This window comes from Undibacterium sp. TC9W, assembly GCF_049339865.1.
Taxonomy (GTDB): Bacteria; Pseudomonadota; Gammaproteobacteria; order Burkholderiales; family Burkholderiaceae_D; genus Undibacterium.
This window is the reverse complement of sequence record NZ_JBMPPJ010000009.1, coordinates 115343-230685: the sequence shown is the minus strand read 5'-3', so window position 1 is coordinate 230685 and position 115343 is coordinate 115343. Positions and strand designations below refer to the sequence as shown.

The 115343-nt window shown below is 48.7% G+C and carries 107 protein-coding genes (2 of these 107 running past the window's edge); 36 read left to right on the top strand and 71 right to left on the bottom strand.

Annotated elements, in window-relative coordinates; translation table 11 throughout:
* Window positions 1-2733, top strand: partial view of an error-prone DNA polymerase gene (locus ACO0LN_RS15520; protein ID WP_422975259.1) — the 3' portion only. 432 nt of this gene lie to the left of the window's left edge; the window shows 2733 of its 3165 coding nt (coding positions 433-3165); its start codon lies beyond the left edge, outside the window; it ends in the stop codon at window positions 2731-2733.
* Window positions 2734-2763: 30 nt separating this feature from the next.
* Here the strand turns inward: ACO0LN_RS15520 and ACO0LN_RS15515 are convergent, their stop codons facing one another.
* The 18 genes from ACO0LN_RS15515 to rpsB all read right to left on the bottom strand — a co-directional run bounded on the left by ACO0LN_RS15515 (window position 2764) and on the right by rpsB (window position 21785).
* Window positions 2764-4065, bottom strand: coding sequence for an AAA-associated domain-containing protein (locus tag ACO0LN_RS15515; protein ID WP_162058960.1), 1302 nt, complete (start codon window positions 4063-4065; stop codon window positions 2764-2766).
* Between the two features lie 42 nt (window positions 4066-4107).
* Complete coding sequence (locus tag ACO0LN_RS15510; RefSeq protein ID WP_422975256.1) at window positions 4108-5841, bottom strand: ABC transporter permease; 1734 nt, start codon at window positions 5839-5841, stop codon at window positions 4108-4110.
* A gap of 351 nt (window positions 5842-6192) precedes the next feature.
* Complete coding sequence (locus ACO0LN_RS15505; RefSeq protein ID WP_422975254.1) at window positions 6193-6879, bottom strand: ankyrin repeat domain-containing protein; 687 nt, start codon at window positions 6877-6879, stop codon at window positions 6193-6195.
* An 8-nt stretch (window positions 6880-6887) separates the two neighbouring features.
* Window positions 6888-7667, bottom strand: a complete 780-nt coding sequence (locus tag ACO0LN_RS15500; RefSeq protein WP_422975252.1) for a TatD family hydrolase — start codon at window positions 7665-7667, stop codon at window positions 6888-6890.
* A gap of 63 nt (window positions 7668-7730) precedes the next feature.
* Window positions 7731-8891 (bottom strand): lipid-A-disaccharide synthase, encoded by a 1161-nt coding sequence (lpxB, locus tag ACO0LN_RS15495; RefSeq protein ID WP_422975250.1) that lies wholly within the window; start codon window positions 8889-8891, stop codon window positions 7731-7733.
* A 6-nt stretch (window positions 8892-8897) separates the two neighbouring features.
* Window positions 8898-9686 carry an acyl-ACP--UDP-N-acetylglucosamine O-acyltransferase gene (gene lpxA / locus ACO0LN_RS15490; RefSeq protein ID WP_422975248.1) on the bottom strand — a complete coding sequence of 263 codons (789 nt, stop codon included), beginning with the start codon at window positions 9684-9686 and terminating at the stop codon, window positions 8898-8900.
* 3 nt (window positions 9687-9689) lie between these two features.
* Window positions 9690-10151 carry a 3-hydroxyacyl-ACP dehydratase FabZ gene (fabZ, locus tag ACO0LN_RS15485; RefSeq protein ID WP_422949882.1) on the bottom strand — a complete coding sequence of 154 codons (462 nt, stop codon included), beginning with the start codon at window positions 10149-10151 and terminating at the stop codon, window positions 9690-9692.
* A complete protein-coding gene (lpxD, locus tag ACO0LN_RS15480; RefSeq protein WP_422975246.1) occupies window positions 10144-11205 on the bottom strand; it encodes a UDP-3-O-(3-hydroxymyristoyl)glucosamine N-acyltransferase in 1062 nt (353 codons plus the stop codon). The genes fabZ and lpxD overlap by 8 nt, the downstream gene beginning before the upstream one ends.
* 5 nt (window positions 11206-11210) lie before the next feature.
* On the bottom strand, window positions 11211-11729 hold the full coding sequence (locus ACO0LN_RS15475; RefSeq protein ID WP_422975244.1) for an OmpH family outer membrane protein: 519 nt from the start codon (window positions 11727-11729) through the stop codon (window positions 11211-11213).
* A 50-nt stretch (window positions 11730-11779) separates the two neighbouring features.
* Window positions 11780-14128, bottom strand: a complete 2349-nt coding sequence (gene bamA / locus ACO0LN_RS15470; RefSeq protein WP_422949880.1) for an outer membrane protein assembly factor BamA — start codon at window positions 14126-14128, stop codon at window positions 11780-11782.
* Window positions 14129-14197: 69 nt separating this feature from the next.
* Window positions 14198-15571 carry an RIP metalloprotease RseP gene (gene rseP, locus ACO0LN_RS15465; RefSeq protein WP_422975242.1) on the bottom strand — a complete coding sequence of 458 codons (1374 nt, stop codon included), beginning with the start codon at window positions 15569-15571 and terminating at the stop codon, window positions 14198-14200.
* Window positions 15568-16752 (bottom strand): 1-deoxy-D-xylulose-5-phosphate reductoisomerase, encoded by a 1185-nt coding sequence (gene ispC, locus ACO0LN_RS15460; protein WP_422975240.1) that lies wholly within the window; start codon window positions 16750-16752, stop codon window positions 15568-15570. The genes rseP and ispC overlap by 4 nt, the downstream gene beginning before the upstream one ends.
* A gap of 5 nt (window positions 16753-16757) precedes the next feature.
* Complete coding sequence (locus ACO0LN_RS15455) at window positions 16758-17576, bottom strand: phosphatidate cytidylyltransferase (RefSeq protein WP_422975238.1); 819 nt, start codon at window positions 17574-17576, stop codon at window positions 16758-16760.
* A complete protein-coding gene (locus tag ACO0LN_RS15450; protein WP_422975236.1) occupies window positions 17576-18355 on the bottom strand; it encodes an isoprenyl transferase in 780 nt (259 codons plus the stop codon). Before ACO0LN_RS15450 ends, ACO0LN_RS15455 begins: the two co-directional genes overlap by 1 nt.
* 34 nt (window positions 18356-18389) lie before the next feature.
* Window positions 18390-18950 (bottom strand): ribosome recycling factor, encoded by a 561-nt coding sequence (frr, locus tag ACO0LN_RS15445; protein ID WP_110253515.1) that lies wholly within the window; start codon window positions 18948-18950, stop codon window positions 18390-18392.
* An 85-nt stretch (window positions 18951-19035) separates the two neighbouring features.
* Window positions 19036-19752 (bottom strand): UMP kinase, encoded by a 717-nt coding sequence (pyrH, locus tag ACO0LN_RS15440; protein WP_422949875.1) that lies wholly within the window; start codon window positions 19750-19752, stop codon window positions 19036-19038.
* A 268-nt stretch (window positions 19753-20020) separates the two neighbouring features.
* A complete protein-coding gene (gene tsf / locus ACO0LN_RS15435) occupies window positions 20021-20902 on the bottom strand; it encodes a translation elongation factor Ts (protein ID WP_422975234.1) in 882 nt (293 codons plus the stop codon).
* A gap of 136 nt (window positions 20903-21038) precedes the next feature.
* Window positions 21039-21785 carry a 30S ribosomal protein S2 gene (rpsB, locus tag ACO0LN_RS15430; RefSeq protein WP_110253518.1) on the bottom strand — a complete coding sequence of 249 codons (747 nt, stop codon included), beginning with the start codon at window positions 21783-21785 and terminating at the stop codon, window positions 21039-21041.
* Window positions 21786-22181: 396 nt separating this feature from the next.
* Between rpsB and map the strand changes: the two genes are divergently transcribed.
* The 3 genes from map to ACO0LN_RS15415 all read left to right on the top strand — a co-directional run bounded on the left by map (window position 22182) and on the right by ACO0LN_RS15415 (window position 26417).
* Window positions 22182-22991, top strand: a complete 810-nt coding sequence (gene map, locus ACO0LN_RS15425; RefSeq protein WP_422975232.1) for a type I methionyl aminopeptidase — start codon at window positions 22182-22184, stop codon at window positions 22989-22991.
* Between the two features lie 39 nt (window positions 22992-23030).
* Window positions 23031-25583: a [protein-PII] uridylyltransferase gene (locus ACO0LN_RS15420; RefSeq protein ID WP_422975230.1), complete on the top strand. Its 2553-nt coding sequence runs from the start codon at window positions 23031-23033 to the stop codon at window positions 25581-25583.
* Between the two features lie 87 nt (window positions 25584-25670).
* Window positions 25671-26417 (top strand): pseudouridine synthase, encoded by a 747-nt coding sequence (locus ACO0LN_RS15415; protein WP_422975228.1) that lies wholly within the window; start codon window positions 25671-25673, stop codon window positions 26415-26417.
* A 68-nt stretch (window positions 26418-26485) separates the two neighbouring features.
* Here the strand turns inward: ACO0LN_RS15415 and def are convergent, their stop codons facing one another.
* From def to smc, 5 genes are all read right to left on the bottom strand, one after another.
* Entirely contained in the window at window positions 26486-27019 is a 534-nt protein-coding gene (def, locus tag ACO0LN_RS15410; protein WP_422975226.1) for a peptide deformylase, read from the bottom strand.
* 74 nt (window positions 27020-27093) lie between these two features.
* A complete protein-coding gene (gene galU, locus ACO0LN_RS15405; RefSeq protein ID WP_422975224.1) occupies window positions 27094-27972 on the bottom strand; it encodes a UTP--glucose-1-phosphate uridylyltransferase GalU in 879 nt (292 codons plus the stop codon).
* A gap of 1 nt (window position 27973) precedes the next feature.
* Window positions 27974-30031 carry an NAD-dependent DNA ligase LigA gene (gene ligA, locus ACO0LN_RS15400; protein WP_422975222.1) on the bottom strand — a complete coding sequence of 686 codons (2058 nt, stop codon included), beginning with the start codon at window positions 30029-30031 and terminating at the stop codon, window positions 27974-27976.
* A gap of 12 nt (window positions 30032-30043) precedes the next feature.
* Window positions 30044-31126, bottom strand: coding sequence for a cell division protein ZipA C-terminal FtsZ-binding domain-containing protein (locus ACO0LN_RS15395; RefSeq protein WP_422975220.1), 1083 nt, complete (start codon window positions 31124-31126; stop codon window positions 30044-30046).
* Window positions 31123-34647, bottom strand: a complete 3525-nt coding sequence (gene smc / locus ACO0LN_RS15390; protein ID WP_422975218.1) for a chromosome segregation protein SMC — start codon at window positions 34645-34647, stop codon at window positions 31123-31125. The genes ACO0LN_RS15395 and smc overlap by 4 nt, the downstream gene beginning before the upstream one ends.
* Before the next feature lie 303 nt (window positions 34648-34950).
* Here smc and dapC point away from each other — a divergent pair, with 303 nt between their 5' ends.
* From dapC to ACO0LN_RS15355, 7 genes are all read left to right on the top strand, one after another.
* Window positions 34951-36183, top strand: a complete 1233-nt coding sequence (gene dapC, locus ACO0LN_RS15385; protein ID WP_422975216.1) for a succinyldiaminopimelate transaminase — start codon at window positions 34951-34953, stop codon at window positions 36181-36183.
* A gap of 83 nt (window positions 36184-36266) precedes the next feature.
* On the top strand, window positions 36267-37094 hold the full coding sequence (gene dapD / locus ACO0LN_RS15380) for a 2,3,4,5-tetrahydropyridine-2,6-dicarboxylate N-succinyltransferase (RefSeq protein ID WP_422975214.1): 828 nt from the start codon (window positions 36267-36269) through the stop codon (window positions 37092-37094).
* Window positions 37095-37154: 60 nt separating this feature from the next.
* Entirely contained in the window at window positions 37155-38297 is a 1143-nt protein-coding gene (locus tag ACO0LN_RS15375) for a PilT/PilU family type 4a pilus ATPase (RefSeq protein WP_245936816.1), read from the top strand.
* 3 nt (window positions 38298-38300) lie between these two features.
* On the top strand, window positions 38301-38672 hold the full coding sequence (locus tag ACO0LN_RS15370; RefSeq protein WP_422975212.1) for an ArsC family reductase: 372 nt from the start codon (window positions 38301-38303) through the stop codon (window positions 38670-38672).
* Between the two features lie 2 nt (window positions 38673-38674).
* On the top strand, window positions 38675-39802 hold the full coding sequence (gene dapE, locus ACO0LN_RS15365) for a succinyl-diaminopimelate desuccinylase (protein WP_422975210.1): 1128 nt from the start codon (window positions 38675-38677) through the stop codon (window positions 39800-39802).
* A gap of 31 nt (window positions 39803-39833) precedes the next feature.
* Window positions 39834-40736 carry a 50S ribosomal protein L3 N(5)-glutamine methyltransferase gene (gene prmB / locus ACO0LN_RS15360; protein WP_422975208.1) on the top strand — a complete coding sequence of 301 codons (903 nt, stop codon included), beginning with the start codon at window positions 39834-39836 and terminating at the stop codon, window positions 40734-40736.
* 108 nt (window positions 40737-40844) lie between these two features.
* Window positions 40845-42830 (top strand): ATP-binding cassette domain-containing protein, encoded by a 1986-nt coding sequence (locus ACO0LN_RS15355; RefSeq protein WP_422975206.1) that lies wholly within the window; start codon window positions 40845-40847, stop codon window positions 42828-42830.
* Window positions 42831-42873: 43 nt separating this feature from the next.
* Here ACO0LN_RS15355 and ACO0LN_RS15350 read toward each other — a convergent pair whose 3' ends face one another.
* On the bottom strand, window positions 42874-43680 hold the full coding sequence (locus ACO0LN_RS15350) for a zinc-dependent peptidase (RefSeq protein ID WP_422975204.1): 807 nt from the start codon (window positions 43678-43680) through the stop codon (window positions 42874-42876).
* A 220-nt stretch (window positions 43681-43900) separates the two neighbouring features.
* Here ACO0LN_RS15350 and ACO0LN_RS15345 point away from each other — a divergent pair, with 220 nt between their 5' ends.
* The 3 genes from ACO0LN_RS15345 (at window position 43901) to ACO0LN_RS15335 (ending at window position 45880) form a co-directional block, all read left to right on the top strand.
* Window positions 43901-44452 carry an NUDIX hydrolase gene (locus tag ACO0LN_RS15345; RefSeq protein ID WP_422975202.1) on the top strand — a complete coding sequence of 184 codons (552 nt, stop codon included), beginning with the start codon at window positions 43901-43903 and terminating at the stop codon, window positions 44450-44452.
* Window positions 44452-44676 carry a DUF6500 family protein gene (locus ACO0LN_RS15340; protein ID WP_422975200.1) on the top strand — a complete coding sequence of 75 codons (225 nt, stop codon included), beginning with the start codon at window positions 44452-44454 and terminating at the stop codon, window positions 44674-44676. Before ACO0LN_RS15345 ends, ACO0LN_RS15340 begins: the two co-directional genes overlap by 1 nt.
* 88 nt (window positions 44677-44764) lie before the next feature.
* A complete protein-coding gene (locus ACO0LN_RS15335; RefSeq protein ID WP_422975198.1) occupies window positions 44765-45880 on the top strand; it encodes an NADH:flavin oxidoreductase/NADH oxidase in 1116 nt (371 codons plus the stop codon).
* Window positions 45881-45934: 54 nt separating this feature from the next.
* Here the strand turns inward: ACO0LN_RS15335 and ACO0LN_RS15330 are convergent, their stop codons facing one another.
* The 3 genes from ACO0LN_RS15330 to ACO0LN_RS15320 form a co-directional block, all read right to left on the bottom strand.
* Window positions 45935-46405, bottom strand: a complete 471-nt coding sequence (locus tag ACO0LN_RS15330; RefSeq protein WP_422975196.1) for a DUF1870 family protein — start codon at window positions 46403-46405, stop codon at window positions 45935-45937.
* 45 nt (window positions 46406-46450) lie between these two features.
* Complete coding sequence (locus ACO0LN_RS15325) at window positions 46451-49123, bottom strand: polysaccharide deacetylase family protein (RefSeq protein WP_422975194.1); 2673 nt, start codon at window positions 49121-49123, stop codon at window positions 46451-46453.
* 111 nt (window positions 49124-49234) lie between these two features.
* A complete protein-coding gene (locus ACO0LN_RS15320) occupies window positions 49235-49927 on the bottom strand; it encodes a DNA alkylation repair protein (protein WP_422975192.1) in 693 nt (230 codons plus the stop codon).
* A gap of 173 nt (window positions 49928-50100) precedes the next feature.
* Here ACO0LN_RS15320 and ACO0LN_RS15315 point away from each other — a divergent pair, with 173 nt between their 5' ends.
* From ACO0LN_RS15315 to ACO0LN_RS15300, 4 genes are read left to right on the top strand one after another with little or no spacing between them, the layout of a single operon-like run.
* Complete coding sequence (locus tag ACO0LN_RS15315; RefSeq protein ID WP_422975190.1) at window positions 50101-51105, top strand: ferritin-like domain-containing protein; 1005 nt, start codon at window positions 50101-50103, stop codon at window positions 51103-51105.
* The gene (locus ACO0LN_RS15310) at window positions 51102-52178 is read left to right on the top strand and encodes a hypothetical protein (RefSeq protein WP_422975188.1); all 1077 of its coding nucleotides are present in this window, start codon (window positions 51102-51104) and stop codon (window positions 52176-52178) included. The genes ACO0LN_RS15315 and ACO0LN_RS15310 overlap by 4 nt, the downstream gene beginning before the upstream one ends.
* A gap of 27 nt (window positions 52179-52205) precedes the next feature.
* Window positions 52206-53126, top strand: coding sequence for a DUF692 domain-containing protein (locus tag ACO0LN_RS15305; RefSeq protein ID WP_422975186.1), 921 nt, complete (start codon window positions 52206-52208; stop codon window positions 53124-53126).
* Window positions 53123-54013, top strand: coding sequence for a putative DNA-binding domain-containing protein (locus ACO0LN_RS15300; protein WP_422975184.1), 891 nt, complete (start codon window positions 53123-53125; stop codon window positions 54011-54013). The genes ACO0LN_RS15305 and ACO0LN_RS15300 overlap by 4 nt, the downstream gene beginning before the upstream one ends.
* 25 nt (window positions 54014-54038) lie before the next feature.
* On the opposite strand, the gene ACO0LN_RS15295 is transcribed toward ACO0LN_RS15300, so the two are convergent.
* The 4 genes from ACO0LN_RS15295 to ppsA form a co-directional block, all read right to left on the bottom strand.
* Window positions 54039-55982, bottom strand: coding sequence for an SPFH domain-containing protein (locus ACO0LN_RS15295; protein WP_422975182.1), 1944 nt, complete (start codon window positions 55980-55982; stop codon window positions 54039-54041).
* 141 nt (window positions 55983-56123) lie between these two features.
* Entirely contained in the window at window positions 56124-57074 is a 951-nt protein-coding gene (locus ACO0LN_RS15290; protein ID WP_422975180.1) for an SPFH domain-containing protein, read from the bottom strand.
* A gap of 60 nt (window positions 57075-57134) precedes the next feature.
* Complete coding sequence (locus tag ACO0LN_RS15285; protein ID WP_422975178.1) at window positions 57135-57569, bottom strand: NfeD family protein; 435 nt, start codon at window positions 57567-57569, stop codon at window positions 57135-57137.
* A 322-nt stretch (window positions 57570-57891) separates the two neighbouring features.
* Window positions 57892-60309: a phosphoenolpyruvate synthase gene (gene ppsA / locus ACO0LN_RS15280; protein ID WP_422975176.1), complete on the bottom strand. Its 2418-nt coding sequence runs from the start codon at window positions 60307-60309 to the stop codon at window positions 57892-57894.
* Between the two features lie 242 nt (window positions 60310-60551).
* Between ppsA and ppsR the strand changes: the two genes are divergently transcribed.
* The gene (ppsR, locus tag ACO0LN_RS15275) at window positions 60552-61400 is read left to right on the top strand and encodes a posphoenolpyruvate synthetase regulatory kinase/phosphorylase PpsR (protein WP_422949846.1); all 849 of its coding nucleotides are present in this window, start codon (window positions 60552-60554) and stop codon (window positions 61398-61400) included.
* Here ppsR and ACO0LN_RS15270 read toward each other — a convergent pair.
* The 16 genes from ACO0LN_RS15270 to ACO0LN_RS15195 all read right to left on the bottom strand — a co-directional run bounded on the left by ACO0LN_RS15270 (window position 61394) and on the right by ACO0LN_RS15195 (window position 74326).
* Entirely contained in the window at window positions 61394-62191 is a 798-nt protein-coding gene (locus ACO0LN_RS15270; protein WP_422975174.1) for a TrmH family RNA methyltransferase, read from the bottom strand. The genes ppsR and ACO0LN_RS15270 overlap by 7 nt on opposite strands.
* A complete protein-coding gene (gene rnhB, locus ACO0LN_RS15265; protein WP_422975172.1) occupies window positions 62192-62797 on the bottom strand; it encodes a ribonuclease HII in 606 nt (201 codons plus the stop codon).
* Window positions 62790-63041 carry a glutaredoxin family protein gene (locus ACO0LN_RS15260; RefSeq protein ID WP_422975170.1) on the bottom strand — a complete coding sequence of 84 codons (252 nt, stop codon included), beginning with the start codon at window positions 63039-63041 and terminating at the stop codon, window positions 62790-62792. The genes rnhB and ACO0LN_RS15260 overlap by 8 nt, the downstream gene beginning before the upstream one ends.
* 142 nt (window positions 63042-63183) lie before the next feature.
* Entirely contained in the window at window positions 63184-64668 is a 1485-nt protein-coding gene (locus ACO0LN_RS15255) for a DegQ family serine endoprotease (RefSeq protein WP_422975168.1), read from the bottom strand.
* A gap of 12 nt (window positions 64669-64680) precedes the next feature.
* Window positions 64681-65697: a MucB/RseB C-terminal domain-containing protein gene (locus ACO0LN_RS15250; RefSeq protein ID WP_422975166.1), complete on the bottom strand. Its 1017-nt coding sequence runs from the start codon at window positions 65695-65697 to the stop codon at window positions 64681-64683.
* A 2-nt stretch (window positions 65698-65699) separates the two neighbouring features.
* Window positions 65700-66368 (bottom strand): sigma-E factor negative regulatory protein, encoded by a 669-nt coding sequence (locus ACO0LN_RS15245; protein WP_422975164.1) that lies wholly within the window; start codon window positions 66366-66368, stop codon window positions 65700-65702.
* A 75-nt stretch (window positions 66369-66443) separates the two neighbouring features.
* Window positions 66444-67046, bottom strand: a complete 603-nt coding sequence (gene rpoE / locus ACO0LN_RS15240) for an RNA polymerase sigma factor RpoE (protein WP_162041316.1) — start codon at window positions 67044-67046, stop codon at window positions 66444-66446.
* Window positions 67047-67181: 135 nt separating this feature from the next.
* Window positions 67182-67682, bottom strand: coding sequence for a protein YgfX (locus ACO0LN_RS15235; protein WP_422975162.1), 501 nt, complete (start codon window positions 67680-67682; stop codon window positions 67182-67184).
* Window positions 67683-67742: 60 nt separating this feature from the next.
* Window positions 67743-68984, bottom strand: coding sequence for a beta-ketoacyl-ACP synthase II (fabF, locus tag ACO0LN_RS15230; protein ID WP_422975160.1), 1242 nt, complete (start codon window positions 68982-68984; stop codon window positions 67743-67745).
* Between the two features lie 33 nt (window positions 68985-69017).
* Window positions 69018-69257, bottom strand: coding sequence for an acyl carrier protein (gene acpP, locus ACO0LN_RS15225; RefSeq protein ID WP_110253556.1), 240 nt, complete (start codon window positions 69255-69257; stop codon window positions 69018-69020).
* 151 nt (window positions 69258-69408) lie between these two features.
* Window positions 69409-70161, bottom strand: a complete 753-nt coding sequence (gene fabG / locus ACO0LN_RS15220) for a 3-oxoacyl-ACP reductase FabG (RefSeq protein ID WP_422975158.1) — start codon at window positions 70159-70161, stop codon at window positions 69409-69411.
* The gene (gene fabD, locus ACO0LN_RS15215; protein WP_422975156.1) at window positions 70158-71099 is read right to left on the bottom strand and encodes an ACP S-malonyltransferase; all 942 of its coding nucleotides are present in this window, start codon (window positions 71097-71099) and stop codon (window positions 70158-70160) included. The genes fabG and fabD overlap by 4 nt, the downstream gene beginning before the upstream one ends.
* 52 nt (window positions 71100-71151) lie before the next feature.
* Complete coding sequence (locus ACO0LN_RS15210; protein ID WP_422975154.1) at window positions 71152-72138, bottom strand: beta-ketoacyl-ACP synthase III; 987 nt, start codon at window positions 72136-72138, stop codon at window positions 71152-71154.
* Entirely contained in the window at window positions 72135-73229 is a 1095-nt protein-coding gene (plsX, locus tag ACO0LN_RS15205) for a phosphate acyltransferase PlsX (protein WP_422975152.1), read from the bottom strand. The genes ACO0LN_RS15210 and plsX overlap by 4 nt, the downstream gene beginning before the upstream one ends.
* Before the next feature lie 265 nt (window positions 73230-73494).
* Window positions 73495-73677, bottom strand: a complete 183-nt coding sequence (gene rpmF / locus ACO0LN_RS15200; protein ID WP_008449924.1) for a 50S ribosomal protein L32 — start codon at window positions 73675-73677, stop codon at window positions 73495-73497.
* Window positions 73678-73801: 124 nt separating this feature from the next.
* Window positions 73802-74326, bottom strand: coding sequence for a YceD family protein (locus ACO0LN_RS15195; protein WP_422975150.1), 525 nt, complete (start codon window positions 74324-74326; stop codon window positions 73802-73804).
* 116 nt (window positions 74327-74442) lie between these two features.
* Between ACO0LN_RS15195 and ACO0LN_RS15190 the strand changes: the two genes are divergently transcribed.
* The 6 genes from ACO0LN_RS15190 (at window position 74443) to ACO0LN_RS15165 (ending at window position 80620) form a co-directional block, all read left to right on the top strand.
* Window positions 74443-75054: a Maf-like protein gene (locus ACO0LN_RS15190; protein ID WP_422975148.1), complete on the top strand. Its 612-nt coding sequence runs from the start codon at window positions 74443-74445 to the stop codon at window positions 75052-75054.
* A gap of 44 nt (window positions 75055-75098) precedes the next feature.
* On the top strand, window positions 75099-75851 hold the full coding sequence (locus ACO0LN_RS15185; RefSeq protein WP_422975146.1) for an SAM-dependent methyltransferase: 753 nt from the start codon (window positions 75099-75101) through the stop codon (window positions 75849-75851).
* A 64-nt stretch (window positions 75852-75915) separates the two neighbouring features.
* A complete protein-coding gene (locus tag ACO0LN_RS15180; RefSeq protein ID WP_422975144.1) occupies window positions 75916-77076 on the top strand; it encodes an iron-containing alcohol dehydrogenase in 1161 nt (386 codons plus the stop codon).
* Between the two features lie 516 nt (window positions 77077-77592).
* Window positions 77593-78615, top strand: a complete 1023-nt coding sequence (locus ACO0LN_RS15175) for a phospholipase (RefSeq protein WP_162041307.1) — start codon at window positions 77593-77595, stop codon at window positions 78613-78615.
* 7 nt (window positions 78616-78622) lie between these two features.
* Entirely contained in the window at window positions 78623-80002 is a 1380-nt protein-coding gene (locus ACO0LN_RS15170) for a peptidylprolyl isomerase (protein ID WP_422975142.1), read from the top strand.
* A gap of 24 nt (window positions 80003-80026) precedes the next feature.
* Complete coding sequence (locus tag ACO0LN_RS15165; protein WP_422975140.1) at window positions 80027-80620, top strand: hypothetical protein; 594 nt, start codon at window positions 80027-80029, stop codon at window positions 80618-80620.
* A gap of 115 nt (window positions 80621-80735) precedes the next feature.
* On the opposite strand, the gene ACO0LN_RS15160 is transcribed toward ACO0LN_RS15165, so the two are convergent.
* From ACO0LN_RS15160 to ispD, 8 genes are all read right to left on the bottom strand, one after another.
* Window positions 80736-81959: a hypothetical protein gene (locus ACO0LN_RS15160; protein WP_422975138.1), complete on the bottom strand. Its 1224-nt coding sequence runs from the start codon at window positions 81957-81959 to the stop codon at window positions 80736-80738.
* Between the two features lie 86 nt (window positions 81960-82045).
* Window positions 82046-82816, bottom strand: coding sequence for a hypothetical protein (locus ACO0LN_RS15155; RefSeq protein WP_422975136.1), 771 nt, complete (start codon window positions 82814-82816; stop codon window positions 82046-82048).
* A 9-nt stretch (window positions 82817-82825) separates the two neighbouring features.
* Complete coding sequence (locus tag ACO0LN_RS15150; protein ID WP_422975134.1) at window positions 82826-83428, bottom strand: hypothetical protein; 603 nt, start codon at window positions 83426-83428, stop codon at window positions 82826-82828.
* Entirely contained in the window at window positions 83425-83703 is a 279-nt protein-coding gene (locus ACO0LN_RS15145; RefSeq protein ID WP_110253570.1) for a DnaJ domain-containing protein, read from the bottom strand. The genes ACO0LN_RS15150 and ACO0LN_RS15145 overlap by 4 nt, the downstream gene beginning before the upstream one ends.
* 129 nt (window positions 83704-83832) lie before the next feature.
* Window positions 83833-84312: an FKBP-type peptidyl-prolyl cis-trans isomerase gene (locus ACO0LN_RS15140; protein WP_422975131.1), complete on the bottom strand. Its 480-nt coding sequence runs from the start codon at window positions 84310-84312 to the stop codon at window positions 83833-83835.
* A gap of 309 nt (window positions 84313-84621) precedes the next feature.
* Window positions 84622-84894, bottom strand: a complete 273-nt coding sequence (locus tag ACO0LN_RS15135) for a DUF4404 family protein (protein WP_422975129.1) — start codon at window positions 84892-84894, stop codon at window positions 84622-84624.
* A 67-nt stretch (window positions 84895-84961) separates the two neighbouring features.
* A complete protein-coding gene (gene ispF, locus ACO0LN_RS15130) occupies window positions 84962-85465 on the bottom strand; it encodes a 2-C-methyl-D-erythritol 2,4-cyclodiphosphate synthase (protein ID WP_422975127.1) in 504 nt (167 codons plus the stop codon).
* Window positions 85466-85475: 10 nt separating this feature from the next.
* Entirely contained in the window at window positions 85476-86204 is a 729-nt protein-coding gene (ispD, locus tag ACO0LN_RS15125; RefSeq protein WP_422975125.1) for a 2-C-methyl-D-erythritol 4-phosphate cytidylyltransferase, read from the bottom strand.
* A gap of 126 nt (window positions 86205-86330) precedes the next feature.
* On the opposite strand from ispD, the gene mfd reads away from it, so the two are divergent.
* Window positions 86331-89762 (top strand): transcription-repair coupling factor, encoded by a 3432-nt coding sequence (mfd, locus tag ACO0LN_RS15120; protein ID WP_422975123.1) that lies wholly within the window; start codon window positions 86331-86333, stop codon window positions 89760-89762.
* 63 nt (window positions 89763-89825) lie between these two features.
* Entirely contained in the window at window positions 89826-90674 is an 849-nt protein-coding gene (gene serB / locus ACO0LN_RS15115) for a phosphoserine phosphatase SerB (protein ID WP_422975121.1), read from the top strand.
* A gap of 80 nt (window positions 90675-90754) precedes the next feature.
* On the opposite strand, the gene ACO0LN_RS15110 is transcribed toward serB, so the two are convergent.
* The gene (locus tag ACO0LN_RS15110) at window positions 90755-91258 is read right to left on the bottom strand and encodes a hypothetical protein (RefSeq protein WP_422975119.1); all 504 of its coding nucleotides are present in this window, start codon (window positions 91256-91258) and stop codon (window positions 90755-90757) included.
* Window positions 91259-91456: 198 nt separating this feature from the next.
* Window positions 91457-92056, bottom strand: coding sequence for a hypothetical protein (locus ACO0LN_RS15105; protein WP_422975117.1), 600 nt, complete (start codon window positions 92054-92056; stop codon window positions 91457-91459).
* Window positions 92057-92243: 187 nt separating this feature from the next.
* Here ACO0LN_RS15105 and ACO0LN_RS15100 point away from each other — a divergent pair, with 187 nt between their 5' ends.
* Window positions 92244-93311 carry a phosphotransferase gene (locus ACO0LN_RS15100; protein WP_422975115.1) on the top strand — a complete coding sequence of 356 codons (1068 nt, stop codon included), beginning with the start codon at window positions 92244-92246 and terminating at the stop codon, window positions 93309-93311.
* 69 nt (window positions 93312-93380) lie between these two features.
* Entirely contained in the window at window positions 93381-94640 is a 1260-nt protein-coding gene (locus tag ACO0LN_RS15095; RefSeq protein ID WP_305260073.1) for an acyl-CoA dehydrogenase family protein, read from the top strand.
* Between the two features lie 162 nt (window positions 94641-94802).
* Here ACO0LN_RS15095 and hmpA read toward each other — a convergent pair whose 3' ends face one another.
* The 4 genes from hmpA to ACO0LN_RS15075 form a co-directional block, all read right to left on the bottom strand.
* Window positions 94803-96020 carry an NO-inducible flavohemoprotein gene (gene hmpA / locus ACO0LN_RS15090; protein ID WP_422975113.1) on the bottom strand — a complete coding sequence of 406 codons (1218 nt, stop codon included), beginning with the start codon at window positions 96018-96020 and terminating at the stop codon, window positions 94803-94805.
* 227 nt (window positions 96021-96247) lie between these two features.
* Complete coding sequence (locus tag ACO0LN_RS15085; protein ID WP_422975111.1) at window positions 96248-96808, bottom strand: HNH endonuclease; 561 nt, start codon at window positions 96806-96808, stop codon at window positions 96248-96250.
* Window positions 96765-97016 carry a hypothetical protein gene (locus ACO0LN_RS15080; RefSeq protein ID WP_422975109.1) on the bottom strand — a complete coding sequence of 84 codons (252 nt, stop codon included), beginning with the start codon at window positions 97014-97016 and terminating at the stop codon, window positions 96765-96767. The genes ACO0LN_RS15085 and ACO0LN_RS15080 overlap by 44 nt, the downstream gene beginning before the upstream one ends.
* Window positions 96979-97212, bottom strand: a complete 234-nt coding sequence (locus ACO0LN_RS15075; RefSeq protein WP_422975107.1) for a hypothetical protein — start codon at window positions 97210-97212, stop codon at window positions 96979-96981. Before ACO0LN_RS15075 ends, ACO0LN_RS15080 begins: the two co-directional genes overlap by 38 nt.
* 471 nt (window positions 97213-97683) lie before the next feature.
* On the opposite strand from ACO0LN_RS15075, the gene ACO0LN_RS15070 reads away from it, so the two are divergent.
* Window positions 97684-97878, top strand: a complete 195-nt coding sequence (locus ACO0LN_RS15070) for a hypothetical protein (RefSeq protein WP_422975105.1) — start codon at window positions 97684-97686, stop codon at window positions 97876-97878.
* A gap of 166 nt (window positions 97879-98044) precedes the next feature.
* On the opposite strand, the gene ACO0LN_RS15065 is transcribed toward ACO0LN_RS15070, so the two are convergent.
* Entirely contained in the window at window positions 98045-99004 is a 960-nt protein-coding gene (locus ACO0LN_RS15065) for a helix-turn-helix transcriptional regulator (RefSeq protein WP_422975103.1), read from the bottom strand.
* 100 nt (window positions 99005-99104) lie between these two features.
* On the opposite strand from ACO0LN_RS15065, the gene ACO0LN_RS15060 reads away from it, so the two are divergent.
* Window positions 99105-99593 carry a DUF1579 domain-containing protein gene (locus ACO0LN_RS15060; RefSeq protein ID WP_422975101.1) on the top strand — a complete coding sequence of 163 codons (489 nt, stop codon included), beginning with the start codon at window positions 99105-99107 and terminating at the stop codon, window positions 99591-99593.
* A gap of 56 nt (window positions 99594-99649) precedes the next feature.
* Here ACO0LN_RS15060 and ACO0LN_RS15055 read toward each other — a convergent pair whose 3' ends face one another.
* Entirely contained in the window at window positions 99650-100531 is an 882-nt protein-coding gene (locus ACO0LN_RS15055) for a bifunctional helix-turn-helix transcriptional regulator/GNAT family N-acetyltransferase (RefSeq protein ID WP_422975099.1), read from the bottom strand.
* Window positions 100532-100868: 337 nt separating this feature from the next.
* Between ACO0LN_RS15055 and ACO0LN_RS15050 the strand changes: the two genes are divergently transcribed.
* From ACO0LN_RS15050 to ACO0LN_RS15035, 4 genes are all read left to right on the top strand, one after another.
* Window positions 100869-101180 carry a FeoA family protein gene (locus tag ACO0LN_RS15050; RefSeq protein ID WP_422975097.1) on the top strand — a complete coding sequence of 104 codons (312 nt, stop codon included), beginning with the start codon at window positions 100869-100871 and terminating at the stop codon, window positions 101178-101180.
* Entirely contained in the window at window positions 101180-103069 is a 1890-nt protein-coding gene (gene feoB / locus ACO0LN_RS15045) for a ferrous iron transporter B (protein ID WP_422975096.1), read from the top strand. The genes ACO0LN_RS15050 and feoB overlap by 1 nt, the downstream gene beginning before the upstream one ends.
* A gap of 3 nt (window positions 103070-103072) precedes the next feature.
* Window positions 103073-103342, top strand: a complete 270-nt coding sequence (locus ACO0LN_RS15040; protein ID WP_422975094.1) for a hypothetical protein — start codon at window positions 103073-103075, stop codon at window positions 103340-103342.
* A 111-nt stretch (window positions 103343-103453) separates the two neighbouring features.
* A complete protein-coding gene (locus ACO0LN_RS15035) occupies window positions 103454-104002 on the top strand; it encodes a hypothetical protein (RefSeq protein WP_422975092.1) in 549 nt (182 codons plus the stop codon).
* Window positions 104003-104109: 107 nt separating this feature from the next.
* Here the strand turns inward: ACO0LN_RS15035 and ACO0LN_RS15030 are convergent, their stop codons facing one another.
* Window positions 104110-105711 carry an ABC-F family ATPase gene (locus ACO0LN_RS15030; RefSeq protein ID WP_422975090.1) on the bottom strand — a complete coding sequence of 534 codons (1602 nt, stop codon included), beginning with the start codon at window positions 105709-105711 and terminating at the stop codon, window positions 104110-104112.
* Window positions 105712-105939: 228 nt separating this feature from the next.
* Complete coding sequence (locus tag ACO0LN_RS15025) at window positions 105940-108018, bottom strand: 3-hydroxyacyl-CoA dehydrogenase NAD-binding domain-containing protein (protein ID WP_422975088.1); 2079 nt, start codon at window positions 108016-108018, stop codon at window positions 105940-105942.
* A gap of 351 nt (window positions 108019-108369) precedes the next feature.
* Here ACO0LN_RS15025 and ACO0LN_RS15020 point away from each other — a divergent pair, with 351 nt between their 5' ends.
* Window positions 108370-109842, top strand: a complete 1473-nt coding sequence (locus ACO0LN_RS15020) for a diguanylate cyclase (protein WP_422975086.1) — start codon at window positions 108370-108372, stop codon at window positions 109840-109842.
* 61 nt (window positions 109843-109903) lie between these two features.
* Here the strand turns inward: ACO0LN_RS15020 and ACO0LN_RS15015 are convergent, their stop codons facing one another.
* The 6 genes from ACO0LN_RS15015 to ACO0LN_RS14990 all read right to left on the bottom strand — a co-directional run.
* Window positions 109904-110614 carry an ABC transporter ATP-binding protein gene (locus ACO0LN_RS15015; protein WP_422975084.1) on the bottom strand — a complete coding sequence of 237 codons (711 nt, stop codon included), beginning with the start codon at window positions 110612-110614 and terminating at the stop codon, window positions 109904-109906.
* Window positions 110611-111375, bottom strand: coding sequence for an ABC transporter ATP-binding protein (locus ACO0LN_RS15010; RefSeq protein ID WP_422975082.1), 765 nt, complete (start codon window positions 111373-111375; stop codon window positions 110611-110613). The genes ACO0LN_RS15015 and ACO0LN_RS15010 overlap by 4 nt, the downstream gene beginning before the upstream one ends.
* Window positions 111372-112658 (bottom strand): branched-chain amino acid ABC transporter permease, encoded by a 1287-nt coding sequence (locus ACO0LN_RS15005; protein WP_422975080.1) that lies wholly within the window; start codon window positions 112656-112658, stop codon window positions 111372-111374. Before ACO0LN_RS15005 ends, ACO0LN_RS15010 begins: the two co-directional genes overlap by 4 nt.
* Window positions 112659-112661: 3 nt before the next feature.
* Window positions 112662-113609, bottom strand: coding sequence for a branched-chain amino acid ABC transporter permease (locus tag ACO0LN_RS15000; RefSeq protein ID WP_422975078.1), 948 nt, complete (start codon window positions 113607-113609; stop codon window positions 112662-112664).
* 94 nt (window positions 113610-113703) lie between these two features.
* Entirely contained in the window at window positions 113704-114876 is a 1173-nt protein-coding gene (locus tag ACO0LN_RS14995) for a branched-chain amino acid ABC transporter substrate-binding protein (protein WP_422975293.1), read from the bottom strand.
* A 161-nt stretch (window positions 114877-115037) separates the two neighbouring features.
* Window positions 115038-115343, bottom strand: the 3' end of a protein-coding gene (locus ACO0LN_RS14990; RefSeq protein ID WP_422975076.1) for a 3-(methylthio)propionyl-CoA ligase. It continues 1347 nt past the right edge of the window; the window shows 306 of its 1653 coding nt (coding positions 1348-1653); its start codon lies beyond the right edge, outside the window; its stop codon occupies window positions 115038-115040.

The following is a 115343-nucleotide window of genomic DNA, read 5'->3' as shown; positions in this document are numbered from 1 at the left end:
ACCTACCCTGCAGAAAGCGAACTACTACTGAAACAAGCGAAATGGTTGAAGCAAAACTTCCCAGGTCGCGCCTGGATAGGTTTGAATTTACTGATGCAAATTGCAGATGAATATCAAAAACAGCAAGTTGATGCGGCAGCTGAAGTTGTGCAATTACCCGTCGTTGCCATAGGCCAGGTCACTATGCATGTCAGGTCCCGCAAGCCCTTGCAGGACACGATGACTGCCATACGCCTGTGCCAGCCCATCACTGAATGTGGTTACACGCTGGCGATGAATGCAGAGCAGCACCTGCGTTCGCGTTTAAGGTTAGCGACGATTTATCCGCTGCATACTCTGGCCGAAACAGTGAAAATCGCAGACCAGTGCAGCTTTTCATTGAATGAATTGCGCTATGAGTATCCGCACGAATTGGTACCCAAAGGATATACGCCTGCCAGTTATTTAAAGCTTCAGGTCTATAAAGGAGCTGATCTACGCTATCCGCAAGGTTTGCCATCATCTGTAAAAAACAAAATAGAACATGAGCTGCACCTGATTAATGATTTGGCTTATGAACCTTATTTTTTGACGGTGTTTGATATCGTTAATTTTGCCAGGCAAAAGGAAATACTCTGCCAGGGACGCGGCTCTGCAGCCAATTCTGTCGTCTGCTATTGCCTGCATATCACCGAAGTCAATCCAGAAACACATACCCTGTTATTTGAACGATTCTTGTCCAAGGAAAGAGGTGAGCCCCCCGACATCGATGTCGATTTTGAACATCAACGCCGCGAAGAAGTCATGCAGTATATCTACGAAAAATATGGTCGTGACCGCGCTGCGCTGGCTGCTGCTGTGCACACTTACCACCCGCGCGGCGCCCTGCGTGATGTCGGAAAAGCCTTGGGCATAGACCTGGCGATAGTCGATGCCGTGGCCAAATCGCATCGCTGGTTTGATAGCAAACAAGAGTTATTCAAGCGATTCACTGAATGCGGCCTGGACACCAATTCCCCTATCGCCCAGCAATGGGCATTGTTGACAGGGAAATTACTGCGCTTCCCACGTCATCTATCCCAGCATAGCGGAGGCTTTGTCATCGCACGCGGTAAATTATCCAGGCTGGTGCCGATAGAAAATGCAGCGATGGAAAAGCGCAACGTGATTCAATGGGATAAGGATGACCTTGAATCCCTGGGCTTGCTCAAAGTTGATGTGCTAGCCCTTGGCATGCTGTCGGCATTGCGACGGGCTTTTGACTTGATGGCCACCTTGCCAGGCAAACCTAAGTGCATGCAGGATGTGCCACGTGAAGATCCTCTGACGTACGACATGATCTGCAAAGCAGATACCATAGGTGTGTTCCAGATAGAATCGCGGGCGCAGATGAGTATGTTGCCACGCTTGAGACCCAGAGAATTTTATGATCTGGTAATACAAATTGCCATTGTGCGGCCCGGCCCTATACAAGGCGGCATGGTGCACCCTTATTTACAAAGACGGCAGGGTAAGCAGCCTGTAGAAATACATGAAAATCCAGGCATGCGGGCAGCGCTGCAACGCACGCTCGGGATACCCATTTTTCAGGAACAGGTCATGCAGATCGCCATGCATGCAGCAGACTTTACAGCAGGAGAGGCAGATGGCTTGCGCCGCGCAATGGCTGCCTGGAAGCGCAAAGGTGGTCTGGAAGGCTATGAAACCAGGATAGTAGAAACCATGGTCAAGAATGGTTATGAACGCAAATTTGCTCAAGGAATCTACGAGCAAATGAAGGGGTTCGGTGATTATGGATTTCCCGAAAGCCATTCAGCCAGCTTTGCCATCCTTGCGTATTTTAGTAGCTGGATCAAACGCCATGAACCTGCGGTGTTTTTATGCTCGCTCTTGAATTCTCAGCCATTAGGATTTTATTCGCCTTCGCAATTGATACAGGATGCGCGTCGCCATGATGTGCAAGTCAGTGCCATCGATGTGACCTGTAGCGATTGGGATTCATCACTTGAGACAGAGATGAAACTCAATAGATTTACCGAAACCCTGCAACCCACCGTGCGCATGGGGTTTTCTTTGTTATATGGCATGTCTGAAAGTGCTGCCTTGCGCATCATGCAGGCACGTCAGGAACAGGCCTTTGTTGATGTGCATGATCTGGCAAAACGCGCACAATTGAGTCAACATGATTTGCATGTACTGGCTGCAGGTAATGCATTGTCAAGCCTGGCCGGACATAGAAGGCAGGCACTGTGGCAGGCAGTAGGTGCAATGCCGGACAAGGATTTGTTGCGTGTTACCAGCATGCAGGAGCAAGTGCCGCAACTGAAAGCGCCTTCAGAAGCACAGGAAATTTATAGCGACTATCATGCGACCGGATTCAGTCTGCAGCGTCATCCCCTGGCTTTGTTAAGACCGCAATTGCTGGCCAAACGTTTCTTACCTGCGGAAATGCTGAATACCTTTCAGCAAGGGCAATTTGCGCGCGGCTGCGGTCTGGTCACGGTAAGGCAAAGACCACAGACGGCCAATGGCGTCATCTTTATCACCATAGAAGATGAAACCGGCCCAGTGAATGTGATTATCTGGCCAAATGTGCTGGAAAAACAGCGTAGTGAAGTCTTGAGCGCACCACTGCTTGGCGTATATGGCATCTGGCAATGCGAAGCCGAAGTCAGGCATCTGGTTGCCAAACGCCTGGTGGATATGTCGCATCTTCTGGGACAATTGGAAGTAGGTAGCAGGAATTTTTGCTAAGCTTCCCCCTGCCCTGCAAAGACGCAATAATTACTCTTGATTATCCTCAGGCAAAGTCAGGCGACCAGTATGATAATCATATTCATAGACCTCGCCATAGCGCCCCCATTCAATAGCAACTTCTAGTACGCGTTTTGCTTCATCAGATTTCAAAAACTCTTCCAGCAAATCTATCAGTGGTTGCTCAGAGAGGCTGCCACTTGTTTCCGACTCCAGATTGCGGCGTATATGTGCTGCCAATGGAACATGCGTCAGCAATTGCTGGCCAAACAATTCCTGCTTTTGCGCCTGCTCTACCTCTACATATTTTTTACCCAGTGGCGTCAGCATGATGTCGCCTTTTTCCAGCACGGCAAAACCCAACAGGCTCAGGGCTTCATAGGTCGGGAATAATTCTTCATCCGACAATTCAGCTTCTTCTGCCAGTTGCGGCAAGTCGGCACGGCCATTGAATGGGGCTTCTGCCAGCAAATCAAGAATACCTTCGATACGGCTGACGTCCGTCTCGGGTAAACGATATCCCATGTGGCGGGCATTTGGCGTATCAGCGGCTGCCTCATGAGTGGCGCGCATGGTCATCAAACCATACACTTCATCAATCAGGGCGCGAACTTCAAGCGAATCGACATCACGCGGTCTGGGTAAATCTATTTTGATTTCACATCTGACTGAGCCCGGATCGCTGGATAAAATAATGATGCGATCCGCCATCATGACGGCTTCTTCAATATTATGAGAAACGATGAGTATGCCCTTGGTGGATATCCGGTCTTCTTCCCACAATTCAAGCATGTCATTACGCAGGGTTTCACCTGTCAGCACATCCAGTGCAGAGAAAGCTTCATCCATGAGCAGCACGTCTGGATTGGTGACCAGTGCCCTGGCTATACCCACACGCTGTTTCATGCCGCCAGAAAGCTCACGTGGCAAGGCACCGCCAAAGCCAGCCAGGCCTATCAATTCGAGAACTGCATCGGCTCTTTGTTCTCGCTCTGCTGCCGGCACACCTTGGGCCTCAAGCCCGAGTTCTACATTCTGTTGCACGGTCAGCCATGGGAATAAGGCAAATGACTGGAACACCATGGCGATGCCTGCCACTGGCCCGCCAATTGCCTTGTCACGATAAGCCACCTTGCCTGCATCTGCTGGTATCAGACCAGCCATGATGCGCAATAAGGTGGATTTGCCGGAACCGGATTTACCTAACAAGGCGACGATTTCGCCATCTTTGAGCTGGAAATCAACCTTGTCCAGTATCAGGCGCGATTTACCATCTGCTGCTTTAAAGGATTTGGCAACTTGATTCAGATCGAGTAATAAATTTTGAGTCATCTTGAATTCCTTGATGAATAATCCAGGCGTAAGCTCACTGGCTCAACGCAGATGGTCTTCGGCCAGCAAATACAATTTGCGCCAGAAAAAACGGTTCAGCAGCATGACGAATATGCACATCACGCCTATGCCCAAAGCAATGCGGTGAAAGTCCCCCGTCTCCGTCATTTGCTTGATATAGCTACCCAGGCCATCGGCCACTAGTGTGGTTTTACCCCAGGTGACATATTCAGCCACGATACTGGCATTCCATGAGCCACCACTGGCTGTGATTGCGCCTGTGATATAGCTGGGGAAAACAGCAGGCAAATATACGCGCTTCCACTTCAGCCAGCCTTTCAACCCCAGGTTGTCTGCTGCCAACCGCAGTTCATTGGGGATGGTGGCAGCACCAGCCACGACATTAAACAGGATGTACCACTGCGTACCAAACACCATCAAAGGGCTGAGCCAGATATTTGGTGTCAGGTTGAAAGTCACCATGGCAAACACCACCAGGGGGAACATCAGATTGACAGGGAATGCTGCCAAAAACTGCGCCATTGCCTGCACTTTTTGCGAATACTGTGGGCGCAAACCTATCCAGACTGCCACCGGCACCCAGAACAATGAAGCGAGGGCAATCAACAACATGACACGCACCAGGGTAATCAAGCCCAAGCCCAGCACATGCGCCACTTCAGCCCAGCCCACCACACTGTGTATGAAAATAAACAGGCTGTACATGGCAAAAACAGATGCCAGCAACAAAACTGCATCCAGGACTTTAGGCCAGGCAGGATGGTTGAAACGCTGATTTGCCTGCACGGTAGTACCATCACCTTGCACGCTAAACCATGACAAGCCACGCCCAAGAAAAAGCCAGAACCTGGCTATCCAGGCGCGGAACAAACGGCTGCTGCGCATCCAGTCCAGCAACCATGATTGCTGCGCAGTGTCCCCCTGGGTCTCTTCAAAGCGAAACTTGTCCGCCCAGGCCAGCAAGGGACGAAAAAACAATTGGTCGTACAGCAAAATGCCAATCAGCATGGCAGCAATCGCCCAAGTGATGGCCATGCCATCCCTGGCTTCAATCGCTACCGCAATATACGAACCTATACCCGGCAATTTAATGTCTTGTCCAGCTACAGAAATAGCTTCTGCCGCGACCAGGAAAAACCAGCCGCCGGACATGGACATCATCATATTCCAGAGCAAGCCTGGCATGGCGAATGGCAATTCCAGACGCCAGAACCGCTGCCAACCAGACAGCCTGAATATCTGCGCCGCTTCTTTCAATTCAGGTGGCACATTGCGTATGGACTGATACAGGCTGAATGCCATATTCCATGCCTGGGAAGTGAAAATCGCAAAAATGGCAGCACATTCCACGCCCAGCAAATTACCAGGGAACAAGGCAATAAAAGGGGCAATCGCAATCGCTTGAAAACCGAGAATAGGCACAGATTGCAAAATATCCAGCGCCGGTATCATTACTTTTTCAGCAGCGGCATATTTGGCAGCGATAGCAGCAAATATCAGACTGAAGACAAGGGAAAAAGCCAATGCCGTAAACATGCGCAAAATGGTGCGCAATAAATAGTAAGGCAGATAGGCAGGATCAAGACTGATCTGCAAAGCCTCGCCCACAGCGAATGGACGGCTCATCTGCATGGCGGCAAATGCAAAAATACCCAATACAGCCAACACCAGAGGAAGCAGAGCCCAATCCCAGCGATTTGGCCCCTTACTTTCAGTGACGACATCACGTGCCTGGAAACGGAACAATTCAAACATGAATGCTCCTCAGATCAAAAGAAGTGATAACAAAAAAACGGCACATAGCATACCTCCTGTCACAAACATCAAGTCTGGACAAAGATGAACTGCGCGGCTGCGCACATGCATACTGGCTATAGCCAGCGCCACGCAAAATTTAAAACAGGGGTAAAAGTAGAGGACAGCATGACTGCTGCGAAAGACTACTACCCGCCAAATGGCAAGGTAGCAAGAGAAAATCTGTGCTTACATTGCCAAGTTGAGTGATGATCGACAACTATAACTGTCCACAGATGTGCTCCGGAAATGAGATGCGCGAACTTTAACATAGACTTTGTTTTGCAAGCAAGATGTTGCAACGCAAAAAGCTTATTTTTTTGTAGCCTGCATGCGTTCTCTCAGAACAGCAGCAATTTCTCTTTGCTCAACTTCAACCGCAAAATCAAGAGCGGTTAAGCCCAGATCATTCTTGAGAAATGGGTCCGCCCCCTCTTCCAGCAAAAGATTGACGATAAGATGCTTACCCGTGCGGGCAGCCATCATCAACGGGGTGGTTTTGTTAGGGGATTCAGCGTCTATATAGGCCGATTTTTCCAGTAACAAGGCAACAATATCCTTATTGCCGCCAGCAGCAGCATAGTGCAAGGCACACCAGCCAACTTGATTGATCTCGGCATCATGATCGACCACTGCTTTAACGAAGGGAAAATTTCCAAGATAGCTGGCCAACATCAAAATAGTGTCGCCATTATTGGCCCTGGCTTCGAGTTTGATATCTTTGCGATCAAGCAAGAATTGGAAAACTTTTTTTGAATTTTCGCGCAAAGCAATCATTAACAGGGTTTCGCCACGAATTGCTTCTGTGATATTTACACTTACACCACGTTGCAATAATTCATTCACCTTATCAACCTGATCAAAGCGCACAGCAAAAATCAAATCTTCCTGTTCGTCAGCAAAAGCACAAGTACAAGATAGCCACAATAACAAACAAGCCAGGCAACGCAGATGAAATTTTCTTGATAAAAACAATGCAGATGGCAGGGCTGTTTGCATATCAGACCTTAATGGGCAAATTGAAACAGTTGGAAGAAATTTCTGGTCGTGGTCTCTTGCACTTCTTTAACAGAAATACCTTTTAAATCTGCCAGAAATTCACCCACATGCCGCACAAAACCAGGTTCATTCATTTTACCGCGATGTGGCGCTGGTGCAAGATAAGGTGAATCAGTTTCTATTAAAATGCGGTCCAACGGCAAAGCTTTTGCTACTGCCTGCAAATCTTTGGCACTCTTAAAGGTCAGGATGCCGGAGAATGAAATATAAAACCCAAGCTCCACTGCTGCCTGCGCAACTTCCAGCGACTCAGTAAAGCAATGCATGACACCAGCCACACCACCCTGCCCTGTGCCTGCGCCCTCTTCTTTCAGTATGCGTATGGTGTCTTCAGAGGCTGCGCGAGTATGAATAATCAGTGGTTTGCGGCAAATGCGCGAGGCACGTATATGCTGCCTGAAACGTTCACGCTGCCATTCAAGGTCACCCTTCAGCCGAAAATAATCCAGGCCGGTTTCACCGATGGCGATGATTTTGTCGTGCTCTGCCAGTTGGACCAATTGCTCCGCGCTTGGCTCTTCTGTTTCTTCATAATCAGGATGTACACCTACGGATGCATAGATGTGCGGATACTGTTCAGCCAGTGCCAGCACTTGAGGAAAATCAGGCAGATCAACTGAGACGCATAAGGCATGGGTTACGCCATTTTCCTGCATCTTGCCCAATATCTCCGGCAAACGCTCAGCCAACTCGGGAAAATTGATATGACAATGGGAATCAACGTACATGCTTGCTACTCTTAAAGAAATTTGATGCAATGATCGGTCAGTGGATACCTGAAGCAAACCGCCTCAGGATGCTGAGATCAATTGTAATACGGCTTGCGCCGAGACGTTGGCAGTGTCGCGCAAGAGGGAATGATGCATATCGACGAAGCGTTGTTTCAGGCGTTCCTGCAAGGCTTCGTCACTTAACTGCTGCCATAATGCATCAGCCATTGCATCTGGTCTGGCGGCTGATTGCAAAAATTCTGGCACCAGGAATTCACGTGAGAGGATATTTGGCAAACCTATCCACGGCTGGTAACCCATGTGTCGCAAAATCTGCCATGAAGCTTCTATCATCTTGTAGGCAATCACCATAGGCTTTTTGAACAGCGCCACTTCCAGTGATGCAGTGCCTGAAGCAACCAGTACCGCATTTGCCGCTGCAATGGCGGTGTGTGAACGGCCATCAATCAACAGCACTGGCACGTTATCGAGCTTGGCATCGACCACCAGCTTGATGTAATAACTGCGCTGCTTGTCACCAGCCATGGGTACGACAATTTGCAAATGCGGGTCACGCTGACACAATATTTTGGCGGTCTGGATAAAGGCTTCGGTATTGTATTTGATCTCGGACATGCGACTGCCCGGCAATATCGTTACCACCCTGGCATTCTTGTCGAGGCCCAGCTCATCCCTGGCGGCAGCCATGTCAGTTTCCATGGGAATGACTTGTGCCAGCGGATGGCCCACATAAGTCACAGGTATGCCAGCCTTGCGGTAAATCTCTTCTTCAAAGGGAAACACTACCAGCATGTGGGAAACTGCTTCAGCGATCTTTTTGATACGCCCACCACGCCAGGCCCAGATCGATGGGCTGATGTAATGCATGGTAGGAATGCCAGCACGCTTTAACTGGATTTCCAGATCCAGATTAAAGTCCGGCGCATCAACACCGATGAAGACATCCGGTTTTTCCAGCAATAACTGTTCACGCAATTGCTTGCGTATACCGCTGATTTCACGGTAATGCGCCAGCACTTCAAACAAGCCGCGCACGGATAGTTTATCCATCGGCCAGTCATTGATGAAGCCATGCTCAGCCATGCGCGGGCCACCTATGCCGTGCATACGAGCATCAGGCAAAGCCGGACGCAGGCCTGAAAGGAGACGATTGGCCAGCATGTCGCCGGAAGTTTCTCCGGCAACCATCGCAATAATGGGACGATTAGTTTGAGTTGTCACAGCAGCTTAACGGACGATGCCACGTGTCGCAGCATCCAGGAAATAGCGCATGGACTGTACATGAAGTGCTACATCGGCTTCCAGCGAGGCAATCTGTTCATCTATTGCTGTCTTGGCTTCTTCCAGAGTCAGGCCAGATTTATAGATCAGTTTATAAGACTGGCGTATCGCTGCAATCTGTTCACGGCTAAAACCACGGCGCTTCAAACCTTCGACATTAATGCCATGGGCTGCAGCCGGATTGCCATTCAACATAACGAACGGCGGCACATCCTGCAATAAGGATGTACCCATGCCACACATTGCATGTGCACCTATCTTGCAGAACTGGTGAACATTGGTAAAACCACCCAGTATCACCCAGTCACCGACATGCACATGACCAGCCAAAGCGGCGTTATTGGCGAATATGACGTTGTTGCCAACCTGGCAGTCATGTGCCAGATGTACATAAGCCATGATCCAGTTATCGTTACCCAAGCGGGTAACGCCGTTGTCCTGAACCGTGCCCAGATTGAAAGTGCAAAATTCACGAATGACGTTATTGTCACCAATTTCCAGACGCGTAGGTTCGCCCGCATATTTCTTGTCTTGCGGTGCTGCACCTATGGAAGAGAACTGATAGAAGGTATTGTTACGGCCTATTGTCGTATGCCCTTCAATGACAACATGCGGACCTATCTTGGTGCCCTCAGCTATCGTCACATTGGGGCCGATGATGGAATAGGCACCCACTTCAACCGTACTATCCAGCTCGGCTTTTGGGTCTATCAGTGCGCTTGGATGGATATGCATTATCTAGCCCTCCTTGGCTTCATCTTTCGTACGCATGGTGCACATCAGTTCGCCTTCTACTGCCAATTGACCATCGACTGTCGCCCTGGCCTTGTATTTCCAGATACCGCGTGCAACCTTGATGATTTCGACTTCCATCTTCAACTGGTCACCAGGTTCAACCGGGCGCTTAAAACGTGCGCCGTCAATGCCAAGGAAATACACGATGGTATTTTCATCCGGCTTTTGGCCCATGGTCAGGAATGAGAGTATGGCAGCAGTCTGCGCCATCGCTTCTATCATCAATACGCCGGGCATGACAGGTTTATTTGGGAAATGCCCGTTAAAAAATTCTTCATTCGCCGTGACATTCTTGATGGCGGTAATTGTCTTGCCATTTTCCCAGCTCAATACGCGATCGACCAGCAACATCGGATAGCGGTGTGGCAGGTATTCTTTGATTTGATTAATGTCCAGGCTATTCATGATCTTTTTCAGTCAGTGTTTTCATTGTTTTTTCGAGGTAACGCATTTTTTCGCGCATACCCGATAGATTACGCACGATGGCAGCAGTTTTTTCCCAATCAGCATTTTTCGCCAAGGGATAGAAGCCAGTGTATTGCCCCGACTCAAGTATGGAGCGCGACACCATGCTGGCAGAAGAAATATGCACATTATCGACGATGGTCAGATGACCCAACACCATGGCTGCGCCACCGAACGTGCAATATTTGCCTATCTTGGCACTACCCGCCACGCCTACGCAGCCAGCCATGGCAGTATGCGCGCCTATATGGCAGTTATGGCCTATCTGTATCTGGTTATCCAGCTTGACGCCTTCTTCTATGATGGTATCAGCCAAAGCACCGCGGTCTATGCTGGTGTTTGCGCCGATTTCGACGTCATCACCGATCAGCACCCTGCCCGTTTGCGGGATTTTTACCCATTGGCCTTTTTCATTGGCAAAGCCAAAACCATCAGCGCCTATTACTGCACCAGAATGGATAATGCAACGCTGCCCCAGGACACAATAGTCATAAATGCTGACATTTGCATGAATCAGACTATGATCACCAATCACAACACCACGACCAATCACCACACCCGGCTTGATGACAACATGCTCACCAATCACTGCTTCAGCATCGATGCTGGCATTAGCCCCTATGCTGGCAGTGGCAGCGACGATCGCATGAGGACTAACCCATGCCGCAGGATGCACGCCGACTGTTGCCGGTATTGCATTGAGTGACGCAAAGTACTGCGCCGCACGGGCAAAATACACATAAGGTTGCGGGACAATGAGACAAATGCCAGCATAGTCTTTGCCAATTTGCACGAAATCGGTTTGCGTCAAAATCAATGCTGCAGCCTGGGTAGCCGCTGCCTTGTGACGGAACTTGGGATTGGACAGAAAGGTAATATGCTGTTCACTGGCCTCATCCAGAGGAGCAATGCCAGTGACAGTGATATCTGGTGAACCAGTCAATTGACCACCGAAGCGATCGACCAATTCACCCAGCCGAATGCTTGCGGTCATAGGAATTATTTGGAGAGTGCTTTGAGAACTTTATCAGTGATGTCGATGCGGGCGCTGTGATAAACAGAATCTTGCAAGACCAGATCAATTTTTTCTGCTTCGGCGATTTGTTTGATCACTTTTTGCGCACGTTCTACCAATGAGGCAATTTCTTCATTCTGACGCTGGCTCACATCTTCATTATAAGAACGTTGTTTGCGCTTGAAAGCCTGGTCCAGCTCAGTAATTTCACGCTGACGGACAATACGGTCAGATTCTGACAATAAAGGCGCATCTTTTTCATACTTCTCAGCTGTCGCCTTCAATTTCTTTGCCAGATTTTCCAGTTCTTCACCACGCTTTTGAAATTCAACTTTCAGTTTAGCCTCAGCCGATTTTGCCGGAACGGATTCGCGCATCACTCTTTGAGAGTCAAATATCGCTATTTTGGTATCTTGCGCCTGAGCTTGAGCAACGCTGAAAATGCAAGCCGCACAAACCATCAAGCGTTGCAACAATTTGGTCGGGGTAGTATGTTGACTCAAAATAATCTCCGTAACACGTACTAAAACAAAACACAGCCAAACATAAGCAATTAGAAACCAGTACCCATCTGGAACTGGAATGTCTGCTTCTTGTCGTCTGCCTTGGCATTCAAAGCTTTACCAAAACTCAGCTTCAATGGGCCAACCGGCGATATCCAGCTTATACCTATACCAGCAGAAAAACGTAAGTCTTTCATCCGGATTTTTTGACCCTCATCAAATACATTACCACCATCCACAAAAGTGAACCAGCGCAAAGATTTGTCGGCACCCGGGAAAGGAATCTGCAATTCCACATTGGCCAGCAAACGGGTTGCGCCACCAAGAGCATCACCATTTGGATCTTTGGTACCCAAGGAAGATGGTTCATAACCACGTACTGAGCCTATACCACCTGCATAGAAGTTCTTAAACAATGGATAAGGCTTACCACCCAGACCATGTCCATAATCAATTTCACCATTCAATGCCAAAACCACGGAGCGATAAACAGGCTGGAATAATTGTGCATTATAAATTGCACGATAATATTTAAAGCTGCCTACTGCTGCCAGTTCCAGATTGGCGCGCTGATAACGACCAATTGTTGGCGTCAACACGCTATCGCGACTATCCCTTTGCCAGGCTGCAGTCAATGGGAATGAATTAGTTACAGCTTCACCAATACCATAGTCAATCGCCGCCGTATCCTTTGAGCCAGTACCGTAATCCGAAACATATTTCAGGTAACGGTACGGGCTGCCATAGTAAGTTTCAACCTTGGTACGTTCAAAACCGAGACCAAAAAACACCGTATCCACCTCGGAGAATGGTACACCGAAACGCAAAGCGCCACCGGTAGTCTGAATTTTATAGTCGCCTACACTACCGATAATCGGACGCGTTGTACGGATATAAGCTTCCACATTGCGGCTAACGCCATCGTCCGTGAAATAAGGATCGGTGTGGGACAACGCAATGGTACGGTTTTGGCGGCTGGTATTGATATCCAGGCCTATCGTATCACCACTACCAAAGGCGTTGGCTTGCTGGATGGAGCCAGTCAACGTTAATCTTTCGGCACTGGAGTAGCCAGCACCAAACATCAGGTTACCAGTAGGTTTTTCAGTCACAGTCAGGTTCACATCAACCTGATCAACGCTGGTTGGTACTTCAGGTGTTTCTATAGTGACATCTTTGAAATAACCAAGACGCTCTACACGGTCCCGTGATGTTTTGATTTTCTCACCGTCATACCATGAGCTTTCAAACTGGCGGAATTCGCGGCGGATAACTTCATCACGTGTGCGGGTGTTCCCAGCCAGGTTGATACGGCGCACATAAACGCGCTTGCCCGGATCAACAAAGATCGTGAAAGCAACTTCTTTCTTTTCCTTGTTCAGGTTGGGATTTGCATTCACGTTGGCAAATGCATAACCAAAATTACCCATGCGTTCAGAAATACGCTTGGTGCTTTCAGTCAGACGGGCAGCATTATAAATATTGCCCTTTTTGAGCAGCAGCAAAGAGGCCAATTCCTCTTCCCTACCCATAGTATCGCCTTCAAGCTTGATATCGGAGACAGTATATTTATCGCCTTCATCAATATTGATGGTGATGTAAATGTCTTTTTTGTCCGGTGTAATGGAAATCTGCGTCGATAAAATCTGCATTTCCAGATAACCACGGTTTTGATAGAACGAGCGCAAGGTCTCGATATCACCCGACAGTTTTTGCTTGGAATATTGATCTGCCTTGGTATACCAGGTAAACCAGCCTGGTGTCGTCAAAGTCAACAGATCACGGATTTCACCGTCAGAAAAATCTTTGTTACCGATGATATTAATCTGGGCGATCTTGGCTACTTCGCCCTCATCCACCGCAAATGTAACGTTTACACGATTGCGCTCTATCGGCGTGATGGTGGTCGTGATTTGCATGCCATACAAGCCCTTGGACAGGTATTGGCGTTTGAGCTCTTGTTCGGCACGATCAACTGTTGCCTTATCGAAAATACGTGATTCACCAACGCCTATGTCTTTCAAGGCCTTGACGAGTGCATCTTTTTCAAATTCCTTTGTGCCAGTGAACTCCACACCAGCGATGGTAGGACGCTCTTCCAGCAAAACGATCAATACGCCGTCCTGCACTTCAATCTGAACGTCCTTGAAAAAACCCGTTGCATACAGGGATTTGATCGCAGTTGTACTTTTCGCGTCATCAAATTGCTCACCGACTTTGACAGGCAAATAGCTAAATACAGTACCAGCCTCCGTCCGTTGCAAGCCTTCTACACGTATGTCCTTGACGGTGAAGGGCTCAATCGCCAATGCGTTTCCGGTGCAAAGTGCCAATGCAGCCAGAGATAAAGCATGACGACGAAAATGGGCTAAAGTGAACTGCTCGATATGTAATTTCATTGGGTATAAATTTCTTTCAATACTCTCAATATTGCTATCTAAAATGAGTTTCTGTCATCAAGCCAGCTATTATGACATTAGTCGGGCAATGTCATTAAAAAAAGCTATTGCCATCATCGTCAATAACAAAAAAAATCCGGCACGCTGTCCCATTTCGACATAACGGTCCTGCAAAGGTTTCCCTGTCAAAACTTCCAGCGAATAATACAACAAATGCCCCCCATCCAAAACGGGTATTGGTAGTAAATTCATCACGCCAAGGCTAATACTAATCACCGCAATGAAGCCTAGATAGACAATCATGCCAGTTCTGGAGGTTTGACCGGCATAATCAGCGATGGTCAAAGGTCCGGTTATATGCTTCAGAGAAACACTACCCGTCAACATTTTGCCCATCATTTTCAGGCTGAAGATACTGGTATCCCAGGTTTTTTCAACAGACTTGATAAATGCCTGTGGCAGGCTAGCCTGCACTACTGTCATCTCTGGAACCATGGGCTGCAATTTTACCTTCATCAACCCCACTGTCTGTCCGCTTACTTCCTGACTGACAGGCGTGACTTCCACCTCAAATTTGCTGCCATTCCTTTGCACCATCAACTTCAACGGTTTATCAGGATTGGCGTTGACGATTTGCCGGAAATCTATTGTATCAAGCAAGGGTTTCTGTCCTATCGCCAGAATACGGTCACCAACCTGCAAACCTGCCTGCCTGGCTGGACTATCTGGCAAGAAATCCTCAAGAATAACGTCATTACTTCCAGCAAGATTCAAACCAAGGTGCTGCAAAATATCAGTATCAACTTCGCTTGAACTCAGTTGTTGAAGTGGGATTTCCACTGAAATTGGTGCGTTACCACTAATATTGCCAGTATTAGTATGCTGTACTTCAAGTACCGGATTACGCCTACTAACACCGGCCTGCATCATTTTCCAGCGGAACTCTGACCAGCTTTGTATTGGCTCACCATTTATAGAAGTAACCAGATCACCATAGCGCAACCCCGCTTTATAAGCGATAGAGGATTCTGATGCCACGCGTATTTTGGAAACCGCTTCTGGCACACCATGCACAAACAAGGCGGTATAAAGGAAGATAGCCAATAAAAAATTGGCCATAGGACCGGCAGCCACGATAGCTATGCGTTTCCAGACAGATTGCTGGCAAAATTCGCGGGACAGCTCATTTGGGGCTATTTTATCCGCCCCCATCTCACGGGCGTCCAGCATTTTAACGTAGCCACCTAACGGCAACAGGGAGATAGCCCATTCAGTCTGGTCTTTACCCAAGCGCCTGGAGTAGATAACCTTTCCCATTCCCAGGGAAAAACGCAGAACTTTAACGCCACACCAGCGGGCCACAATATAGTGTCCAAATTCATGGATGGTGACCAGTATGCCAAGTGTCACCAGAAAGGCCAATGCGTTTTGTAGCCAGGTCATAAGGAGATCATCGCCTCTGCAACCCTGCGTGCTTCAGCATCGCAGGCGAGTATGCTTTCCAGATCTGGTGTCTCGCTCGCAGCAAGTTTGCTCAACGTGTGCTCTATGACCTGATTGATCATGCGAAAGCCTATCCTCTTGTCCAAAAACGCTTGGACAGCAATTTCATTACTTGCGTTCAATATGGTTGCAGCGGACTTACCCTCTTTCAAGGCGTCATAGGCGAGTTGCAAGCATGGGAAACGCTGAAAATCTGGTTTGATGAAGTTCAGGCTGGCGACCTTCAACAGATCCAGTGGTGCGACTCCCGAGTCTATGCGCTCAGGATAGGCCATGCCGTAAGCGATGGGTATGCGCATGTCAGGGTTGCCCATTTGCGCTATCACTGACCCATCCATATAAGACACCATGGAATGAATCACACTTTGTGGATGGATGACCACCTCAATCTGCTCTGCCGGCGTAGCAAACAGCCAGTGCGCCTCGATGACCTCAAGTCCCTTGTTCATCATCGTCGCTGAATCGACAGAGATTTTTCGACCCATGACCCAGTTGGGGTGAGCAACGGCTTGTTCAGGCGTGACATCATCCAGGGTATTGACATCCCGGTTCAGGAAGGGGCCACCAGAGGCAGTCAATAATATTTTGTGTATGCCATGCTGGCCGGGTTGACGGTTATAGTTGCCGGGCAAGCATTGAAAAATGGCGTTGTGCTCGCTGTCAATAGGCAGTAAAGCAGCATCACTGTCTTTAATGGCATCAATAAACAGCTGGCCAGACATGACCAGTGCTTCTTTGTTGGCCAGCAAGACTTTTTTACCTGCTTTTGCAGCAGCCAAAGACGCAGGCAAACCGGCAGCACCAACAATGGCTGCCATCACGCTATCACATTCACTAGCGCTGGCGACGGCACACAAGGCCTCTGGGCCAGACAATATCTGGATGTGAGGCAAATTTAATTCTTTTAACAGAATCGCCAGCTCATCAGCAGCCTTCGCAGTGCCAACCACTGCAATCTGAGGTAAAAACTGCGCGCATTGCTCAGCCAGTTTTTTTACCTGGGTATGTGCAGTCAAAGCAAAAACACCATAGCGCTCAGGATGACGTGCGACCACATCCAAAGTCGATACGCCTATGGAGCCGGTAGAACCTAATATGCAAAGCTGCTGTTTTTTCTGCATGTATTTTATCGCCACAAATCGACCAGAGCTGCGAGGGGAAGCACTGGTATCAGCGCATCTATCCTGTCGAGTACACCACCGTGCCCGGGCAAGAGGTTGCTACTGTCTTTCATACCGACGCGGCGTTTCAATGAAGATTCAAACAGATCGCCCACTACGCTGGCCGCAGTAATCAAAGTCATGGCACCAATAAAGATAAGCCAGCCTTTTCTGGCAACTAATTGCGCAGTGAAAGTATTTTCCAAAGCAGGGATAAAGCTTGTCGCTGCCGCCAATAGCAATACGCAGACCCAACCACCGATAGCACCTTCCCACGATTTGCCCGGAGAAATTGTGGGAGCGAGTTTGCGCTTGCCAAAAGTTTTACCAGAAAAATAGGCCCCAATATCAGCAATCCAGACGATGGCCATAACAGAAAACAGATACATCGGTGATCGCTGAAAGAACACCGCAATCGCGATGAAGCAGGCAAAAATACTGATGCCATACAAAGTACTCAGCATGCCACTGGAGAAATTATGCGTTTCCGGCAAGCCTCTGGCCAGCGTGGGAACCAATCTTAAAGCCCAGAACGCCGTGCTCAGCGCAAACAGCAAGGGGTGAGAAAAATCTGCCAGATGGAATAAGCAATACACCAACAGGCCAACCCACAGCGCAGCCATGATGATGGGCCCAGGTTTTTTGAACAGGCGCTGGCATTCCCACATGGCGGCAGCAAAAAAAGCAACTGCCAATACTGAGAAAGCATAAAAATTGGCCGAATACAGTACTGGCAACAAAATAGCCAGCAGAACCAGAGCAGTCAGGACACGGGTTTTAAGCATTACTTGCTTTCTTGCTGGGCAGATTGTTCAGACACCTGGGCACTGGTGCGTCCAAAGCGACGTTCGCGGTTTTGATAAGATGAAATGGATAAGTCCAGAGAGGCTGCATCAAAATCAGGCCAGAACGTGTCTGTGAAATACAACTCACTATACGCCAATTGCCAAAGCAGAAAATTGGAAATGCGTGTTTCACCACCGGTACGGATAAACAAATCCGGCTCAGGTGCATAGGCCATCGACAAATACGCAGCAAGCTGGTCTTCTGTTATTTCCTGATCAGCCTGCCCTGCAGCTACCCGCTCTTTTTGCAGGCGATTCATGGCCTGCATGATATCCCAGCGGCCACCGTAATTGGCACAGACCGTTACAGTCAATCCCTGATTATTGGCGGTTTTTTCCTCTGCAGCGGCTATCATTTTCTGCAATTGCGGGTCAAAACGAGTGAGGTCACCGACCACTTTCAGACGTATATTATTGGCGTGCATTTTCGCTACTTCTTTTTCAAGAGCGGTCACAAACAAACGCATCAATAACGAAACCTCTTCAGCTGGCCTGCGCCAGTTTTCTGAACTGAAGGCAAAAAAAGTCAGGTAAGAAACACCGCGGCGGGCACAGGCTTCAACGATACCCCTGACCGCCTCGACGCCCTTCACATGCCCTGCGACACGCGGCAAAAAGCGCTTGGTTGCCCAGCGCCCATTGCCGTCCATAATAATTGCGATATGTTTAGGAATTGCGCCAACTGCCGGAATTTCCTTGGTGGAACTTGTATGGGTCATGTAAATCCAGAATGTGTTGATACGCGGGCGACGACTAAACTGTCAACACTTCTTTTTCTTTGTCTGCCAGCAGCTTATCGACTTCAGCAACAAACTTGTCTGTCAACTTCTGAATATCATCCTGTGCACGGCGCTCATCATCTTCAGAGCATTCTTTCTCTTTCAACAATTTCTTCAGAGACTCATTGGAGTCGCGGCGAATATTGCGGATAGCGATTTTGGCACTTTCGCCTTCAGTTTTAACCAGCTTGACCATTTCCTTACGGCGCTCTTCAGTCAGCGGTGGTGTTGGCACGCGTATCAGCTCGCCCTGCGAGGATGGATTCAAGCCAAGATCAGCATCACGAATCGCTTTCTCAATTGCATTCAACATTTTCTTTTCCCAAGGCTGCACACCAATCGTGCGCGCATCGATCAAAGTCACATTGGCAACCTGCGTAATATGAGTGGGTGTACCGTAATAATCAACCTGGACATGATCCAAGATGCCGGTATGGGCACGGCCAGTGCGTACTTTAGACAAATCAGCCTTCAAAGTCTCAATAGACTTTTGCATACGCTGGTCAGAACTTTTCTTGATATCTGCTACGCTCATCGCGCTCTCCTGTACATCTGGGCACGAGCGACGGCTGTGGCCGCACTCCTTGCCGAATTAATATGAAACAATCCGAAGTGCAGGATTATACGTGCACTAAGGTGCCTTCGTCTCCCCCCAGAATGACATTCTTCAATGCACCCGGTTTAATAATGGAAAATACCTTGATCGGCAGTTTCTGATCGCGGCAAAGTGCAAAGGCAGTAGCATCCATGACTTGCAGGTGACGGGCAATAGCCTCATCAAAAGAAATCGTCGTATAGCGTGTTGCTGCAGGATCTTTTTTAGGGTCTGCTGTATAGACACCATCAACCTTGGTTGCCTTCAAGACGATTTCAGCACCAATTTCCGAACCACGCAAAGCAGCTGCAGTGTCGGTAGTAAAGAAAGGATTGCCTGTACCTGCAGCAAATACAATGACTTTACCTTCTTCCAGGTATTGCAAGGCTTTTGGGCGTACATAAGGCTCAACGACCTGGTCAATGGCGATAGCTGACATGACGCGGGAAGTCAGGCCGACCTGGCGCATGGCATCAGACAAAGCCAGGGCATTCATGACTGTCGCCAGCATACCCATGTAGTCTGCAGTTGCCCTGTCCATGCCTTGCGCACCAGGCGCAACGCCACGGAAAATATTGCCGCCACCGATAACGATGGCCAACTCTACACCCATCCTTGATACTTCGGCCACATCGGCCACCATGCGCTCTATCGTTGCACGGTTAATGCCAAACGGATCATCGCCCATCAGGGCTTCGCCAGAGAGCTTCAAGAGCACACGCTTGTAAGCAGGTTTTGTCATGATAGGACTCCTTCTGGTAGTTTAAATAGTTTAAAAGAAATGCGTACTGGATGAAGTAGCCTGGGTAAGGCACTTCAATAACCATTTGATTTGTAAACTAGCCCGGTCAGGCAATACACAAAGCAAATGGAGCACCACTCGCCCATAACACACTCATAACACGCTCATATTTACACCTGAATACATAAATTTGATGCTCAGACACAAATACTTACAATCGCTGGATTTAAAAAAACGGGCCTTTCGGCCCGTTTTTTTATTTCGCCAATTACGCTTGTTTTGCTGCAGCCACTTGAGCGGCCACTTCTGCGGCGAAGTCATCTTGCTTCTTCTCAATACCTTCACCAACAACAAACATGGTGAACGCTTTGACAGTTGTATTAGCAGATTTCAACATTTGCTCAACTGTTTGCTTGTCATTCTTAACGAATGTTTGATCCAGCAAAGAAACTTCTTTCAGGTATTTCTGTACGGAACCTTCAACCATTTTAGCTACGATTTCCGCAGGCTTGCCGGATTCCGCTGCTTTTTGCGCTGCGATAGAGCGCTCTTTTTCGATCAATTCAGCAGGAACTTGCTCTGAAGACAAAGACACTGGTTTCATCGCAGCGATATGCATCGCTACGTCTTTGCCAACTTGTTCATCAGCACCATCAAATTCAACAACCACGCCGATACGTGTGCCATGCAGGTAAGAAACCAGCTTGGCAGTTGTGTCAAAGCGGACAAAACGACGGAAAGACATGTTTTCGCCGATTTTACCAACCAGTGCCAAACGCACTTCTTCAACTGTTTTACCGTCCAGTGGCAGTGCACCCAAGGCTGCGATATCAGCAGGATTGTGCTCAACAATCAGTTTTGCACAAGTATTTGCCAGCGCCAGGAAATCATCATTCTTGGTCACGAAGTCTGTTTCGCAGTTAACTTCGATCAGGGAACCAATGTTACCAGCGATGTAAGAAGCAACGACACCTTCTGCCGTAATACGAGTAGCTGCGCCACTTGCTTTAGTACCCAGTTTCACACGCAGAATTTCTTCCGCACGGTCCATATCGCCTTCTGCTTCTGTCAGCGCTTTTTTACACACCATCATTGGCGCATCTGTCTTTGCGCGTAGTGCACCTACCATCGCTGCTGTAATTGCCGCCATGTCATTCTCCTAGTTCAAAGGTGTTTAAAAAACACCGATATCAAATTTTGTTTAAAAAAAAGGGCGAACGACTGTTGCCCCATTTTTTGTTTCAAGCCGCCACTGGCAGCTTGAAACTATGTGCCAAAACAGGCAATTAAGCTTGTTCTACTTCTACAAACTCATCAGAACCTGGTTTAACAGCTTCCAAAACTTCGTTTACTGCGTTTGCACGGCCTTCCAGGATGGAATCGGCAACACCGCGAGCATACAAAGCGATTGCTTTGGAGGAGTCATCATTACCTGGGATGATGTATGCAACACCTTCTGGGGAGTGGTTAGTATCAACCACGCCGATAACCGGGATACCCAGCTTCGCTGCTTCAGTGATTGCACCTTTGTGGTAGCCAACATCGACCACGAAAATTGCATCAGGAACGCCGCCCATATCCTTGATACCACCGATGGATTTTTGCAGCTTGATCATTTCGCGCTGGAACATCAGGGCTTCTTTTTTGGACAGTTTCTCAACAGAGCCGTCTTCAATGGAAGCTTCCATGTCTTTCAGGCGTTTGATGGATGTTTTGACTGTTTTAAAGTTAGTCAACATACCACCCAACCAGCGTTGATCAACGAAAGGCATGCCAGCACGTTGTGCTTCTGCCGCGATGATGTCACGGGATTGACGCTTAGTACCAACCATCAACACTGTGCCGCGATTGGAGGACAATTGACGGATGTACTTCATCGCGTCCTGGTACATTGCCAGTGTTTTTTCCAGGTTAACGATATGAATCTTGTTGCGATGGCCGAAGATGTACGGTGCCATTTTTGGATTCCAAAAACGGGTTTGGTGACCAAAGTGCACACCAGCTTCAAGCATTTCACGCATTGTTACAGACATAATAACTCCAGGGTTAGGTCTTGAATCCAGCCAGTGATCTGAGCGAATTAATATTTACTATTAATTTAAACGCTACAAGACACCCTTTTCGACCGGATTCGATTGATAAAATATTAATTAGCAAGTATCGCATTTCTATACATCCACAAGCTAACCATCTATTCTACTATGAAAATCGCATTTCCCTCAAGTCCTGTCTTCAGCCACATGGTATAGCAAGCATGTCAGGCCGATACGGCAGCGCCCTTCATAGACTATAATTCCGGTTCTGCAACACTTTCGCAATTTTACTCAAACCAAGATTTTAGCGGACAAGCAAACCTGACCCGGCCAGACATACGTAGTGGTCACGCCATCTGCTTGTTACGCAAATCCTGGTCAACGACAAGAAAACGTATGGAAGCTATTACTATCAAAACGCCGGAAGATATCGCCGGCATGCGCATCGCTGGCAAACTGGCTTCGGAAGTTCTCGATTACATCACGCCTTTCGTTAAAATTGGCGTGACAACTGGTGAACTAGACCGCTTATGTCACGAATTCATGACTAATGTACAAGGCACCATCCCTGCCCCGCTGAATTATTGCCCGCCAGGCTATACGCCTTACCCTAAAGCCATTTGCACATCAGTCAACGACGTTATTTGCCACGGCATACCGGGCGACAAGGTTCTCAAGGATGGAGACTCCGTCAATCTTGATATTACCGTCATCAAAGATGGCTACCATGGCGATACCAGCCGCATGTTCCTGATTGGCGAACCCAAGATCATGGCCAAACGTCTCAGCGAAATCACCTATGAATGTATGTGGCTGGGTATAGACAAGATCAAACCAGGTGCACATCTGGGTGATATCGGATACGTCATACAGCAGCATGCCGAAAGAGCTGGCTACAGCATAGTGCGCGAGTTTTGCGGCCATGGCATAGGCAAGATATTCCATGAAGCACCGCAAGTCATGCATTACGGCAAACCTGGCACCATGGAAAAACTTTTGCCCGGCATGATTTTTACGGTAGAGCCCATGGTCAATGTCGGCCGCCGCGAAATCAAGGAAATGCCGGATGGCTGGACCATCAAGACCAAGGACCGCAGTTTGTCAGCGCAATGGGAGCATACTGTGCTGGTGACGGAAACCGGTTATGAAGTACTGACTTTGTCGGCAGGCTACCCGCCTATTCCAGACTTCATCAAACTCGCTTAAATCAAACTTATATCAAACCCGATTAAGACCCTGGCCACAATGCAGACACCGGCACTCTCTTTCAAGGAAGAACTGAAATCAGCGCAACTGATCGTCATCAATGCGTTCAAGGAAAATCATAAGGCAGAACAACTGCTGCATGATTTGTGCCGCAATGTCGATCAGCAACTCAGCAAAATCTGGCGTCACTTTGAGTTTCCGAAAGAGGCGGCGCTGGTCGCTGTAGGTGGCTACGGACGTGGTGAGCTTTTCCCCTACTCTGACGTTGATGTGTTGATACTATTGCAGGAAAGGCCGGACGCCGCCTTGCGAGAGAAGCTGGAAAAACTGGTGCAGCTGTTCTGGGACATAGGCCTGGATATTGGTCACAGCATACGTACCATTGATGAATGCCTGCAGGAATCTGCAGCTGACATCACCGTGCAAACCAGCCTGCTGGAAGCACGCCTGGTTACCGGCAGCCGTAAATTATTCAAGGAAATGCAGCAACGCTATACGGAAGCACTGCATCCACAAAAGTTCTTCCAGGAAAAATTGCTGGAACTACAACAGCGCCATGTCAAATACGAAGACACACCGTATAGTCTGGAGCCGAATTGCAAAGAGAGCCCGGGTGGACTCAGGGACTTGCAAGTCATACTCTGGGTGGCTAAGGCCGCCAGTTTGGGTAACTCCTGGCGTGAACTGGCAGAGCGCGGCCTAATCACCGATGTCGAGGCGCGTCAGTTAAAGCGCAATGAGCGCGCCTTCAAGGATATACGCATAAGGCTGCATATTTACGCAGGACGCCGTGAAGACCGTTTGATTTTCGACGTGCAGACAGCAATAGCAGAAACATTTGGGTTCAAGACAACAGAGTCAAGGCGTGCCAGCGAGCACTTGATGCAGCGCTATTACTGGGCAGCCAAGGCAGTTACGCAGCTAAATACTGTGTTGCTGCAAAACATAGAAGCCGTATTGTTTCCGCAACCCTCTGTGCCACGTCCCATCAATGAGCATTTCAATGAAGTAAATGGCTTCATCGACATTGCCAGGGACGATACCTTTGAAGCCAACCCATCGACCATACTGGAAGTATTTTTGGCAATGGCCAGACATGGGGAGCTCAAAGGCATGACGGCGAGGACCTTGCGTGCGCTATGGCATGCACGACTGTTGATCGATGCAGAATTCCGCCACGATATCTTCAATCGCTCATTGTTCCTGCAAATTCTGCAGTCACCGCAAGGGATTACCCATGCTCTGCGGCGAATGAATCAGATGAGTATCCTGGGGCGTTATCTGCCTAATTTCCGCCGCATCATCGGTCAGATGCAGCACGATTTGTTTCATGCCTATACGGTAGATCAGCACATCCTCATGGTAGTGCGCAATTTGCGTCGCTTCACCATGCCTGAGCACGCACACGAATACCCGTTTTGCAGCCAGTTGATGGCAAATTTCAATCAGCCATGGGTTTTGTACATCGCAGCCTTGTTCCATGATATTGCCAAGGGCCGTGGCGGCGACCACTCCATCCTTGGCATGGCTGACGCAAAAAAATTCTGCTATGACCATGGGCTCAGCAAAGCCAATACCGAGCTGATTATTTTCCTGGTACAGAATCACCTGACCATGTCGCATGTGGCGCAAAAGCAGGACTTGTCTGACCCGGACGTGATACAAAATTTTGCCAACATCGTCAAGGATGAACGCCACCTGACGGCGCTGTATTTGCTGACTGTATCCGACATACGTGGCACCAGCCCCAAGGTCTGGAATGCGTGGAAAGGCAAACTGCTGGAAGACCTGTACCGGATGGCTTTACGGGTACTGGGTGGAGAGGCGCCGAGCAAGGACAGGGAATTAAAAAATCGTCAGGAAGATGCGCTGAAAGCCTTGCGTCTGTACGGGCTGGCACCTGACGCGCATGAAAAATTCTGGCAACAACTGGATGTCGCCTATTTCCTGCGCCATGATGCATCAGATATCGCCTGGCAAACACGCGCCCTGCATGATCGTATCGATAGCCAGACACCTGTGGTGAAATGCCGCCTCTCACCTATAGGAGAGGGCTTGCAGATCACGGTCTACGTCAAAGATCAGCCCGACCTGTTTGCGCGTATCTGCAATTATTTTGACGGCAAGAATTTTGGCATTCTTGATGCAAAAATTCATACCAGCAAAAACGGCTATGCTCTTGATACTTTCCTGGTCATAGAGCCGGCTTTTGCGAATAATTATCGTGACATCATCAATTTGATTGAGCACGAACTGACAGAGATACTGACGCGCCAGACGCCGCTTTCCCCACCTAACCGTGGGCGCCTGTCGCGTATGTCACGCACCTTCCCTATCGTGCCTACAGTCGATTTGCGGCCGGATGACCGTGGCCAGTATTATTTGCTGTCCATCTCTGCGAATGACAGAAATGGCTTGCTCTATGCAGTGGCAAATATCCTGACAAAATACAAAATCAATTTGCATACAGCAAAGATCATGACCCTGGGCGAAAGGGTAGAAGACGTTTTCATCGTCGATGGCCAGGCCTTGCAAGGTGCACGAAGCCAGATACAGTTTGAAACCGACTTGCTGGATGCACTCAGAATTTAAATGCTGCCAACGCAATATTGCAACCGAATAATCAACACCCTCGCCTGATCCACAACCAGACTCAGGCGAGACTACTCTAAAAGCATCATGACTGAACTTGTAAGACTCTCCAAACGCATGTCCGAACTTGGCCTTTGCTCCCGCCGCGAGGCTGATGAATGGATCGCGCGCGGCTGGGTTAGGGTAGATGGCAATGTCATCTCAGAGCTGGGCAGCAAGGTATTGCCTCATCAGAAGGTGACGGTGGAAAGACAGGCTGCAGCAGAGCAATCGAAACGCGTCACGGTCCTCATCAACAAGCCTGTCGGTTTCGTCAGTGGTCAGGCTGAAGATGGCTATACACCTGCGATCGCCCTGATCAAGCCAGAGAACCGCTGGACGGAAGATGAGGTCGATACCCAGTTCCACCCTACCCAATTACGCAGCCTCGTGCCTGCTGGCCGGCTGGACATTGACTCCGTTGGCTTGCTGGTATTAACCCAGGATGGCCGTATCGCCAAGCACCTGATAGGTGAAACCACCGTGGTGGAAAAGGAATATCTGGTACGCGTGCAATACAGCAAGCCTGGCCGATTGCCAGATGCAGATTTACGTCGCCTGAATCATGGTCTGTCACTCGATGGCAAAAAACTCTTGCCTGCCAAAGTCACCTGGCAAAATGAAGATCAGTTGAATTTTATTCTGCGCGAAGGCAAGAAGCGCCAGATCAGACGTATGTGCGACATGGTAGGATTGAAAGTGATAGGCCTGAAGCGCGTTCGCATAGGCAAGATCAAGCTGGGTAAATTACCGGAGGGGCAATGGCGCTACCTCCGGGAAGATGAGCAATTCTAATTCGCACTCTTCAAAAAACAAAAAGGCAAGAATTGAAATTCTTGCCTTTTTGTTTTGAAATCAATGACTCAATCGTCGTCGTTAGGATCAAGCTCCGGAAACAAGACTTCAGTAAAACCAAATTGTGTCAGGTCGCGTATGCGCATGGGATACAAAATGCCATTTAGATGATCGCACTCATGTTGCACGACGCGGGCATGGAAGCCATCTACGTCACGTGAAATTCGTGTGCCGAACTGATCGTAGCCTTCATACCGCAGCGCACTCCAGCGCGGCACCAGGCCTCGCATTGCGGGCACAGACAAACAGCCTTCCCATGCGTCATCAGTCTCTTCAGACAAGGGGGTCAACACGGGATTAATCAGCACTGTCTCAGGTACAACAGGTGCATCAGGGTAACGTGGATTATTTTTGAACCCAAAAATTACAAGCTGCAGATTCACACCAATTTGCGGCGCTGCCAAACCAGCGCCATTGGCAGCAATCATGGTCTCGAACATATCCTTGATGAGCTCATGCAATTCTGGAGTATCAAACGCAGTGACTTGCTCAGCAACCCTTAACAGTCGTGGATCGCCCATTTTCAGTATAGGATGAATCATGGTGCACCAAATGTAATAAGAATAAATGACTTAATGTAAATACGGCCAGTTTATAAGCTGGCCGCAGAATTGCATTATTTATTCAGGGATTGCAGGAACTCGGTAAATTCTGCACTGGTTTCCTTGTGTTTCAAACCGAGAGCAACACTGGCTTTCAGGTAACCGAGTTTGGAGCCGCAGTCATAACGAGTCGCATTTGGACGGAAAGCATAGACCGGGAAGTCTTTCAACATGGCAGCAATACCATCCGTTAATTGAATTTCACCGCCAGAGCCCTTGCCCAGGGTTTCAAGGTATGAGAAGATGCGGCCCGACAAAATATAGCGGCCAACCACAGCCAATGTTGATGGCGCAACATCAGGCATAGGCTTCTCGACGATGCCCTGCACTCTTTCCAGGCTTTCAGTATAAGGCGTGCCACTAACAATACCATATTGACGGGTGAACTCACGTGGCACGTTTTGCACGGCGATAATGCTGCCACCCTCTGCCTCATACTGGCGCGCCATTTGCGCCATGACAGAAGGTTGGCCGACGTCGGCATCCATCAAGTCATCTGCCAGCAGCACTGCAAAAGGATCGTCGCCAATTACAGGACGTGCGCACAATACCGCATGCCCCAAACCCAGTGCGGCTGTCTGGCGTATGTAGATGCAGTTGATATTCTTGGGAATCACATTCCTGACCAGATCCAGCAAGGCTTCTTTGCCTGCCGCTTCCAGTTCGCTTTCAAGCTCATAGGCTTTATCGAAATGATCTTCAATTGCACGCTTGTTGCGGCCGGTAATAAATACCATTTCTGTAATGCCTGCCTCAACTGCCTCTTCAACCGCATATTGAATCAGCGGCTTATCAACGATAGGCAACATCTCTTTAGGTTGCGCTTTCGTGGCAGGCAAGAAACGGCTACCCAAACCTGCCACTGGAAATACGGCTTTTTTAATTTTTCTCATTTCAGCTCCCGGAACAAAGTTGAAGCAATTCTGCTTCTGTCAATATAGTTATACCCAATTCTTGCGCTTTTACCAGCTTGCTTCCCGCATCATCTCCAGCAACCAGATAACTGGTTTTTTTTGATACTGAACCTGAAACCTTGCCGCCCGCTTTTTCTATGATCTCTGTCGCCTGATCACGACTCAGCGCGGGCAACGTACCTGTCAATACCAGCGTCTTACCAGCCAATACCTGCTCACCTTTTTCCTGCACTTCTATCTCTGGCCAATGTATGCCGGACGCCAGCAATTGCTCCACCAACTCCACATTAAGCGGATCAGAAAAAAAGCGGAGTATCGATTTGGCAACCACAGGACCGACATCCGATACTTCCAGCAACTGCTCTTCCGTCGCTTTCATCAATGCATCCGTATTACCGAAATGCGCAGCCAGATCTTTTGCCGTAGATTCACCAACATGGCGTATCCCCAGCGCATAGATAAAACGCGGGAAACTGGTCAGCTTTGACGTTTCCAGCGCACTCAATACATTTTGCGCAGATTTCTCTGCCATGCGGTCCAACTCAACCAGCGCGCGCAGACCAAGCTTATACAAATCTGCAGCAGTTGTAACGACATTCTTATCGACCAACTGATCAATGAGCTGCTCTCCTACGCCGTCAATATTCATTGCCTTACGTGAAGCAAAGTGCGACAAGCCACCCTTGCGTTGCGCAGTACATTTTATCCAGCCACCGCTGCAACGGGCAATCGCTTCATCTTCCGGCTTTTGTATGGGAGAGCCACAAATCGGGCATTCCACTGGCATGACAAACTGGCGAGAATCTGCCGGACGTTTTTCTAATATGCTGGCAACGACCTCAGGTATGACATCACCTGCGCGGCGTACAGAAACCGTGTCGCCTATACGTATATCCTTGCGCTGTATCTCCTCTTCATTGTGTAAGGTGGCGTTGGTTACAGTCACACCACCGACAAAGACAGGGGCCAGCCTGGCCACAGGTGTGATCGCACCTGTTCTACCGACCTGCACCTCTATATCCAGTACAGAAGTTAGCGCTTCTTGCGCAGGGAATTTGTGAGCGATTGCAAAACGTGGCGCACGCGATACAAAACCTAGCGACTGCTGGCTGGCGAAATCATTGACTTTATAGACCACGCCATCAATCTCATAATCCAGGATATCGCGCCTGGTCTGGATAGCCTTGTAAAATTCCAGCAAACCAGATGCACCACTGACCAGGGCATTTTCTTCACAGACAGGGATGCCTGCCTGTTTATACCAATCCAGCAAAGCGCGATGAGAAGGTGGTACGCTCATGCCTTCCAGCAGGCCTATGCCATAAGCAAAGAAACGCAGGCTACGCTGGGCAGTAATTTTTGAATCAAGCTGACGCAGACTGCCAGCAGCAGCATTACGCGGGTTGGCAAACTCTTTGGCACCCGCATCACGCTGGCGCTGATTGAGCTTTTCAAAATCGCGCTTGAACATTAATACTTCCCCACGTACGTCCAATATCTTTGGCGGATTATCTACCCGCAAGCGTAAGGGGATGCTGCGTATGGTGCGAATATTTTCGGTAACGTCTTCGCCTGTGAAGCCATCGCCCCGCGTTGCGGCCTGGGTGAAGACACCATCTACATAGCGCAGATTAATGGCCAGACCATCAAACTTCAAATCTATCGCATAGACAATTTCATTTTGAATATCCAGGCCCTCACGAGCTCGACGGTCAAAATTAATTACATCATCGTCTTCAAAGCCGTTATTCAGCGACAGCATGGGCACAGCATGCTGCACCTGGCCAAATTCTGGCAAAGGTGCTCCGCCCACCCTGTTAGTAGGTGAATCGACGGTTTTTAATTCGGGATGCGTTTCTTCCAGCCTTTGAAGCTCTGAAAACAATCTGTCATATTCAGCATCAGGCACACTGGGGTTATCCAGTACATAATAGGCATGTGCATACCGGTTCAACTCTGTGCGTAAGTGTTCTGCCTGTGCCGCTAGTGTTGAAGTGTCTGCCGCCTTGGCGGCAGCATCCAAAAGATCATTCTGCATGTCTGGAATAAATTAACTAAATAATCGCTGGGCACGCAAAGAGCCAGCAGGAATCTGCGCCTCTGCCATTGCGGCATAAAATTCATGGACCTGGCCGGATATCTCATCCAGCGCCAGTTTGGAAATAGGCTGATTGCCATCATCCACGACTGTACCGCCCAGACGCGTCGCCAAAGAGCGGGCGCAAGCTGCCATGGCACCAAAGCCATCACGAGCAGGGGCAACGCAGGGTACATCCAGTAACAACGTCAGACGCGAAGTCATGGTTTCGCTGACGCTGACATTGGTCGATAAGGTAAACAGGCTGCCGCCATCACCATCGGGCATCATCAAACGACCGTCAGGGCGCTGATCAAAGCCCATTTTTTCCAATGCTGCGAGCAAAGTATTCAAGGCCCATGGCGCACCGTTGGCAGCGATATTTACGCTCAGCTGGGCGTCATGCTCAGCGACAAATTGGTGCAATTCGCGGGCATTGACCATGACTTTATTCATATCCGGGATATCCGGGTGCGCACTCAGATTATCAGCAATCGCCCGCAGTTTCATGATAAATTCAGAATATTCCAATTCATTCAAAGGGCCATTGCGGCTGACCATTTGCACGCCCGCAAACAGGCAGGTATAAGCGCCGCCAACGGCAATCACATCGCGCTCGCCGCTATGGCTCTGGCCGATGAAATGCACAGGTTTTTTACCCACATATTTAAGGTCTGCGATTTCTGCCAGAATTTTTTCACCACGTACCGGTGTTTCAAACTCCAATGGGATCACACAATCGATTAATTCATCGACCGGCAATTCCTTATCCTGTATTGCTACCGGTGCTTCCATTTCAGTGGCTGCATCTGCATGCATGGGCTCATGATGTTGGGGCACATCCTCAACGGGCTGGACGTCGCCATCCAGGCTAGGTTCATGCCGGACTATGGATTCAACGGGCGCATCAGGATTCATGAGGACATCATCATGTCCATCGCCAAACGCATTTTCAACAGTTTTCTTGGCTTTGTATTCCTGCCATTTATTAAAAATCAGGACGCCGACCACCAGCGTTCCACCTATCGCTAACAAACTAATTTGTAGATCTGTCATGCTGCTTGAACCTCAGTAGCAAAATTGACGGCAGATTCCATATCTACCGCCACGATTCGTGAAACCCCCTGTTCTTGCATGGTGACACCAATCAATTGTTGTGCCATTTCCATCGCAATCTTGTTATGGGAGATAAATAAAAATTGTGTGTTTGACGACATGCGTTTCACCATATTACAGAAACGCTCAGTATTTGAGTCATCCAGCGGCGCATCAACTTCATCGAGCAAACAGAAAGGTGCAGGGTTCAACTGGAACATCGAGAAAACCAGTGCCGTTGCCGTCAGGGCTTTTTCACCACCAGACAACAAATGAATGGTTGCATTCTTTTTGCCAGGTGGCTGCGCCATGACTTGGACGCCAGAATCCAGAATTTCATCACCTGTCATGATCAGTTTCGCCTGGCCACCACCAAATAAAATTGGGAAAAGCTCAGCGAAATGATGATTGACCTTGTCAAAGGTGTCTTGCAACAAGTCGCGTGTTTCAATATCAATCTTGTGGATGGCATCCTGCAAAGTGGTGATCGCCTCAGTCAGATCAGCATGCTGTGCATCGAGGAAAGTCTTGCGTTCAGTTGCCTGCGCCAACTCGTCAAGAGCAGCCATATTCACGGCACCCAATGCTGCAATCGCATTGGTGAGGCGGGTAACTTCTCCCTGCAAATAAGATGGTTTGAGATCATCGTGCAGTTTTTGCGCCAGGGCTTCTTCATCGACTTCAAAATTGCGCAATTGTTCCGAGAACTGCTCCTGGCTCAGACGTGCAGCCTGTTCTTTCAATTGCAACTCAACAATACGGTCACGTTGTGGTTGCAGGCTGCGTTCCACCTGCATTTTGGATTCTTCGTGATGGCGCAGCTGCTGTGTCAGTTGATCCAGCTCATGACGGGCATTTGCCAGCGCCACTTCCTGTGAGCTGCGTCTGTCCAGTAAATCTTGTAAGCCAGCTTGTGCAGTCTGGTCATCCATGGATTCAAGCTCAAGCTGGCCCTGCTGCATGCTGGCAAATAATTGTGCTGATTGTTCCAGCGCGGTCGCAATACTGCGGCGCAATTCTTCCATTTTGCTGCGGTGGGATTTTTCTGCAAAGGCAGCTTCTTGCGCGGCCAGCTCCAGGTCACGCAGACGCTGTCTGGCTTCATTCAATTGCTGCTCTTTTTCCAGATAAGCAGTCTGGCCTTCTTCATGGGTTTCCTGCAGTTCTGCCAGGTCCATGTCCAGTTGCTCAAATTTTTGCTCGGACTCGGCCCTGATTTGCTGTTGTTCACTCTCTTGCGCGGCGATTTCTGCCAGATCACTGCCTATCTGTGTGCTGCGCTGATTAAAGCGTTCCTGCACTTCAGACAATTTCATGAATTCGATTTGCAGACTATGGGTAGTCTGCGTCAGGCTGCCCACGCGCTGGCGCAAGTCTTGTAATTGCTGCGTAGCCTGAGTGTAAGCAGATTCAGAACGTACGGCACGGGTTTTGGACTCGTCTGCCAGCATATGCTTGGCACGGCATTGCTTGGTGATGTTTTCTATCTCTTGCTGACGTCCCAGCACGCCATCCTGCTCGGAATCAGATGCATAAAAACGCACACTGGAGCGGGCAATGACATGGCCCTGCTTTGTGATAAAACAGGCGCCGGCGGGCAATTTAACCCTGTCCATGAAGGCAGACGTAATGTCTTCAGCGATATACACCTGATGCAACCAATCCTGCATCAAACCACGCAAACCTGCATCATTAAGTTGAAGCAAGTCGATGAAGGGCTTGAAACCGGCCAGAGGTGTGACAGGCTCAGCGACTATGGTAGGCGCACAAACAGCCAATTTGGCAGGTGGAGCATCGCCGAAAAAGGCTTTGGCCCATTCCAGGTTTGACATTTCCAAGGCTGCAGTGCGTTCGCGCAAGATAGATTCCAGCGCAGTTTCCCAACCAGCTTCAATATGCAGCTTTTGCCAGATTTTTGGCAAGCCACTCAATTCGTGTTTTTCCAGCCAAGGCTGTACCTTGCCCTGGCTTTGTACTTTTTCCTGTAATTGTTTCAGGGCTAGCAGGCGCGCTTCCAGTTGCGCATATTCGGCGCTGTCCTGATTCACTTGCTGCTGCGCCTGTTTGCGCTCATCTTCCAGTAAGGGCAAGCGTTCTTGCGCTTCTTCCAGTTGCATGGTGAGCTCTTCCAGCACCTGCTTTTTTTCTTCCAGCTGCATCGAGAGATTGTCCAGATGCGTCGTATCCGGCAATACCAGGCCCTGTTTTTCCTGCATCAGGCGCTCACGCCGGGTGGCCAGGGTGTTCAGGATATTTGACGCATTACGCTGATGCGCAGATTCCAGCTCTATCTGCTGCTGCATCTGCATGATTTTGGCGCGTGATTCTGTCGTCTTCAGTTGCGACTCACGCCATATTTGCTCCATCGCTGGCAGCTTGTCTTGTTGTTGCTGACTGACTTCGAGAGCCTGTTCGGCGCGCATGGCCAGTTCTTCGACATGGATTTCGCCTTCTGACAAATCATCCTGGAATTGCCGGCTCTGGTTTTGCCATTGATCGCGCTGCGCAGTCAGTGACTGCAATTGTGATTGCAAACGGCTGCGAGATTCGATGACGAATTTGATTTGTGCTTCCAGACTGCCAATCTCGGCATTGGTCTGGTACAAATGGCCTTGCGCCTGATGCATGCGGTCACCGACTGCATAGTGCGCCTGGCGCATTTGCTCCAGCTCCAGCTCGACATGGCGCAGCTTGGCGGTTTGCTCTTCGAGGTCCGTCTGAGTCTTTTCTATCTCGGCGAAATGCTTTTTTTGTTCGTTTTCTGCTTCTTTTTTACGCAGCAACCACAGCAGCTTTTGCTTTTCTTCCTGATCAGTCTGCAATTCGCGGAATTTATTGGCAACAACGGCCTGCGCACCCAACCTGTCCAGGTTGTTATTCAATTCGCGCAGGATGTCTTCAACACGTACCAGGTTTTCATGGGTGTCGTGAATGCGGTTTTCTGTCTCGCGGCGGCGTTCTTTATAACGGGAAACACCAGCAGCTTCTTCGAGGAAAATTCTTAATTCTTCCGGGCGGGCTTCGATGATGCGTGAAATCATGCCCTGACCGATAATCGCATAGGCACGAGGTCCCAGGCCGGTACCGAGGAAGATGTCCTGGATATCACGACGGCGCACTGGCTGCCCGTTGATGTAGTAAGTAGACGTACCGTCACGCGTCAAGGTACGCTTGACGGCAATCTCACCGTATTGGCTCCATTGGCCTGCTGCTTTGCCCATGCTGTTATCAAAAACCAGCTCTACGGAGGAACGACCAGCGGGTTTGCGGTGGGTAGAACCGTTAAAGATAACGTCCTGCATGGATTCGCCGCGCAACTCGGAAGCTTTGGATTCACCCAAAACCCAGCGCACAGCATCAATAATATTGGATTTGCCGCAACCATTAGGGCCGACAACACCAACCAGTTGGCCAGGAACCTGAAAATGGGTGGGATCTACAAAAGATTTAAATCCCGCTAATTTAATAGAAGTTAATCGCACTTTATATAATTTTATTATCTTTTGCAGTCAAATCTACCGCGTATCGTATATATGCCAAGGCCATCAATGCCAGCCACGTTCCTGTATCGCTGCATCATACCATCGTAAGAGCAAAATTTTCAGTTTTCAAACTTATGACACAATTTACATATTAATCAGTATTTCACGCAAGTACAGGTGAAAGCCTTTCTCTATAGAATCCTCAGGACGCTATAATACGGATTGCAAATAAAAAGCAGCAAATTTAAGCAGACCAGAGAAATAAGCTAAAAAGCCTGTTTAGCGTCGACAACAATTCGAAAAATGACATTTAATCCCTATCTCAGTAAATTGCAGCCGTATCCGTTCGAGAAACTGAAGCGCCTGTTTGCCGATGTTGTGCCAAATTCCAAATTTCCAGCCATTAGTCTGGGCATAGGCGAACCCAAGCACCCTACTCCCGCTTTGATCAAGGATGCCATTGTCGACAATATGGCAGGCTTGGCTAGTTACCCATCCACTGCTGGCTCTGATGCCTTGCGCAACTCCATTTCTGCCTGGCTGGGACGCCGCTACAATATACCGCCGCTGGATGCCGCAACTCAGATTTTGCCTGTCATCGGTTCACGCGAAGCCTTGTTCGCTCTGGCGCAAACCGTCATAGACCCCAGTGCCTGCAAAAATGGGTCGCCATTAGTGGTGTGCCCTAACCCGTTTTATCAAATTTATGAAGGCGCAGCCTATCTGGCCGGGGCTGAGCCCTATTTTGCCAATGCCGATCCCGAACGTAATTTCGCACCCGACTACAAGAGCATCCCGGAATCAGTCTGGCAACGCGTACAACTGCTGTACATCTGTTCACCCGGCAACCCCACTGGCGCAGTATTGAATCTGGATGACTGGAAAGAGTTATTTGCCCTGTCAGACCGTTATGGTTTTGTTATTGCAGCTGATGAGTGCTATTCCGAGATTTATTTCAAGACCGAAGCACCGCTGGGCAGCTTGCAAGCCGCACGGGAATTGGGCAGGAATGATTATCAACGCCTGATTACCTTGTCCAGCCTGTCAAAACGCTCGAATGTACCTGGCATGCGCTCCGGCTTCGTCGCGGGAGATGCGGAAATCATCAAAAAATTCCTGTTGTACCGGACTTATCATGGCAGCGCCATGAGCCCGAATATACAGGCTGCCTCAGTTGTCGCCTGGAATGATGAAGTACATGTGCAAGAAAATCGCGATAAGTACATACGCAAATTTGCCCAGATCACGCCGATTTTGCAAGAAGTGCTGGACGTGAAACTGCCTGATGCAGCCTTTTACCTGTGGGCAAAAATTCCTGACGCCATGAGTTTATCAGATACAGAATTCGCCCGTCGCCTATACGAGGAATATAATGTGACAGTTCTGCCCGGTAGCTACCTGGCGCGCGAGGCCCATGGCATCAATCCTGGGCAAAACCGCATACGCATGGCTTTGGTGGCGGAACCTGAAGAATGCCTGGAAGCGGCACAAAGGATAGTCAGCTTTTGCAAAAATTTTACTCCGGTAGTGGTCTGATACTGCAGCCAAACAGCAAGCAAACGCGGACATAAGATTATTTCGGTTTTTATTTTTTACATTTCCATTTAAAGACACTCAACATGAATCAACAATTACAGCAAATCATTGATCAAGCCTGGGAAGACCGCACAAATTTCTCGCCAAAATCTGCGCCTGCAGAAATCCGCGAGGCAGTTGCCCATGTCTTGAGCGAACTTGATGCAGGCACCCTGCGCGTTGCGCAAAAAATTGAGGGTAGCTGGCAAGTCAATCAATGGATCAAAAAAGCTGTATTGCTGTCTTTCCGTCTGGAAGACAATATCACTATGCCTTCTGGCGAGCATATGCAGTTCTTCGACAAGGTACCGACCAAGTTCGCCAATTACACGGCTGAAGACTTCATTAAGGGCGGTTTCCGCGTGGTGCCACCAGCAGTCGCACGCCGTGGCAGCTTTATTGCCAAAAACGTGGTGCTGATGCCTTCTTATGTCAATATCGGCGCTTATGTCGATGAAGGCGCGATGGTTGATACCTGGGCGACAGTCGGTTCTTGCGCGCAAATTGGTAAAAACGTGCACTTGTCTGGTGGCGTTGGTATCGGTGGCGTATTGGAACCTATGCAAGCCAACCCAACCATCATTGAAGACAATTGCTTCATCGGTGCACGTTCAGAAATCGTAGAAGGCGTGATCGTTGAAGAAAATTCTGTGATTTCCATGGGCGTGTATATCGGCCAGTCCACCAAGATTTATGACCGCGCGACAGGTGAAGTCAGCTATGGCCGTGTACCTTCTGGCTCTGTGGTTGTTTCCGGAAATTTGCCCTCTGCTGATGGCAAATACAGCTTGTATTGTGCAGTGATCGTGAAACGTGTCGATGCACAGACACGCTCCAAAACCAGTATCAATGAATTGTTGCGCGGCGCTTAAGCACTTTTGCGCCTTTTTTGTATTTTTATTTTAATAATTAGCTCAGCTTAGGGACACATCATGGCAGCGATGGAGAGGTTATTTCAATTGATGAAGGAAAAACATGCATCTGACATGTTTTTCGCGATGAATTCGCCCATACATTTGAAAATCAATGGCAATCTGCTCCCTATTAATCAGCAGAAAATGGATCAGGCAAACATCCTCTCGCTGCTCAGCGAAGTGGTAGAGCCTGAACACATGGAGCAACTGGAAGCCGAAAACGAACTCAATGTCGGTATCGGTGCTGCCGGTATAGGTCGTTTCCGTCTTTCGGCCTTCCGCCAGCGCGGCTCTATCTCTGCTGTGTTCCGTTATGTGCCGGGCGATATTCCCAAGCTCGACACCTTGCATCTGCCGCCAGTACTGGCTGAGCTGATTATGGAAAAGCGTGGTTTGATCTTGCTGGTCGGTTCTACCGGCTCAGGCAAATCAACCACTATAGCATCCATGCTCGATCACAGGAATGAAGTCAAGACTGGCCATATCCTGACGCTGGAAGACCCGATAGAATTTTTGTTCCGCAGTAAAAAATCCATCGTCAACCAGCGTGAAATTGGTAGCGATTCTGAGAGTCTGAAAACCGCGTTGAAGAACTCGTTGCGTCAGGCACCAGACTGCATCCTGATTGGTGAGATTCGCGATCTCGAAACCATGATGGCAGCGATTGCCTATGCGCAATCAGGCCATCTGGTATTGGCGACCCTGCATGCGAATAATAGTTACCAGGCATTGAACCGTATTATCAGTTTCTTCCCTATGGAAACGCGTAGTGCATTGTTGCTGGATTTATCGTCTTCCATACGCGCGATTATCTCGCAGCGCCTGATACGCGCTAAAGATGGTGGCCGTGCCCCTGCGGTCGAGATCATGCTTAATACCCGTTATGTGGCGGAGTTGATTGAACAAGGCGATATTTTCCAGATCAAGGAAGCGATCGAAAAAAGTTTGTCACCTGGTTCGCAAACATTTGAGCGCGCCCTCATGCATTTGATACGCGAAGGCCTGATCACGCAGGAAGAAGGTCTGGCCAATTCTGATTCTGCCAATAACCTGTTATGGCTGTTGAACAATGAAGCATCCACCGCCGTAGCAGCAAAGCCAGAACCAGAACCAGAAACCAAAGAAGAAGCTTCTTTCACAGAATTTACCCTGAACGTATAAAGTATGACGCGAAGCATTACCCTGTTTGGCATTCCAAACTGTGACACCGTTAAAAAAGCCCGTACCTGGTTGCAAGAGCAGGAACTGGCTTTTGAATTCCATGATTTCAAAAAACAGGGCTTGAACCGTGCCACTATAGAAACGTGGCTGGAGCATCAAGGTCTGGATGTACTGATCAACCGCAAAGGCACAACCTGGCGTGCGCTCAGTGATGCAGAAAAAGCGTCTGCTGAAGATACAGAACAGGCCATTGCATTCATGCTGGACAAACCATCTGTCATCAAACGCCCGGTATTGCTGATCAATAACGACGGTAAGTCTCAAGTGAATGTCGGTTTCTCTGTGCCACAGTATCAGTCCATTTTTCATAAATAAACATGAGTAAAACACTAGCACTGACCGAACAGCTGATTGCGCTGGATTCGGTCACACCTGAAGATAAAGGCTGTCAAAACACTTTGATCGCTCTGTTGGAACCCCTGGGCTTTCAGTGCGAAACCATACAGTCTGGTGATGTGACCAATCTATGGGCCAGACGTGGTCAGGCCCAGCCTTTACTGGTGTTTGCTGGCCATACTGATGTCGTACCTACTGGCCCCGTCACGCAATGGCATTCTGCCCCGTTTACACCCACCCACAGGGATGGCAAGCTGTATGGTCGCGGTGCAGCTGATATGAAAACTTCGATTGCCGCTTTTGTGGTGGCAACAGAAGAATTCGTCGCTGCGCATCCGGATCATAAAGGCTCCATCGGTTTCCTGATCACCAGTGATGAAGAAGGCCCGGCTACGGACGGCACAGTGGTCGTTTGCGAAAAGCTCAAGGCGCGTGGCGAACAGCTTGATTACTGCATCGTTGGTGAACCAACTTCCGTCGATAAACTGGGTGACACGATCAAGAATGGCCGTCGCGGCACCATGTCGGGCAAGTTGATCGTCAAAGGTGTGCAAGGCCATATCGCCTATCCGCAACTGGCAAAAAACCCCATTCACCTCGCAGCTCCTGCCATGGCTGAGCTGGTGGCTGAAGTCTGGGATGAGGGCAATGAATATTATCTGCCGACGTCCTGGCAGATGTCGAATATCCATGCCGGCACTGGTGCCTCCAACGTCATACCTGGTGAAGCGGTTATCGATTTCAATTTCCGTTTTTCCACTGCCAGCACAGCCGAGGGCTTGCAACAACGTGTGCATGCAATACTCGACAAACATGGCCTGGAATATGATCTGAAATGGACAGTCGGTGGTCATCCTTTCCTGACACCCAAAGGCAGCCTCAGCGATGCACTGGGTGATGCAATCCGTGCCGAAACTGGCATAGAAACCGAACTCTCTACTACCGGTGGTACATCTGATGGCCGTTTCATCGCCAAGATCTGTCCACAGGTTGTGGAATTTGGCCCGCCAAATGCCAGCATCCATAAAATTGACGAACACATAGAACTGCAATACATAGACCCGCTCAAGAACATTTATCGCCGCACTCTGGAAAACCTGCTGACCTGATCAGCTCACCACTGGCCGATACGGAAACAATATGACTACACCCGCTACCACCTTTCTGACCCTGCGCGATCTGTTGCGCTATGCTGTCACTCGCTTCAACAAAGAGAAACTGTTCTTTGGTCATGGCAGTGCCAATGCCCTGGATGAAGCAGCCTATTTGCTGCTTCATACCTTGCATCTGCCACTGGACAAGATAGAACCTTTCCTGGATGCGCATTTATTGCCATCAGAAATAGATGCCGTATTGCGCGTGATTGACAGGCGTGCAGTCGATCGTGTGCCTGCATCCTATATCACCAATGAAGCCTGGCTCGGCACTTATAATTTCTATGTGGATGAGCGCGTCATCGTGCCACGCTCTTTCATTGCTGAACTGATACCTGAACATTTTTCTCCATGGGTGACAGATCCGGAAGCCATCACCAACATCCTTGAACTATGTACCGGTTCTGGCTGCCTGCCCATCATGCTGGCAGATATGTTCTCTCAAGCGCATGTGGATGCAGTCGATATTTCCAAAGATGCGCTGGAAGTGGCCAAACGCAATGTGGCAACCTATGAATTGCAGGACCGCATTACCTTGATCGAGTCTGACCTGTACAGCAATGTACCGGACAAGAAATATGACCTGATCATCACCAATCCACCGTATGTGAATTCCGGCTCCATGTCCAAACTGCCGAAGGAATACACGCACGAACCACAAATTGCTCTGGCTGGTGGTGACGATGGCATGGACCTGGTGCGCAAGATAGTTGCAGGTGCAGCAGAGCGCCTGACTGAAGATGGCTTGCTGATGGTGGAAATTGGCAATGAACGTGACTTCGCCGAAGCCGCCTTCCCGGAACTGAACCTGACCTGGTTAAGTACCAGCGCCGGTGATGATATGGTATTTTTGGTAGAGGCAGACCAACTGAGCAATTTCACTGCATAAATCAGTGTAGTACAGTGCAATAAACATAATGAAGACGGGCAAAACCAGTTTTGCCCGTTTTTCCATTTTTTCGCATCAACAATAGCATTACCCATTAATTAAGTTTATATGATACGTCTTCAACAAGTCGTCCTGGCGCGCGGCATCAAACCATTATTTGACAGCGTCGATGTGACGCTCAATCCCGGCGACAAGATAGGCTTGATCGGCTCCAACGGTGCAGGCAAATCCAGCCTGTTTGCAATGTTGCGTGGTGAATTGCATCCAGATCAGGGCAGCATCGATTTTCCGGCCAAATGGCAGCTCGCCCACGTCGCGCAAGAAACACCACCACTGGAACGCAGTGCCATCGATTACGCAATAGATGGCGACGTCGCCCTGCGTAAACTCGAAGCACAACTGGCCGAACTCGAAGCGCAGCCAGAAAGCTATGAAAACGGTATTGCCATCGGCAATATGTATGGTGCACTGGCTGATGCCGATGCCTACACCGTGCGCCCGCGTGCAGAACAATTGCTGCTGGGCCTGGGTTTCAAGATCAATGAACTGGAACAATCAGTCGCCAGTTTTTCTGGTGGCTGGCGCATGCGCCTGAATTTGGCGCAGGCACTGATGTGCAAATCCGATTTGCTGCTGCTCGATGAACCAACCAATCACTTGGATCTGGATGCTATCATCTGGCTGGAAGACTGGCTCAAGCGTTATGAAGGCACGTTGATCATCATTTCCCATGACCGCGACTTCCTCGACGGGGTGGTGAATGTCATCGTCCATATTGATGAACGCAAACTCAAGCGCTATGGCGGCAACTATTCCGGCTTTGAACGCCAGCGTGCAGCGCAACTGGAACTGGCGCAGGGCATGCTGGAGAAACAAAACCGCAAACGCGCCCATCTGCAATCCTTTATTGACCGTTTCAAGGCCAAGGCGTCCAAAGCCAAGCAGGCACAGAGCCGTATCAAGGCCTTGGCACGTATGGAAGAAATGGCGCCTTTGCGAGCTGCGGCCGAGTTCTCTTTTGAATTCCGCGAGCCACTGAGCGCGCCAAACCCCATGCTGGTGATGGAAGATGTGGATTGCGGCTATCGTACAGAATCAGAAACTGATCACAGTTTCACCGAGAAAAAAATCGTTGGCGATGTCAAGTTCACGCTGCAAATCGGCCAGCGTATTGGCCTTCTCGGTGTAAATGGTGCGGGTAAATCGACACTGATCAAAACCATCGTCGGTGATATCGCACCATTGAACGGTGTCATGCAAACTGGCAAGGGTTTGTCCATCGGCTACTTTGCCCAGCATCAGGTAGAGATGTTGCGCCATGACGAATCACCACTGTGGCACTTGGCCCATATCGCCCCTGATGTACGTGAGCAGGAGTTACGCAACTTCCTCGGCGGCTTCAACTTCCCTGGCACCATGGTGAGCAGCCCTATCAAACCATTCTCTGGTGGCGAAAAAGCCCGCCTTGCGCTGGCAATGATAGTCTGGCAGCGCCCCAATCTCTTGCTGCTCGATGAACCAACCAACCATCTGGACCTGGAAACCCGCGAAGCCCTGACCGATGCCCTGGCGCAGTTTGAAGGCACTCTCGTCGTCGTCTCGCATGACAGGCATTTGCTGCGCGCCACCACGGACCAGTTCATCATCGTTGCCGATGGCAAGCTGCAGCCGTTTGACGGCGATCTGGACGATTACAAAGACTGGCTGTTCAAAAACAAACTTGAAAAAGCCAACCCTGCCCTGCCAGAAAAAACCAAGGCCCAGGAAGTTGCTTTGCCGCAAGCCAAGCCCATCCCAGTTGCCAAGGTCGATGACAAGGAACAACGCAAACGCGATGCCGACGAACGCACGCGCCTCGCCAATCTGCGCAAACCAATAGAAACACGCATCAAACGTTTAGAAGAACAGATGGCCAAGTTGAACATCAAAAAGAAAGACATCGATGCACAGTTGGAAGATGGTGATATCTATAACGATGCCAATAAAGAAAAGCTGAAGACACTGTTACTTGACCAGGCTTACGTCGTCAAGGAACTGGGGCAGATAGAAGCTGACTGGCTGGAACAGCAAGAGTTTCTGGAAGCAGTAGAATAAAAGGACAGGGGCGCATGCAGCGCCCCTTGTTTTTTGATGAAAATCAAATCCAGTCACATGGATCAACCTGGTAATACACCCGCAACTGCTGATACAAAGCGGGGTGGTATTGAGCAAGATCACGGCTTTTCTTGAAGAAAGCCTCAGTCACGACAGCAAAAAATTCTGCTGGATTAGTTGAACCATAAGGATCAATGATAGTTGGAATATCATTGGCTATAGCATGATGCAGTTGAGCATATTCTCTTTTCATCAACGCCGACCATGCCTTGTAAGCTGCTGCCGACTTCAGCGCTGGCGCACCATTGGTAGTTCCTGTTTCACTATCAAGCTGATGGGCAAATTCATGGATAACCACATCCTGTCCTCGCGCTTCATTGTCGGGATTATGCGTAACCTGATCCCAGGCAAGGATGACACGACCATCACTCCATGATTCGCCACTGAGTCCCTGATTGGTATGCGTGACGATGCCGTCAGCATTCATTTGTGTTCTGGGCGCTACAAATGCCGATGGATATACCAGGACATGCGTGAGCTGCGGATACACATCTGATTCACGGTTCAACAGCAGCAAGCAAGCCTTGCCCGCAATCGTCACCCTGATCTCGTCAGTGATAGTCAAGCCACCACAACCAACAAAAGTTTTTTGATAGAGAAACTGACGTATGCGCTTCTTCAACTGCATTTGCAAGTCAGTCGGCATGCGCGTATAGCCAGGCAGGTTTTTGCGCAAAATTTTAGAATAATTCAAAGGAAAGGCCTGGGACAACACATGACGCAAGCGCAGCCTGGGCAAGACACCGATGCCAAGTACGAGTAAAACAACAATAAGGGCTAACCATTCCATATCGACAACCTAATCAGGATTGCGAATGTGATTTGCATCTGACATTCGTTGATTAGCTGCAAATGGGCGTGACGAAGTCAAACTCAATAGCAATTAATATATAAGCTCATGGCTCTTGAAATCAGCTTATCAGATCACATGGCATTAAATAATATGAATAAGATAATTTCGTGAGAAGATATGATGGATTGATTTTTCCTTAGCAAGCCTGGACATTACTATGAAACATTGGGAAACCTTAAGCTCAAAGATACTAATCAGCGATAACTGGTTAACACTGACCGCAGATACATGCAAGCTACCTAATAAACAAATAATCGAACCTTACTATGTACTTCATGAAACAGACTGGGTGCACGTGTTTGCCCAGGCAGATGATGGCCGTATATTGACGGTAAAGCAGTTTCGTTATGGCGTAAAAAAGGTTTGCATAGAATTACCGGGTGGTGTCATTGATGAGGGTGAAACAGCTTTCCTTGCCGCGCAAAGAGAACTATTGGAAGAAACAGGCTACACCGCTGCACGCTGGCAATCTTTGGGAAGCATGTATGCCAACCCCGCCCGTCAAACAAATACCATTCATTTGTTTTTTGCTGCCGGGCTTGATTTAAATGGTGAGCAGCAACTGGATGTATCTGAAGATATAGAATTCGACTTTCTGGCAATTCCTGAAATACAGCAAAAAATAGAAACCAACGAGTTTTCACAAGCGCTGCACATAGCCTCGTTTTACCGAGGGCTGCATGCATTAACCTTGAATACGAATAAATGATGAGAAGCAGTCTGAGAAAAAAGATCATCGAAGTATGTAATAACAAAATAGAACAAAAAGGCAGCAATGTTGGTCTATCCTTTTATGCCTTCTTTGCCAACAAAAACGATGACCCGCAATTACTGATGGAAGCTGCCACATGGTGGATCATGGAAAACAAGTTTGATCATTTTGAAAAGGCAGTCAAGATCAAAACCATTGTTGAAGCGTTGGAAGCAAGCTGAAGAATGAGCAGCGCCCAGCAACAAAAGAAAAGCGCAGGCATAATGAAGAAATCAGATTATTTCCTTCATTCAGACATTTCTCAAAGACATGAGCGCTCTCTTCTCCCCCATCAAGCTTGGTTCGCTAAGTTTAAAAAACCGCATCATCATTGCCCCCATGTGCCAGTACTCTGCAGAAGATGGCAAGGCGACTGACTGGCATCTTATTCATCTGGGTGGACTTGCCTTGTCAGGTGCAGGTTTATTGATACTGGAAGCCACCGCTGTAGAAGCGATAGGCCGTATCTCTCCTGGCGACCTGGGTTTGTGGTCAGATGAGACAGAAGCGGCGCTGGCGAAAGTATTGACTTCAATACGCAAGCATTCTGCCATGCCCATTGCGGTACAACTGGGTCATGCCGGACGCAAAGCATCCAGCCAGGCTCCGTGGCATGGTGGTCAATTGATTGCACTGGAAGATGGTGGCTGGCAAATGGTAGCGCCCTCGGCTGTGCCGCATGCGCAAGCTGAGCGTGCACCATTGGCATTGGATGAGGCTGGCCTGCAACGCGTAAAACAGGTTTTTGTTGATGCTGCGGTACGCGCACACCGCTTGGGTATCAATGCAATTGAGATACATGCGGCGCATGGTTATTTGCTGCATCAATTTTTATCTCCCATATCCAATCAGCGTGCAGATCAATATGGTGGTTCAATGGAGAACCGTTTACGGTTTCCCCTGGAAGTATTTGATGCTGTGCGGGCAGCAGTTCCTAAAGACACCATGGCAGTTGGCCTGCGTTTGTCGGCAACAGACTGGGTGGAAGGTGGTCTGGATATCTCGCAAAGCAAACTCTTTGTTCAACAATTACAGGAACGTGGCTGTGACTTTATCCACGTTTCCAGCGGTGGGGTTTCACCTGATCAGAAAATCCCACTGGGACCTGGTTATCAGGTCCATCTGGCAGAAGAAATCAAGCAGCACTGCAGCATACCGGTCATTGCGGTAGGTCTGATCACGGATGCTCATCAGGCAGAAGAAATTATCACTACCGGCAAAGCTGATGCCATCGCCATCGCTCGTGGCATATTGTATGACCCACATTGGCCCTGGCATGCAGCGGCGCAATTAGGCGCGACAGTGGATGCGCCAAAGCAGTACTGGCGCTCTCAACCGCGTGATCAGAAAAACCTGTTTGGTGACACCCGCATAGGGCAAAGATAAATAAGAAGTAGGTGACGTCACAAAGCTGCGGCACTGCAGCTTTGTGACGCGTGATCAGGCAGTTACCTGCTCTTCTGCCCATTGATTACGCATGGAGTCACTATCTGGCCGCCGGCCCAGCCAGGCTTCATAAGCACCTGCATCAAACTGTACAACGTTGCAGTTTTCTACCGAGATCAGATGTGCAACCACAGACTGCTGTGGCCTCCACATGATCGATTCACGATATGGCAAGGTGCACCAATCTTCAAAGCTGTCATACCAGACTAATGCTACTGGTTTTTTGCTGACTCCTGGCGGCATTTGCAGGTAGTAGGTTTTTATCGCTGCCTGCGTATCTGTAATTGCCTTCTTGCGACACACCATGAGGTAATTAATCATGGATATCACATCTTGCGGTATTTTTTGAACGCCTGCTTCCCAGTTACTCCAGGTGCGTACTGAGACACCACCAATCAGTTCTGCCGCTTCATGCTGGCTGAAATGCAGCAGACTGCGCATTGCCTTCAAAGTTACACCATTCATATTTATTCTTTATTCAAAATTTAATTGCTACTAATGAATAGAACCTCAGTTCAATTTTTTTAGCGCTTCTTTGACATAATTGGCATTTGAACTATTTGGCGATAATTCCAGAAAGCTTGTATAAGCTTTTTTCGCTTTATCATTTTCATTCAATAACGCCCTGGCATCTCCCAGGTTCAGGTAAGCAATTGAGCGGGAAGGATCAATCTGTAAAGTATTTTCAAACCAGCGCGCTGCTTCTGCATATTTTTGCTGTTTGAAATAGACAAAACCAAGGTTGTTTGCCGCCAGACCAAAGTCAGGTCGGTATTTCAAAGCTTCAGTGAAAGCTGCTTCTGCCTGAGCATATTGCTTCTCTTTATATAATTGCAGCCCATGGTCATTGGCTCTTTGTGCGAGTTGCCTTGATGAGCCATCTACCATTTTAGGTGCTGCGATTTTTTGTTCGCCACCATTGAGGTTCTTGATGACAATGGGCGTGTCACTACCTGCTTTGCTTACCGCACCATCAAGTTTGTTGTTGAGTGCAATGGCATCGGCGGACAACTGATTGGTTTTGGCATTCAAAAACTCGCCCTCACCACGTATTTCAAAAACAAATTCACCACCTTCAGAACCTGGCAAGCTGCCAAATGCAGGCGTTTGTTGCGATACACTAGATACTGCAGGCGCAATATAGGCTGCCAGCTCTGTGGCGGTGATCATGCCATCACCATTCATATCAGCCTTGCCACTCAAGGCTTGCAGCAAGGTCCAGGTAAAGACGGAGTGACCATTCGGCCCGCCATCAGCAACCAGCTGATCGGCACCACCCGCAGTCAGCATCTGGCGACCCAGGCGTTTGCTATTTTCACGCAGGAATGCGCTGGTGCCACCACCACGCGTCAGCCCCAGCCCGCTATAACAGGCATCCATGACAAACAAAATATGTTTGGCATTGAGGCTCTCGGCAATGTTCTGCAAATCTGTCATGGGAATGGCATCGACAGACAATTGCTCAGGGTCAGAATCAACGGGAATGATATAACCCAGGTTACGTCCAGAACTCAGCTTCCTGGTTGCGCCATGGCCTGCAAAGAAGACGAAGACCCTGTCGTCTTTTTTCAATTGCCCGTGTCCCAGTTTTTCATGGAACAAGGCGAGGATATTATTGCGGGTCGCATCTGCATTGGCCAGTGTCAATACCTTGTCATTGGCGAAACCCATACGACTGATCAGAGTGTCACGGATAGCATTGGCATCTTGCACTGCATATTGCAACTTGGGCCATTTTGCATAGTCGTTGATACCAATGACGATTGCCCAGCTATTTTGATAGTCAGTACTGATACTGACCTTTTCAGGCGTAGGCTTGCCGCCTTTGGCAATCTTGAAGTCAGTGCCATCCCATGATGCAAAGCTATAGCCATCGGCAATCAGTTTGTCCAACACCAGAGGCAGCGCCTTTACCGTACGTTCATGGATATCGTGGAAGAGGATAATACCGCGCTGCTCTTTCTCCAAAGTGCCCAGCACACGGCCTGCAATGGAGTTGGGCACAGGGTCAGCCCAGTCCAGGGAATCAATATTCCACATAACTGAACGCAAGCCCAGCTTGTGCAGGATTTGCATACCTTCCTTGTTCTTTGCACCGTAAGGAAAACGGAACAAGGATGATCGTGCCGGGTCTATCGCCTTCAGCAGTTTATCTGTCTGCTCAATTTCTGCATTCAGATTATTGCCACTTTGCTTGGACAACAAGGCATGGCTGAAGCTATGGTTAGCCAGAACATGGCCTGCGCTCAATAGTTTTTTGCTGGTTGCGGCATTTTTATTCAGCGATTCCTTACCCTGTGCATCAACACTGCCGACGTTCTTACCCACCTGGAAGAACACGCCTGGCACATTGTATTGCTTGAGTATCGCTGCAATTTCATCGGTATAGGTAGCGTGTGGGCCGTCGTCGAAAGTCAACACGACAGTTTTTGGTGGCAAGCCCTGACCGAAAATTTCCTTGTCTTTTTCGTCGGTTGCTTCCGGCTTTTCAGGGTAAGGCAGAATAATGCCGTAATCTTTGAGGATTTGTTCGCGGTTATACAGCTTGCGTAGTTTAGCGATGTAGTCATCCCAGCGCTCACGCTTCAGCTCTATGGAACGGGATTCAAAGCGCGAGAAAATTTCTTTGAGTTCTTTGTCGTATTCTTTTTCAATTTCACTGAGTGCATTCAGGTCGTCAGTAACGCGCTTGTGCAGCTTGATAGCTGGCAGGGTCTGTTCTGTCGCTATCAATGTTTGCATCTTGAGCAAAACTTCGCGAAACGCGAGACGGTCTGCATCGTATAAATCTTCACCAGATTCTATGTAGGTCAGGATAGTGTCAAAGCTGGCTTCGCGCTTGGCATTGCTGAGTGACTTCAATTTACTGAAAAAAACGTCCAGATCATTAAGCCTGACCAGATTTTCATGGAACAAAGCCTGCCCTACCCGGTTTGCCTCATTGCGCTCTTTGGGATTAAGTTTTTTCTCATCGGCCAGCAAAATGATGATTTTGCGATAAGCAACCAATAAACCATTCAAGTCTTCTGGCAATTTGGCAGGATCAAATGCATCCTTTTGCTCAAGCTGAGAGTTTACCGCTTTGTTCTCTGGAGACTGATTAGATTTTTGTACGACAAAATAAGAGGCGACAACCACGCCAATGACGGCGATGGCAGACAAGATAAGTTTTTGAGGTTTCATCAGGGAAAATGCAGACTGGCAATTAACAAACAAGCGATATCATATTGCAAATGCCATGCTGCATGGTTGCTTAATGTGCTGCTGCGGAAGGAACTGCATAATTTTTTGTAACTATTTTCCTAATTTCTCCAGGTTTTTAGCAGCTTCGCGGTAGGTCAGGCCAGAGAATCGCCCCTGGTTTTCTTGCAAAAAGTCTCGTATGGCAGCGGGATCATGCCAGGCATAATCACGCAAGGCCCAGCCTATCGCTTTACGGATGAAAAACTCTTTTTCATCTGCCAGCGCCAGGGCATAGGTAAATAATCTGTTCACGTCGGTCTGTTCGCGCCAGCCTAACTGATGCAATAAGGCGATGCGCCTTACCCAAAAATCAGGATGTTCAAGTGCTTTATCCATGCCAGCTTGCATATCCCGGCTCGCTTTCAAATTTTGCCGCAATACATCGCCGACGACACCGGCCAGACCATCGACAGTGTCCCACCAGGATTTTTGCTGCACCAATACGAGCAAGGCTGGCACATCTTCCAGACATAAGCGCCGGTAATGCTTGGCCAGGATATCTACTGCCAGATACTGGTATTCGCGCTGTTCACAGTCCCACAAGTCATTTGCGATCTGTAAAAGTTCATCAGCATCCGCCGTTTTCAATTGCCGGATAATATCTACACACGCCATGCGCCTGTCAGGTGCGGGAATACCCAGAAATTCAAAACGGTTTTTCATATAGGCACGCATGGCCTGTGCCCTTACCGGATCGGCAAGCGACGTTAAGCTATGCTGACATTGACTGATAATTTCTTTCATACCAATTGCTCCAAAAATTGTGAAGATGCTGCAAAAAAACAAACACTCTTAAAAGAATCAGGTGCGCTCAAATACTTTCAAGCACATATTCTTTTATGTTAAGTTAATTACGTTTTGTTCATTTTTTACCGCCGCATTTCGTCTGCACTTCCCCCCAGTGCAGGAGTCGTCTCATGTTCGCAGCCATACCTGAAACACCGCAGCACGCCATCAAGAATCGTCCCCTGTCAGAATTTAACACCGATGCTGCCGCCGTAAGGGCAATTGCTCAGGCGACTGTCAGCGTGGAATTGTTTACGATACCGCTGTACATGAATTCCATGTATTCGATCTACGGCACGCATCAAATTAATTCCAAGGGTAACAATTATTATAAAGGCCGCCAATGGCCAGGAATGGCGACCACGGCAGACGCCAGCACATCCAATGAGCGTGCCTTCAATATCATCGTCAGCGTATTCATACAGGAAATGCTGCATTTGCAGATGGCTGCCAATATCGCCACGGCGATTAGTGTCAGTCCCAGTTTTACTGAAAATTCAGGTCTGCAAAACAGTGAGCGTGGCTGGATTTGCTATGGGCAAGACGAGCACAAAATACCCTGCATAGTTGATCTCAGGGATACCAATAATTACAAGGATGTCAGGGTCAATCTGGAGTCACTCAATAACAACCAGATAGGACTGTTTTTGGCAATCGAGCAGCCAGAGAAGCAGGCGCGCGAAGAATTGCGCCACAACGCCGACAAGTACTTCCCGGATATACCTTTAGTGAACTGGAATCCAGACAAGGGCTTTGCTGACTTGCCACTGTTCGGCACCATTGGCTATATGTATGAACGCTATGCCAAATACATCAGCATGGAATATACGGATGGCCAGACACTGTGGCAAAAACTGTTTGATAACAACGCAGTGCAAAAAGACATGTTCAATGTTCACAGCACACCTAAACAGCCGAACGAAAGTCACCCAAAAAAAGAATACCCGCAATTTGATACTTTGTTTGGCCCCGAAGATCTTGATGGGGGCATGGCAGGTTCGCAAAACAAGGCCATCGACATGATGTGCGCTATTACTGACAGGGTGAAGGTAATTCTGCAGGAATCAAACACTATCGCCGCACTCAATTACTGCGTGCCGTACAGCCTGATTATCGCGAATCTGATGAAGGGTTGATCGCTGATTACCCCGCCTATGATGGTGATGGCAATGAAGCGAAATCCCGAGATACTGCCGCACGCTTCCACAGCGCAGCATTTGATCACGATGAGCGCTTCCAGGATATTCGCAGGGAGATGGAACATCCAGGAGAGACAGCCGCTGATCATTTGCTGACCTGGGAACAATGGCATGCCGTTGCAGGCAATCACTGGACAGCTGCCATGCTGACCAATAAGGAATACGATGCGACGTCAGCGCCGCAAAATATTCCTACACCTGATGATGTTGCCGGCGCACTGAATCGCCTGAAAAGCGAAGGAGCAAAAACTGTACAGATGTTAAGCAGTGTATCTGCAGGTGCCATTTATGGTATTACCTCGGTACTGGACGAATACTGGACAAATAAGGAAACGAACTTTCCTTATCCATCCATGGTTGGTTCAGGCGACCGCATGTCAATTTGCTGGGCGATCACAGGTTGCTCACCAGATTTGTCAGTCAGTGTTCCGCTACCAGACAAGAATATTTTGTACCACTCTTGCCAGGGGCTGGATTTCAACGCCAACAAGGTGACAGAATCAGAAGAAGCCAATAATCAATGCGCTGCAATTGCGGTTTATCATAGCTGCCGTGGTTCAAATGGTTGCAAGGCCCAGGGTGGTTGTGGTTTTGCCCAGATAGATATGGTTGTTAAACCAGAAAAAGAAACGGACAAAGAATCGCTTGTAGCCGCAACTCCAGACCGCGGCTCGCATGGTATTTGCGGCGCTCCTCCGGGACCGCCACCTACAGGCACCTTATATAGCGCAGCTAGTGACAACCGCTGTAAAACCTATGGCGGCTGTGCCGTGCCTATCTCTGCATCGCAACTGTTCCCTGCAAGCGGCACGATGACTTTGTATACTTTTGATGATGCGCCACCACATGCAGAGCATCTATTGAACAAGAACATCAAATTCAAGCAAGGTGACAGTGTGTTTGACACGGCCTGGGCGGCATACAGCACGGTAATGACGACGCGCCACAAAAACCCTGGGGAAATGCCTAAGCCAAATGATTTGCGCCTGGCTTTGCCACCTTCAACCTGATGATTAAGTATGCCTGAGCAGCACACTATGCACACTTTGCAGCCACGTCTTGGCCTGCCCAACCTGGGTCTGGGCGTTGGTCTGCGCAACACTCACTTTGAGCACATACTTGAACATGGAGCCGGCGTAGCCTGGTTTGAAGTAATCACAGAGAACTTCATTGATAACCATGGTTATGCACGCCACGTTCTGGAACGCATAGCGAAAACCTGTCCTATCGTCATGCATGGTGTTTCGCTATCGATAGGCAGTACAGATGCACTGGATTTCGACTATCTAAAAAAGCTCAGGCAACTGGCAAAGGAATTACAACCAGTTTGGGTATCTGATCATTTGTGCTGGACAGGTGCCGCAGCGATGAATACCCATGATTTGCTGCCACTACCCTTGAATGAAGCCACGCTAGCGCATGTGGCTGAACGTGTACGCATAGTGCAGGATTTTCTGGAACGTCCATTGGTTATAGAAAATCCCAGTACCTACGTAGAATTTAAACAGTCAAACATGGCGGAGGATGAATTCCTAAGTCGCTTAACTGAAAAAACCGGTTGTGGGCTACTGCTGGATGTAAACAATGTCTATGTGTCTGCCTACAATCACGGCTTTGATGCCGAACGTTATATACGCAACCTGCCTGTCGACCGCATCGTGCAAATTCATCTGGCGGGACCAAGTCATCATGGCGACTATATGATAGATACGCATGATCAGCCTGTGCCAACACCCGTCTGGCATTTATATGCGCTGGCGCAAGCCTTGACGGGCGGTGTTTCTACGCTGCTGGAGTGGGATGCCAATATCCCTGACTATCCTGACCTGCTGGCAGAACTGGACAAAGCACGATTGGTCATGACTGGTCATTTCCCCGAGATGAAAATCAATGCTGCATCTGGTACAAGCATTTCTACGCCTGTGCATTTTCAGTTGGAAGAACTCAGCACTTCATGAGTCAATCTGCACCTGATCCGTCGCTATTGCAATTGCAGCACTGGTTTTTAACGGTAATGACTGCGCCTGGTGGCCTAGCGAGAGGTTTGTCGCTGGCACAGGAACATCTGGGTATGGCGGAATCAAGCGTAATCAAGATCGCGCCTGGCAAGCAATCGCGCATGCATATTTATGCCCATGGCTACATCCTGCGTTTGCAGGAATGCCTGCAAGCTGATTTCCCGGTTCTACATCGTTTGATGGGCGATGAATTGTTTAATTTTTTTGCCCATAACTATATCTGGCGGCATCCTTCCCGTGCACCATCTTTGTATGATTTAGGCGATGGTTTTGCCAGCTTCTTGCTCCAAAGTCAGCCAAAAAATACAGATGAATTAAAGACCGGCGAAGCAGACCTGTTATTGCAGTTTCCGGTCGAGATAGCACGAATGGAACGGGCATTTACCGAGGTAATACGGGCACCTGGACTGGAAAATAACCGTAATATCAAAACCCACAATGCGTTTGACCTGCTGATGGGTTCACATGCAGACATCCATATCCCGGCCTGCGTACGGCTACTGAAAACCAGCTTTCCTTTACTGGCATACTGGGAGCAGACAAAACACACACCTGCGGGCCAGGATTTACCAGCCCCGCCAGAACCAGAGACCAGTTACCTCGCATTTACCCGCCAGAATTACCGTGTGCAACTGATCCCCCTGCTTGCATGGCAATATCATTTTTTACAGGCTGCTTGCACCAATCCAGATATACATGGGTGCGCAGTAAAGTCATCACAAGAAACTGGCCTGGATATTAAAGCACTGCTGGCAGATATTTGCCTGTGGCAGCCACAAGCGCAAGCGCTTGGCTTGTTAACGACAGAAGAGGTGGCTTTGACCTGATCAAAGCCACTTCTCAAATACGAGATTAACCGGCATTAATCATTGCGGTTTTCCCCTCCCCTTTATTCAACAGGTCTTTTGCAGCGAGTGCGAGGAAAGCATCTACGGCGGAGCTGCTACCACTGCCACCAGTCTGTATGCTTGGTACCATGGCGATGTGGCCTTTTTCTATTGCTTCAGCAAAACGCAGCAAGACTGTTTGCTGGAATTGCAGCTCTGGGCCCCCATAAGCTTCTACGTTCAACTCGGTCGCTTTCGCCTGTGCTTCACCTATCTGCTGAATTTGATAAGCTTCAGCATTCGCCAGAGTACGTTTGGCATCAGCCGCGCCAGAAGCAACCTGACGTGCTTCTTCTGCCGCCTTGATGGCTTTTTGCACAGCGGCACTACCGTGATTTTCTGCAATCTTGACGGCCAGTTCTGATTCGGTAATGGAGGTCTGTTGTTTTGCGCGGGCTTCTGCTTCGCGCAAAATACGTTCTTGTACTGCCGCGGTTTCCTTGGTTTTATAAGTTTCCAGTTGCTCTCTCGATACCTGGCGCTCACGCAATTGCTTCAGAATGACTTCAATCTGTGTATCACCATTCTTGGCGCGCGGCGTGCCTATCAAGACTTCATTCAGGGTCAGGTTATAGCCTTCAAAATTCTTACGCATTTCTGCTTTGGCACGCTCTTGTATGTCTGAACGTTCTTGCAGCAATTCGATCAGTGTCTTGCCCTGGCCTATATTTTTGAAATACGCTGCCACCATCGGGTCCAGGGTTTGTTCTACCAGCTTCTGGATATCGCCAAATCTTTGTATGACCAGCGGTGCCATTTTATAGTCGATATTGACGACAACCGACAAAGGCAAGTCAGGTTCGAAGGCATCCTTGGTAATCAATGACACTTCGCTCAGATGTTTGTCCAGCTCATGTGAACCCACCTGACCAGACTGCCATTTCAAGATGAAGTTGGTTGTTGGCACATCAATGACACGTTTTGCATATGGATTCAATGCATATTTGCCTGGCAACAGTGGAGATACCTGTACACCTTTTTCATCACTGCTGACCAACTCACCATGACGGTATGCGTCGCCTGTTACATCATTACCTGCCTTACCGGTATAAGACACGACAACGCCGACATAGCCAACTGGCACTACGCGTTTTTCCACTATTTCATAACTGGCGAAACGTGCGTTCAGATAATAGGTACCTTCAACTAATACCTGCAACTGACGACCTTTGTAGCCACCAGCTTCTATGAACACCTCAGGATTTTGGAAGTCATGATGATAGTTGCGGCCTTCATGCGGATCAGCGCCGACCACCGGAGCGACGATAGTACCCTCGGGCAAAGACTGCCCTTCATGCGTGGTGATGACTGCCAGCTTATCATCGCGTATCACCAAGGGCAGGAAACCATTACGTGTGCGCAGTTCATCCAGCATTTCTGCCAACTGTCCAACCACGATGCCATCGTTACTGATATTGCCATCACCAGGCAGAGGCAAGGCATAGACGCGCTCAGCAGTCAGCACCACGAATTGTGCCAGATTGATCGCGTAAGTACCTTCACGCAGTATCTTGCGTTGCAAACCTTTTTGCCCAGCATTGGTCAGGAAGCTGCGGACATCAGTGAAGTCATTTGCCTCCTTATTGCAAGCCAGGTTTTGTGTAGGTGCCATGGCTTGCCCATCGCGGGCAAATACATAAGCCAGAGTGCCTTGCTGTATGGTCACCAGATCATGTCTGTGTATGGAATATTGAAATGGGAAAAACATATGAAAACCACCACGCAACACTTCAGGCTGAAAGCCAGCCTCACCATTTAGGGCAATAAAACCATGCTGGACAGAACCACTGGCTGACCATTTCTTTTCGACGATACCGATTTTTTCATTGGAGATATATACGAGCACATTACTGCTATACAGCAGCAAAATTACGACAGCAACAATGACTGCCAGAATAATTTCAAACATACTTAGCCTCTTCTTTTTAAAAGATCCGGTTTGTTCCGGACATGCAGCAGTGCTACTGGCATCTGGTAGATGCCAGCAGTACAACGGGGATTTGTGTGGGTAGAGTTACGACATGAGGAGCCTGTCACGCTCCTCATTTGATCAGACGGGTCGTCGTGGCGACTCGATGACTGTAGGTTTTTGAGATTTAGCGACTTGCATGGCAGTAGCGATCAGGCCACTCATATCACCCAGATTAGCCGGGATGATAATCGAATTATTGGTTTTGGCCAGATTGGCAAATGCTGCTACATATTGCTCAGCCACCTTCAGGTTAGCCGCATCAGAGCCACCTGGTGACTGTATCGCTGCAGCAGTCTTGCGTATTGCTTCTGCGCTGGCTTCCGCAATCGAAAGAATAGCGGCAGCCTGACCTTGTGCGCGGTTGATCGATGCCTGTTTTTCACCTTCAGATTTGGCAATCGACGCTTCGCGTTCACCTGTCGCAATATTGATCTGCTCTTGCTTGCGGCCCTCTGAAGCGGCGATCAGTGCCCGTTTTTCACGCTCAGCTGTAATTTGTGCCTGCATCGCATGCAAGATTTCTTTTGGCGGTGTCAAATCCTTGATTTCATAGCGCAGGACCTTGACGCCCCAATTGGCTGCAGATTCATCAATCGCATTCACGATCGTGGTGTTGATGTGGTCGCGCTCTTCAAAAGTCTTGTCCAACTCCATTTTACCGATGACAGAACGCAAGGTGGTTTGCGCCAGTTGTGTGATTGCCGCAATATAGTTTGAAGAACCATATGAGGCACGCATGGCATCGGTGATCTGGAAATACAAAATACCATCTACCTGCAATTGCGTATTGTCCCTGGTGATACAAACCTGCGGCGGTACATCCAGCGGGATTTCTTTCAGTATGTGTTTATAAGCGATGCGATCAACAAAAGGCACCACGATATTTAAGCCCGGCCCCAGCGTGGCATGATATTTACCCAGACGTTCCACTACCCAGGCATGCTGTTGTGGTACGACATTGATGGTCTTGAAAACGAATACCATTGCCAACACTAATAAAACCAGAGCGACGCCACCTATATTTTCCATATCCTTACCTTTATTGTTATTTAGACTATCTTATATTGATCTATATTGATTTTTGTACTGCTATGAAGGTTTCACTATCAAACGGCTACCTTGTATTTCTTCAATCACATAAGCACCGGGATAGCCTGCCGAGTGCTGTAATTCCACATCCCACATAGCACCGCGATACATGGTTCTCGCGGCAAACTTGCCATTACCTAATTCCTTCCATTCATTGACTTGCAAGGTTTGCCCTATATCCATATTCACATTAGGGTCACGGGCTGCATTGGCATTTTCTTTCCAGCCGTATTTGCTCTTGTGCAAAGCTGCAGTCGCAAGCGCGCCAACAACAGCCGCTACGATCATTTGACTTTCTGTGCCCAATTGAAAAACAGCAGCTACAGCCCCTGCCACCAGGCCAATTGAAATCATCAATAAGTAAAACGTACCCGTGAACAACTCAAATATCACGACTATCCCCGCCAGTATCATCCACATCATCCATCCGCTCATATTCTTATTCTCCTTATCAATTTTTGTATTTATAAATTCTGCTACTTTTGCATTTTCTACGACTGGCTTATATTTTTCATCGGTAATCGCCGTAGAAATTTACCCACAAAAAAGCCCCCGTTACCTAGCGTGGTAACGAGGGCTTTTCCAGGAATTTTGTTGAAGTATTGATTTTCTTTTTCTTTAGTTTCGACAACGGTAGTCTAGTCTTAATTTTAAAATATACAAGGGCTTCAATCGATTTATGTTGCGGCGCACCAACAAGAAAAAACGGGAATTCTTTTGCAAGAAATTCCCGTTTTTACTTCAAGAGCAAAACTATTTATTTTCCAACTGCAGCCAGTTTCTGCCAGGTATCAATCACAGAATCAGGGTTCAGGGAAATTGATTCTATTCCTTCTTTCATCAGCCATTCAGCAAAGTCAGGATGATCAGATGGGCCCTGGCCGCATATACCAACGTACTTGTCGAGTTTGCGGCAAGCAGCGATGGCGCGAGACAGCAAAGCGCGCACTGCAGGGTCACGTTCATCAAAATCTGCTGCCAGCAATTCCATACCGGAGTCGCGATCCAAGCCCAAAGTCAGCTGCGTCAAATCATTGGAACCGATAGAGAAGCCATCAAAGAATTGCAGGAATTCTTCTGCCAGAATTGCGTTCGATGGTACTTCACACATCATGATCAGGCGCAAGCCGTTTTCACCACGTTTAAGTCCATTTTTTGCCAGCAGGTTCACGACCTTTTCTGCCTGACCCAAAGTACGTACGAAAGGCACCATGATTTCTACATTGGTCAGGCCCATCTCATTACGTACACGTTTCATTGCCAGACATTCCATTTCGAATGACTCGGCAAAATCCGGTGCCAGATAACGCGCAGCACCACGGAAACCCAGCATAGGATTTTCTTCATCCGGTTCGTAGCGCGATCCGCCTATGAGCTTCTTGTATTCATTCGACTTGAAGTCAGACAGGCGAACAATGACTTTCTTGGGCCAGAATGCAGCAGCAATAGTCGCAATACCTTCTGCCAGTTTATCTACATAAAAGGCTCTTGGAGACGCATGTCCACGGGCAACGGATTCCACTGCTTTTTTGAGGTCGGCATCAATATTCGGGTATTCCAGTATGGCTTTTGGATGTACGCCGATATTATTATTGATGATGAATTCCAGGCGTGCCAGACCCACACCTTCATTTGGTACTGACTGGAAATCAAAAGCCAGTTGAGGATTGCCCACATTTAACATGATCTTCAAAGGGAGCTTGGGCAATTCACCACGCAACTCTTCAGTGATTTCTGTTTCCAGCAAACCATCGTAAATCTTGCCTTCATCGCCTTCTGCACAAGAGACTGTGACCAGGGTGCCATCTTTCAGTACATCAGTCGCATCTTCACAGCCCACGACAGCAGGCACGCCCAATTCACGGGCGATGATCGCCGCGTGGCAGGTGCGACCACCACGGTTGGTGACAATCGCGGCGGCACGCTTCATGACCGGTTCCCAGTTAGGATCTGTCATGTCAGCTACCAGTACATCACCGGGTTGTACTCTTTCCATCTCGGATGGGTCATGAATAACGCGTACACGGCCTGCACCTATCTTTTGGCCAATAGCACGGCCAGAGGCTAATACTGTGCCGCTGCCTTTGAGTTTAAAGCGCTGCTGCGCATCAGTGGCCTTTTGCTGGGATTTGACTGTCTCTGGGCGAGCTTGCAGGATGTACAGCTTACCGTCACGGCCATCCTTGCCCCATTCGATGTCCATAGGGCGGCCATAATGTTTCTCGATGATAGTCGCATATTTGGCCAGCTCTACTACTTCAGTGTCATTCAGGGAATAACGGTTGCGCAATTCCACTGGCACATCAACGGTTTTGACCGAGCGGCCTGCCTTGGCTTCACCAGTAAATTCCATCTTGATGAGTTTGGAGCCAATATTGCGGCGGATAACTGGCAATTTGCCCAGTTCCAACATAGGTTTGTGAACATAAAATTCATCAGGATTAACCGCACCCTGCACTACGGTTTCGCCAAGGCCGTAGCTGGACGTGATAAACACTACGTCCTTGAAACCGGATTCTGTATCTATCGTGAACATAACGCCAGCGGCACCCAGGTCAGAACGTACCATGCGCTGCACACCGGCAGACAAGGCCACTTCAGCATGGGTAAAGCCTTTATGGACACGGTAAGAAATTGCCCTGTCGTTATACAGTGAGGCAAATACATGCTTCATTGCCTCCAGAATATTGTCAATTCCGACAACATTCAAGAAAGTTTCTTGCTGACCAGCGAAAGACGCATCGGGTAAATCTTCAGCCGTAGCTGAAGAACGCACGGCGAAAGACATTTCGGCTGTAGAGTCAGAGACCAGCTTGTTGTAGAACTCTTCTATCTCTGTCAGCAAGCGCGGCTGAAATGGCGTGTCGATGATCCATTGACGGATATCGGCACCGGCTCTTGCCAGTTCCTTGACATCATCGATATCAAGCCCCTCAAGACGGTCGGCAATGCGTTTTTCAAGTGGCAAACCGCCATCAACACTATGCGTCAGGAAATCGCGAAAAGCTTGTGCCGTGGTGGCAAAACCACCTGGAACCCGCACGCCGGCAGTTGCCAGCTGGCTGATCATTTCGCCTAAAGAAGCATTTTTCCCGCCGACGGATTCAACATCCGTCATGCGTAAATGCTCAAACGAGGCAACATAAGTTGCTTCAGTAATTGCTGCGTTGGACATAACAACCTCTTTTTGATGGTAAGAAATCTTTGCTGTTCCATGCTATTTAAAGCCGTGCTGCTTCGTATCCCGCTGGTTTTTTGTTATTCTTGAGGCGAGCCACGCTGGACATGCTGTTGCAGCATTTTACATTGTGTCCTGCAAGATTTATCTAAACGGAATAAGAATTTGCAGTCTTTTTTGTTTCTAAGAGTACAAATATATTCCGTCCAGTCTATTGTCATTATTCATATAAAACTATCATGTCAGATACTCCCCAGCAAGCACGGCCAGCAGCTAACCGTACCGTCTTTTTCGTCTCTGATGGTACTGGCATCACCGCAGAAACCTTTGGTCACTCGGTATTGACGCAATTTGACCTGAAATTCAAGCAAATTCGCCTGCCTTTTATCGACACGCTGGAAAAAGCCCACGAAGCCGTGCGCAAGATCAATGATGCCTATACGGCTGAAGGCAATCGCCCCATCGTCTTCTCCACACTAGTCAAAGCTGACCTCGCTGGCGTTGTTTTTAAATCCAAGGGCTTGCACATGGATTTGATACAAACCTTTGTGTCACCGCTGGAGCAGGAATTGGGTGTCAAATCCACCCACACCATAGGGCGCAGCCACAATATTACGGACTCTGAAGAATATAAAAACAGGATAGAAGCCATCAATTTCTCTCTGGCACATGATGATGGTCAGTCCAACAAGAATTTGTCGACGGCAGATGTGATACTGGTCGGTGTTTCGCGCTCAGGCAAAACGCCAACTACTTTGTATCTGGCTATGCAATATGGCATCAAGGCAGCAAATTATCCTTTGATTCCTGATGATTTTGAACGCGGTAAGCTACCTTCGGCGTTGCCTGAATTTAAAGGCAAGATTTTTGGCTTGAGTATTGCACCTGAACGCCTGTCAGAAATACGTAATGAACGTCGCCCAGGCAGCAAATATGCCTCATTGGAAAACTGCCGCTATGAAGTCAACGAGGCAGAACTGATGATGAAGCGTGAAGGCATACGCTGGCTGTCATCCACTGCAAAATCGATAGAAGAGATTTCGACCACGATTTTGCAGGAAATCAAATCTGACGTACGGATTTACTGAGTTTTTGTAGCCAACTGCTGCCGTACCTGCTCAAAAAAGCAGATGGCGGCACTGGCAGCCACATTCAGCGACTCTATCGCCTCTTTCTGGGGTATGGTCACGGTGCTGGTGGCCATGGACATCAATTCTGGTGAGACACCCTGCCCTTCATGGCCAAACAGCCAAACCACTTCCTGATTCAAATTGCTTTGATAAATGGTTTGCCTGGTGTGAGAACTGGTGGCCAGCACTGGGATAGTGGTGTTACTCAATAGTGCTGGCAAATCGACATTTTCAAAAATATTCAGCAAAAAATGTGCCCCCATGCCTGCACGCATGACTTTGGGCGACCAGGCAAATGCGGTACCGGGGCTGCAAAATACATTTTGTATACCCGCCGCCGCTGCGCTGCGCAGGATGGAACCAAGGTTGCCGGGGTCTTGCAAATTATCCAGCATCACAGAAGATGAAGCCAAAGCAGCTGGAAATTCAGGTGCAGGCGTAGCAATGATAAACATCACCCCCACCCCATGCTCAACCTGGCTCAGGGCCTTGTACAAGGCATCTGGTAAGCAAATACACTGTGTTCTATGTTGTTCGCTTTGTGCCAACACTGCTTTCACCTCGGCATGATACAGGCTGCTTTCTGCAACGATGCAATATTCTGGTGCGCCAAGATGCTGGAAGTAGGCTTCGCACAGATGCACGCCATCAAGCAGGGTGCGGCCAGCCTTGCGCCGCGCCTGCGAACTGGTGGCAAGTTGTTTGAATTCCTTGTAGAGAGGATTGTCGCGGGAAGTAATCGATTTCATTTATTTGAGTAAAGCTTTCACAGGCGCATAAGATTTTCTGTGTATCGGTGATACGCCATGCTCGCGCAAACGTTCCAGATGCAAGGCTGTAGGGTAGCCCTTGTGCTGATCAAGCGCGTATTGCGGGTAGGTTTCATGCAACTGCATCAAGACATGGTCACGGGCAGTTTTTGCGAGTATGGATGCAGCCGATATTGCCGCTACCTTATCATCACCCTTGACGATGGCTTCTGATGGAACTGGCATGACCGGACAACGATTACCATCAATCAGTGCCAGTGTCGGTGTGACAGACAGTCCTTCAACTGCACGGCGCATTGCCAGCATGGTGGCCTGCAGGATATTGAGCTCATCAATTTCCTGTTCAGAGCATTCGGCAATGCACCAGGCCAACGCGTGCTCCTTGATCTCTACCGCCAGCAATTCACGCTTTGTTTCGCTGAGTTTCTTTGAATCCCGCAAGCCTGCAATCGGGCGATTTGGGTCGAGGATCACAGCTGCGGCCATGACAGGGCCGGCCAATGGCCCCCTGCCCGCTTCATCCACACCGCAAATCACTTCATTTTCATAATCAAACAGAGATAAACCAGGTGTCAGGTCATGCATGGAAAAAGGCTTTCAGTGCTGCGGGGTCGAGATAATAGTGGCAAATTCTTTGCTGTCTCTGGCCTTCTTTCTGGCCTACCAGGACTGGCACCAGTTCATCGTACAATGCCAGCACTTCATCATCCTGATCAACATCGACTACCTTGACGGTAAAGCCGTATTCAGGGCTATAGGCTTGCAGTTGCTCGAGCATATCATCGCAAAGATGACAATAACTGCGTGAATAAAGGGTAAATTGAATCATCATTCCTGCCTAAAGTGGTTGAGATTGCTAACATCATGCGGTATTGCATTCTCTATGCCTGCATTATAAGTCGCCAATATCAGACCTACAAAAGAAAAAAGGCCACCCGCAATGCAGGTGGCCTTCACTTTACTTGAAAAGTTTATTGATTGGTTGGACGTACTGCCACGAATTTGGAGACATCACCCCGTTTGACCAATAACAAAAGAGGTTTCTTTTGATCAACTTTCGCCATGACGGCCGCGAATTCCTTGACATCTTTGATATCGGTATTGCCGATACGCGTGATGATGTCGCCCGCTTGCAAGCCGGCACGTGCAGCACCACCTTCAGCACTTTCCAGTATCACGCCGCCGCTGACATGAGCATCTCGTTTCTGCGCTTCAGTCAGGTCAGTGATTGTCAATCCAAAAACATTGGAAGCAGGCTCGGCCTTTTGTTTTCCAGTTTTTACTGGCGCTTTTTCTGCATCCGCTTCGGCGACAGTCACGACTATATCTTTCAGGCCTCCTCTGCGCCATACCGTCACTGTTGCCTTGCCACCTGGTTTGATGTCACCGACTATGCGATTCAAATCAACGGCCTTATCAATGACGATGCCGTTTACTTTTTGAATCACGTCTCCTGGTTCGATCCCCGCCTTTTCAGCGGGAGAGCCAGGCATGACACGTTGTATCTGTGCGCCTTGCGCTTTTGCCAGGCCCAATGCATCTGCAATGTCTTTGGTCACATCAATACGCTCTACACCGAGATAACCACGCACTACTTTGCCGGCAGATTTAAGCTGCTCAACAACACGCATGGCCTCGTCTATAGGAATTGCAAATGAAATACCCATATAGCCGCCGGAACGGCTATAGATTTGCGAATTCACACCAATGACTTCACCACGCATATTAATAAGGGGGCCGCCGGAGTTACCTGGGTTGACGGCCACATCAGTTTGTATCAGTGGCAGGTAATCTCCAGTGTCGCGCGCCTTGGCAGAAATAATACCTGCAGTCACGGTATTGTCGAGATCAAAAGGTGAACCGATGGCGATCACCCATTCACCAGCCTTGATCTTATCTGAGTCACCTATGGTAACGCGTGGTAATTTGCTGCCATCAATTTTCAAGACGGCCACATCAGTACGGCGGTCTGCACCGACTACTTTAGCCTTAAATTCGCGCTTGTCTGTCAACTTGACATAGACTTCAGAGGCACCATCAACCACATGCGCATTGGTCAATACATAACCATCCTGAGAGATGATAAAGCCGGAACCTACACCGCGTGGCACTTCTTCCTCTTGCTGCTGAGGCGTCTGTTTGCGGCCCTTTGGTGTAGGTTGTTGTTTTGGCGTAGGCATAGGGGTGCCAAAGAAGCGGCGGAAAAATTCCTGCATCTGCTCATCTTCGGCGCTTGTGCCATTCTGGTTTAACTGGACTTTTTCTGTGGTCCTGATATTCACAACAGCCGGACCAGATTTCTCGACCAATTCAGTAAAATCAGGCAAGCCAACCGTAGATGCTGCCTCTGCCACTGGATTGGCATTGATTGTAGTCGGCGCTATAAAACCCACACAGGCACTCAAGACCAGGGTGGAAGCAATTTTTTCAATGGGAAAAAGTTTATTCGCTTTCATGGTGTCATTCGCTTATTTAGGTTTAAATTCAATTGAGTTCATTACTTGCCGGATTGCACTAACTGGTACTTCACCCACGACTGTGAGCCAGTATTCTGCATGGCGCTTGCCCATAATGGTCATGGCACCCTGTTGCAAACTGCCTTCAGTACGGTTTTCGCTATCCGGTTCAATAAAAACGGAAATCGCTGCCAGGCCATCAGAAAAAATCATTTGTACTACCTGATGCGACTTGATCGCTGTTCCATCGCTGTTTTTTGCATTTCCGGCAGCGGGGATCAGTCGCTTCATTTCGCGGGTTTTCTTGAAACCGGCTGGCAAGGATTTCACAACCCATCCTGAATGAATATTGGATTGCACCGTCAGATTTTCAACCTGCCAATGTGCAGTATTTTGAAAAGTAGGTCTTACCCTCTGCTTGTCGATGTCGCCAATGGTCAACTGAGTAAACGCGATTTGCTCTATGACTTCATTTTTGGTATTAACCGTTTGCGCACGCAGCAGCAAGCCAGAATTTTTTTCTACGCAGAGTCGATAACCATAGCGAAAGCCATCACGGGGGTCCAGCAAATATGTCTGGCAATCAATACCTGCCACGCGGCTGAGATCAGCTTTTTTTATTGCGTAAGATTCTGGGAGAGATTGCGCATTCGAGGTCAGCAAGGCGGGGAATACTTCTTGTGTCGCATTTTTCTCTATCTGCAGGGTTTTGCTTTCAGGCAGATAGCAGGTTACTTCTTCGTTTTTTCGCAAATATTCACGAGGTTGACCATCAAGAATTTCCAGTTTTTCGAGTTCATTATTCCCATCAAGAACATGAGTGATTCTGGAAGTTCTGATTTGATTGGCCTGCTGATAAACAAAAGTACCGGAGTAATTCATTTTCTGTGCTGAGGATTGCATTTTACGCAATACACTATGCACTTCACGCTTATCCTCTATCGTGTCTTGTGCCATTGCTGGTGCCAATAAACCGAGCAGGCACGCCGCCCCAGCCAATGCGATATTAAAACGCCATACGCACATCATATTTATTTTTCCGCAGCAGAAGAAACAGCGTTAGCGTGCGTAACGTATTGCGCTCCGTTATTGATGGCAGGGGAAAAACGCTGATGCGCCATCAGATAGCTGTCAATTCTGGGGTCGCGCAACATATCCAGTTCTGCGACTTTTTTATCGCTACCCTGTGCGAGCTGGGCAGGCTGCCTGGTCTGCTCATTTGCTGCCAGGGTATTGGTGCTCTGGTTGCCGCTATGATTGGCTAGCTGGACACTACCCGGGGTTACCGCTCTGCTGCTGATCTGACTCGCAGCGTCTGGGTTCGTCTGTAAGGACTGCAATTGCGGGATCATGATAAAAGCAAACACGGCAGCGGCCGCCATACTGGCCACGGCTGCATAAGCGCCCAGGAACTTGTGTTTTCTTTGCTTGTCCTGAAAGTCTGTTTTTTGCATGGCGCTTGGTGCCAGAATGACAGGTTCAGCATTCAATTTTGCAGAAAACCGCTGAGAGAAATCAGCACTGAAAGTGACCGCCAATTCTTCTGAACGCAACACATCGCCGATCTGGTGATAAATTTCCCATGCATCCTTGCTTTCTGCTTCATTTAAACTCGCAAGCAGGGAATCCAGCTGAGCATCACTCAATTCGCCATCTGCCATGGCTGAAATGCTCTCATGTTGATTTGTGCTTTTGTTCATCATTTTCACCTTTTACCACTATTTTTAAATTCGTTTGCACTGCTTTTCATTTGGATACAGACTTTGACCCATGCTTTACCAGCGTTGTTCCAGTGTCGTACCCAACAAGGGTCGCAATTTCTCTGCTATCGCTTCTCGCGCCCTGAATATTCTGCTTCTGACTGTCCCTATCGGACATAGCATGACTTCTGCAATTTCATCGTAGCTCAAGCCCTCTATCTCGCGGAGGGTGATTGCATTACGCAATTCTTCCGGCAAGGTGGACATGGCCGAATTCACGGTCTCAGCTATCTGCTTGCTCGCCAGTAAGGATTCCGGCGTATTAATATCTCTTAGACCATCTGCATCAACAAAGGACTCCGCTTCATCCACATCAGATTCTGTCGATGTGGGGGCTCTGCGCCCTTGCGTAACCAGATGATTTTTCGCAGTATTTACCCCGATACGGTATAACCAGGTATAAAAAGCCGATTCACCACGAAAATTCGGTAAAGCTCTGTAAGCCTTGATAAATGCTTCCTGTACTACATCTTCCGCTTCTGCGTGGTCATAGACGAGCCGGGACACGAGCCGCATTAATTTCCTTTGATATTTGGAAACCAGAAGCTCGAATGCTTTTTTGTCACCACGCTGGACGCGCTCAACCAATAGCTGATCAATTTCGCGTTCTGTCGTCACTCATTCATTCCTAGATTTGCATGGGAAGAGAAAAGCCCGCCCCAAATGCATGTTATTACCGTCAACATACGCGATTTATATACTGTCAGAGTCCGCATGATTCCTAAAAGTTCCTCAGCAGAAGTAAAATTCACGTCAACTCGCCTGATGTTGACTAATCCATATCAAGCTCACTCTTAATGCCTGGAATGCAGCAGGGCTCAATGAATCTGGCAGTATAAGCAACTTATGTTCCTTGCCAGCTTCATCAAGCAAGAAAATTGATAAAAAGTATGGCCAAATACGGGTTTTGTGACTTAAACGCACACTCAATCCCGTTAGCGCTCCTGTTTCCATCAACTGCGTATCTGTTTTCACATTTTTTGCCATTTTTTGCTTGGGCAGCAAATGCAAAATCATTTCCCCCGTTGCAGAAATACTCAATTGCCGGCTTTGTTGCATGCGCCGCCAATATCTGAAAACAAGGCAGCAACTGCTGCAAAATGAACTGCCAACAATCATGCAAATAAAAATTAAAGGTAGCGCCTTGTAGCTTAATAAAAGCCAGATACTCAAATGCACCAGTGCCAGCATGCAAAAACATGCCAGCAGCAGCGCTCGTGAAGCACGGGTATTGATATGTAGTGCTATCGTCATGGCAAAAAAAATGGCACTTCATTCCATCAGAAATGAAGTGCCAGGACTAATTATTTAAAATCAGACTTTTGCAAATATCAGCGTGCCATTCGTTCCACCAAAACCGAACGAATTTTTCATCGCATAATCTATGCGCATATCACGTGCAACATTTGCACAATAATCGAGATCACAAGCCGGATCCTGACTAATGATATTCATGGTCGGTGGTGAAATCTGGTTGTGCAGAGCGAGAACCGTGAACAAGGATTCGAGACCACCAGCACCGCCCAGCAAATGCCCCGTCATCGACTTGGTCGAATTGATGGTCATTTTGTACGCATGGTCAGCAAAGGTCGCCTTGATTGCATCCGTTTCGTTCTGATCACCAATGGATGTGGATGTACCATGCGCATTCAGGTAACTGATTTGCTCAGGGTTGATCTCAGCATCTTTCATGGCATTGATCATGCTGCGGCGCGGGCCATCCATGGTCGGTGTAGTGATGTGATAAGCATCACCACTCATGCCAAAGCCTATGACTTCGGCATAGATCTTGGCACCACGCGCTTTGGCATGTTCATACTCCTCCAGGACCATGACACCTGCACCCTCACCCAGAACAAAACCGTCACGGTCTTTGTCCCATGGACGAGAAGCTGTAGCAGGATCGTCATTTCTGGTAGAGAGGGCCCTTGCCGAAGCAAAACCACCCAAGCCCAGAGGAGAAATCGTTGATTCGGCACCACCGGCAATCATCACATCAGCATCGCCGTATTCAATCATGCGGGACGCAGAACCTATGCAATGCAGACCTGTCGTGCAAGCCGTGACGATGGACAGATTAGGGCCCTTCAAACCATACTTGATCGACAGATTGCCAGAAATCATATTAATGATCGAGGCCGGAACAAAGAAAGGGCTGATACGACGTGGTCCACGCGCAATCAAGGTTTCCTTGGTCTCTTCTATCAACGGCAAACCGCCAATACCTGAACCTACGATGACACCAATACGCTCTGCATTTTCTTCGGTGACGACAAGACCAGAGTCTTGAAACGCCTGCATCCCTGCGGCAATGCCGTAGTGAATAAAGGTGTCCATATTGCGCGCTTCTTTTGCCGGAATATAATCCTCGACATTGAAGCCCTTCACCTCACCTGCAAAATGCGTAGTGAAAGGAGTTGCATCAAATTTGGTAATCGTTGCGATGCCGGATTTACCTGAAGTGATGGCACTCCAGGCATCTGCAACAGTATTGCCGACTGGCGAAATACAACCGAGCCCGGTTACAACGACTCGACGTTTAAGCGAACGACTCAAGCGCTTCTCCTGGATTTGAAAAAATGCGACTAATTAAGCCTTCAGATGGGCTTTAGCGTAGTCAATCGCTTGTTGAACAGTAGTGATTTTCTCAGCTTGTTCGTCAGGGATTTCCATTTCGAATTCGTCTTCGAGTGCCATGACCAGTTCAACTGTGTCCAAAGAGTCTGCACCCAAATCATCTACGAAAGAAGATTCGATTTTGATGTCAGCTTCAGCGACGCCCAGTTGTTCAGCGACGATTTTCTTAACGCGTTGTTCGATATCGGACATGTGTGTCTCCAGTGAAAAAATCAAAAAATAAGGGCCTACAGAAAGGTGCGCGCATTTTAGCAGGTTTGTGAGCAAAAAAAGCAAGCCTCTGATCCCCGGCAACAACTCCTGCTATTTTCGTCGAAGTTGCCTATAAAAATCAACAAAATGATTAGGCCAAGTACATCCCGCCATTCACATGCAGTGTCGTCCCTGTGATATACCCAGCATCTGGCGATGCCAAAAACACTGTTGCTGCGGCAATATCTTCCGGACGACCAAGTTTGGCGAGTGGAATTTGCTGCAAAATGGCCGCTTTTTGGTCTTCATTCAGGGCCCTGGTCATGTCAGTATCGATAAAACCAGGAGCAATACAGTTAACCGTAATATTGCGGCTGCCTATTTCTCTTGCCAATGCACGGCTCATGCCTGCCACACCGGCTTTGGCAGCAGCATAGTTCATTTGCCCAGGATTGCCAGAAGAGCCCACCACAGAAGTAATATTGATGATACGACCATGCTTGGCCTTCATCATGCCACGCAATACAGCGCGCGATAATCGTGCGACTGAAGTCAGATTGGTCGTGATAACGCTATCCCATTCCTCTTCTTTCATGCGCATGGCCAACTGATCCTGAGTAATACCGGCGTTATTGACCAAAATGGACAAGCTGCCAAATTCTTTCTGGATTTCATCGACGAGGCCAGCAGTACGCTCTATGTCATTGACATTGAAAGCCACGCCCTTGCCTGAGCCCGGCGCCAATTCTTCCAGATAAGCAGTAATTGCCGCCGCACCAGATTCCGTCGTCGCAGTACCGATGACTTTAGCGCCTGCCTTGGCCAGGCCAATAGCGATTGCCTTGCCTATGCCTCGGGATGCACCAGTAACCAGTGCCACTTGATTTTCTAATTGTTGAGTCATTTCAAGAGTTCCAATACTTTTTCCAAACTTGCCTGATCAAATACAGTGTCGCCGGTCAATTCTGACTGAATACGCTTGGTCAGGCCGGTTAAAACCTTGCCCGGACCGCACTCAATCACATGCGTGATGCCATCGGCATGCATCTTGTTAATGGTTTCTACCCAGCGTACCGGGCTGGCGGCCTGCCTGACCAGCGCATCCTTGATAGCCACAACATCGCTCAGAATGGCAACATCTACATTATTAATCAATGGAATTGCTGGCTCAGCAAATGGGATGCCGGCCAGATAGTCACGCAACTTGTCTGAGGCAGGCTTGAGTAAGGATGAATGAAAAGGTGCAGACACTGACAAAGGCAAGGCACGCTTCGCACCTTTTGCTTTGGCAATCTCGCAGGCACGATCCACCGCAGTTTTACTGCCAGCAATGACCACTTGTGCTGGTGCATTGAAATTTACTGCCTCAACTACTTCACCCTGTACTGCGGCCATTGCCTCAGCACAGGCTGCCAGCACATCCTCGTCCGACAAGCCCAGAATGGCAGCCATGCCACCCTGCCCTACAGGCACGGCATCTTGCATGGCTTGCGCACGAAAGCGCACCATAGGCACAGCATCTTTAAACGCAATAACGCCAGCGGCTACCAGGGCGGAATACTCACCCAAACTATGGCCAGCCACCAACTTGGGTGCTGCACCACCTGCGGCGATCCAGGCACGGTAGCAAGCTACGGCTGCCGTCAGCATCACAGGCTGGGTATTTGTAGTCAGATCCAGCGCTTCTTTTGGACCTTCATTAATCATTTTGCTCAAATCCAGTTGCAGCGCATCAGATGCTTCAGCAATGGTCTGTTGCACGACAGGATTATCAGCAAAGCCATTCAACATGCCTATCGCTTGCGAACCCTGCCCTGGGAATACAAATGCAAATTGCGTCATTTCTTATCTCAAATGTTTATTATTGATTGTTTAGTTCCTTTTGCTGAGCTGCTTACATCTTGACGATGGCCGCACCCCAGGTGAAACCACCACCCACACCTTCCAGCATCACTGTATGACCAGGCTTGACACGGCCATCACGCACGGCCAGATCCAGTGCCAGCGGTATCGAAGCCGCAGATGTATTGCCATGCTGATCAACTGTGACGACTACCCTGTCCATAGGCATGCGCATTTTTTTTGCGGTGCTTTGCATGATGCGTATATTTGCCTGGTGCGGTATCAGCCAGTCGATCTGATCTGTCGTCAGGCCAGCGATTTCGAGTGCTTCGTTGGCGACCTTTTCCAGCAAATTGACTGCCAGTTTGAAAACGGCCTGGCCATCCATATACAAAAATGCACTACCCTCAACTACGCCACTCTGAACATTGCCAGGCACGCATAAAATATTGGCGTAGCTGCCATCCGCATGCAATTTGGTCGCAAGAACACCCGGCTCTTCTGAGCGGGACATGACGATCGCACCAGCGCCATCTCCAAACAGTACGCAAGTGGTGCGGTCTTCAAAATTCAGGATGCGGGAAAATACCTCGGCACCAATCACCAGCACGTTTTTATGGTTGCCAGCCTTGATCATGCTATCGGCAATGGACATGGCATACATAAAGCCACTGCACACTGCCTGCACATCAACTGCTGCCGCACCATTGGTGATGCCCAGCTTGTTTTGCACTACACATGCAGTACTAGGAAAGCCGCCGAGAAAATCAGGGGTTGAAGTAGCCAGCACGATCAGGTCAATATCGTTGACCTGCATTTTAGCAGCATCCAGTGCACGCTTTGCAGCTTCCACTGCCATATCACTGGTCGAAACAGAAGGCTCAGCATAATGACGGAAGGAAATCCCGCTACGGGAAAATATCCACTCGTCCGAAGTTTCTATGCCCTTCGCTGCCAGTTGATCCGTTAATTCCTGATTGCTTACTTTTTTGGGAGGCAAATAACTGCCAGTCCCTATAATTTTGCTATAGAAAGTCATGCGGTTTTCTGTACCAAGAGTTCATTATTATCTGGAGCAACTATTCCGGCAACTGCCTCAGCATCCGCCATAGGCATCAATTTTGCCATTGAAGTTGCAATGCGTGACAATACATCATTTTTCGCGGCATCGAATGCGCGCTGTATTGCCCACTCATAACTATACTTGTCTGCGCTGCCATGGCTTTTAAATACCAAGCCACACAAGCCTAGCAAACTGCCGCCATTGTAGTTAGATGGATTCATGGTGCGCGAGATGGATTTCAAGGCACCACGCGCAAATATGGCACCCAGCATATTCAGAGGATTGCTCTTGAAGGCCGCCGTCAGGGTAATTTTTACAAAACGCCCCATGCCCTCAGCGGCTTTCAGGGTGACATTGCCGACAAAACCATCGCAGACGACGATATCGGTCGTACCTTCAAAAATATCATTGCCTTCGACATTGCCATAAAAATTCAACAAGCCACGCTCGTGATCGGCACGCAGTAATTGGGCGGTTTTTTTGACGACATCATTACCCTTGATATCTTCTTCACCCACATTCAACAAGCCTATACTCGGTTTATCTTTGCCTTCCAGCGCAGATACCAGGGCAGAACCCATGATGGCAAACTGATGCAAATGCAAAGGTTCGCAATCGACATTCGCACCCAGATCAAGCATGTAAGTGGGGAGATTTTTTTGATTTGGCAAGATACTGCAAATTGCTGGACGGTCAACGCCCTGCATGGTTTTCAGCACATAGCGGGAAACCGCCATCAATGCGCCAGTATTACCTGCAGAAACGCAGGCTTGAGCGGTGCCTTCTTTAACCTGGTTGATGGCGACGCGCATGGAAGAATCTTTCTTGCGACGCAAGGCAACTTCTATCGGGTCATCCATCTCCACCACTTCTGTGGCATTGATAATTTTTAAACGTGTATGGCCGCTGGCATAGAGCTTCTTCAGCTCGGCCTGAATGATAGATTCAGAGCCCACCAGGAGAAATTCGACATCAGGTTCGCGATTGGCAAAAGCAACGGCTGCTGCCACTGTAACTGCCGGGCCATGATCTCCGCCCATGCAGTCTATGGAAATTTTAATTGTCATGTAGTGGTACGAAACTTCAATCTGAAACAGCGAGTGTATCAAACCGGAACAGACATCATCCCGAATTAATTTTTCAAAAGCAGGATTATCTCAAAAATTCAAAGACTCACCGACAACAATTCAATCAAAAAAGTAAATTAAGGGTTCGCTTGATTCTGCAAGAATGAAATAGACATGCAGCAGACAAGTTATTTCAGAAGGTTAACGCAAAAAAGCGGCGCCAAGTCAAAGACTCGTCACGCCGCTTCTTTACCAGGAACAGAGATTACTCGTCGTTCTTGGTTTTCAATACTTTACGACCACGGTAAAAGCCGTTAGGGCTGATGTGGTGACGCAGATGTGTTTCACCAGTTGTTGGCTCGATACCCAGTTGCGGTGCAACCAGGAAATCGTGGGAACGGTGCATGCCACGCTTGGATGGGGATTTTTTATTTTGCTGAACTGCCATGATAACTCCTAATACTTCAAAAAATGTTTCTAAAATTTAACACGCCTGGTTGAAGAATGCGAACATCAGCAACCAAGAATCCCTAACAATACTTCGACCTGAGTGTTTTTTCAGAATAATGCCACTAGGTACGCCCATTAATTTTCTTCAGCACGGCAAAAGGTGAAGCTTTTTTACCGACTTCCGCGTCAATCGCTGCAGTAGTATCTGCTGAAGCCAACGGTAGATCCGGGCATACTGCATGTTTGGGCGATTGGGGTATTGCCAGTAGCGCCTCATCCTCTATCAAGTCCATGACATTGAATGTTTTGCTACCTACTACAACATCGATCTCGTCATCTTCGAGCAATGCATCAATTTCATCTGCATTTTCTTCGTTTTTGGCGAGTATCAATTTGGATTCAGAGTCAATATCAAATGCAAACGGTGTCAAACAACGCTGACACATCAACTGTACTGAACCATTCACAGACAATTTCAACTGCGCATGGCCCAGCTTGTCATTTCCACCCTGCAGAGACCAGTTCAACGCACCCTCAGTGTTTGCACTTTCTTCTGACAGGCGAGGTAAATCTGCGACTAAAATGCTTCCCGAACGCTGCTCTTCGAGCCGGGAGAACGTGAAAGCGTCAATCACAAATGCTTGCATAGGATTATTTGAACCCAGAAAACCTGCGATAATAACAGGATTGCACCTAAGTAGTCAAAGAATTGGCATGATTTTTTCACGCCACAGCTATGAAAATCACAGAAAATATTTTCACAATGCAAACAAACAAGCAGCAGAGCAGGCTGATACTGGCATCAAGCTCAGTTTACCGCCGTGAATTACTGGCAAGATTGCAATTCAATTTCGAAAGTATAGCACCTGAACTTGATGAAAGCCCAAGCCCAGGAGAAAGTCCAGAACAAACCGCCCTGCGCCTCGCGCAACAAAAGGCTGAGGCAATAGCAAAAAATCAGCCGGAAGCCATTATCATAGGCTCAGACCAGGTCGCGACGCTGGACGGTCTGCAAATTGGAAAGCCAGGCAATCATGAAGCAGCGCTAAATCAATTACAGCTCATGCGCGGACGTGAAGTGGCATTCCATACGGCCCTGTGCGTCCTGGATAATCGTCAAAGCGCGCCCTCCCCTCTGCAAATTGAGGACGTGTGCACGATAGTCAGGTTCAGAGACTTAAGCGATGCAGAACTGGATGCCTATTTGCGCATAGAGCAACCTTATGATTGTGCAGGCAGCGCCAAGAATGAGGGTCTTGGTATCGCCATCATAGAAAGCATCAATAGTGATGACCCGACAGCGCTGACTGGCCTGCCGCTTATTGCCCTGACCAGCATGTTGCGCAATACTGGCCTGAGCTTCTTCAATCTTTGAATTAATCACTTCATCCATCGCAATAAATAAAAAATTAAAACTCCATGACAGGCACGCTCTATCTAATCCCCAATACCCTGGGTCTGAACGAAGATCAGCAAGTTAATTTACTTGCCGGCATCATCCCTGACACCGTACAAAAAATGACGGCCGAACTCAGTCATTTTGTCGCTGAAAATGCCAAAACCACGCGCGCTTATCTGAAATACCTGTCACAGGCACACCCTCTTCAAAAAGCCATGCAGGAAATCCAGATCAGCGAGTTGAATATCAACACCCCTGCGCAAGCACTGGAAGGCCTGTTGCAACCCCTACTACAAGGTCATGATGTGGGCTTGATATCTGAGGCTGGTGTGCCCGCCGTTGCTGACCCTGGTGCCAACCTGGTCAGGCTCGCTCATCAGCGCAATATCAAGGTGCGCCCTCTGGTTGGCCCCTCCTCGCTACTGCTGGCTTTGATGGGCAGTGGACTGAACGGCCAGAGCTTTGCTTTTCATGGCTATTTGCCGACAGATGCTGCGCTGCGTGCAAAGCGCATTAAAGAGCTCGAAGAGAGATCAAAAAAAGAGAAGCAAACGCAATTACTGATAGAAACTCCTTATCGCAATGCCGCCATGCTGGAAGCACTGAGCAATCACTGCAATCCTGGCACCCTGATATGCGTCGCAACAGATTTGAGCCTCGACACAGAATTACTGCAAACAAAAACTGCGGCTGAGTGGAAAAGCAATTTAAACAAGCAACAAGGACCTGATTTTCATAAAAAACCGACAGTTTTCTTATTCTTGAGTAATTAAAAAGTGCACGACCGGTCGATTTTTTCTATTTGCGCTAAGATATCTTTTTTCTGGAGGAATGCACATGCTGAATTTTGATTTTTATAACCCCACACAAATCCTGTTTGGCAAAGGACGCATAGCCGACCTGAATAAAGCCATCCCGGCTGAAGCTCATGTGTTGATGCTGTATGGTGGTGGCAGCATCAAACAAAATGGCGTCTATGATGAAGTCATCGCTGCACTTGGCACACGCCAGGTGACAGAATTTACTGGCATAGAACCAAATCCCAGCTATGAAACCCTGATGAAGGCTGTCGAACTTATCAAGCAAAACAAGATAGACTTTTTGCTTGCAGTTGGCGGCGGCTCTGTTATCGATGGCACCAAATTCATCGCCGCTGCAGCCTTGTTTGAGGGCGATGATCCCTGGGTCATCATGGAAAAACGTGGCAGCAATGTGACCAAGGCCATGCCATTTGGCAGCGTACTGACTTTGCCGGCCACTGGCTCTGAAATGAATAATGGCGGCGTCGTCACCCGTAAATCCATCAAGGCGAAAATGGCTTTCTCCAGCCGCCATTGCTTCCCGCAATTCTCGGTACTGGACCCCACCAAGACCTTTACCCTGCCAGTACGCCAGATAGGCAATGGCGCGGTTGATGCGTTTGTCCACATAATGGAACAGTACCTGACCTACCCGGTAAATTCACCAGTACAAGACAGGTTTGCTGAAGGCTTGTTGCTGACACTGATAGAAGAAGGTCCAAAAGCCCTGGCGAATCCAGAAGATTACGACGTGCGCGCCAACCTGATGTGGTGTGCCACCATGGCCCTGAATGGCCTGATCTCGACCGGCGTGCCGCAAGACTGGGCCACGCATATGATAGGCCATGAGCTGACTGCTCTGCACAACATTGACCACGCCCAAACCCTGGCCATCGTCCTGCCTAGCATGCTGCGCGTGCGCAAGGAAGGCAAACGGGCAAAGCTGCTGCAATTTGCCGAACGAGTCTGGGGCTTGCACGGTGGGGATGAAGACAGCCGCATTGAAAGTGCCATCAGCCGCATGCAAGATTACTTTGAGCAAATGGGTGTCAAGACCCGTCTCAGTGATTATCAACTCGGCAGCGACGATATTGCACCTATCCTGTCAGCACTGGAAACCCATCGCATGGTCAGCCTGGGTGAAAAGCGTGACGTGACGCTGGATGTCAGTCGTCAGGTCTTGGAATTGAGTTTGTAACGTGCATACCGGGGATTTGCCATCTTTTAAAATGAAAGGATGGCAAATCCCGGCAAATGCTACCATTACGTTTTAACAACATCACCCTCAGTGATTTTTGAAATTTTCATTGCCAGCACCTCCTCCCGATATCATCCTTCAAGGAATATCTGCTGCACCGCAATGCACTAACAAGTCAGCCTCAATCTCATATCCTGCCTGAGATTCCTCACCATTGTGCGCATCCCGAAGTTTGCATCACAGCAATCAAAAAAGATTACTTTTTCTTATATCTACGCACAAAAAATGACATATTGATTACGGAAAACTAGAGGTCAACTTCTAGAAAAAACAGTAATGCCGAAGTTTTTCTCCATGTTAAAAAGCCAATTCGCTGAAATTATTTAATATCCAATATCTGCACATGCCAGCGGCTGCTTCCGGTTTCGCTCTGTAGGGGACGGGAGTTTGTCACAGCAATCATTTCAGCAGTCTGAGTTTCGCTCCTTTTCACAAATTAAACCTGAAGGACGTTCTATGAAATCCGTTTTTAAACTGGCTGCCGTCACCGCCCTGCTCTGTTGCTTTACCCCTGCACATGCTTTCCTGCAAGAGACCCATCGCCGTATCGCTATTGATGCTGTCAACTTCATGAAAAATAACCCCGACAAAACCAACTACAAAGCACTGGCAAGTGGCCTGGCTCGGGCAGGTATTACCGTGGATCAGTTCGCCACAGCCATGGGCCAGGGTGCCTATGATGTTGATGATTTTGCGGATACTTACATTTGCGGTGCCGTGACCGGCGATTGCCAGTTGGCACCCATCTGGGGTGCAGCACAAAGTATCGTCAAATATACTTCTTACTGGCACTTCCAAAACCATACCGCTGGCCCTGATGTGCATGGCAATCCATTTGGTGGCTATAACTATGCCAAACTCACTGTCGCTGGCGATGTGGATAATCTGGCAGCGTCCTGGCTGGTCGGCGATTATCTTGATGATGGCCCTGGCGGCATGAAGGGCTGGTTTGGCGACAATAGCAAGTACAACACTTACGGCGTCACCGAAGCGCATTACCGTCTGGGCGGCTACTCCACACCCAGTCAGTATGCTGATTTTGAAAAAATCCCATTCCAGCCCATAGACAACCTGGCGCAATATTGGTTTCAGCAATTTTTGAGCAGCCCCAGCCTGCAAAGTCTGGGGTTTGTCATGCATTCCACCGACTTGCTGCAACCTCATCACACCTGGACTACATCAGCACGCAATCATTCAGGCTGGGAGCAATGGGTCAGCAGCTATTACGATAGCCAACAACTGAATGACCCAGCTCTGGTTGCCGCAGCAATGGCTGACTTTACTCCCCTGGCTGCAAATGCGACCGACATACGTCAGTTGCTGACACAGGGTGGCACATATTCTTACCAAAACGGTGGCATCGTACTCTCCTCCACCGACCAGAATGACCGCGTCCGCGTTGGTCGCCTGGTAGTGCCGCACGCCATTGCCATGATGGTTCATGTATTGAACCGCGCTGCCAACCGTCTCAATAGCTGAGGTTAACATGTACAGACCAGGTCATAGCCTGCAATGGAGTATACGCATTACAGGCTGTTGCCTGTCTGTACTGTGCCTGACAATGTCTGCCGCCGTGGCGGCAGACATTGCCCCAGCGACGAAACTGAATCAAGTAGCACTGCCGCCCGAACTGGCCGCACATCTCAATGGCGCACCGGTTTACAGACTGACACTGGATGTGCTTACCCAGATGGCGCAATTGGAGAAACCCAAAACCAGAAGCACTGACATCCTTGATAACATCATCAATAATCGTCTGCTCACTGACAAAACGCGTAGCCAGTTTTCTGATGAAGAACTGCATGCGTCACGGCGGGTAGCCTTTGAACCTGATGTGGTGCTGGATAATCAGTTAAGCGGTTATTTGCGCACCGTTTATCGCAAGGATCTGGAAGCTTCCATCAGCAAGCTTCCGGGAGGCAAGCTAGATGCAATGATTCAGGAGCAGGGCAAGCTGGGAGAAGATGAACTGAACACTGTTTTCGGCACCAGGAATAGAGTGATACTCGATTACACCCTCGGCACAGCCCAACAGGCTGCCGCCGCTCAAGTGACCGTCCTGCGCTGCAACTTTGCAGCCACCACCAACATCAGCCTTTATGATGTGTTCCGCCGTCAAAATGTGCAAGGGCGAGTAGAATTTTTTAACCGCAATCGTGACTTCATACGTCAACAAGCCCAACTTTATCTGGCCAACCTATATGTGCTTGACTGGGCGCGCCTGCGTTTTGACGAAGCGGCACTCAAGGATTTGCGGCAGGCAGTTGAAGAGCAAAATTCAGTCAGAGCCATCAAGAGTCTGCATGGCATAGGCGCTGATACCGATTCAGAAAGCCGGCTTTTAAACCAGCTCGCTGCTGAGGTAAAACCAAAAGAAGTTTCAGCTTATTTCCGTAACCACAAGGAAGAATTTAAACGCATTGTTTCTGTCAGATCACGCCATATCCGCCTCGACAATGAAGTACAGGCAAGGCAGGTTGCCGAACTGGCGCGCCAGGGCAGCAATTTTGCCAGTCTGGCAGAGCAATATTCCACTGCAGCGGATGCCCGGCAAGGCGGTGACATGGGCATGATTGCTCACAACGGGCAATTGTCCTGGCTGGAGCAACTGGCTTACATGCAGGAGCCCCGCAAAGTGTCCGCCCCCATTCGCGCCGCCGTTGCACCTGACGAAAAAGCCCATTGGGAAATCGTGCTCGTGGAACAACGCAATGAAGGCTATCAGGACCCAGGATCAGAAGAAGTACGTTATCAAGCCAGCCGGGCACTGGCGCAGGAAAAAGCGATCCGTCAGCTATCTGTTCTGCAAACGCAATTACGTAAAAACGCAAGAATTGACGTTAATAAAACCGTACTGACAAATTAATTGAAATTGTGAGGCAATGTATTTATGAACAAAGGCATACTCATTGCAATGACCATCCTTGCAACTGCAACACTGATGATCTGGCAACTTTGGCCACAAGCTGAAGATGGCCAAGCCAGTCACCCAGAAGCAGTTTCCACATCAAGCACCACCTCAACCGGCAAACCTGAGCAGATGCGGACATCTTCCTGGCCGCCACCATTTCCTGAATCGATAGAGGAGAGAAAATTTGTTCCTCTACTACCTACAGGGCCCGAACTTTCTGCTGCCCAGAGCCTGGTAGCCACCCGCGATGGCGATCCGCGCACGCCGCCCATCCAGCATGATGAGCCGATGCAGGAAACACCTACGGCAGCCGAACTTGCCGATGCCAAGGCTTACCAGCAATATGAAACCAGGCAAAATAGCCGTCTGTATGCGGCTTATGTGAAAGCCGCGGATGAGGAAATACCACGCCTGCGCGAAGCGATAGTCCGGGCGCGAGATATGGGCATTCCGGCAGCAGAAATTGCCAAGGGCGAAGAAAAACTGCGCCGCATCACTGTCATGCAAGGTCAAATGCTTGTCGAGCACCCGGAGCTGCAAAATACTGCAACTGCCAGGGCGGGTCAGAAATGAAGTATTTAATTTCAAATCGAAAGATATCGATCTGACATGGTGTCTTAAAGGGCTCGTAATGATACAGAAGCAAGCCGTATTAAATTGCAGCAATAACTCAATTCGGCGTCAGGATTTATTTCTTGACTGTTTTTTGAATATGACAATTCGCATCCAGGAAACGCATGGCTCCTGTGTAATTGGTATCCCAATCATCCATTAAATAATTACCTGCTTCTTCGACGAAATTATTCCAGTCTTCCAGCAAACCTTCCTGCTTTTCGTGAGGTGCTGCTGTTTTAATCCAGTCTGTTGCCAGCTCAGGATTAAAGCCCTGATCACGGAATTTCTTCACCAGGCTTTTTGCGGTCTTTTCTGGCAAAGTCGTTTTAGGCGGTATTTCACCAGTGATGCAAACGAACAGGGTAATGAGTGAATCAATATCGGTTTTACCCTTGGTCAGTTTGGTCCACTCCTTGGACACCAGGGCATCGTATTCAGAAGTATCTTCGACTTCATGGTCGCGCAAATAGTAGCGGTCCTTGAGCTCAAATACCAGCCTGTCGAGAGATGCCGATTTATCCTGCAGACGCGGCAAATCATGGGATTTGATCTCGCCCAGCACACGCTCAACGATGGCATGAAATTTCTCGGGGATATCAGCCAGATCAATTGCGGATAAAGCCGACTTCAACTTCGCTGCAGTGTATGCACGGATAGCGTCGATCAGGCTGGCAAACTCCACCTGGTTTTGCAACGTCGCCTCGGGCTTGCCAAACATTTGCAGCAACAAGGCGGTACGGACTACTGATACGGCTTCGACATCCTCTTCTTTGAGATAACTGGCAGACAGGCCCAGCTCTTCACCAAACCAGTAACCAGCCTCGATTTCCAGTGCATTCATTTGGCGGTGTTCGAGCGTGTTCCTGTACTCAATTGGCTTTTCCTTGAGTGACCAGGCTTCCAGAAAATCTTCTACCTTGCCCTTGGCTTCATGACCCAGCAAGGCATATTCCGGCATGGCGAATAAGGTTTTCAGCAAGCCAGAGCCACCGCGAGACAAAGTCAAAAAGGTATTGTCGCGTATCATCTTGGCAGCCAGTTCAAGATCACCCTTAGTCGTCTCAATCAGATACAAGCTAGCCAGATTGACGATACGTTTACGTGCCGCTTCAATTTCAGGGCGCAGGTATTTACTGCCGAAAGCATCCGCTATCTGCACCATGCCTTTTGGGGCTTCAGCCTCAATCGCAGCAATCTTGGTGGTGGAGATAATTGCCTTTTGCACGCCATAACGCAGCGCCGACTCAAAGTAAGGACGATTATCAAGCAGGGCAATTTCAAAAGTATTTTCAGGCATAAATACCAGAATAGAAGCAGACTATGGAATTGAAAAGCAGGCAGAAAAAATCCTGCCTGCCACGTACATCAAAATAACATCAACAATTACAGGGCTGACTCTTCGTCATCATCCTTGTCATCACCATCATCATTGTTTTTAGGACGTTCTTCCTGCTCTTCTTCAGCAACGCCCTCGCCGCCTTCCAGCAACTCATCTTGCGCCAGGCTGGCTTGGTAAGCCTTGTAACGTGCACGCAATTTCATCAGCACTTCGCGGAAGATTTCTGGCAATTCATAGCGCAGGATGTAAGTCACCTGCATCCAGTCATGATCTTCCAGATTTGCCATGTCCAAAGGCGATGCCAGGCTCTCGGTGTCGCGGGTCAGGTTCAGCAGATCATCATCACGTGCCTGGGTTTTGTTGTCGTCGCCATATTCATACAAATCGAAAGTCGCGTAGCGGTAGAAATGCTCTACCATTTGCGCCCTGTCGAGCAGGTAATCAACGAGAGCGTCATAGCCACCATCTACTTCGGCGATTTCATACAAAAATTCTGCCGGATCAGCACCGTCACGGAAAATGACGGAATTGACCATGCCACGCAATTGCTCATGAGTCTGGTCGCCATAGCGACGTTCCAGCACCACTGCCTGGGCAAATTGTTCAGGAGTGACCAGCAGGTTCACCAAAGACTCTTTGGACGCATCGTATTCACGAATAATCGCCAGCAAATCCTTGGCGGGGAATTCATCCAGGGCAGCGACCAGCGCTTTGTCGCCTTCGGTTTCGGCCAGATTGGCCAGCGCATGTTCAGCACCGGCGATGTCACCCGCCTTGACCAGGCTTTGGGCTTCGATTAATGCAGGATAATTCATCTGTACTCCTTATTCTTTGCGGTCAAAACCTTGCTCAGCCAACCAGTCTGCACCGGCTTCGCCCAGATCATAATCATCACCATCATCACCGTCATCGCGACCATGTCTGCCATATTGGCCATCAAGATCGCCATGTTCTTTCAACTCTTCATTTTCCTCATTAGCTTCTTTATCTTCATCCTCGTCAGCACCTGCCGCATCGCTGGCACCAGCCTTGCGTGTGGTATTGCTGCGATTCAGATATTCCAGCGCTGCCGCTGTCACCAGGAAAGCTTCGCCGTCAGGGTCTTTCAGGACGATGCGGCTCAGTGGTTCAGCCCAAGGTTCCAGCTTGACTGCTGCCGACAAAGTTTTCCAGGAAAGGAATTTACCTGCCTCTTTGGTGATCAATGATTCCATCGTCAATGGATTCATGAAAATGAAGCCCTGATGGAAAGCGACTGCCAGCATTTCAGGGTTGCTGGCCATCATGGGCAGTAACATGGGCAGTTGTTCAGCCTTTTCACGCAACCTGGCCTTGAGCACGTTTTTGCCCTCGGAATCGGATTTTAAATCCTCCAATTCAGCCTTATAGAGCGGAATAATATCTTCAAAAAAACGTGACAATTTCACTGCAATACTCCTGATAAATAATTTTTCCAGATTTCGGTCGCTGTCTCGATAGGAGAATCCAGCAAATTGCGCCTGCGATTTTCATCATAGGCAGTACGCGCCGCCTCGTCCGACAAGATATCGTAAGCTTCTTTGACCGCATGGAATTTTTCCGGCGCCAGTTCAGAATCATTCCTGTCTGGATGAAACTCTGCAGCCTTTTGACGAAACGCCTTCTTGACGTCTGCCAGACTCGCGTTGGTGGCAATACCGAGAATAAAATAATAGTCTTTCATACACACCCTTGGCTTGCACTTGGACTTGAATTGACACTGCAGATCAGCAGCGAAGAACAAGGGAAACCATGTGTATGGATTCCCCTATGCAGGAACAAGCCAGAATTCAGCTATTCCTGTGCATGCATATTAATGGTGATGACCATGTTCGCCATGCACGTGACCGTGCACAACTTCTTCATCGGTCGCTTCACGGACATCCAGCACTTCTGCATCGAAACGTATGGTCATGCCAGCCAGGGGATGGTTACCATCGACAGTGACCACGCCTGCATCGATAGCAGTAACCCGGAATTGCATGGTTTCGCCGGTTTCTGGCTCACGTGTTTCAAACATCATGCCAACTTCGATATCAGGAGGGAAAGCACTGATATCTTCTTCGCGCACGAATTCTGGATCAAATTCGCCAAAACCTTCTTCAGGTGCCAAAGTCACAGAGACTTTATCGCCAACGGCTTTACCCTCCAGCGCGGCTTCCACTGCTGGCAAAATATTATCATATCCACCATGCAAATAAACGATGGGCTGCTGATTCTGGTCTATGACCTCGCCCTCAGCACTGAACATGGTGTAATTCAAAGTGACAGCGGTATTTTGTATGATTTGCATGACAAATAAATAGAGTAATTGCGCATTAATGCGACAAGATTGAAATGAGTAACCTATGAGAAGCCCACATACCTAGCCATATATAGCCTACAAGCACTCATTTCAATAGGCTAACCGTGTATTGTAGCAGAGCTACCCTCTATTTTTGGCGTTTGCTATCTTTGTTCTTCTGTCTCTTCGATACGAGATACTTTTTCTTCAACAGTCGCCAGGGATCTGGTTCGGCTACAGCGCAATCTTATTTCCCTTTAAATAATAAAAAAACCGCCAAAGGCGGTTTTAAATTGGGACTGGATTGATGAAAGCTTGTCAAACACCAATTTTTTCAAGCATGGTACCCAGTTCACGCAAAGCTGGTTCCAGCTTGGGATGCTGTGCAGCAAATTTCGCTGAGAGAGCCTGCGATCGCTCACTCAAGGCCGCGAATACAGGGTCATCTTGATTTTGCGTGGTTGCCAGGACGTGTTGAATATCCTCATTCAATTTCTCCAGCAAGGATTTCAACTCATCATCAACAGCTTCAGTACTTGCCAGTTCTTGATGCAACAGGCGCAGCAAATGTTTCAATTGCTCTCGTTTCATATCATATCTCCTTGATGGAACATTCTTAACTTCGTTGCAGCTTAGCTTTTTGCAGCTTACTTGCAGTCTAGTTGCTGACTCGCGGAAAAACCAGTACCACGGCTTCGGCAGCTATGCCCTCTTCCCTACCCAGATAACCAAGACGTTCATTGGTTTTTGCCTTGATATTGACCTGATTGACACCGACCTGCATATCCTCTGCAATATTTGCCGCCATGCCTGCAATATGCGGAGCCATCTTCGGTGCCTGGGCAATGATGGTGGCATCCAGATTCCCCACTTCATAACCTGCAGCATGAATACGCTTGACGGCTTCACGCAATAAAACGCGCGAATCGGCACCGGCAAAACGGGTATCGGTATCCGGGAAATGTCTGCCTATATCACCCAGGGCGACTGAACCGAACAGTGCATCGGTAATCGCATGCAATAACACATCCGCATCTGAATGCCCAAGCAAACCTGTAATGTGCGGGATAGTCACCCCACCGATAATCAATTTACGACCTGGCACCAGTGCATGACAGTCATAACCCTGACCTATTCTGAACGGTAACATCTTATTTTGCATCAAGCTTCCTTTATTCTTCCGGGCTATTCAAATACTGGGCAATCAATGCAATATCGCTTGGCAAAGTCAGCTTCATGTTTCGCACATGTCCTTCAACCAGTATGGGGGCATGGCCAGCCGCTTCAATAGCACTAGCTTCATCGGTGACCTGATCCGCTGCATCCAGGGCGTCGCACAACAACTGATAACGGAACATTTGCGGGGTCTGTGCCATCCACAAGCCATCACGCGGTATGGTTTGCACTTTGCCATTTTGTACTCGCTTGACGGTATCAACCACAGGCAAGGCAAGCAAGCCGCCGACTGCATCATCAGCAACACTATCAATTAAATGTTGCAACAAACCTGATGTCAACCCTGGCCTGGCGGCGTCGTGCACGAGTACCCAGTCCTGATTGCTCAAAGTATTGGCTAATTCGCTCAAACCATTTCTAACCGTATCACGACGGCTGGCACCACCACAGCGCAAGACGCTCAGGTTTTCTGCTTTTGCCAGATATTCATCGACATACGCATCATTCGGGCTGACGATAACATAGGAATGCTGTATTTTTGAGAAACCAAGAAATGCATCGACAGTGTGCTGCAAAACTGATTTACTACCTATACGCATATATTGCTTAGGTGTACTTGCACCCATACGCGAACCCACGCCTGCAGCAGGAATCAGCGCAATATAGCGAGGCGTATTTGCCACCTTTTCAGCTTCAAAATGATGTTCTTGCAATTGTTTTTCCATGAATGTCACAAGCTCTTGAAGCGACCCCGATAAGAAAGAGCCCCTTCGTTTATAATTAGGCGCTCATTTTAACCGCGTATCTTGTTCCGTAAGCAGCTTTTACGGCATCCCACATGTATAGCCGCAATGTCATTTGATTTCAGCAAATCCTTAGCAAAACCCGGCCATAAACTGGCACTCCCCAATTTGCATGGTTCTTCCGATGCTTATGCCCTGGCGCAAGCAGCGACGGCGCTCAAGGCTGACAAGCGCATGCTGACCATTTTTGTCGCCAACCCGGGAGACGCCCAGCGTCTGCTGGATGAAATCCCCTGGTTTAATGCGGAACTGCGCTGTCATTTGCTGCCAGACTGGGAAACCCTGCCTTACGACGCCTTTTCCCCGCATCAGGACCTGGTGTCTGAGCGCCTGGCCAGCTTGCATGAAATCCAGAATGGCAATTGCGATGTCTTGCTGGCACCGGCAACGACGGCTTTGCTACGCATGGCGCCGCCCTCTTTCCTCGCAGCCTACACCTTCTTTTTTAAAAAAGGTGACCGTCTTGACGAGGCGAAGCTAAAAACCCAGCTGACACTGGCAGGTTATAGCCATGTAAGCCAGGTTATGTCGCCGGGTGAATATTCTGTGCGCGGTGGGTTGATCGACTTGTTCCCCATGGGTTCGGCCCTGCCTTACCGGCTGGATCTGTTTGGCGACACCATAGAAACCATACGCACCTTTGATGCCGACACCCAGCGTTCGCTCTACCCTGTGCCGGAAGTGCGCTTGCTGCCTGGGCGCGAATTCCCTATGGATGAACCAGCCCGAACTGCCTTCCGCAGCCGCTGGCGCGAAACTTTTGAAGGTGACCCTTCACGTTCCAGCATCTACAAGGACATAGGCAATGGCATACCTTCAGCCGGTATAGAATATTATCTGCCGCTGTTCTTTGAGAAAACCGCTACCCTGTTTGACTATCTGCCAGAAGCGCCGCATTTTGCCTTGGTAGGCGATATCGACGATGCCATTCGACGTTTCTGGAACGATACCCGCTCACGCTACCAATTTTTAAAGTCTGACCGCGAACGCCCGGTACTGGCACCAGAAACTGTATTTTTACGCGACGAAGACTTCTTTGCTGCGATGAAACCGCTGGCACGCTGGACTATCGCGGCCATAGACAAAGCCGCTGCGGCTTCTGAAGTATCCAGCTTTTTACCAGATATCGCCGTCAATCGCCGCGCGGACGATCCGCTGACGAACTTGCGATCCTTCTTGCTGCAAACAGATAAACGCGTGATGATTTGCGCCGAGACTTTGGGCCGGCGCGAAACCTTACAGCAATATTTCACTGAATACGACATCCGCCTGAGCCTGTGTGAAGGTTATACTGACTTTGCCACAGCAGATGCCAAACTGATGCTGGGCGTTGCGCCTCTGCACGCCGGCTTTGTGCTGGCAGATGGCCTGGCCTTTATTACCGAAGCTGAATTGTACGCCGGTAGTGGCAAGCGCATAGGTCGCAAAAAGCAGGAAGCTGTCACCCAGGTCGAGCACATGGTGCGCGATCTGTCAGAACTGAAAATTGGCGATCCTGTCGTCCATAGCAACCACGGTATAGGCCGCTACATGGGCCTGATCAGCATGGATCTGGGCGAGGGTGAAACTGAATTCCTGCATCTGGAATACGCAAAAGACACCAAGCTGTATGTGCCGGTATCGCAACTGCATGTCATTTCTCGCTATTCCGGTGCTTCGCCAGATGATGCACCTTTGCACAGTCTGGGGTCAGGTCAGTGGGAAAAAGCCAAGAAAAAAGCCGCGCAACAAATTCGCGATACTGCCGCCGAGCTGTTGAACCTGTATGCCCGTCGCGCCGCGCGCCAGGGTCATGCCTTTGAATATTCTGCGCGTGACTACGAAGCCTTTGCAGACAGCTTTGGCTTTGATGAAACGCCAGACCAGGCCGCCGCCATCACCGCCGTGATTGGAGACATGACCTCCGGCAAGCCCATGGACAGGCTGATTTGCGGCGACGTTGGCTTTGGCAAGACAGAGGTCGCCCTGCGTGCCGCCTTCGTTGCAGTCATGGGTGGCAAGCAAGTCGCCATCCTGGCACCTACCACCCTGCTGGCAGAGCAACATGCTCAAACCTTTGCTGACCGCTTTGCCGCCTGGCCAGTGAAAATTGCTGAACTATCACGCTTCCGTTCTGGCAAGGAAATCAGCACCGCCATGAAAGGCATGGGCGACGGCACTGTTGATATCGTCATAGGCACGCATAAATTACTGTCTGACGACGTCAAATTCTCGCGCCTTGGCCTGGTGATTATTGATGAAGAACACCGCTTTGGTGTACGCCAGAAAGAAGCCTTGAAGGCCTTGCGTGCAGAGGTCGATGTATTGACGCTGACAGCAACACCGATACCCCGTACCCTGGGCATGGCACTGGAAGGCTTGCGTGACTTTTCTGTCATCGCGACTGCACCGCAAAAGCGTTTGGCAATCAAGACCTTTGTACGCGGCGAAGATGATTCCGTCATCCGCGAAGCCTGCTTGCGTGAACTGAAGCGTGGTGGCCAGGTGTATTTCCTGCACAATGAAGTGGAAACCATAGAAAACCGCAAGGCCATGCTGGAAGCCCTGCTGCCAGAGGCACGTGTCGTCGTGGCACATGGCCAAATGCATGAGCGTGACCTGGAAAAAGTCATGCGTGACTTTGTGGCCCAACGCCATAATATTTTGCTGTGTACCACGATTATCGAAACCGGCATCGACGTACCAACCGCCAATACCATCATCATGCACAGAGCCGATAAATTTGGCCTGGCGCAGTTACATCAATTGCGTGGGCGCGTAGGTCGCTCGCATCACCAGGCCTATGCCTATTTGCTGGTGCATGATGTGCAAAGCTTGACCAAACAGGCCAATCGTCGTCTTGAAGCCATCCAGCAAATGGAAGAACTTGGAAGCGGCTTTTACCTGGCCATGCATGACCTGGAAATTCGTGGTGCTGGTGAAGTGCTGGGTGATAACCAGTCTGGCGAAATGCATGAGATAGGCTTCCAGATGTATTCCGACATGCTTAGTGAGGCTGTACGCTCGCTGAAGAATGGCAAAGAACCTGACCTGGCTGCACCATTATCTACGACAACAGAAATCAACCTGCACATCCCTGCCCTGCTGCCGAATGAATTCTGTGGTGACGTGCACGAGCGCCTGTCCATCTACAAGCGCCTGGCCAATTGCAGCAGCGCCAATGGCATTGATGATATGCAGGAAGAAATGATAGACCGCTTTGGCAAATTGCCGGAACCTGTTAAATCACTGCTGGAAACACACAGACTGCGCGTCGCAGCCAAACCTCTCGGCATCATCAAGATAGATGCGCATAGCGAAGCAGCAACCCTGCAATTTGAACCCAAGCCGCCGATAGACGGCATGCGCATCATAGAACTGGTGCAAAAGAACAAAAACATCAAGCTCAATGGTCAGGACAAGCTGCGCATCACTGCCGCCATGCCCGACCTTGCCAGCCGCGTAGCCCAGATCAAGGCTACCATCAAGGCACTGCACTAATTAGTTGAATAAAATAAGTGAATAAAATCAGCAAATAAAATAAGTGAATAAAAAGAGACGACTATGCATTTGACCATACAAGGCCTGAACAATACGCTCAGCAATAACACCGCACTCATCCAGGATATCACCAGCCAGACCAGGGCAAAACTGGTGCAATTGAATGCCCAGGCAGTGCGTCTTGATGATGCAGAATATGATGAACAGATCTTGAGTGCGATACGCGAACGCTGCTTTGCTGCTCAACTGGATATCACGGCTCTGGATCAGCAACTTGCCATGGCAGATTTCAAGCTGGTCGCCATGGACATGGATTCAACCCTGATCACCATAGAGTGCATCGATGAAATCGCTGACATGCAGGGTCTGAAACCGCAGGTAGCAGAAATCACCGAAGCCGCCATGCGCGGCGAGCTGGAATTTCAGGAAAGCCTGATCCGTCGCGTCGCCTTGCTCAAAGGACTGGACGCCAGCGCCCTGCAACGCGTATATGACGAACGCCTGCAATTATCCCTGGGCGCAGACCAAATGCTGAAGACCATACAGCAAGCTGGCCTCAAGACCTTGCTGGTATCCGGTGGTTTTACTTTCTTCACCGACCGCATGAAGTCCCGCCTGAATCTGGACTACACTCACTCCAATGTACTTGGAATTCAGGACGGCAAACTGACCGGCAAAGTCATAGGCACTATCGTCGATGCTAATGAAAAGCAAAGAACCGTGGAACGCGTCTGTGCCGAGATGGGCATTACCACCAGCCAGGCCATCGTCATGGGTGACGGTGCGAATGACTTGAAGATGATGAAAATTTCTGGCTTGTCAGTCGCATTCAGGGCCAAGCCTGTGGTGCGTGCACAGGCCGATGTGGCCCTGAATTTTGTCGGGTTGGATGGGGTATTGAACTTGCTTTGAACAAAGTTGTTTGTTTTATGGCTTGCCTAGGCAGGCATCAAACTGGCGTAGGCCACTGATCTATTTTTGCTTATTTGAGCTTATTTGCTCATATTTGATACCAGCACTTTCAAGTGATTAGCAGGATGCACGGGATCGCGGTTTCTTTCGTTTACCCTGGCAACAGAATCCGGCTTTTCCAAATATTGCTGATAAGTTCTTTTCGCATGTATGTAATCATTGTACGTTAGAGCTATCCCGCCATTCCATGTCAAACCCAATGGAATACCCTCAAACTTTTCAAGAAAGTCGGCTAGTCCTTCTTTTATGATCAGTTCGGGATATTCATTCTTTTTTATTTTAGCTTCTACGAGCAAATGTAAATTGTTTTTGAAGGCCTCCCATGTTTCCATGCTGACCCCAGCCTGTGCACTGACTTGTCCCCTTAATTTATCAAGATCAACGTCAGTCAGGGACTTGGGTATTGATGTATACGATGTCACATTGGGTTTACTGGCATCAATAATCACATAACCAGGGGCTGCTTTCACTGGCATAGATGTGATCAGAAAAATAGTGAAAACGACAATGATATTTCTGAGCATGTGCATTTCCTTGCAGGGTAGATTTGTAAAAGAAATACAAGTCTGCAGTATTGAACCAGACTCAACAACAAGCCGCTTAAAAGTCTCGTTTTTTTATACAGCGCGTATTATCAAAAAACCGTCATGGGCGAGTCTTTGAGTGTCGCAATTGAAGCACTGAAACTACTTTAATACACTCATATGCAAATAATGCTGCCATCAACCTATTGTGACTAAAAGGCTGCAACGACTTTGCTCGGCTTTTGTTAAAGCACGCAGTAGTAAATCAACTGCAAGGACAGCGTTTTCATCGCCATTCAAAATTCCTTCAAAAGAATTAATCTCGGTTTTCAACTCGATAATTTCGTGAGGGTAAAGCCAGGACAAGCAAAATATTCCGTCCGGTGACTTGAAAGAATAGTCTGGGCATGCAACTACAGTGCGCCCTTCAAACAAAAGCATTTGATAGTAATCAGATGCAGGATTAGAACAATTAGGCAACACCTCTGAAAGCGCACCTGGATAATTGTAATGTTTTATAGGCGAGCTGATATATTCATTTTGCTCGTTATGAAGTAGGTCCCAATACTCGAAAACAATCTCATCGATGAGCTCTGCTTCTTCGATATTCGAAGTAATGAGCGCAGCGGCGCCTCTTTCGACGATGTCCAATACTTTTTCTTTAAACATTTTAGGGAAATCGTCTGGCCACTCTTCCATAATTGGAAAAATTTCTTCTGAAAATTTCTTGATGTCTGCGAGAAAGCACTCCCGAAACCCATCGGCTCCAACCAACTGGTATTTAACACGTATTCCCATTACTCGTTTCCACTTATGTAAAATTCATCTCCAGATAATATAACGGTATCAATGGGATGGACAAATACGACTCAAATAATAGTACGGACGTTCTATTATTTGAGTTAGAATAGTTTCAGCTCATCCAGCACATCCACCTGTGCCAGGAGTAAGATCATACAAAAACTGAAACAATTGGGAGACACCGATGTTTGAAGAATTCATGGGCACCATGCCGGTAGCAGACCGTCAAAAATTTGATGTGGCGGCGCTGGCAGACTACATGCGCCAGCATGTGGAAGGTTTTGACGCTAGTCTCGCAGACAAGCTGGTGGTGGAGCAATTCAAGGGCGGGCAATCCAACCCTACTTTCAAACTCAGTGCGGGTGATCAGCGCTATGTCATGCGTGCCAAACCTGGTCCGGTCGCAAAACTGCTGCCTTCTGCCCATGCGATCGAACGTGAATTCAAGGTCATGAATGCCTTGAACAAGGCAGGCTTCCCGGCAGCTCGCCAATATGCCTTGTGTGCGGATGAGGATGTCATAGGCCGCGCCTTCTACATCATGGAATTTGTTGATGGCCGTGTGCTGTGGGATCAATCGCTGCCCGGCATGACGCCTGCGCAACGGGCAGATATTTACGATGAAATGAATCGCGTCATTGCCCAATTACATACCATAGACTACGCCGCCATAGGCTTGGCCGACTACGGCAAGCCGGGCAATTATTTCGCCCGTCAGATTGACCGCTGGACCAAACAGTATCATGCTTCCGAAACTGAAAAAATCGAAGCCATGGACAAACTCATAGAATGGCTGCCGCATAATATCCCACCTGGTGACGACACCAGCATCGTGCATGGTGATTACCGACTCGACAATATGATGTTCCACCCAACTGAGCCACGCATCATGGCGATACTGGATTGGGAACTGTCAACGCTTGGTCACCCCCTTGCTGATTTTTCTTATCATTGCATGAGCTGGCATGTAACCCCCGGTCAGTTCCGCGGCATTGCCGGCCTTGATCACAAGGGATTGGGCATCCCCAATGAGCAGGAATACATTGCCAAATATTGCGAGCGTACCGGTAAAACCATACGCCAGGAAGATTTCAATTTTTATCTGGTCTATAACCTGTTCCGCATGGCAGGGATCTTGCAAGGCATCATGAAACGCTATGTCGATGGCACAGCATCCAGCGCCCAGGCCAAGAAATCAGGAGAAGCGGCACGCCCCATGGCTGAACTAGGCTGGAGCTACGCTAACAACTAATCATCATTTCAGACTATAAATTCTTTCAGGTCCAGAGCAGCGCAAAACGACAATATTATTGGAGACAACATGGAATTCGAATACTCAGATCGCTGTAAAGACTTGCAAGGCCGGCTCTTGCGTTTCATGGATGAGCATATTTATCCCAATGAAAAAGCCTATAAAGAAGAAATTGACCGCAATGGGCTGGAAAAAGGCAATCGCTGGATCGCCACCCAGATCATTGAAGATTTAAAACCAAAAGCGCGTGCACAAGGGTTGTGGAATTTATTCTTGCCAAAATCGGTACGTGCGCCAGAAGGCTTGTCGAACCTGGATTACGCTCCATTGTGCGAAATCATGGGTCGTGTAAGCTGGGCGCCGGAAGTATTCAACTGTTCAGCACCTGACACCGGCAATATGGAAACCATAGAGCGCTATGGCAGCGAAGAGCACAAGAAGCAATGGCTGGAACCACTCTTGCGTGGTGAAATCCGCTCTGCCTTTGCCATGACCGAACCTGGGGTTGCTTCATCAGATGCCACCAACATCGAAACCCGCATCGACCGCGATGGCGATGACTATGTCATCAATGGCCATAAATGGTGGATATCTGGCGCAGGTGACCCGCGTTGTGCCGTGTACATCCTGATGGGTAAGACAGACTTCAACGCTGCGCGCCATTCACAACAATCGATGATACTGGTGGATGCCAAAACTCCGGGCATTACTGTGGTCCGCCCTCTCCCGGTCTTTGGTTATGATGATGCGCCACATGGCCATTGCGAAATCCTGTTTGAAAACGTGCGTGTGCCTGCATCGAATATTCTTTTGGGTGAAGGTCGTGGTTTTGAAATTGCCCAGGGTCGTCTCGGCCCTGGCCGCATCCATCACTGCATGCGCGCCATAGGAGTCGCAGAACGCGCACTGGAATTGATGTGCAAACGCCTGAACAGCCGCACTGCCTTTGGCAAGAAGATTTCTGAACAAAGCATCTGGCGTGAGCGAATTGCCGAATCGCGCATACAAATTGATACGGCACGTCTGCTGACCTTGAAGGCAGCTTACATGATGGATACCGTCGGCAATAAGCATGCGCAGGCAGAAATCGCCATGATCAAGGTATTGGCGCCGAACGTCACTCAGCAAGTGCTGGACTGGGCCATACAAGCGCATGGTGCGGGCGGTGTTTCTGGCGATTTCCCGCTGGCGGCGCAATGGGCTGGCAACCGCACTTTACGTCTGGCAGATGGCCCGGATGAAGTGCATAGAAATGCGATCGCCAAACTGGAGTTGGCCAAACATATCAGCCTGACTGAAGATCTGGGCTTGCCAATTACACGTTCCTGAATAAATTCAGATTGAATCAGTGCGCAATTCGTTGGCAACATGAGTTGCGCACTGGACCATCACCTGATTTTATTTGACCTGAAAAATCACATTAATACAGAGCTACAGCAAGGCAATATCATAGGTTTCAAATCAAACCAGGCCTGACATTGCGCTGTCTCATCAGTGTGCGAATCCGCCACTCCCAAAAGCCTCTTTATGTATCCGTGCAGATGCAATGCCCAGACTCTGCAAACTGGCGATTTGTTCCTGCATGAACGGACGCGGTCCACAGATGTAATAATCGGCTTCAGGTAAAATAAAATCACTCGCCACAGCCTGCAGATCCAGTCGCCCTTGCTGATCATAATCTACGGACTGCAGATCCTCTGCACGCGGCGCCTCATAATACGTCAATGATTTGATTTGTCCGTATTGCTCATTCAATTCACGAACTTGTTGTTTGAATGCATGCACTCCACCATGCCTGCAAGCATGCACGAAACGTATTTTGCGCTTGGTGTTTTGTTTGAGTAAATGCTCCAGCATGGCAAGTTTGGGGGTTACACCTACACCGGCACTGATCAGAACCACGGGGGTATCCCTGTCCTCATGCAAAACATAATCCCCCATAGGTGGCGCCACATCAATTAATGCACCTTCATGACAATCCCTGTGCAATACATTGGAAACCAGGCCTGCTGGTTTGGTCGCCATTGCAGCCTCGCGTTTGACTGATATACGCAGATAGGCTTGACCAGGCGCACATGAAAGGCTGTATTGACGTGGTTGCATCATGCCCAATTCAGGAACAAATACTTTGACTGAGATGTATTGACCAGGCTTGTAATCAGGCACCGATCCACCATCGGCAGGTTGCAGATAGAAGGACGTTATTTCTTCACTTTCCACTATTTTTTTGCTGACGATGAAGCCGCGCCATCCTGTCCACCCTCCGGGGGTCATTGCCGCTTTTGCATAAATGGCGCTCTCTTGTGCAATCAATATATCTGCCAGTTGCCCATAGGCTGCAGCCCAGGCTGCCAATAACTCATCGCTGGCAGCGTCACCCAATACCTCTTTGATCGATGCCAATAGATGCATGCCAACGACAGGATAATGCTCTGCCCTGATGCCAACGCTGACGTGCTTGTTCGCTACCAGGGTCAATACCGGCATCAGGACCGAAGGGTCATCAATGTGTTCGGCATACGCCAACACAGCCATTGCCAAAGCTTGTTGCTGGCTGCCAGATTGCTGATTACCCTGATTAAAGACAGATTTCAATTCCGGGTTATGTGAAAACATGCGCGCATAAAAATGGCGGGTCAAGGCGACACCATGTTCTTTCAATACCGGCACCGTGGCTTTTACTAGATTTCTTGTATTAATTTTTAACATATTCAATTATGTAAATGTATTTGAAATACATGTTTAAAGCCAGATGAAAATGAAAGACTTTAAACAAGCGGTGAAATTAAAAGTTAATGTGGAGCCATCATACCTCATATAACATGCATTGTAAATGCATGTTATAAATTGCACTGACAATTGTGCGCCTTGAATAAAATCCTGAATTTAAAAAGGCATGAATCCACTTACATGCGACAAGGATTCATGCCCACGCGCTACAACAGACGACTGTGTCTGGGTAATTTCGCTGCAAGATACTCCAGTTGATCAGCAATCACATTCCTGCCGCTCAGGATGAAATGCTCGAAACGGCAAGGTGCATACGGCACATAAATCAAAGGTTTGAAGTCATGCACAAACTTGTTACCTTTGGCGTGATTGCATTCCTTGCAAGCAGTTACGCAATTTTCCCAGGCATCTTTTCCACCGCGAGAAGTTGGCAGAATGTGGTCGCGCGATAATTCCTGGTAAGGAAAAGTCTCGCCACAATAAGCACAGATGTGCCTGTCGCGCGCATATAGCAGACGGTTACCGTCGCCCAAGGGAATCTGATGACGGCTGTTCCTGGACATACGTTCACTATTACGTATAGAAATAATAGGCTTGATGAAGATTTTTGATTGTTCACCATCCTTGTTGTAGCCACCACGCAGCATGATGACCTGATCACCTATATCCCATGCCACTTTTTTTGCGGCGTATTGAGTCGCAGCGTCGTTCTGACTTATCCAGTCATATGGTACCCCTGCTATATCCAAAACCAATATTTGTTGCATACATCACCTGTTTGTATGGGATGTTTTTCCAATTTGGGAAGACGGATTGATAGGTGCTCGCTGCACATGCCATCGCCATCACGACGACTTGTTCTTTCATTGTAGCCACGATTTGCTGATGCTGTAAGGCATGATGATCAAATTTCAGCCGAATCGGCATTTCACTGCATTTAACGACGTTTTTTCCAGGAATATTCTGGCCCAGCATCAGCGACACCTGCGTGACCAACTGAATCAGGATTCTCACACGACATGGTGATATGGCGAATCGCTGCGCCCTGACGCTGCTCTGCGCGCAAAGACTCAGTGAATTGCAAGGCATCAGCCATGCAGTCATTGGCAAACTCTTTCGAGCATGCCTGTTCTTTTCCATCAGTACAGATGGACCAATAAATCATAAACATAATTTTCTATTTTTCTTGTTTTTATAGGATGACAAAATACATGCCTGAACCCGCCACAGGAATTTTCTTTTTTGCAGTGTTATCCGTATTGGAAAGTATAGACCTCATCACAAAATGAAGCGCCAGCATGTTAAAAATGACCTGATCTCAAGTCACTTTTAACATGCTGTGAATATCATTCGATATTCACAGCATGCCCCCTTGTCCGTCACATGGACAAACATGTAGCGGAAGGGGCTATCTATGCATCTTCCCGAATTGTTAAAGAATCCCGTGTTATCCGGCGTTTTCCGGCACGACCGCCAAACGGCGGGTTTTACTACTGTTTTTCCAATGCTCATCTGTCAAAGCATGAATTTTAGAAACCAAAAAGGCAAAAAGCCCGGAGCTTTGCAGGCATCCGGGCTTTTCAGCTCTCATCAAGTAGCAGTGTCATATCTGCTTTCTTGATTTCAAGGGTTTGCACCCCGAATGTCCATCATCATAGTCCTGCAAAATGCGAACTCACTGCCGCCATCCTGGCCGTCAAAGCCCGTGGCTATTTCCCATGATGGCACCAGTGCCGCCCTAGAAATCATTCCTGCAGCGAGAACATCAACTTCGCTTATCCCCATCCACTTGCCCAATAGCCTGCCTGCCCGCGTCGCGAGACCTGAACTTGCCTGAATCAGTGATTGATAAGTGCTTTGCGTATTCATATGCTGGTTAATTTCAAGGCTTTTTCATTATTGACCATACCATCTTGTCATAGTTTTTTCTAATTCACAAGCCTAAAAAGAATAATTTCTTCATTAAAAGAAGAAATTATATGCATTGTGGCGTTTATCTCAGATTAGGGCAGGCAATTCTGTAATAAGCGGTTTGCCACGTCTTTAAGCTCAGTGTGCAATTGCGCAGGCTTACGAATTTCAAAATCAAAGGGCAAAGCGGCCAATTGTCTTGCAAACCAAGTCAAATCTTCAGACTGGTTATACAACAGTACTCCCTCCGTAGTTTGCTCCAACACAGCAATCGAGTCAGACAAATGTCCGCGCGCCCTTTCCATATCCGTTTTCAACAAGACTTCGACACTGTAGGCACGGGGAATAGTCGCCACAGCGCTACGCAGATATGTGATGACACTGAAATTGGCAGGGACATCAAAATGCCTGGCCCGTAAATCTGAATGTATCACTCTGTCCAGCCTGAAACTACGTATATCTCGTCGTAAATGGCAAAAGCCAACGAAATACCAACATGCTGCGTGAAAGGCCAGACCATAGCCATCGACCACCCTTTCACTCTCCACATCATTCGCACCTCGGTATCGCAAGTGCATCGCTTGTTTGTGCGCAACGGCATGGCTTAGCATGGCCAGGATCTCTTTATCAGCCGGCACTGCTGCGGATTGAAGATTGAGTTCTATCGCTGCATCTGCGGCCTTCAATCTTTGCCTGAGTTTGTCCGGCAGGATTCTTTGTAATTTTGCCTGTGCGCTTTCTATGGACGACGCAGCGTCCAGTAGTTTCATTTGACGTGCGACAGACAGGGCAATGGAAATGGCAAAGCCCTCCTCTTCATTAAACATCATGGGTGGCAATTTAAAACCCGGCATGATGGAATACCCACCATGGCGACCTCGCACGGTCATGATGGGTATGCCCATTTCCTCAAGAGTGACGATATAGCGACGCAGGCTGCGCCGGTCAATATCCAGTTTCTGTGCCAGGTCAGCACCACTGATCTGCCCTTGATTTTGCAAGAGTTCCAGCAACGCAAGGACGCGGGTGGTCGGATGATAACTTTGAGGCATATGCCAAGTTTATGCAATTAATAGGATGAATTATGCCCTATATAGTCTCTATTCTTTCGCTTATTGCTTCTGCCGAAGCATGTTTAACCGAGGAGAAAACATGAATATCACAACAAATACTACAGGCGTTGCCGACTTTGATTTTTTTATTGGTAATTGGAAGGTCAAACACCGCCGCCTTAAAGAGCGGCTTGCCAACTGCCAGGACTGGCTGGAATTTGATGGCAATACCTCTGTCAGCAAAATCCTTGGCGGCGCTGGCAACGTCGATGACAACTTGCTTGATATGCCAGGTGGCGCATACCGTGCAGCGACCTTACGTTCATTCGATGTAGAAAAAGGCATCTGGTCCATCTGGTGGCTGGATGGCCGTTACCCGACTCAGTTGGACGTGCCCATGCAGGGAAGTTTTGTGAATAGCGAAGGGCAATTTTATGCAAATGACACTTACGCTGGCCAGGCAATACGAGTGCGCTTTTTATGGAGCATGCCAGCGCCCGATCAACCTCGCTGGGAGCAGGCATTTTCAGTAGATGCTGGTACTCATTGGGAAACCAATTGGGTCATGGATTTTCACAGAATAAAATAATTTCGCAAGCATGTCGCCTCTGCACTGCCAATATCAGCCGCCAGAATTAACAGGATTTACCGAATAATGGGGCGGGCAAATCGTTGTTCTATGACCTCCTCCCCCCATTGCCGGCCTGGGAGCTCTTCAAGCATGATAAAACCCGCTTGCTCATAAAGGCGGCGTGCTGCATCCAGGCCTTTAAATGTCCATAGCTGTATTTCACTGAATTGCTGCTGTTCACAAAAGGAAACTGCTTCACTCAGTAAACGCCTGCCTATCCCGCTACCGCGTAATTCGTCATCGACGATAAACCAGCGCAAGTGAGCAATATTGTCGCCAAGGTCTTCACCATCGATCGCGATGGTGGCGACAACTTTGCCTTCACTGACTGCAGACCATAGTTGATTGCATGGCTTATCGAGGCGCCCGATAAATCCAGCCATGCCACTGGCAACTTTGGCTTCAAAAAAATGCCCGAATCCTGAAGTACGCACATAGTAGCGCGCATGCATTTCTACCGCCCGGCCAAGCACACCAGAGTGATAGCCGGATTGAACACTAACCTCATGAAGTAAAGTTGGCGACACGCCCTCACGGACGGCCGCGAGTGCTCTTGCGTATGTAAAAAGGCTAGCCCGCACTTTTTCATGAACTGACACAGGAATGTTTTTCAATGCATTACTGACTTGCAGGTGAGCGAACTGGTTGATGCCGTCCAGGGTCTGCCTGCCTTGTGCTGTTAATGCGAGTTCTTTCCCTCTCGCATCTTTTTGACTGCTGGTCTCGATCAACTCACCGCTGTCTATCAGTTTGCGCACCATACGGCTGACACTGGATTTTTCTAGACAGAGCAGATCGCAAAGTGCCGTTGCACTCAACGTGCCATGTTCACCAATCTCAATTAAGGCATGTACTGCAGATGCAGGCAGACTTGTACCAGCAAGTGTTGGCTTCATAAAACCAAGCTCCCGCACCAGTCTGCGCGAAGCATCGCGGATTTCTTGAATAGGAGGCGATGACATTGCAGGGTTCATGACTCATTCATATATAGTTGCACAATACAACTATATTTTATTATCCCCTCTCATACAAGAATTTATTTAAGGTTGCGCGCTTAAATAATTAATTAAAAGACAGGTTTGTTACTAAAAGAAAAATAAACTTCACAAATCTCTGAGGAATCGCAAAGCTTGCCACTGCCAGCCTGTATAGCGATTGAAACAAAAGCGGTATTGATATATATTCTCATTATCATTTAGAGTTGCATTTTTTCTTTGTCACAGGAATTACGCCATGAGCAGTTTGCCATTGCAGCATGCAGTTGCTACCACATTGAATCTGATGAAAGTCGGAGACTCCGGCGTCGTTGAAGATGTTCAAGAGCAAGGCGATGCGAAAGACGATAGCCTGTTCAATATTACCCGCCGCCTTAAAGAACTAGGCTTTGTTAAAGGCGAGTCGGTAAAGATATTACACAAAGGCTATTTTGGCGGAGAACCATTAGCAGTCAGGATAGGCCAATCTACCTTTGCACTGCGAAATTTTGAAGCAGCCTTGATTGGCGTTGTCCCCGGCGTTACTCACTCAGGAAAAGTAGGAACATAGTGAACGAATTGTTTTCTCCGCTCATCGCTCTTGTCGGCAACCCTAACTGCGGAAAAACTGCACTATTCAATCGATTGACAGGTGCGCGACAAAAAGTAGCAAACTATGCAGGTGTCACGATAGAACGGAAAGAAGGTAAATTCCGTTCTGATGCAGGGCGTCAATGGCAGGTGCTGGATTTGCCAGGTACTTACAGCCTGCACGCCATCACACCTGATGAAAAAATCACCCAGGAAGTCGTCACCGGCCAACGCACTGATGAAACCATGCCAGATGCCGTGGTATGCGTAGTCGATGCAACTAACTTGAAACGCGGCCTGCGGGTGGTGTTTGAACTGCTGGCACTTGGCCAACCGCTGATACTGGCAGTGAATATGATGGATATTGCCAAGAAGCGCCATATCCACATAGATATTGCTGCTTTAAGCCGCGCGCTGAATATTCCAGTGGTCGAGACCATTGCAGTCGATCCGAAAGGTATCGATGCCCTTCTGATTGAACTAGAGGCGCTGGCGCAAACGCTGCGACCAAATGGCAACATCACACCGCATGCACTTTCTGCACAAAGCCCTGAGAGCTTGCAACAACAAGCCAATGCGGTGTTGGCTGCCTGCGTCACGCAAGATGTTGACGCAGTCAGCGAACGCGCGGCCAGTTTGAGTTATCGCCTGGATAGCTGGATTTTGCATCCTGCTGTCGGCCCCGTCATTTTTGCGACCCTGATGTTCCTGGTATTTCAGGCAGTATTCGCTTGGGCACAGGCACCGATGGATTTGATCAAATCAAGCATTGATGCGGCTGGCACCTCAGTTGAATCAGCGCTGGCGCCCGGCGTACTGCAAGGCTTGCTGGTCAAGGGCGTGATAGGCGGTGCCGGTAGCGTGCTGGTGTTTTTGCCGCAGATTGTCATCCTGTTCTTTTTCATCCTGATCATGGAAGACTCCGGCTATTTGCCACGTGCAGCGTTTTTGCTCGATCGGGTCATGGGCAAAGTCGGCCTGTCAGGTCGCGCCTTCATCCCCCTGCTGTCGAGCTTTGCCTGCGCCATCCCCGGCATCATGGCAACCAGGACAATCCAAAATCCGCGTGACCGGCTCGTGACGATCATGATCGCCCCCTTGATGACCTGCTCAGCGCGCCTGCCTGTATATGCCCTGATCATCGCGGCCTTTATTCCTGATCAGACTGTATTGGGCATATTGAATCTGCAGGGACTGGTGCTGTTTGTCTTATATCTGGGTGGCATAGTCTCAGCCATGCTGGTGGCCTACTTCTTTAAAAAGAAATGGGGTAGCGAAGTACATCAACAGGCTTTGATGCTGGAGTTGCCTGACTACCGCTGGCCAAATGTACGGAACCTGCTGCTGGGTCTGTGGGAGAGAATCAAGATTTTCACCACCCGCGTCGGCACCATTATTCTGTCTCTCATGATTTTGCTGTGGTTCCTCAGCAGTTTCCCTGGCGCGCCAGAAAATGCAACGCAGCCACCGATTTATTACAGCATTGCCGGTTACCTAGGACGTGCGCTGGAAGTGATATTTGCGCCTATTGGTTTTAACTGGCAAATTTGTATTGCCCTGGTACCTGGATTGGCAGCCCGTGAAGTTGCTGTTGCAGCTTTAGGGACGGTATACGCACTCTCACAATCCGGTGAAGAACTGAGTCGCTCGCTTGAACCCTTGATTGCCCACTCCTGGAGCATACCAACCGCCCTTTCCCTGCTGGCCTGGTATGTTTTTGCACCGCAATGCGTGGCGACCCTGAGCGTTGTCAAACGTGAGACCAATACCTTGCGTTACCCGGCCATCATGGCGGCTTATTTATTTGGCCTTGCTTATTGTGCCTCTTTCCTGACCTATCATATTTCCAGCTTGTTCCTGGGGAGATAAGACATGCAAAACCTCATCGCAGTTCTGTTGCTGACTCTGGCGTCCGGATATCTGTTATTGAAATGGATGCCTGCAACGACTAAGGAAAAAATCAGGGCATTCAGTGTCAGCTACGTTCCTGCACTTGCCCCTCTTTTTGCCAAGATGGTCAAGCAAACTGCTGGCTGTGGCTCTGGTTGCAGCAATTGCTCGTCTTCATCAAACGACGCTTGTTCCACACCTTCCGAATTAAAACCTGTAAAACTAATCCGCAACGCATCTAATCAAAGATAAGAGCGGGCATGTGCCTGCATTTCATTGGCAGTCAGGCTGAATTGATGTATCCTCAGAAAAAAATAGAAACAATTTCTGACATATTGATACAAGCAAAGGCCGTAGCTGGATATGAACGCAAGCATCTACGACAAGACCGAAAAAGGCCGCGAAGAAATCACGACCAGAAAGTATCAACTGGCATCCAGATTGCGCACTTTACTGGTCATGATAGACGGCAAGCAAACAGCTACTGATATCATGAAAAAAGTGGCAGCATTGGGTTTGACAGAACAAAATCTGCAAGAACTGCTGGAGCAGGAATTCATTATTGAGGTTGCTGTACTGGCCGAAACTTTTCCCACCGCTACAGATTCTTCTCCAGCATCTGAATCAATAGCGACGACAACTAGCATTGCAACAAAATCGCCAGAGCCTGCTGCACTGGAAATGACAGATGCCGAGCGTTTCCAGGCACTGTACAACTTCTACAATGAGACTATCAAGAGTACCATAGGCTTGCGTGGTTATGGTCTGCAACTCAAGGTAGAGCGTGCAGCAAATATCGATGATTTTCGTGCCCTGCGGCAGACATATGTGGAGGCAGTTCAAAAAACCAAAGGGCCAGAAATGGCACGCAGTCTGAGCGACAGACTTGATTTACTTCTTGGTATAGCTTAATTGAGTAAAGCCTGGCTAAGTAAAATTTAAATAGTCGCCAAACTTACGCACGTAAAAAAGCCAGGCGAACCTGGCTTTTGCTTTATTCACTACTCGCTTATTCCCGCTTATTCAATACCCTGGCTGCTCAGGTATTCCTCATACGTACCCTGGAAGTCGATGATTTTATTTTCCTTGATTTCCAATATACGTGTCGCCAACGAAGACACGAATTCACGGTCATGCGAAACAAAAATCAGAGTGCCTGCATATTTTTCCAGCGCGATATTCAGTGATTCGATAGATTCCATATCCATATGGTTGGTTGGCTCATCCATCAGCAAAACATTATGGCGACCCAGCATCAGCTTGCCATACATCATGCGACCCTTTTCACCGCCGGACAAAACCTTGACTGATTTTTTGACGTCATCACCACCAAACAACAGTCGGCCCAGGATGGAGCGCACGGCCTGGTCATCATCGCCCTCTTGTGTCCACTGACCTATCCAGTCAGTCAAGTTTTTATCGGATGCAAATTCCTCGGTAGGATCTTGCGGCATATAGCCGACATTGGCATTCTCTGCCCATTTGACCGTACCATAATCTGCATGCAAACCTGCGATATCATCGCCACCGATGCAACGCAACAGCGTGGTTTTACCGATGCCGTTGGCACCGATAATCGCAATTCTTTCCCCTGCTTCGACCATTAGATCGACATTCTTGAACAATGGCTTGTCATAAGCTTTGCTCAGGGATTGCACTTCCACTGCCAGACGATGCAATTTCTTTTCGCCATCGAAACGCACGAAAGGATTCTGGCGGCTGGATGGTTTGAAATCTTCAATCTTGATTTTATCAATCTGCTTGGCACGTGAAGTTGCCTGACGCGCTTTGGATTTATTCGCAGAGAAGCGGCGCACAAAGTCTTGCAGCTCAGCGACTTTTTCCTTGGCCTTGGCATTGTTCGCCATTTGCTGCGCACGTGCCTGTGAAGATGCCAGCATGTAGTCGTCATAATTACCTGGATATACTTTCAGCGTGCCGTAATCCATATCGGCCATGTGTGTACATACCTGATTCAGGAAATGGCGATCATGCGAAATGATGATCATGGTGGAATTACGTTCGTTCAGAATATCTTCCAACCAGCGAATGGTATTGATGTCCAGGTTATTGGTTGGCTCATCAAGCAACAAAATGTCAGGATTGGAAAACAAAGCCTGTGCCAGCAAGACACGCAGTTTCCAGCCTGGCGCAACCGCGCTCATGACACCTTGGTGTTGATCAGTTGGTATGCCTACGCCCAGCAATAATTCACCGGCACGTGCCTCGGCAGTGTAGCCATCATATTCAGCAAACTTGGCTTCCAGGTCTGCCGCTTTCATGTAGTCGTCATCAGTCGCTTCAGGATTGGCATAAATCGCATCCCGTTCTGACATGGCTGCCCACATTTCTATGTGGCCCATCATGACCACGTCCAGCACGCGCATGTCTTCAAAAGCAAACTGATCCTGGCGCAATTTACCCAGACGCTCATTCTGATCCAGCATGACCGTACCTGAAGATTGCTCAAGGTCACCGCCAAGAATCTTCATGAATGTGGATTTGCCGCAGCCGTTGGCACCAATCAGGCCATAGCGGTTACCTTCGCCAAATTTGACAGAGATATTTTCAAACAGCGGCTTAGGGCCGAACTGCATGGTGATATTAGCGGTAGAAAGCACAGAAAACCTTTTGCAATAAAGATGGGGATTAACCGCACATTATAGCATTGTGCTTTTGGTGACTTGCAGACAAGCCCATGATTTATAGAGAAATTATGGGCTTTGGGAGGTGGATATCTGTAGCCCGGCAGTTTTTTACTGGTGAGATTACTTCTTTACCAATAGAAAATGGCTTGCCTAAAGATTAATTTTCCAGGCAAGCCATTTATTAATTTCAATTAAGTTTGTTTAATTGAAAGTTTTTCCTTCTGCAGCCAGTTTTGCGAGCAAAGGAGCTGGCTTCCAGGCGTCGCCATGGCGGCCTTTGGCATATTTCTCCATGGCCATGACTACATTAGGCAAGCCTACCGTATCAGCATAGAACATAGGTCCACCAGTATGCAATGGGAAGCCATAGCCAGTCAGATACACCATATCGATATCAGACGCACGTGTCGCGATACCCTCTTCCAGGATGTAAGCTGCCTCATTGACCAGCGCAAATATCAGGCGTTCGACAATTTCCTGATCAGAAATTTTACGGCGCGTAATGCCCAGGTCTGCAGAATGCTGGATGATCATGTCATTCACAATGCTTGAAGGATAGGCTTTGCGGTCACCCGGTTTATAGTCATACCAGCCTGCACCGGTTTTTTGACCAAAACGCCCAAGTTCGCACAGCAAATCTGCTGTTTTGGAGTAAGTAATCTGTGGCTTTTCTACGTAACGGCGTTTGCGGATATACCAGCCGATATCATTGCCGGCCAGATCGCCCATACGGAATGGCCCCATGGCAAAGCCCATTTTTTCTACTGCTTTATCTACCTGCTCAGGTGTGCAACCTTCTTCTAGCAAGAAACCCGCCTGACGGCTGTATTGTTCTATCATGCGGTTGCCAATGAAGCCATCGCAAACGCCAGATACCACGCCAGTTTTCTTGATTTTTTTGGACAGACCCAATACAGTCGCCAATACGTCTTTGGCAGTTTTCTTGCCGCGTACGATTTCCAGCAATTTCATGACATTTGCCGGGCTGAAGAAATGGGTACCAATGACGTCTTCAGGGCGTTTGGTGAAGTCAGCAATCTTGTCGACATCCAGTGTGGATGTATTCGACGCCAGAATTGCGCCCTGCTTCATGACTTCATCGAGCTTCTTGAAGACTTGCTCCTTGACGCCCATGTCTTCAAAGACAGCTTCAATAACGATATCTGCCTGAGCAATCTCATCATACGACAAAGTACCTGTGATCAAACCCACACGCTGGTCAAATTTCTCTTGCGTCAGCTTGCCTTTTTTAAGCGTGTTTTCATAATTCTTGCGGATAGTCGCCAGGCCTTTGTCCAGCGCCTCCTGCTTCATTTCCAGAATTTGCACAGGGATGCCAGCATTCGCAAAGTTCATCGCAATGCCACCACCCATGGTGCCAGCCCCGATAACGGCAACCGATTTGATGGGACGAGTTGGTGTATCTTCCGGTACATCTGGCAATTTGCTGGCAGCGCGCTCGCCAAAGAAGGCATGCCGCAGGGCTTTGGATTCTGTGGTTTGCACCAGATCGACAAACAATTCACGCTCAAACTTGATGCCATCGTCAAATTTCTTGGTGACTGCGGCTGCCACTGCTTCCACGCATTTCAAAGGTGCGGGGAAAGGGCCAGCCATGGCGCGTACGGTATTGCGGGAGAATTGCAGATAGGCTTCATAGTTCGGATAATCAATCTTGATATCACGTACTCTTGGCAATGGGCGCACATCAGCAACTTTTGCAGCAAATGCGAGTGCCGCTTCCAGTACATCGCCTTCCACCACTTCATTGAAGATCGCTGTCTTGTCCAGTTTTTCAGACGGCACTGCTGTGCCGGAAACGATCATATTCAAAGCCATTTCCAGGCCCAGTACGCGCGGTAGGCGCTGCGTACCACCAGCTCCAGGCAATATGCCTAATTTAACTTCAGGCAAGGCTATTTGCGCACCTTTGGATGCGACGCGATAATTACAACCCAAGGCCAACTCCAGACCACCGCCCATGCAAACAGTATGAATAGCAGCGATGACTGGCTTGTCAGACCCTTCGACCACATTGATCAGCGTATGCAGGCTAGGCTCTGCAGAAGCCTTGGGGGAATTGAATTCTTTGATATCCGCACCGCCGGAGAATGCCTTACCGGCACCTGTAATGACGATGGCTTTGACAGCATCATCGTTCAAGGCCTGTTTCATGCCATTCACAGCTGCAGTGCGGGTGGCGTGACCCAAGCCATTTACAGGCGGATTGTTCAGGGTAATTACGGCGATATTGCCATTCACTTGATATTCGGCGCTCATGTCTCTTCCTATAGGTGAAATACTGCTTGGATTTGCCAGTTCAGTGCTTTTAAAAATCTGGTGTAAGCTTATTTTTGCTAACTATACCGCAAAATAGTACGAGCGTATTATTTTATTTTAATTCCAATACTCCCGCATGTGAAAATAATTCAGACTTGCTGAAATCTCGGTGAAATCCTGATGAAATAACTCGTGATCTGCCTGCATGACTTACTATCTTCTACAGTACTTTAGCCCATAGCCCAGCAGAACATCGGAAAATCTGAAGTTGAAAACCCGTATTTAACTCAGATGGTATAAGCCAGAAATTATTCATTTCAACGCCAACGACGAACTGGAGTTTTTGAATTGATGATGCATCCCACATCAAGCTGGACAGAGAAAATCAAGGCGGCAGCCATTATTGGCGTTGTCGTGTTTGCTGCATGTCTGCTAGGGATACTCAGCCGTTCCATGGGGCATCTCGCAGCCTTGTGGCCAGCCAACGCGCTGTTGATTGGGTTATTTGTACGCTTTCGCCGATTAAATAATGCCGGTGGATGGCTAGGGGCAATAGCGGCTTATATTACTGCCTACTGCTTGACTTGCAACCCAGCTGGCGCAATCACAATCCAGAATTTATATGCCAGTTTAATGCTGACTGGCGGCAATCTTGCCTGCGTCATCGCAGGTGTTTTGCTTTTTTCCTGGCTGGACGATGAACATCGGCGCTTGAAACACCCGCTTTCTGTACTTTACCTTGCGCTGGTAGCATCATGCGCAGCTGCAGTAGCTGGCGTGGTTGGTACGATGACAGATCCTATACTGTCCAATGTCAGTCCACTCAAAGGCTGGACATTCTGGTTCGTGAATGAACTGGTCAATTTGATGGCAGTTTTACCTGTCATGCTGAGCTTGCCGGATTTATCAGGGGTCAGATTAAACCGCCGCCGCACTTTCAAGACTGAGCATATTGATCCCGGCAAAATTTTGCCCATTTGTGTGCTTCTGATGTCTTTTACCCTGGGCATCATGGTAGGAGGCCCGGGTGCGCCTGTTTTTCCTATTCCGGCCCTGCTGTGGTGTGCATTGAGCTACGACATTTTCATCACCAGCATACTGACTTTGCTATATAGCGGCTGGGTATTGATCTCGATGTCGCTTGGCTACCTGCCGATTTCCATCATCAACATGAATTCGCGCCCCATGCTGCTCTCGATACGCATAGGAGTGAGTCTGCTGGCACTGGCGCCGTTAACAGTGGCTTGCATCATGGCTGCACGCGAAGAACTCCTGAGGCGACTTAAATACATTGCTGAACATGATCAACTAACCAGCCTGCTCAATCGCCGAGCCTTTAATGAGCGTGCTTCCAGCCTGCTGACAAAGCTTGCTGAACAAAACAGACCAGTAGCCGTATTGATGCTGGATATTGATAAATTCAAGGATGTGAATGATACCTACGGGCATGCCGGTGGTGACAAGGTATTGATCGCTTTTGCGCGCATAGCGAGTGCAGGCCTGCGCGATATTGATATTCTAGGCCGCATCGGCGGTGAAGAATTTGCCGCCATATTGCCGGGCTGTGGACGCAAGCAGGCAGAAATGATTGCGCAACGCGTGCGCAACAAGCTTGCCAATACATCCATAGACATTGGCGATGACCAGCAAATAGCAGTGACTGTCAGCATAGGTGCCAGCTTTGTCCATCAGGCTGTGCCTGATATTGAGCCGCTGCTATTGGTCGCCGACAAGGCCCTTTACCGCGCCAAGGAAAACGGACGAAACCGGGTAGAGATGGATGACTTTACTGATGTAAAAGGAGAAAATGCTCAGGCTCATTAATAATTTGGATGATTATTAATGAGCCTGATATGTCTCTCACTATCTGTGAATACAGAATGCCTTAAACCTCCAGCCATTCTTTACGGATGTTTTCATTGGCACGCAAATCTGCTGGAGTGCCCTCAAACACAATGCTGCCATGTCCCATGACATACACGCGCTGTGAAATCTCCAGTGCAATGGCGAGTTTTTGCTCAACCAGCAAAACCGATATGCCGCGGTTTTTCAACTCTTTCAGATATTCAGCTACCAACTCAACAATCTTTGGCGCCAGGCCTTCTGTGGGTTCATCGATCATGATGAGATCAGGGTCACCCATCAGAGTGCGGCATAGTGTCAGCATTTGCTGCTCACCACCAGACATCACGCCTGCCTGAGTATTCCTGCGTTCGCGCAGGCGTGGGAACATCTGGTACATATCTTCTATGCTCCAGCGTGGCTTACTGTCTTTGGGGCGGCCAGATTTCTCACCCAGCATCAGGTTTTGCTCAACAGTCAAGGTGGGGAAGATATCACGGTTCTCTGGCACATAACCCAGACCCTTATGGGCAATCTGGAAGGCTTTCAGACCGATGATTTCTTCTCCTTTGAACAGGATGGAACCTGTCGAGTTCACCTGCCCCATGGTTGCTTTGACAGTAGTAGAACGCCCAACACCGTTGCGCCCCAACAAGCTAACAATTTCGCCTGCATTCACCTGCATATCGACACCATGCAAGACATGGCTTTTGCCATAAAAGGCATTGAGATTTTTTATCGTTAGTAAGCTCATTCAACCTCCACCGGTGCATGACCACCAAGATAGGCGTCTTTGACTTTTTGATTATTGCGGATATTGGCGGGGGTGTCACAGGCAATGACCTCACCATAGACGACCACGGCAATTTTATCAGCCAGGCCGAAGACCACGCTCATATCGTGCTCCACCATCAACAACGATTTGCCGACGGTGACCTTGCGTATCAACTCTACCGCAGCATCAGATTCTGAACGACTCATGCCTGCCGTAGGCTCATCGAGCAAAATCACGTCGGCACCGCCAGCGATGGTGATGCCGATTTCCAGTGCACGCTGCTCTGCATAGGTTAGCAGACCAGCTGTGACATTGCGTCTGCGCTTGAGGCCAATTTGCTCCAGTACAGCCTCTGCCCTTTCATGTGCATCCCTCAATCCATTCAACCTGTGCCAGAACGAGTACTTGTATCCCAGCGACCACAATACTGCGCAGCGCAAGTTTTCATATACAGACAGGCGATGAAAAATATTCGTAATCTGAAAACTGCGTGACAAGCCACGGCGGTTGATTTCATACGGCTTCAAGTGGGTGATGCTCTCGCCATTGAACAGGATATCTCCCGATGTAATAGGAAAGCGGCCAGAAATCAAATTAAACAGCGTGGATTTGCCAGCACCATTCGGGCCGATAATCGCAAATCGTTCTCCTTTAGGCACCTGCAGATTTGCGCCTTTGATGATTTCTGCACTGCCAAAGGACTTTCGTACCTCTTTTAATTCAAGCGAAAAGCCTGTCATGCTTGCGCCCTCCGCATTTGTTCTTCAATTTCAGTATTGACTTCACCCCAGTGCTCTGCGAAACCGCCTTTGAGTTTGATGCAGGCGAAAATGCCGACAGCTATAACAATTACAGTCATTGCCCACCAGGTACTACTGGCCGTGTCTATGGAAACACCAAACATTTCTATGACTGCGCTTTGGCTTGCTTCCAGGGTTCGTTGATACAGCATTTCTACAGCCAGTATAACGCCGGCTGTTGTCACAGCCGCTGCTAGTACGAGTTTCCACATACTTGGCCATACACGTTTGAACATGCCAAATTTTGCCACACGCAAATTCATCATGATAATGCTCGCCATGCCACCAGGTGCGTACATAACAATCAGGATGAAGATGACGCCCAGATACAGTTGCCATGCCTTGGTCAGGTCCGACAGCATTACAGTCAGGAATACACCAAGGACTGCTCCTATCAAAGGACCAAAGAAGAAGCCTACACCACCAATGAAGGTGAACAGTAACACTGCGCCGGAACGGATGGCACTGACATTTTCTGCCGTCACAATTTCAAAGTTAATGGCTGATAAACCACCGGCAATACCTGCGAAGAAAGCAGACAAAATCAGTGTCAGATAACGTACCCATTGGGTGTCATAACCGATGAACTCAACCCGCTCAGGATTATCCCGCACAGCATTCACAATGCGTCCCAATGGAGTTTGCGTAAATGCATACATGCCTATGGTACTGATGAATAACCAGAAAGCGATCAGGTAATACACCTGAATTTGCGGTCCATAAGTGATACCCAAAAAGGATGAACCGATGATGCGGTTGGTGGAAATGCCCCCCTCACCGCCAAAGAAACTTGGGAACATCAGCGAGCAGGCAAACACCAGCTCCACCATACCCAAAGTAATCATGGAGAAAGTCGTACCCGATTTTTTGGTCGTGACATAACCAAACAATATTCCAAAGAACATACCGGCGACACCACCAATCAGAGGAATCAACGTGACCGGAAAAGTCAGGCTACCCGCTGTCATCAGATTCATCGTATGAATGGCGAAGAAAGCCCCCAGGCCGGAATAAACCGCGTGGCCGAATGACAGCATGCCCCCCTGCCCCAGCAACATATTGTAGGACAGGCCAAAGATCATTAAAGTGCCAATTTGCGACAGCAAGGACAATGATCCGCCGGTGCTAAAAATCATTGGTGCGAGTATCAGCAGGAAAGCAAAGCTGCCCCAGATAATCCACCGTGCAAGATTGATAGGTTTGAATACTAAAGCTTTGCTCATCTTTTATCCTTCACGAGTGCCGAGTAAGCCTCTGGGCCTGAAAATCAGGATGAGTACCAATAAGAGATAAGGCAAGATAGGCGCTACCTGCGCAATTGTCAGGCTCAGCAAGGCATAGCCAGGTGCGGTGGAGCTGATGATCATGCCCAGCTTGGCAATTACAGACACGAAGGAGTAATCCAGAGCGACCGCAAAAGTCTGCAATACACCTATCAGCAACGATGCTACAAAAGCACCCGCCAGCGACCCCATGCCGCCAACAACAACGACGACGAAAATAATACTGCCGAGGGTAGATGCCATGCCCGGTTCAGTGACAAAGGCATTGCCGCCGACCACGCCTGCAAGCCCGGCCAATGCGCAACCACCGCCAAATACCAGCATGAAAACACGGGGAACATTGTGCCCCAATGCTTCTACAGTATCAGGATGGGTAAGGGCTGCCTGTATCACCAGACCGATGCGGGTACGCGTCAGCAAAAGATAAATCGAAGCCAGCATCACCAGCGCAACCAGCATCATGAAACCGCGATAGATAGGGAAAGTCGTTGTGTACAGCGTAAACAAAGGGCCATCCAAGGATGCAGGGATAGGATAAGGGACGGTAGATCTGCCCCAGATCAACTGCACCAACTCGACAATCACGTAAGAAAGGCCAAAGGTGAATAACAGCTCTGGAATATGCCCGTATTTATGCACGGAACGCAGGCCATAACGCTCAACCATGGCACCCAGCAAACCGACCAGCAGGGGTGCTAAAAACAAAGCCGGCCAAAAGCCAATCTTGACGCTGATGGTATAGGCGAAATAAGCGCCCAACATGTAAAAACTGGCGTGGGCGAAATTGAGTACGCCCATCATGCTGAAAATCAGCGTCAGTCCGGATGAGAGCATGAACAACAGCAATCCGTAACTGACACCGTTCAGCAAAGTGATCAGTGTGAATTCCACAGCAAAGATCCTTTTCAGAAAATTCTTGAACGATCGTACTATTTATAGGTAAAAAAAGAGAGTGCGCATCAAGCGACTCTCTTTTTTTAAAGAATTAGCCTGGTCGTTTCATCTGGCAAGAAGATGGCTGCGATGCGACGAATGCGTCTATCTTCTGGTTGGTTTTCCAACCCATGCCAGTATTTTCCTGGTCAAATTTAACATCTTTGCCATTGGTTTTAACCCAGGTTGCTATATACAGAGGCTGTTGAATCTGGTGATCAACCTTACGCATGTTCGCGTCGCCATTCAGGCTCTTGAAATTCAAACCTTCCAGTGCAAATGCAACTTTGACTGGATCAACAGATTTGGCCTGATTTACAGCCTGCCCCATGGCAGCCAGGACAGAATAAGTCGCCATGGAATAGTAATCATCCTTGTACTTGGTCTTGAACCCTTCAACGATGTCTTTACCCGCAAAGGTCTCGTTATTTGGATTCCAGTAACCCACATATTTGACGCGATCCATACCAGCAGCACCCATGGCAGTTGGCACGCCCGTTGTCGCTGCATAATAGGTGTAGAAATTTGATTTCAGATCAGCATCCTTGGCAGATTTAATCAGCAAAGCCAGGTCGGCACCCCAGTTACCAGTGATGACAGTGTCCGCGCCGGAAGCTTTGATTTTTGCCACATAGGGGGAAAAATCCTTGACCTGGCCAATAGGATGCAGATCATCGCCAACAATTTGTATATCAGGACGCTTGCGTGCCAAATACTCCTTGGCAGCGCGGGTAACTTGCTGTCCAAACGAGTAGTTCTGACCAATGATGTATACCTTCTTGATGTTTTTGTCTGCTGCCATGAAAGTCGTCAGCGCTTCCATCTTCATGTCCGAGTTGGAATCAAAGCGGAAATGCCAGAAACTGCATTTGCTATTGGTCATATCAGGATCAACAGCAGCGTGATTCAGATAAACGATTTCCTTGCCTGGATTACGCTCATTATGCTTATTCACAGCGTCCTGCAAAGCCATGCCTACGGCAGAACCATTGCCTTGCGTGATGTAGCGAAAACCTTTATCAATGACCGTTTTCAATACATTCAATGACTCTTGAGGGCTACCTTTATTATCAAAACCGACGACCTCGAATTTGTGTTCGCCGGCCCATTTTTCGGCATTGGCCTTATCGGCGATGTACTGATAGGAATTCAGGATATTTTGCCCAACTGGCGCAAAAGCACCTGACAGCGGATCGATGTAGGCGATCTTGATGGTATCAGCCATCACTGCTGGTACGACGAAGGTTAAAGCGACTGCAGCGAGGCTGGCACGTAAAGGAAATTTCATTTGTCTCTCTCCGGTATTCTCATTGTTGGAATCTAGATTTTTTTCGTTTTATCGCTACTTCCAGAACTTGAACTATACATAGTCAGGTTCCGCACTTCTTATGCAGTTGGTAGTTTATATTCCTTGAATTGCTCCCTCAGTTTATTTTTCAAAATTTTCCCTGTCGCACCTAATGGCAGGCTTTCAATAAAAACCACGTCATCAGGCAGCCACCATTTCGCAACTTTTCCATCAAAGAATTGCAGCAACTCTTCTCTTGTGACTTCTGCTCCGGGTTTCTTGACTGCCAGCAGCAATGGACGTTCATCCCATTTGGGATGGAATACACCGATACATGCCGCTTGCAGGATTGCCGGGTGAGAGACTGCTACATTTTCCAGGTCTATCGTACCTATCCACTCACC

Excerpts from the sequence above, each read along its gene's own strand:
- ACO0LN_RS15515 (WP_162058960.1), bottom strand. The coding sequence starts at position 4,065 with ATGACTCAAAATTTATTACTCGATCTGAATCAAGTTGCCAAATCCTTT.
- ACO0LN_RS15510 (WP_422975256.1), bottom strand. The coding sequence starts at position 5,841 with ATGTTTGAATTGTTCCGTTTCCAGGCACGTGATGTCGTCACTGAAAGT.
- ACO0LN_RS15505 (WP_422975254.1), bottom strand. The coding sequence starts at position 6,879 with ATGCAAACAGCCCTGCCATCTGCATTGTTTTTATCAAGAAAATTTCAT.
- ACO0LN_RS15500 (WP_422975252.1), bottom strand. The coding sequence starts at position 7,667 with ATGTACGTTGATTCCCATTGTCATATCAATTTTCCCGAGTTGGCTGAG.
- lpxA (WP_422975248.1), bottom strand. The coding sequence starts at position 9,686 with ATGCATATCCATCCAAGCGCACTGATAGACCCAAAAGCCGAGCTGGAT.
- fabZ (WP_422949882.1), bottom strand. The coding sequence starts at position 10,151 with ATGAATAGCCTGGACATTAATCAAATCAAAGAATACCTGCCACACCGC.
- lpxD (WP_422975246.1), bottom strand. The coding sequence starts at position 11,205 with ATGACCGCAAGCATTCGGCTGGGTGAATTGGTCGATCGCTTCGGTGGT.
- bamA (WP_422949880.1), bottom strand. The coding sequence starts at position 14,128 with ATGAAATTACATATCGAGCAGTTCACTTTAGCCCATTTTCGTCGTCAT.
- rseP (WP_422975242.1), bottom strand. The coding sequence starts at position 15,571 with ATGACCTGGCTACAAAACGCATTGGCCTTTCTGGTGACACTTGGCATA.
- ispC (WP_422975240.1), bottom strand. The coding sequence starts at position 16,752 with ATGCAGAAAAAACAGCAGCTTTGCATATTAGGTTCTACCGGCTCCATA.
- ACO0LN_RS15455 (WP_422975238.1), bottom strand. The coding sequence starts at position 17,576 with ATGCTTAAAACCCGTGTCCTGACTGCTCTGGTTCTGCTGGCTATTTTG.
- ACO0LN_RS15450 (WP_422975236.1), bottom strand. The coding sequence starts at position 18,355 with ATGACCCATACAAGTTCCACCAAGGAAATTCCGGCAGTTGGCGCAATT.
- frr (WP_110253515.1), bottom strand. The coding sequence starts at position 18,950 with ATGAGCGTAGCAGATATCAAGAAAAGTTCTGACCAGCGTATGCAAAAG.
- pyrH (WP_422949875.1), bottom strand. The coding sequence starts at position 19,752 with ATGACAAAACCTGCTTACAAGCGTGTGCTCTTGAAGCTCTCTGGCGAA.
- tsf (WP_422975234.1), bottom strand. The coding sequence starts at position 20,902 with ATGGCGGCAATTACAGCAGCGATGGTAGGTGCACTACGCGCAAAGACA.
- rpsB (WP_110253518.1), bottom strand. The coding sequence starts at position 21,785 with ATGTCTGTAACAATGCGTGAAATGCTTGAAGCTGGTGTGCACTTTGGT.
- map (WP_422975232.1), top strand. The coding sequence starts at position 22,182 with ATGGAAGCTATTACTATCAAAACGCCGGAAGATATCGCCGGCATGCGC.
- ACO0LN_RS15420 (WP_422975230.1), top strand. The coding sequence starts at position 23,031 with ATGCAGACACCGGCACTCTCTTTCAAGGAAGAACTGAAATCAGCGCAA.
- ACO0LN_RS15415 (WP_422975228.1), top strand. The coding sequence starts at position 25,671 with ATGACTGAACTTGTAAGACTCTCCAAACGCATGTCCGAACTTGGCCTT.
- def (WP_422975226.1), bottom strand. The coding sequence starts at position 27,019 with ATGATTCATCCTATACTGAAAATGGGCGATCCACGACTGTTAAGGGTT.
- galU (WP_422975224.1), bottom strand. The coding sequence starts at position 27,972 with ATGAGAAAAATTAAAAAAGCCGTATTTCCAGTGGCAGGTTTGGGTAGC.
- ligA (WP_422975222.1), bottom strand. The coding sequence starts at position 30,031 with ATGCAGAATGATCTTTTGGATGCTGCCGCCAAGGCGGCAGACACTTCA.
- ACO0LN_RS15395 (WP_422975220.1), bottom strand. The coding sequence starts at position 31,126 with ATGACAGATCTACAAATTAGTTTGTTAGCGATAGGTGGAACGCTGGTG.
- dapC (WP_422975216.1), top strand. The coding sequence starts at position 34,951 with ATGACATTTAATCCCTATCTCAGTAAATTGCAGCCGTATCCGTTCGAG.
- dapD (WP_422975214.1), top strand. The coding sequence starts at position 36,267 with ATGAATCAACAATTACAGCAAATCATTGATCAAGCCTGGGAAGACCGC.
- ACO0LN_RS15375 (WP_245936816.1), top strand. The coding sequence starts at position 37,155 with ATGGCAGCGATGGAGAGGTTATTTCAATTGATGAAGGAAAAACATGCA.
- ACO0LN_RS15370 (WP_422975212.1), top strand. The coding sequence starts at position 38,301 with ATGACGCGAAGCATTACCCTGTTTGGCATTCCAAACTGTGACACCGTT.
- dapE (WP_422975210.1), top strand. The coding sequence starts at position 38,675 with ATGAGTAAAACACTAGCACTGACCGAACAGCTGATTGCGCTGGATTCG.
- prmB (WP_422975208.1), top strand. The coding sequence starts at position 39,834 with ATGACTACACCCGCTACCACCTTTCTGACCCTGCGCGATCTGTTGCGC.
- ACO0LN_RS15355 (WP_422975206.1), top strand. The coding sequence starts at position 40,845 with ATGATACGTCTTCAACAAGTCGTCCTGGCGCGCGGCATCAAACCATTA.
- ACO0LN_RS15350 (WP_422975204.1), bottom strand. The coding sequence starts at position 43,680 with ATGGAATGGTTAGCCCTTATTGTTGTTTTACTCGTACTTGGCATCGGT.
- ACO0LN_RS15345 (WP_422975202.1), top strand. The coding sequence starts at position 43,901 with ATGAAACATTGGGAAACCTTAAGCTCAAAGATACTAATCAGCGATAAC.
- ACO0LN_RS15340 (WP_422975200.1), top strand. The coding sequence starts at position 44,452 with ATGAGAAGCAGTCTGAGAAAAAAGATCATCGAAGTATGTAATAACAAA.
- ACO0LN_RS15335 (WP_422975198.1), top strand. The coding sequence starts at position 44,765 with ATGAGCGCTCTCTTCTCCCCCATCAAGCTTGGTTCGCTAAGTTTAAAA.
- ACO0LN_RS15330 (WP_422975196.1), bottom strand. The coding sequence starts at position 46,405 with ATGAATGGTGTAACTTTGAAGGCAATGCGCAGTCTGCTGCATTTCAGC.
- ACO0LN_RS15325 (WP_422975194.1), bottom strand. The coding sequence starts at position 49,123 with ATGAAACCTCAAAAACTTATCTTGTCTGCCATCGCCGTCATTGGCGTG.
- ACO0LN_RS15320 (WP_422975192.1), bottom strand. The coding sequence starts at position 49,927 with ATGAAAGAAATTATCAGTCAATGTCAGCATAGCTTAACGTCGCTTGCC.
- ACO0LN_RS15315 (WP_422975190.1), top strand. The coding sequence starts at position 50,101 with ATGTTCGCAGCCATACCTGAAACACCGCAGCACGCCATCAAGAATCGT.
- ACO0LN_RS15305 (WP_422975186.1), top strand. The coding sequence starts at position 52,206 with ATGCACACTTTGCAGCCACGTCTTGGCCTGCCCAACCTGGGTCTGGGC.
- ACO0LN_RS15300 (WP_422975184.1), top strand. The coding sequence starts at position 53,123 with ATGAGTCAATCTGCACCTGATCCGTCGCTATTGCAATTGCAGCACTGG.
- ACO0LN_RS15295 (WP_422975182.1), bottom strand. The coding sequence starts at position 55,982 with ATGTTTGAAATTATTCTGGCAGTCATTGTTGCTGTCGTAATTTTGCTG.
- ACO0LN_RS15290 (WP_422975180.1), bottom strand. The coding sequence starts at position 57,074 with ATGGAAAATATAGGTGGCGTCGCTCTGGTTTTATTAGTGTTGGCAATG.
- ACO0LN_RS15285 (WP_422975178.1), bottom strand. The coding sequence starts at position 57,569 with ATGAGCGGATGGATGATGTGGATGATACTGGCGGGGATAGTCGTGATA.
- ppsA (WP_422975176.1), bottom strand. The coding sequence starts at position 60,309 with ATGTCCAACGCAGCAATTACTGAAGCAACTTATGTTGCCTCGTTTGAG.
- ppsR (WP_422949846.1), top strand. The coding sequence starts at position 60,552 with ATGTCAGATACTCCCCAGCAAGCACGGCCAGCAGCTAACCGTACCGTC.
- ACO0LN_RS15270 (WP_422975174.1), bottom strand. The coding sequence starts at position 62,191 with ATGAAATCGATTACTTCCCGCGACAATCCTCTCTACAAGGAATTCAAA.
- rnhB (WP_422975172.1), bottom strand. The coding sequence starts at position 62,797 with ATGCATGACCTGACACCTGGTTTATCTCTGTTTGATTATGAAAATGAA.
- ACO0LN_RS15260 (WP_422975170.1), bottom strand. The coding sequence starts at position 63,041 with ATGATTCAATTTACCCTTTATTCACGCAGTTATTGTCATCTTTGCGAT.
- ACO0LN_RS15255 (WP_422975168.1), bottom strand. The coding sequence starts at position 64,668 with ATGAAAGCGAATAAACTTTTTCCCATTGAAAAAATTGCTTCCACCCTG.
- ACO0LN_RS15250 (WP_422975166.1), bottom strand. The coding sequence starts at position 65,697 with ATGATGTGCGTATGGCGTTTTAATATCGCATTGGCTGGGGCGGCGTGC.
- ACO0LN_RS15245 (WP_422975164.1), bottom strand. The coding sequence starts at position 66,368 with ATGAACAAAAGCACAAATCAACATGAGAGCATTTCAGCCATGGCAGAT.
- ACO0LN_RS15235 (WP_422975162.1), bottom strand. The coding sequence starts at position 67,682 with ATGACGATAGCACTACATATCAATACCCGTGCTTCACGAGCGCTGCTG.
- acpP (WP_110253556.1), bottom strand. The coding sequence starts at position 69,257 with ATGTCCGATATCGAACAACGCGTTAAGAAAATCGTCGCTGAACAACTG.
- fabG (WP_422975158.1), bottom strand. The coding sequence starts at position 70,161 with ATGACTCAACAATTAGAAAATCAAGTGGCACTGGTTACTGGTGCATCC.
- fabD (WP_422975156.1), bottom strand. The coding sequence starts at position 71,099 with ATGACGCAATTTGCATTTGTATTCCCAGGGCAGGGTTCGCAAGCGATA.
- ACO0LN_RS15210 (WP_422975154.1), bottom strand. The coding sequence starts at position 72,138 with ATGACTTTCTATAGCAAAATTATAGGGACTGGCAGTTATTTGCCTCCC.
- plsX (WP_422975152.1), bottom strand. The coding sequence starts at position 73,229 with ATGACAATTAAAATTTCCATAGACTGCATGGGCGGAGATCATGGCCCG.
- rpmF (WP_008449924.1), bottom strand. The coding sequence starts at position 73,677 with ATGGCAGTTCAGCAAAATAAAAAATCCCCATCCAAGCGTGGCATGCAC.
- ACO0LN_RS15195 (WP_422975150.1), bottom strand. The coding sequence starts at position 74,326 with ATGCAAGCATTTGTGATTGACGCTTTCACGTTCTCCCGGCTCGAAGAG.
- ACO0LN_RS15190 (WP_422975148.1), top strand. The coding sequence starts at position 74,443 with ATGCAAACAAACAAGCAGCAGAGCAGGCTGATACTGGCATCAAGCTCA.
- ACO0LN_RS15185 (WP_422975146.1), top strand. The coding sequence starts at position 75,099 with ATGACAGGCACGCTCTATCTAATCCCCAATACCCTGGGTCTGAACGAA.
- ACO0LN_RS15180 (WP_422975144.1), top strand. The coding sequence starts at position 75,916 with ATGCTGAATTTTGATTTTTATAACCCCACACAAATCCTGTTTGGCAAA.
- ACO0LN_RS15175 (WP_162041307.1), top strand. The coding sequence starts at position 77,593 with ATGAAATCCGTTTTTAAACTGGCTGCCGTCACCGCCCTGCTCTGTTGC.
- ACO0LN_RS15170 (WP_422975142.1), top strand. The coding sequence starts at position 78,623 with ATGTACAGACCAGGTCATAGCCTGCAATGGAGTATACGCATTACAGGC.
- ACO0LN_RS15165 (WP_422975140.1), top strand. The coding sequence starts at position 80,027 with ATGAACAAAGGCATACTCATTGCAATGACCATCCTTGCAACTGCAACA.
- ACO0LN_RS15160 (WP_422975138.1), bottom strand. The coding sequence starts at position 81,959 with ATGCCTGAAAATACTTTTGAAATTGCCCTGCTTGATAATCGTCCTTAC.
- ACO0LN_RS15155 (WP_422975136.1), bottom strand. The coding sequence starts at position 82,816 with ATGAATTATCCTGCATTAATCGAAGCCCAAAGCCTGGTCAAGGCGGGT.
- ACO0LN_RS15145 (WP_110253570.1), bottom strand. The coding sequence starts at position 83,703 with ATGAAAGACTATTATTTTATTCTCGGTATTGCCACCAACGCGAGTCTG.
- ACO0LN_RS15140 (WP_422975131.1), bottom strand. The coding sequence starts at position 84,312 with ATGCAAATCATACAAAATACCGCTGTCACTTTGAATTACACCATGTTC.
- ACO0LN_RS15135 (WP_422975129.1), bottom strand. The coding sequence starts at position 84,894 with ATGAAACGAGAGCAATTGAAACATTTGCTGCGCCTGTTGCATCAAGAA.
- ispF (WP_422975127.1), bottom strand. The coding sequence starts at position 85,465 with ATGCAAAATAAGATGTTACCGTTCAGAATAGGTCAGGGTTATGACTGT.
- ispD (WP_422975125.1), bottom strand. The coding sequence starts at position 86,204 with ATGGAAAAACAATTGCAAGAACATCATTTTGAAGCTGAAAAGGTGGCA.
- mfd (WP_422975123.1), top strand. The coding sequence starts at position 86,331 with ATGTCATTTGATTTCAGCAAATCCTTAGCAAAACCCGGCCATAAACTG.
- serB (WP_422975121.1), top strand. The coding sequence starts at position 89,826 with ATGCATTTGACCATACAAGGCCTGAACAATACGCTCAGCAATAACACC.
- ACO0LN_RS15110 (WP_422975119.1), bottom strand. The coding sequence starts at position 91,258 with ATGCTCAGAAATATCATTGTCGTTTTCACTATTTTTCTGATCACATCT.
- ACO0LN_RS15105 (WP_422975117.1), bottom strand. The coding sequence starts at position 92,056 with ATGGGAATACGTGTTAAATACCAGTTGGTTGGAGCCGATGGGTTTCGG.
- ACO0LN_RS15100 (WP_422975115.1), top strand. The coding sequence starts at position 92,244 with ATGTTTGAAGAATTCATGGGCACCATGCCGGTAGCAGACCGTCAAAAA.
- ACO0LN_RS15095 (WP_305260073.1), top strand. The coding sequence starts at position 93,381 with ATGGAATTCGAATACTCAGATCGCTGTAAAGACTTGCAAGGCCGGCTC.
- hmpA (WP_422975113.1), bottom strand. The coding sequence starts at position 96,020 with ATGTTAAAAATTAATACAAGAAATCTAGTAAAAGCCACGGTGCCGGTA.
- ACO0LN_RS15085 (WP_422975111.1), bottom strand. The coding sequence starts at position 96,808 with ATGCAACAAATATTGGTTTTGGATATAGCAGGGGTACCATATGACTGG.
- ACO0LN_RS15080 (WP_422975109.1), bottom strand. The coding sequence starts at position 97,016 with ATGCTGGGCCAGAATATTCCTGGAAAAAACGTCGTTAAATGCAGTGAA.
- ACO0LN_RS15075 (WP_422975107.1), bottom strand. The coding sequence starts at position 97,212 with ATGTTTATGATTTATTGGTCCATCTGTACTGATGGAAAAGAACAGGCA.
- ACO0LN_RS15070 (WP_422975105.1), top strand. The coding sequence starts at position 97,684 with ATGTCCATCATCATAGTCCTGCAAAATGCGAACTCACTGCCGCCATCC.
- ACO0LN_RS15065 (WP_422975103.1), bottom strand. The coding sequence starts at position 99,004 with ATGCCTCAAAGTTATCATCCGACCACCCGCGTCCTTGCGTTGCTGGAA.
- ACO0LN_RS15060 (WP_422975101.1), top strand. The coding sequence starts at position 99,105 with ATGAATATCACAACAAATACTACAGGCGTTGCCGACTTTGATTTTTTT.
- ACO0LN_RS15055 (WP_422975099.1), bottom strand. The coding sequence starts at position 100,531 with ATGAAGCCAACACTTGCTGGTACAAGTCTGCCTGCATCTGCAGTACAT.
- ACO0LN_RS15050 (WP_422975097.1), top strand. The coding sequence starts at position 100,869 with ATGAGCAGTTTGCCATTGCAGCATGCAGTTGCTACCACATTGAATCTG.
- ACO0LN_RS15040 (WP_422975094.1), top strand. The coding sequence starts at position 103,073 with ATGCAAAACCTCATCGCAGTTCTGTTGCTGACTCTGGCGTCCGGATAT.
- ACO0LN_RS15035 (WP_422975092.1), top strand. The coding sequence starts at position 103,454 with ATGAACGCAAGCATCTACGACAAGACCGAAAAAGGCCGCGAAGAAATC.
- ACO0LN_RS15025 (WP_422975088.1), bottom strand. The coding sequence starts at position 108,018 with ATGAGCGCCGAATATCAAGTGAATGGCAATATCGCCGTAATTACCCTG.
- ACO0LN_RS15020 (WP_422975086.1), top strand. The coding sequence starts at position 108,370 with ATGATGCATCCCACATCAAGCTGGACAGAGAAAATCAAGGCGGCAGCC.
- ACO0LN_RS15015 (WP_422975084.1), bottom strand. The coding sequence starts at position 110,614 with ATGAGCTTACTAACGATAAAAAATCTCAATGCCTTTTATGGCAAAAGC.
- ACO0LN_RS15010 (WP_422975082.1), bottom strand. The coding sequence starts at position 111,375 with ATGACAGGCTTTTCGCTTGAATTAAAAGAGGTACGAAAGTCCTTTGGC.
- ACO0LN_RS15005 (WP_422975080.1), bottom strand. The coding sequence starts at position 112,658 with ATGAGCAAAGCTTTAGTATTCAAACCTATCAATCTTGCACGGTGGATT.
- ACO0LN_RS14995 (WP_422975293.1), bottom strand. The coding sequence starts at position 114,876 with ATGGCTGATACCATCAAGATCGCCTACATCGATCCGCTGTCAGGTGCT.